Here is an 83513-nt window from a genome sequence, read left to right on the forward strand (position 1 = left end):
AATGTCCTGTTACATCTAAGACTTCTCCGACAAAATACAAGCCTTTTTGTTTTTTACTTTCCATGGTTTTAGAGGAAACTTCTTGGGTATCGACTCCGCCTAAAGTGACTTCGGCAGTACGATAACCTTCTGTGCCCGATGGTTTGACTTCAAAGGCATTTAAACGTGCTGCAATATGTTCTAGCTTGTCATCACTAATATTGCCAACTGCAGTTTCAGAAAGCTCTGGCCAAATTAGTTGCTGTAACTCTACTACTACACTTTTTGGCAAATGTTCACTGAGCAAGGTGCGCAGTAAGACTTTAGGACTTTTTTGCTTTTTATTTTTAAAAAAGTCATAGAGTTCTAAGTAAGGAAAAAAGTTAATTTTAAAATTTTCTCCGACATCCCAATAATTAGAAAGTTGTAAGGCACTTGGCCCACTTAAACCACGATGGGTAAATAGCAGTGCTTCGGTAAAACTATTCAATGAATTTGATAAAGTCACATCCACCGCATTGCCGCTTAAACGTGTAGTGATTTCTTTAAAGCTGTCTGAGAAGGTAAAAGGCACTAAACCTGCGCGGGTCGGGTAAACACGATGACCAAACTGTTTGGCAATTTCATAACCGATGCCTGAACCACCAAGGGTAGGAATAGATAAACCACCTGTGGCGACGACCACAGCACTTGCTTGGAAATACCCTAAAGTCGTTGCAATTTGGAAACTATAATCATCTAGGGCATTCACAGCTTTGACTTCACAATTGGTTTGAATATCGACCAAATTGGTTTTTTCACATTCGGCTAAGAGCATGGCTAAAATTTCTTTAGCGCCGTTTAAAGTGAATAATTGCCCGTGTTTACGTTCTTCATATTCAATGCCGTATTCGCAGACCAAACCAATAAAATCCCAGTTGGTATAACGGGTGAGTGCAGAAATCACAAAGTGTGGATTATGTGAAATGTAGTGGTTAGGTTCGACCTCTAAATTGGTGAAATTACATTTACCACCACCAGACATTAGAATTTTTTTGCCCACTTTATTGGCTTTTTCTACCACCAAAACTTTACGACCACGTTGTGCTGCCATGTAAGCAGTCATCAGCCCCGATGCACCCGCACCTAAAACAACAACATCAACCTGATGAACCATGAGTATTACTCGGTAGACGAAAAGCGAGCAATTATAAAAGATTTGTGGGGGTTTTAATATGCTTTAAGCTTTCCTTGCAAGCCACCTGTATGAATGGCCAGGATTCGAGTGTGGGCAGGGAAATGATTGTGCTGGATTAAATCAAGAAGTCCCATCATCATTTTACCTGTATAAATGTGTTCGAGTGGAATTTGATATTTTTGCTCAAAATTTTGAATAAATTTCAATAATTCAGGTGTAGTTTTGGCATAGCCGCCACCACAATAGGCATCGGTTAAAGACCAATTGCTTTTATCGGTCCATTGTTGAATGTCCTGTTTGAGAAAATCACCTTTCAAGGCTGAAAACCCTAAAACTTGCTGTTGTTCCGAGCTACTTTCAATGATGCCCACAATTGTTCCACCAGTACCCACAGCACAACAAATTACGTCATAATTTTCTAAATCATCAGGGGAGAGGATTTCCTGTGTCCCTTGAATGGCAAGGGAATTGCTTCCACCCTCTGGAATAATAAAGGCTTGAGGATATTGCTGTTGAAGTTGTTGTAAATATTCCACTTCATGGCGCAGACGATATTCGGCTCGGCTGACAAAATGCAGTTGCATGCCAAAATCTTGCGCTGTTTGTAGGGTAGGATTTAAGTCTTGGGTCGCAAGTTCTTGACCACGAATGATGCCAATACTTTGAAAGCCAAAGCGTTGAGCTGCATAAGCCGTTGCTGCAATATGATTGGAAAATGCACCGCCAAAAGTGAGGACTTGAGAAAAACCTTGCTGTTGTGCTGCCAAGAGGTTGTATTTAAGTTTAAAAAACTTGTTGCCCGAAATCTGGGGATGAATCTGATCAAGGCGTTTGATGGTTAGTTGAACAGGCTGGGGAAGTTCTAATGTTTGATAAGGGGTAGGAAAAGCAATGTGATCAAACATTTTTTGCGAACGAGAAATGAATTTGACCACATTGTAAATGTATTTGATTGAGAATGTCAGTGTTGGTTTATGAGTCGGTATCCACCGACGTGATCACCGACATACCAGGGCTTAGATTTTCGATCCCTTTTTAATTCGGATCAATGGTGATACGTACCGCTATACGTTGAACGACTTTGGTAAAATTTCCTGTGGGATTGTCAGGTTTAAGTACACTGAACTCTGAACCCGCAGCGGGGGAAATCTGTTCCACATGGCCTGGTTCATTGAGCAATGTCCAAACAATAGGTATCGCTATTCCACGATAGACGATGGCTAACATCAAGATATTGATATCTCGTTTTCCCCATTTCCAGTTGGTTCTATCCAAAGTTAATTGGACTTTATCGAATAAAAATATATTGAAAATTAACTGAGAAATTTGACGATAATCGAAATACTGATCTGCAAAGAAGCGTTGTATACATCGATAAAAATGATTGTGGTAAGCACGTGATGGGTAAGGCTTTAAATGCAGAAGAAAGATTACATGTCTGTTTTACAATTAATGCCAGCATAATCAGTGTAAAACATTTTACATGTGACTTGTTCAACTTTAGATATTTGTTTAAGATGAGATGTAACTCATTGAAATGTATCATCATATTCGTCGTCAGAAAACAAGTATTATGCCATTATTTCAATGAGTTATCTTTTTTTGTCGTGTACAAAGATCGTTTTATCAAAGTAAGTTGAATAACCATAGGGCAGCAATTTACCCTATGGCTTTTTAAAATTTAATGAAAAACTGCTTCCAAAGCATTTAAGCCAACTTTAGGATCGAGTAAACCATTGTAAATCTCTGGAATTTCACGTTCGACACCTAAGAGCTGATAAATGGCAATCATGGCACAACGTACGGAATATTCCACAGTGAAAACCACATCATCTTCAAGCTCTACGAATTGACCTAAGAAAGCAAAGTTGACTGCATTTTCTGGAATGACCAATGGGCGATCACCTGCTTTACGACATGCAAATAGGGCAGAGGCATAAGGCATCATTACTGTGGTAATGTCAGTATGTGCCAACACATGATCCAAAATGTCATCGAAACCAAGTTGATGAATCAACTCAATTAAAATTTCTTGACCCGTCGCTTCACTCATCGGTTTTTTAATGTAATCGCCGATATGGTTAATTTCAAAACCATAACCCCATAAGGTGAATTTACCTTCTGGTAAGTCAGCAAAATGCGGTTGAGCTGGAACGACCACAGATAGATGCCAACCAGATTCAAACCAAGTCATGAGTGCACCTGTACCCGGTTCATTTCCTGTGTAATCAATAATCCGTTTTAGCAGCACATCATCATGCATGGTGAGCGTAAAGGATTTCCATTTATGCTCATCAATGTTGCCATAGAAGGTCATTGGACGACCAAAATCAGGAGCTTTTTGAGCCAATGTTTCCCACAAACGCCAGCCATGATCTTGTCGATCACGAATCAGCTCAGGAACATCGAATTTATCGCCATAACGTGAATCAGCCGTAATCGAACCTAAAGTAAAGAGCGCAAGATCATGCTCACCCAGTTGAATTTGTTCAGTGCCTTCTGGAATGTTGACATAAAGTTGGGTTGCCTTACGTTCCTTCGTTTGGGCATCTTCGACAAAGTCTGCATCTGTGACATAACTACCGAAACGAACATCAACGCCTTGTTCCACCAACCAGCGTTGTAGAGGATGAATCATTGAATCATATTGATTGTATTTAGTTCGTTTCACACCTGCTAAGGTATGGATGCGTGGTAATTCTTGAATGAAACGTAGAAAATAACGGCGTAATTCCGCTGCGCTATGCCATTTTTGAAAGGCAAACGTGGTTCGCCACATCCGCCAAAAATTACTTTGGAAAAATGCATCATCAAAAAATTCATCAATACGGCGACTACCGATACGATCTTCTTTTAATGCCAGTAGACGTAACATTTGAGCACGGTTGAGCGTTGATAATCCCAATTTTTGAGCTTCTGCAATAATATGATTTGAGTCGATCAAACGTGCTTGAGCATTGGTTTTAACTTGTTCGTTAAATTCACGACATTCTTCGCGAACAGAAATGTCTGGATTTTCTAAAGATGGGATGCTTGAAAATAAATCCCAAGTACACAAATAAGTCTCATCAGTTAGCATACGTCCACCACGTGTGACCCATGCTTGGTTCGGATTAAGCGGATTATGTCCACCATCCATCGAACCACCAGAAACATTCAATTCTTCTAAAATATGGATATGTTCGGCTGGCACTTTAGCGTCACGAATCGCAAAAGCAGCAGCAGCCATACCAGCTATGCCTCCACCTACAATCCAAAGATGTGATTTAGAGCGGTCTAATGTTTTCAGTCTTTTATTTTGCATCTGATGTGCCTCGGTTGTAGTTCTAAAGAAAATTAAAGCCATAATTTTATTATGGGATTATATGTTTTAAAAATATATGAAAGTTCTGCTAAAAATCGATGATAAATTATTATCAGAAAAAAACTTTAATAGAAAAAATGGATGCACAATAAAATTTTACTGTTCATATGCTATGTTTTAACTGTTTGATATTGAAATTAAATTGAGTTTTTACTCTATTTTTGGTTTTTTTAATAAATATCAAATTGCTTGAAAAATCCTTAAATTTATAAACATAAATCAAAAAAATTATATCTTCTATTATGGTTTTTTAAGTAAAATAAATAATTGAAAATTATTCTAATCTTGAGGTCTATCTTGGAATCATTATTGATTTTAGGCTCTATTGCTTTGGCATTAATGTTGGGGGCAATTAGTCCTGGGCCTACCTTTATTTATGTGGCAAAAAATTCGATAGCCATTTCACGTAAGCATGGTTTATTTACGGCTTTAGGCACGGGTACGGGTGCCGCAATTTTTGGTTTATTGGCGGTGATGGGGTTGCAGGCTATTTTATTGGCAGTGCCTTCAGCATATTTTCTGCTTAAAATTTGTGGTGGTTTATATTTGTTGTTTTTGGCTTATAAAATTGTGAAGCATGCCAAAGCGCCTATTCAAACCAATCTTGCACATGGACAGCAAATGTCACTGCGCCGTGCGTTTACTACAGGTTTAATTACGCAGTTATCTAACCCTAAAATTGCAATTGTCTTGGCGAGTATTTTTACGGCTTTGTTGCCTAAAGAAATTCCGAACTATTTTTATGTGGTGCTGCCAATTCTGTGTTTTTTTATTGATGCAGGTTGGTGTTCATTGGTTGCAGTGGCTTTGTCTGCAGAAAAACCGCGTCAGGCTTATATTAAGTTTAAGGCTATTTTTGACCGTGCAGCAGGGGCGGTCATGACAGTATTGGGATTAAAGTTAATTTTTGGGATGAAGTGATTTATTTGTGTAGATACCTATGCCTTTTGGGAGAAGATTGGGATGAGGGTATTCTAATAATTAAAATGTTTGCCTTACTTTTAAAGGATCAAAAGTAACAAAAATCCTTTGTTCGTTAGAGGGCACGTCCGTGTGCCTAACGAACAGGCTACATCCATGTCACCTTTCTGTGCGTTAGTACTTAAATCAATATTCATCCTCTTCGAATTTGATAGATGGAAAGTAATGTTTAGGGTCATATCCGTCACAATATTCAAATGGAATATTTTTAATAAAATCATATTTATTTATAAAATTATTTTGGAGCCATTTTTTTCCAAAACGCGATAAAACATTGAAAAAAAGGATATAAAGCTCAGGGTTTGAAAGTTGAGCACGGTAAATTTTTATTAACTCGTATTTTTCAAAATCACTTAGGATTGTTGATTCATCTACTATTTTTATAGCATTATACATATTTCTAAAATAAGAGCTTAAATGAGTTTGATTGGTTTTCAATAAGCAGCCTCTAAAATCCTTTTCCATTAACCTTTTCTGAATTTTAATAACTAATTCTTCATTAAATCCATTATACCTTGATAGTTTATTTACTATAAATGTCGTCCAACTTCCCTCTATACCAAAGTAAAAAATAACGTATGAGATATCTAATATTTGTGATTTATTGAGTTGGAGATTTTCTTGTACAGAAATTTCTTGAATCGTTTCTAAAATTCGTTTGAACTGAATTTTGAAGGTTACAAAAGCCTTTTTCCCTTCTTTTGGTGGGTGTTGCGGATTGGTATTGGGTAAAGAAATATTTATCAAATGTTGGTTGTGATAATCAATCATTTTAAAAAAATTAGACTTTAAATTATTTTTCTGTGCTTCATCTTTTTGATTAATAATTGTATAAATCAAGAGGAATATGCTTGATGCACTTAAGAGAGTACCTATAACTCCTCCATACAAATTACCTAAAGAAGCTCCTAAATTTGGATCAATCAAGGAGGTTACTCCAATTTGAAAAGCTTTGTTGGTAAAAATAAAATAGGTAGCTAGCAAACTAATAATTATCAAGACTATTGGTAGAACTAAGCAAAAAAACTTTATCCATCTATTCATTATTTATAACTATAAAAAAACCCCACTAAAATATAGCAGGGCTTTTTATCAGTGTCTAAAAATTAAGACACTTTATCACCCGGTTTTGCGCCAGATTCAGGTGAAATCACCCAAACACCTTCGCCATTACCCGCAGCAAGTACCATACCGTTAGAAATACCAAAACGCATTTTACGAGGTGCAAGGTTAGCCACCATCACCACCAATTTGCCTTTTAAATCTTCTGGTTGATAAAATTCACGAATACCACTAAACACATTACGTGGCTCAGCTTCACCTACATTTAAAGTTAATTGAAGCAGTTTGTCTGAACCTTCAACGGTTGCAGCCTCTAAAACTTCTGCAACACGTAAATCAATTTTGACAAAGTCATCAATGGTGATAATTTCCGCTTCACCGACTTTAGGTTCTGCTTTTTTCTCTTTGGCTTTTTCTTTTTTCTTTTCCGTTTTTGGTGCTTCAGCAGGTGCGGCTAAAGAATCTTTAGATGCATCTACCATTGCAGCTACCGCTTTCGGATCAACACGTTGCATGAGTGGTTGGAACAACGCAATTTCATGACCGACTAAAACAGTTTTACGTGATTCAAAGTTAAAGCTATCTAACTGTAAGAAGGCTTGAACTTGTTCAGCCAAGGTTGGCAGTACAGGCGCAAGATAAATCGCCAATTGACGGAATAGGTTAATCCCTACAGAACATACGTCATGAACTTGCTGTTCTTCGCCTTCAATTTTGGCTAAAGCCCAAGGCTTTTTCTCATCAATATATTGGTTGGCGCGGTCAGCAAGCGCCATAATTTCACGAATTGCCGCAGAGAATTCACGCTCTTCGTATGCTTTGGCAATCGAGTCACCTGCAGCAATAAAGCTTTGTACTAACTCAGGTTCAGCGCAGTTTGCACTTAATTTGTTATCAAATTTAGTGTTGATGAATTTGGCACAACGACTGGCAATATTCACCACTTTACCTACAAGATCAGAGTTTACTTTCTGCACAAAATCATCCAGATTTAAGTCAGAGTCTTCAACTTTATCAGACAGTTTTGATGCAAAGTAATAGCGTAAATATTCAGGATTTAAATGCTGTAAATACGTTTCTGCTTTAATAAATGTGCCGCGAGATTTCGACATTTTTTGACCATTTACAGTCAAGAAACCATTTACAAATAAACCTGTAGGCGTGCGATAACCTGCACCATCTAACATTGCAGGCCAGAATAATGCGTGGAAATATACGATGTCTTTACCAATGAAGTGGTAGACTTCTTTGTCTGAATCTTTTTTCCAGTAATCGTCAAAATTCAGGTTAGGGCGTTTGGTTTTTATGTAGTTTTCAAAACTCGACATATAACCAATTGGCGCATCAACCCAGACATAGAAATATTTATTTGGTGCGTCTGGAATTTCAAAACCAAAATATGGTGCATCACGTGAAATATCCCAGTCATTCAAGCCATTTTCAAACCATTCATCTAATTTGTTGGCGATCGAAACTGGCAAACGACCTTCATCGCGTGTCCATTTTTGCAAATATTCGCCAAAATTAGGCAATTTAAAGAAGTAATGATCTGATGATTTTTCTACTGGCGTTGCACCGCTCAAAGTCGATTTTGGATTAATCAGCTCAGTCGCATTATAGGTTGTGCCGCAAACTTCGCAAGAATCGCCGTATTGATCTTCCGCTTTACATTTTGGGCAAGTGCCTTTAATAAAACGATCTGATAAGAACATGCCTTTTTCAGGGTCAAATAATTGCGTGACGGGACGAACAGCAATATTGCCTGCATCACGGTTTTTGACATAAATTTCGCTGGCACGTGCGCGGTTGGTGTCGCTATGCGTTGAATCATAATGATCAAAATGCACACCAAAACCGTCAAAATCGCGAATGTGTTCTTGTTGCACATTGGCAATTTGCTGTTCAGGGCTAATCCCGTTGGCTTCGGCACGCAGCATGATTGCTGTACCATGCGCATCATCCGCACAGACATAAGTCACGTCATGTCCCATTGCACGCATGGCGCGAACCCAGATATCTGCCTGGATATAACCGAGTAAGTGACCCATATGGATCGGACCATTGGCGTATGGTAGGGCGTTAGTGACTAAAATTTGACGCACGGATATAACTCTCTCAAATAGGGACGATGCAATTCGGGCAATTTTACCTTAGATAGCACATAGATGCACAAGGGATTCCAGGAATTCTTTTCAAATCCGCTTAGAAGGCTAAATACAATATCGAAACAAGCTCTTGGTCTGCATTTGAAGATAAATCATGTCAAAAACCAAGCAATATACTCAGAATTAAGTATTTCAGTGATAGCACGACTTAACCTTATACTGAATTATCGTTACACTATCAAAATCGCGGTATTTCCAAACTTTGGAGTAAATCTATGTCTTGGCTTTCTTCACTTAAATCAGTTTTTTCACCTTCGCATACGGTGAATGAGGAAGCTATTCAGCACGTGCTACAAAGTTATATATTGCCTGAATCTGAACATGCTTTAAAAGATCGTATTTCTCAAGTGAATGTGCAAGGTGATATTCTGCAAATCACCATCAATACTTATCCTGAAGAAAAACAACATTTACAACAAATTCATGATGAACTGGCAGATGCTTTAGAAAAATGCGGCATTAAAGAACTGAATATGCATGTGATTCAGCAGAAATCTGGACAGAAAAAAGAAAGTTGTGGGCATCAACATGCTGAAGATGAAAGCTGCGCAACATCGACCACACAGACTGCAACATCTCATTTACCACCGGTGGTCGATGCTGCGGGCCAAAGTTCAATGCAAGAAGCCGATCCGAATAATCCACCGATTCAAAAAGCTGCGCCACACCAACGTGATGTGCCGAAACATCCGCGTATTCAAAACGTAATTTTGGTATCTTCAGGCAAAGGCGGGGTTGGAAAATCTACCACTACAGTAAATTTGGCTTTAGCTTTGCAAAAGCTCGGCTTAAAAGTTGGCGTATTGGATGCCGATATTTATGGTCCAAGTATTCCGACCATGCTCGGCAATGCAGGCAGAACCCCAATGATTGAAGCCGAGCAGTTTGTGCCGTTGGATGCTTTTGGGATGCCTGTGTTATCCATCGGACATTTAACAGGTGACCACAATACACCTGTAGCGTGGCGTGGACCAAAAGCCACAGGTGCATTAATGCAGCTCTTTAATCAAACCTTATGGCCAGATTTAGATGTGTTGATGATTGATATGCCACCAGGAACGGGGGATATTCAACTGACCCTTGCACAGCGTATTCCTGTAACGGGAGCGGTGATTGTGACTACACCACAAAATGTTGCCTTAATGGATGCTGTGAAAGGCATCGAGCTGTTTAATCGTGTGCAAATTCCTGTGATGGGCGTAATTGAGAATATGTCGACGCATATCTGCTCAAACTGCGGCTACGAAGAACAAATTTTTGGTCAAGGTGGTGGCGATAAACTGGCAGAACAATATGACATTCCGTTACTTGGGCGTTTACCATTGAATGTCAGTATTCGTGAAAATGTCGATGCAGGTACGCCGTCAGTGATTGCAGGCGATGATGCTGCCGATAGTTACATTGCGATTGCTCAGCAAATTGCAAAAAAACTGCCTAAAGCTGAAAAAGATCAGAATCGTATTTTCTAGTGAGGGATCTCAGCTTGGAATGATTGCAGTTGCAGTCATTAAGTTATCATTCTTTAAATTTTGACTGATTCATCTTTAAAAGCTAAGTCACAATATTTTGAAAATTTGGCTCACTTCGGTGAGCTATTTTTTTTGATTAAAAAATACACAAGCATCTGATTTAATGGTGTTTAATCTTTAAATACCTTAAAAATGTTAAGATAAAATGACTTATAAGTTACCATTTAATTAAAAAATATTTTTTATATAAGTGATTGAATAAAATAATAAATTTAAAATGTTAAACTGATCAAGAATTTGTCTTACAAAATACTTTTTGCCAATTGCAATGAACTATTTTAATCTGCGCTCATTCAGTAGTGAGGTCAATGCATGATTTCATGGTTTTTTATCGGTTTGGTGATCACAATTTTATTGACACCAGGGCCAACCAATACCTTGCTTGCATCATCAGGTATTCAGGTTGGTATCCGCAAATCTTTCCGATTAATTCCAGCAGAAGCATTGGGTTATTTGATTTCTATTACACTTTGGGGCGCCTTAATTGGTACGGTGTCTACTCATCTCCCGTTGTTGCCCACCATTCTAAAATTATTCAGTGCAAGCTATATTATTTTCTTGGCGATTAAATTATGGCGCACGGCTAAAGTCGAGCAAAGCTTTAATCAACCTACGATCCGTGCGAGTGAGCTATTTTTAGCGACTTTACTGAATCCTAAAGCATTGTTGTTCGCCTCTGCAATTTTCCCAACGATTGCATGGGTAAAAGCAGACTATTATGTGGCACACATGTTGGCATTTTTATGTTTAATCGTGCCGATTGCTTTTTTCTGGACATTTATTGGTTCGGTGCTCGCTAAAAATAAAATTAGCTGGCTCAATCAGTGCAATCTACAAAAAACAGCTTCTATTGTGTTGCTGAGCTTTTCAATTCCTTTAAGTTATTCGGCTTTGTTGAGTCTATAAAGCCAACGTTGTATCTAAAAGTTGTATCTACTGGAAATAGGGTCTGTTGACATTTCATAAATGGCTTGCGCTGTAGGCTAAAACTGAGCAGATCAGGCATGAAACGCAGGGAATAGTGGGTCTATTGCCAAGTTTCATAACGCAATCTGAGAAAGTTTTAGCCACATGAGCGAGAACAAAGCATTGCTTTGTTTGCTGCGCAAGGGGACAAGCATATTTTTTGCTGCTATTGCGTTATGTGCCAGTCATTTAGAATGACTAAATTTCCTGTCCCATGCCTTATATCAGCTAAAAAACCTTGCGAGATATATCTCTCATGTCGCAAACATAGACGAATTGTCAACAGCCCCTAATCATTGCACTTAAAAAAGCGATGTGAGGGAAACGGCTGGTTTTCATTAACTTAGATTTCAGTTAAAGTACAGTACAGTTAAACATTCATATTTTGGATAGAAAATAAATGGCAATTAAGTCTGATCGTTGGATTCGCGAAATGAGCGAAAAACACGGCATGATTGAACCGTATGCAGAAAACCAAGTTCGCTTTGACGAAAATGGCGAAAAACTCATCTCTTATGGAGTTTCAAGCTACGGTTATGACGTGCGCTGTGCGCGTGAATTTAAAGTCTTTACCAATGTTCACTCAGCAATTGTTGATCCAAAAAACTTTGATGAAAAAAGTTTTATCGATATTGAATCAGACGTGTGCATCATTCCACCAAACTCTTTTGCTTTAGCGCGTACGGTTGAATATTTCCGTATTCCGCGTAATGTCTTGACGGTGTGTTTGGGTAAGTCGACCTATGCGCGTTGCGGTATTATTGTCAATGTCACTCCGTTAGAACCTGAGTGGGAAGGGCATGTCACCTTAGAATTCTCTAATACGACTAATTTGCCTGCACGTATTTACGCTGGCGAAGGCGTGGCGCAAATGCTATTTTTTGAATCAGATGAAGTTTGTGAAACCTCGTACAAAGACCGTGGTGGTAAGTATCAGGGGCAAACAGGTGTGACTTTACCTAAAGCATAACTGATAGACTAATTCAGATTAAAAGAAAGCGAGCCGAAAGGTTCGCTTTTTTCATTCATCGGAAAGCTGTGCTGTTTAGCCAGTTTTTTTTTGCATTTGTATTAATATTCAGCATAATTAAATTTGAGATTGGTTTGGCATAATCACGTTTTTAAGGATAAAAACACCCTAATAAATAGCCAAGTCATAGATAAATAAAAGAAAGATGCGGAGCATCAGATAAAAGGAAGGTCGAGATGACTGAACACGCAATTACTTTCCCTTTTCGTAAGCGTTGCTTAGCCACTGCTATAGGCTTATTTTTGACGAACCCGAGTTATGCTTTACAAGCACTCTCCGATGACTCTTTGTCAAATACCACAGGCGAAGGGGTTGCTTTAGTCCTTGATGATTTCAAAATGGTGTTTCAGCAACCGAATGACCTATCAACAGGGTCGAGCTATACACGTGGGCTAGAAAACCCTAGTCAATATGATACGGGCTTTATTCGTATTATCCCGACGGGGGAGAATTATGCGCAGTTGGCAGAAAGTGCATACCATACGGTTTATAACAATACTTATAATCAAAGTGTTTTAGAAGGTAAGGCAGCACATAAATATAACGAAACTTACCGTTCAACTTATGAACAAACCTATACAAGTCAATATTCAACTCTGTATCAAGAATATACTAAAAATATTGAAAAAGATGTTGAAGCGAAAACAGAAACATTTACATTTGATGTTCGTGAAGGTTTTTTTAATAATGAGACGCTCAAGAATTATTACAATCAGCGTCTTGCAGACTATAGGGATGGGACTTCGGGGCGTAGAAAGAGTTTAAAAAAAGATGGAACTACTGCATATACCACACGACCAGTTAGCGAGGATCCAACTGGCGTTTTAAAGTATGAAAAGAAAGCAAAAGAATATGCTATTACAAACACTTATGAAATGCTTGATCTTTTATATGGGAGTCGGTCGGCAGAAGATAATAATGATTTATTGAATTCTGATTTTTATAAAGGGCTTGGCAACTTCACTCGAGAAGACCAAGTTGGTTCACAAGTAGCCACATTAATACAGGCTGAAATAACCAAAGAAACAGCATCGGCTGATATTCGGGCTAAATATAATGCGAGTCAACTTGCAGAAGATACAGCCAAGTCTGCTGTGGCAGAAATTTATGCTCAAATTATACAATCGGCTGAACAGGCAGCGGCAATTGCTGCATCGGGTTCTCCTGTGCAATCATTAAGAACCAAAGCAGATGTCTTTATTTATGGTTTAGCCTTATCTAAAAGTGATAACTCATTAAGCAGTCGTTATAGCAATCAAGGCTTTAACTGGGGTTCAGCAGATAACCCATGGTTATTCCGCGCGGGTACAGAAAAAGTTAAACAATTTAAAAATGTAGAAAAAGATGTTGGTTATTTAGCACTAGAGGCACCACTCGCAACTACTACGCCAACTGAAAGTGATAATAATATTAAACTGGGCTTTTGGACTGATATTTTTTCACGTCAGTTGAACTCAAGTGCAGAGGTGGATCCAAGCACTGGAGCACCAAAATCGGGTTTAGATAAAGAGCACCGTTTACGCACTCAGTTTGTTGCCAATGGTTTAAGTCTAAATGGTTCACAGACCCGAATATTTCAGACTTTAGACTCTGATAATCCAAATCATCATCAAACCTTGGGTATGGCAAGTGTATTGCGTTTAAATACCAATGATAATCCTGCGAATTTAAGTTTCACAGATTCAAACTTAGACAGTAAAGGGATCCGCATTAGTACAGCAGCGAAATCAGATACTTTGGATGGAACGGCGGTCACACCAGCAATAGATGGTTCATTGGCACCAGTTTTTCATGATACAGAGGGTTTGTATTTATACAGTCCGAATATCAATTTAGTTTTAGGGAATATGTATCAGCCTTTTGTGGTTGGTTCTGAGGGCAATAATATTGTGCTAGAAGTAACACGTATTCCGAATGTTCCTGAAATTTACAATAAAATTTATCAAAATTATGAAGATGGAAAGGGTGGGTATTTAGGTTCTACAGCATTTACAGGTTCTACCTGTAATGTGGTGAGTTGTGGCACACCGCTAAAAGCCAATGTCAATGACAGTGCTGCGATGTATCAAGGACGTAATGCGACGCATAGTAGTATTGCAATTGGTACTGTAGAACGCTTGCCAAATAATATGTTGCGTGCCAAAGATCATACGGATGCCACAGGTGTTGTATTTAAGGGTGTAGATGGTACTGCTAAGAATCTAGGTTCAGTTGCAATAGATGGTGTGCTGATTCAGCACCTTAAATTTAAAACAACAGGTCTATAAAAGGAGAATCATCATGTTGAAAAAACTGTCTTGTATTGCATTGATGTGTAGTCCTTTGACCCATGCCAATTTAATTGCACTGGAAAATCATGAATTAACGCAGGCTACTGGTCAAGGTGGAGCAGACCTCAGTTGGACGTTATCGTTAAACCATGAATATGCCGAAAATTTAGAACTCAGCAATATTTCTAAATTTAATGGTGGGACTAAACCTACAGAAGTTTATTATCGCTATAGTAAAAATTGTGCTGACAATAATGTGCTTTGTCGTTTAGCCATTGCACCCAATAACCATGAAGATAATAACGGCAATAAAAAATGGCTGGTATTTAAACAAATTCAGGGCACCATACAAATAGATAAATTTTCTTTAGATGGCACGACTATTATTAATCATAAAAATGACCCACAAACGGCAATGCAGCTTAAGTTTTATGATGATAAGCCATTAAAAATAAGAAATTTGGGTTTTGCAACCATGGCGATCGAAACAGGTACAGGGCAGGGAGCAAATGAAGGTTATGCAAATTCAGAGGTATATACCAAATTTCAAGGAAGAAATTATCAGCAAAATGGTAGTTATAGCCCAGTTGAGCAAGAAGATGTCCCTTTGTTTGATCAGGGCGCTGAAAAAGGATTTATGGGCTTAAATATTCACGGCAATATGCACATGTCTGGCAATGTGAAAATATTTAGCTACAACTGTACAGGTTCAGCAGCAAGCCGTTGTTGAATATAGGATTAAGTACAGTATAGGGAAATAACAATGAAAAAAATAATGCAGTTGAATTTATTAACATTGAGCGTACTTTGTGCGCAACAAGTGTATGCTTTAGAGCTGATTGCAGACCAGCATTTGTCTGATGTAAGTGGGCAAGATGGTATTGTAATCACCCATGAAATGTCTAAAGCCACGATTAATCAAGTCAATTGGTATGATCCTGATTTAGTGGCTGGAACTCAACAGGGTTTAGGCTTACATAATGTAGAAATTAAAGGACAGAATAACCAGCCTATTATCAGTAAGCTTGCTTTAGATGTGGGGAAAACTGATGTTGGCGCAGGTGTGCGTATCGATGCGAGTATTGATGCTTTTCAATCGACTGCTGATTTAAACTTGGTCAAAAAAAACTGTGTCGGAAATAGTTGTACTAAAGAAACACAAAGCTTGGGTCAGTTCGGCTTAGAAACTAAATCACCTTTAAAAGTTTTATTAGAAACCAAAGCAGGTTTATTCAATCAAAATGAAACGGCACATTTAAACTTCCAGTTACAGAATGCCAAAATTAGTCATGGTTTAGGTAAGCATGAATTATCTATGCATGATTTTAACTTTAATTTTGCGACTGACGGCTATATGTACATTGATGCCGATGAGGGATTGGTCTTTACCACTAAAAATGGCACCACCGACCATTTTGTGAATCTTGGACGAGTGAAAGACCTGAGTGATGTTGCTAGTAGCCGACAAAATGCAACTAACCCTGGGGTCAATATTGACTTGCGTTATGATGATAAAAATTTAATTCGCTTTGGTGCATCAGGTGCGGTAAGCAATGCGAAATTGTTTTTTAATGGGCATCAAAAAAATGTTGCCAATTTTGACGTTTCGAATAAGGTCAATGGTGTAATTGAAACTAAAAATACCGCAGTTACAGGCTACGATACTGTGGTGGGGCAAGGTGGTTTGCATTTGGGCTTATCTGCTGATTTTACCAATCAAAATACGGCAGGCTTGGCTGCAGGGCAATTACCAACAACCTTAGAAATTGGGCACACAGGAAAAGGCAGTTATGCGGTTGAGTTTTCGAATTTAAGACCGCTAACCACACGTGATGCACAAGGTGCTTTGCACAATAAAAATGCTTATATTGATTTTGGCGATATTTATATTAATACCGTACAAGCGAAAAACCTCAATTTTTTAGTCAATGAAAATATTAAAAATACCATTGGTGCAACCAGTCCTATTTTAAACCAGTTGCTATCGAGTAAGCTTGAAGGTGACCAGTTCTCACTGATCGCTGTTCGTGGTATGGACTTTCAGTCTATTGCAGCCAAAGCTAGAATTATTTCTGACAACTCTTTAAATGAATTGACAGGAGATGGTGGTTCTTGGGGTATTGGGATTCCAATTTATAATTTAAATGCCAATGTGGCCTTGTCGGGTAAACAATATCTGTCACCTTATGATGGAACGAACAAAACTGGAATTGGTTATAACGCTATTGTTTCTACCGAAGGTTATGGCATTGATTCAAAAACAGGCTTACCAAGTACCACTTCTATTATCTTAATTGACGGGCAAGACAGCCTGCATGCTGGTGAAGCTGTCAACTATTATGCTGGTTTAAGAAATATTGATGCATTAATTCAGTCCGACGGTGTGATTGGTTATGAAGATGAAGGGATTTATATTCGTGCAGATCATTTATTAGTTGCAGCAAAAGCAGAGTTAGCGATTGGACAATTACCAGGTTCGAAATACAACTGCGTCACAGGATCAACTAAATGCGGTGGCTTTGTACCTTACGATAATTTCTCTAAGAAAGATGATGTGTTGACCACAATTGCTTTTAAATTAGATGGCAATGGTGAATTGTTGGTAATTCCTGGAGTGGATCCTACCGATACTAATCCGAACTCAAACTTTTTGTCTTTTGATGCGAACTTTAAGTTTAGAAGTCTAGATAGCACAGAACAGGCTGATCCGAAGAATTTAGGTAGTTATTTTAGTTTGATTAATGAAGATCAAGTGAATAATGAAACTGTTCAAACGTCTTCTATTAACTTGAATCGTATGGAAGGTCATTTAGGTGTCAAAGGAAAAGTCGTCGTCAGTGCAGATACGGTCACTTTAGACAATCAAGTGAAATTTAATTATAAAAATGATATTGCTCAACCCTTTAAAACAAACTTTGCAATGTCTACCAATGGCAATATGCAGAAAATCGCATCTGTCGCACTTACAGGTGGAACCATGCGCAGCACATTGGGCATTACGCCACGCTAAAGGATAGAAATAAAATGAAAAAAACAATTTTAGTTGCATCTATTTTAAGTACAGCTTTTTCATTCAATTCTGCTCAAGCGATGCAGGCTTTAAATGATGATCAGTTATCTCATGTACAAGGTCAGGCACTTTTGAACCTGATGACTGCGACAGATCAATCGCAAGGGTTAAATTTTTATAAACTAAGTGTTGATGCACTCATGGAGCTTAATGCCAACATTAAAACGCTACAATTAGGTTGTGGCGGTGTAAATAACGCGATTGGTGGTAAAGCGGGATGTGATATTGATATTTCTAATATTTCGTTAAGTGGTTTGAATGAATCCTATGATTCAACAGGTAACCCAAAGTTTAATGGTGAACGTGCGGGTACCAGTGCACAAATTACCAATCCATTTATTGAATTTGCGATTAGTGGAAATAGTGCGTCAACACGTGAAGTGGTTGGTTTTCGCTTAGGTGCAGAAGAAATTTTAGGTCTACTGACTTTGGGTACAGATAACGTGCAAAACCCAAATGACGGGATTAAAAGTTTCAGTGGTTATATGAAAATGGCACAAACGCAAGGGCATTCATTTACTAAAGAAGCTAAATTTGGTAATGCCTCTGACCAAAAAATTAGTGGGATACTGACTGCGTTGGGGCAGGATCGTGTCTATACAAGTAAACCTGGCGCAGAAGGACATACTGGGATTACCGTTCCATCGATGCGAGCTGATTTTACGATGCCTGAAACAGTAGTGACTGGTCAGCGTATGGAGTCCGCTATAGTTACGGGTATCCGTTCAACATTAGCTTCTATTCCGCTAGCGGCAACAGAGTCTGGGACATATACTGGTGATGTAAATGGAACACCTGACTTTTCAAAAGACCAGTTATATGTCACATTTCCTCCTTTATTGTTTGGTTCTGTTGGTGATCACTCATTCTTTAAAATGAGTAAGGGTTCTACATTAGAAAATTTGAATATGGATATTACTTTTGTCCAAGCCCTAAATATGATTCACAATATTCCTCTGACAGGAACAGGTGGATATTTATCTTTACAAAGCAAGCCAGTGCAGTGGATGGGTGCAGATGAAAAAGATATTGCACAACAAGGTTGGTGGATGTCGTTTAAGGAACCAGTGCAATTAGGTTATTTGGCAACTGCGGATTTGGTAGATGTTTCTGCAGTACTACCACAGGTCGCAAAAGCATTAACTTCTGAGTTAATGCAAGATAAGCATAATGTAGATGTAAGTTTGTTAGAAGCATTAGGTTCATTGGCTGGTACACCAATCGAGCGTAAAATGAATATCGATGTTGGTAGTTACACAGGATATTACACGGGTCAACCAGCCAGATTAACACTTAATAATCAGGTTTTACAAAACCAAAATGTTACCCCTAACTGTTATGGTGGTATGAAATTCTGCTAATCCCAAATGAAAAAAATCCCGCAACTTGTGCGGGATTTTTTATACTCAGTGTTCAATCTTATTTGGCAATTTTGATGAGTAATTCTTCTTTCGTTAGGTTGCTAGATTCAGCATCACGACGACCTTTATATTCAAAAGTACCTGCATCTAAACCTTTCTCACCAATCACAATACGGTGCGGAATACCTGTAAGCTCAAGGTCAGAGAATTTCACCCCAGGACGTTCATTACGATCATCCAGTAATACATCATAACCCGCAGCTTGAAGTTCAGCATAAAGTGCTTCTGCTGCTTCTAATGTGCGAGGTGATTTATGTGCGTTCATTGGTACAATCGCAATTTCAAATGGTGCGATGGCTGCAGGCCAAATAATCCCTTTATCATCAAAATTTTGTTCAATGGCAGAGGCAACGACACGTGTTACTCCAATCCCATAGCATCCCATGGTAACAGTAAACGGTTTGCCATCTTCACCTAATACTTTGCAGCCTAACGCTTCTGAGTATTTAGTACCAAGCTGGAAGATATGACCGACTTCAATACCGCGTTTAATTTGTAGAGTTCCTTTGCCATCTGGAGATGGATCGCCCTCAACGACGTTACGTAAATCGTAAACTTCAGTATATTGTGCATCGCGTTCCCAGTTCACACCTGTTGCGTGTTGATCAACTTGGTTTGCACCTGCAACGAAGTCAGACAGTACTGATGCAGCACGGTCTACAATCACAGTTATGCCTTTTTCTACCAAACCTTGTGGACCAACAAAACCAGCAGTTAAACCTAAAGCTGCAATTTGTGCATCGGTTGCAAAAGTAAGTGGTGCAGCAATCTGTGGATGCTTTTCTGCTTTAATTTCATTAAGTTCATGGTCACCGCGCAGGAATAATGCAATCACAGGCACTTGACCAGTTTCATCTGCAACACCTTGAACCAAGAGCGCTTTGACTGACTGGTTATTATTTGTGCCTAAAAATGCAGAAACTTCCGCAATGGTTTTTTGGTTTGGTGTATCCACAATGTTGAGTTCTTGCGTTGCAGCAGCACGTTCACCCACCAAAATAGCTTCAGCCATTTCAATATTGGCTGCATAATCAGATTCGGTAGAGAAGGCGATATCATCTTCACCGCTTGAAGCCAGAACGTGGAATTCATGTGAACCAGAACCACCAATAGAACCTGTATCTGCTTGTACTGGGCGGAAGTCTAAACCTAGGCGCGTGAAAATACGGCAGTAGGTGTCGTACATTACATCGTAGGTTTCTTGTAAAGAAGCTTGATCGGTATGGAAAGAATAAGCATCTTTCATAATAAATTCGCGTGAACGCATTACTCCAAAACGTGGGCGAATTTCGTCACGGAATTTAGTTTGAATTTGATAGAAGTTGATTGGCAATTGCTTATAGCTTTTTAATTCATTACGCGCCAAATCGGTAATGACTTCTTCATGTGTTGGGCCAAGTACAAAAGGATTGTCGTGGCGATCTTTAAAGCGTAGTAATTCAGGACCGTATTGCACATAACGCCCTGATTCTTCCCAAAGTGAGGCAGGCTGAGTGACAGGCATAAAAGTTTCTAAAGCACCTGCGCGATTCATTTCTTCACGAACAATGGCTTCAACTTTATTTAGCACACGCACACCCATTGGCAGCCAAGTATATAAACCTGAAGCCAATTTACGAATCATACCCGCACGTAACATCAGCTGGTGAGAAATCACCTCGGCATCGTTTGGGGTTTCTCTTAACGTAGCAAATAAAAAGCGACTCGCGCGCATGGAAACTGTCCTAAAAAGTGAAGCGTTAAATGGAGTTTTTTCAAAGCCAGATTATACAATAAAAATCGGGCTAAACTTGCGTTAAAATTTAGCCCGAACGATTGTGTGACTTTACGTGAGATTTTAAGAAATCAGTTTACGCGTTTGGCGTAACATAAAATTCTTAAAATCATCTAAGTAAGTGAAAATGACAGGTACGACCACCAAGGTGAGTAGGGTGGATGTAATTACACCGCCAATGACTGCGTGTGCCATAGGCGCACTTTGTTCGCCGCCTTCACCCAAGCCAAGTGCGAGTGGCACCATCCCCATCACCATTGCACTGGTGGTCATTAAAATAGGGCGTAAACGGGTTTTCCCTGCAGCAATAATTGCATCATAACGTGAATCGCCCTGATCCATGGCTTTTTTAATAAAATCAATTAGTAAAATCGCATTTTTGGTGACCAATCCCATCAGCATAATAATACCGATAATAGAAAACAGGTTCATGGTCGAGTTAAAAATAAACAGTGCCAAGAATACTCCAATCAACGATAAAGGTAGGGAAGCCATAATTGCTGCGGGGTGAATGAAACTGTTGAATTGCGAACCTAAAACAATATAAATAAACACAATAGACAGGGTAATTGCAGTCAGTGCATAACCTGCAGATTCAGCCATGTCAGCATTGGCGCCTTGAGTGTCGAAGCTATAACCTGCGGGTAATTTAAAGTTATCCTGAATTTTTTGAATGTCGGCACCAATGTCACCTGCAGGACGTCCAGCAGTATTGGCTTCGACCAAAACTTCACGGGCTAAATCACGACGGTTAATTTGTGCTGCACCTAAACTTTCCTCAAACTTCGCCACACTTGCCAAAGGCACTAAAATATTTTGTCCATTGGCATCAGTTTTTTTTGAAGTTAAATACATATTTTGCACATCGCTCGGCAAGCTACGATGGTTTTCTGTAAGTCGAACATTGACATCGTAGGTTTCACCACGTTCATCTTGCCAAGTGGTGACATCATCCCCCGCAATGAGTGGGCGGATAATATTGGCAATTTGATTCACCGATAGCCCCAAATCACTAGCAAGGACACGGTTAATATGAACACCTAATGTAGGTTTAGGAGCTTTTAGCGAGCTTTCTAAATCGACAATACCATTCACCTGAGCAATTTCTGTCATAAAGCGGTCAGAGATTTTTTGTAATTCTGCTAAATCAGGGCCTTTAATAGACACCATCACAGGTTTTTGCCCACCAGAAACCGTTTCATCGGCAGAGGCGACAGAGGTGATGGTGATGCCCGCAACACTTTGTAGACGCTGGCGAAATTCGTTATTGAGTTCGGTTAGCGTTTGTTGACGTTCATTACGTGGGCTGACAGTTACACGCAAATTAACATGATTTTTCCCGCGATCTGTTACGCTGTTAATGGCTCCGTAAGTCGCACGTACTTCAGGGTGTTGACGGATGATTTGATCTACTTGTTTTAATTTTGCTTGTGAATATTCAAGCGAGGCATCTACAGGTGTTTCAAATTTAATCCGAATTTCACCTTTGTCGGGTACAGGTACAAACTCTGTGCCAATCAGTTTGGATAATCCGAGTGCTGCAAATAATGAACCCACGGCAATCAATAAGGTGATAACGCGAAATCGTAGTGCTAATTTTAAAAGTTTTTCATAATGATGACTTAAATTGTCGAGTTTGTTGGAAATCCAGTTTAAGAAGCGTTTTACTCGTCCAGGTTTTTTATTGGGATTTGGTTTTTCTGCCCAGTGTGCAGAAAGCATTGGATCCAGCGTAAAACTGACAAACATGGAAATCAGCACGGCAGTACTGACGGTGACACCAAATTGATAAAAAAAGCGTCCGATAATGCCGCCCATAAATGCCACAGGTAAAAATACCGCCACAATGGTTAAGGTGGTTGCTAAAACTGCTAAGCCAATTTCTTTAGTACCATCCAAAGCAGCCGTGACATGGTCTTTACCCATATCTGCATGACGCACGATATTTTCACGTACCACAATTGCATCATCAATCAATAAGCCAATACTGAGCGAGAGCGCCAGTAAGGTCATCATGTTGATGGTAAAGCCAAATGCCCAAATAAAGGTGAGTGTGCCGAGTAGGGCGATTGGCAGGGTCAATCCTGTAATGGCGGTAGAACGGAATGAACCAAGAAACAACAGTACAATCAGGACTGCCAGAATCGCACCCTCAATAATGGTGCGCGCTACATCACGGATACTGCCACGAATCCCTTTAGAAGAATCCACCACGACTTTTGCAGTCATGCCAGCAGGCAGTTGGGTTTGAATACGTTCTAAGGTTTTATAAGTGTTATCTACCACTTCAATGACATTAGAGTCTGAACTACGCAAGATATCGACAGCAACCGCAGTTTGCCCATTTAAAAATGCACTGGTTTCCAGCTCTGCCTGACTGTCTTGAATTGTGGCAACTTGTTTTAAAAAGATTGGCGCACCATTTTTATTGGCAATAATTAAATCGCCAAAAGCCAGAGGATGAATGACTTTGGATTGGATTTCGACCACCAATTCACTATTGGCTTGTTTGAGTGTGCCGCCTGGTACTTCAATATTTTCAGCTTTGAGCGTGTTGATGACCTGATCCACACCCAGTCCAAAACTCATTAACTTTTGTGGATCTACCTCAATACGAATTTGTCGCTGTGCATCACCCAATAAATTAACAGTTCCGACACCAGACACAGTGCGCAGTTGCGGTACAACTTGTTGATCTAAATAGGAACTTAAATCACGCAAAGACATTTGTGAGGATTCAAACACAATCGACATGACTGCATTGGCAGTTGGGTCGTAGCGCTCCACCACAGGGTCTTGAATTTCATCTCGAAAGCCTGCACTGACAGACGAAATTTTATCGCGTACATCTTGTGCCGCCACTGCCGAAGGAACATCTAAATTAAACTCGGCAATAATAGTAGATAACCCTTCACTGGATTGTGAAACCAGTTGTTTGAGTCCAGAAATGGTATTGATCTGATCTTCCATTTTCTTGGTGATTTCAGATTCAACTGTTTCAGGTGATGCACCCGGATAACTGGTATAAACCACTACAAACGGAAAATCGACGTCAGGAAATTCTTCCACGCCCATACGTTGCCATGAAGCCAAGCCAAGCACCATTAGACAAAACATCATCATGATGGTAAAAACGGGATACTTGACGCTAACTCGGGTAAACCACATAACAACGATCCTGATTTTTTATTTATTGGACATCTGCACTACTGCATTGAGATGAAATTCAATTTATTGAGGGTTATTTTGAATGATCACCTGCTGCTGAATTTGATCGGGGTTGAACACCACTCGACTGACTAGATCACTGCTCTGTAAGCCTTGAATCACAGCAGTATTGTCACTATAGCGCTGTTCTAAAACTGTGATATCCACGCGGGCAATTTTTTGATCTCGAATCACCCAAACATAAGGTTTGTTTTGGATATCGTGAATGGTATTGAGTGGGATGATTTGCCCTGAAATTGTCGTGTTCGCTAAAATATAACCATCCACAAATGCCCCAATACTTAAAGAGGGAAGACGATCAAGCGGGGTTGCAAAAAATTCAATTTGACGACTGGCTAAATCCGCAACAGGAGAAACACGGCTAATTTGTGCATTAAATGTGTTTGCTTGTCCTTGGAGTTGATATTCAATTTTTTGACCAATTTTGAGTGCGGCTTGTAAGTCGCTTGGTAATTTCGCTTGAATTTCTAATTGGTTCGGATCGACGACTTCAAATAAGGTTTGTCCTGCAGCCACAGTTTGCCCAGGCTCAACTTGACGTTGGGTAATGACACCATGAATTGGACTGGTAATCGTGCCATCTTGATCGGCTTTTAGTGCAATATCGACATTGGCTTGTTGGGCGCGTACATTTTCCATTTGCGCACGATAATCTAACTGACTTTGCTCATATTCCACTTGTGAAATAAAACCCTGATCGAGCAAACGTTTTTTTCGTTGCATCATATTGCGGGCTTGGTTGGCTTGCGCTTGCGTTGCAGCTAAATTGGCGCGAGCTTGTGCTAAACGCGCAGCATTATCCTGATTATTTAAGCGTAGCAAGGTTTGACCACGTTGTACGCTATCTCCCACTTTGACATAGACTGAGGTTGCTGTGGCAGTCACCTGTGCTTGAATACTGCTTTGATTCACAGCACGCACTGTGCCTGTAAAGGCAGTTTTACTGATTGCGCTGCCTTGTTGTGGTGTCACTAAATCTTGCTGAATGAGTTCAATTTTTTCTGATACTGTTGTTTTATTTTCAGTTTCTGTTTTTTGGCAGGCACTCAGCAAAATACATAAGCCGATTGCACCGATACGAAAAATGGGTAAATGCTGCCGATTAAACCTAACTGCGATACGCTGTGCAATGTGCATGCATATTTGTCCTTATTGATTGCCAAAATGACAAGGTAATTCAAATCAACTATTCAAGTGCTTTTAAGCGAGTAATAATTCTGTCGTATTCTGCTTGTGTATTTCGATAGCTTGTTTGTAAAGATTGAATCATATCTTTTTTAAGCTCGATGTTTTTTAAGTTATTGTCCAAATTGGTTTTTAGTTGTGCAGGCACAGGTTTGACCTTGCGTAAATACTCCATTTCTTGACGTTTAAAAGTAATACGGTCATTTTGCAGCTGTTTGAGTTGTTCTTGTTGGAAAATAATTTGCTTTTTAATATGCGCTAAAGCGTTATTACGTTTAGTGATTGCGGTTTGACTATTGGTATAGGCTTTTTTTAAACGCTGATCAGATTCCATTTGATACGCTTGAGCAGCACGTTGTGGGGCTTTTTTAATATCCATTTCAGTGTTGTATGGACGTGCGCGCTGAATCACTTGCATGTTACGGTCTAATGCTTCATAGCCATGACGAATATGATTAGGTGTCACATTACTACTAATATTTGCAACGCCATGTTGATCATAATAGCGATACCACACCGCTTTGTTCTGGCTGTCAGCCATGAGTGGGGCAGAGGACAAGAGCAGTAAAGCAAGCATGCCCAATTTAAGTGACTGCTTATTTTGTTTTAATTTGACAGCGAGTGATTTTGCAAAAAAAGTGCTCACGTTGTCCCCCACAATAAAGTTGACTAAATTACTTAAATTACACGTAATAATAGTGTTATATTAGATCAAAATTAGGAATTTAAAAAATACAACCGATAAAAAATATCAATGGTCACAAGAAAGTGTGAGCGGTTTGGTGATAATGGTGTAAAAGTGTAGATTTACACTAAATATGTTCATTGAAACTACAAGTAAAGATATGTTAAAAATACGATCAATGTGTAAGATTTTTCTACTCAGTTGCTTGTACAAACAAAAATGGGAAGGGTCATTGAATGGACGATAAATTCCAAAATCTAAAAGTCATGGTGATTGATGATTCAAAAACCATTCGCCGTACAGCTGAAACACTTCTGCAGCGTGAAGGTTGTGAAGTGGTTACCGCAGTTGATGGATTTGAAGCTTTATCCAAAATTGCAGAATCAAATCCAGATATCGTATTCGTAGATATTATGATGCCACGCCTAGATGGTTACCAAACGTGTGCCTTAATTAAAAACTCGCAAAACTACCAAAACATTCCTGTCATTATGCTATCAAGTAAAGATGGTTTATTTGACCAAGCTAAAGGACGTGTCGTGGGTTCTGATGAGTATCTGACTAAACCATTTAGTAAAGATGAATTATTAAACGCCATTCGTAACCACGTGACCGCATAATTATTAGTTAGTTAGATTTATTGGGGAAAATAATGGCTCGTATTCTTATTGTAGATGATTCACCTACAGAAACATTCCGCTTTAGAGAAATCTTGACCAAGCATGGTTTTGAAGTCATTGAAGCAGCGAATGGTGCAGATGGCGTGACCATGGCGCAAGCTGAATTACCAGATTTAGTATTAATGGATGTGGTTATGCCAGGCGTGAATGGCTTTCAGGCAACACGTCAAATTTCGCGTGGTGACACCACCAAACACATTCCAATTGTAATTGTGAGTACCAAAGATCAGGCAACTGATCGTGTTTGGGGAAAACGCCAAGGTGCAAGCGATTACTTAACTAAGCCTGTTGACGAAAAACAATTAATTGATGTGATTAATCAACACCTTAATGCAGGATAAGCTATGGCTGCAAATGGTTTTATTGAATTGCTTCGGTTATCTAAACGTGGAAACAAAAACTACGTTAGTACCGAAAATGAGGTAAACCGCTGGTCAGGCATTGCTTTTGAGATGATGGGGCAATATTTCGTTGCTCCATTAGGAGAAGTTTCTGAGGTTATTTATCCACCGAAATATACGCCAGTGCCAAATACCCAACCTTGGGTAGTAGGTTTAGCGAATATTCGCGGAAGATTACTTTCAGTTTCAGATTTGGCACATTATGTTTCTGGGCAAAGCAGCCAATATTCACCTACTCAAAAAGTAATGTGTATTAGTCATAATGACCATTATGTCGGTTTAGTTGTAGATCAAGTTTTGGGTATACAGCACTTTAATAAGAAAAGTTTCTTTTCTAAACACAATGATTTAGATAGTAATTTACAAGAATATTGTCAGGGGTATTTTCACCAACATAACCAACAATGGCATGTTTTCTTATTTAGTCGTTTATTGCAAAACCCAAAATACATGAACGCATCTATAAAATTTATAAATTAACTGTCGCGCACCTAAAAAATGAAGGCGTCAATCGGGGAGAAGCTGCATGGGCTTTAAACTTAAAAAGAAAAATTCAGGCGAAGAAACCGTCCGTAAAGCAAGTGGTCCAGGTTTTTTTGCAAAATTACAGGCGCGAACAGAAGAGTTTGCGAGTGTATTTGGCGAAACAGAAAAATCTAAGCCACTTATTTTAGGCGCAGCTTTTTGTATCATCTTATCGCTTTTCCTGTTGTTATACCTTTTTTATAGCGTGCCGCGTAATAACGATTTTACCCGTAGTTTGGGTGATTTACGTCTGTTGTCACAAACCATTTCACGTCAAGCAACCGAAGCGACTGCATCAGGTACGCCTGAATCTATTAAAAACTTAACAGATTCACAAAAAGCCTTTGCTGCTCACTTAGAAACAGTGAAGGATATTCATGCCAGCACAGATACACTGCGTGAAGTGGAAACACAGTGGAAATCGGTTTCTGAAAATATTGATTTGATTGCTTCGCAACAAAAAATCATTAACCAACTCTATGACACCAACATTGCAATTGGTGAAACCATTCCGGGTATTCAGGCTGAATATAACTTGATGGTTGACCAAATGGCACGTCAAGACATGCCAAGTAGCCAGGTGGTTATTGCAAAGAACCAAGTATTCATTGCAGAACGTATTTTACGTTCAATCAGTTCTGTATTAACAGGTACAGACAGTTCACGTGAATCTGCAGATGACTTTAGTGCCGATACCGAAACGTTTGGTGCTTACTTGGCAGCACAGTTAAATGGTAGTGTGGAACTTGGTGTACAACGTATTACTCAAGAAGATTTACGTAGTTCATTAGAAGGTATTCAAGCAGAATATGAAGATGTATTGAAATCTGCTGCTGCAACAGTTTTAAATAACTCAACACAAATTGTAAAAGTACGTCAGGCATCATCTTCTATTTTCGATCAGTCAGATAAGCTTTTAACCAATTTAAATAAATTGTCTAGCGGTTCAGGTTGGTCTATTGCAATTCCTGCAATTGGCTTAATTGCAGCATTACTTGCGTTCTTATTCTGTGTATTCAAACTCTTGAACTTACGTGGTGAAGCCGATAAAACTCGCGTGGTTCGTCTACAAGATGAATATGACCGTAACCAGAACGCGATTTTACGTTTACTCGATGAGATTGCCGACCTTGCAGATGGTGACTTACGTTCATACGCAACAGTATCGGAAGACTTCACGGGTGCAATTGCCGACTCGATTAACTTCGCAATTGACCAATTACGTGACCTTGTATCGCGTATTCACGAAACATCGCACGAAGTTGCACAATATACGGCAACCACACAGAACATTACCAACCAGCTTGCTGAAGCATCTGAGCATCAGGCGCAAGAAATTGCAGGTGCATCTGCCGCAATTAACGAAATGGCAATGTCAATTGACCAAGTATCTGCCAACGCTGAAGAATCAGCAGCGGTAGCAGAACGTTCAGTACATATTGCATCGAATGGTGCAGACGTTGTAAACCGTTCAATTGAAGGTATGGATATCATTCGTGAGCAGATTCAAGAAACCTCTAAGCGTATTAAGCGTTTGGGTGAATCTTCACAAGAGATTGGTAACATCGTTGCCTTGATTAACGATATTGCCGACCAAACTAACATTTTGGCATTAAACGCAGCAATTCAGGCGTCTATGGCGGGTGAAGCAGGTCGTGGTTTCGCAGTCGTAGCCGACGAGGTACAGCGTCTAGCGGAACGTTCAGCATCTGCAACTAAACAGATTGAAACACTGGTTAAAACCATTCAGACTGATACCAACGAAGCCGTAATTTCGATGGAACAAACCACATCGGAAGTTGTACGTGGTGCGAACTTATCTAAGGATGCGGGTGTTGCACTGGATGAAATTCAAACGGTATCAACCAACCTTGCGAAATTGATTTCTAACATTTCGGACGCTGCAAAACTTCAGTCTGCTTCTGCAGGTCACATTGCAACCACGATGAACGTTGTACAGGAAATTACCTCGCAAACGACCAGTGCAACTTTCGATACTGCACGTTCGGTATCTGAGTTGGCCAACATGGCAGAATCATTACGTGAATCTGTAACTGACTTTAAACTACCTGAATAAGCGGGATTCCAGCTTGGGGAAAGGTGTACCTATACACAGTTATGGGTACACCATCATTCAGAGATAAAGCATCGCAAAGATGAACTTAACTTTTGGGTTAGGGGCATTCAGGATGGTTACAATTAAGTTGAAGTGCCTTTTGGTGCTGAAAACGTAAGAAGCCTTAGCTATGAAAGAAATATTAAAAAATTTAGTCGAAACAATGACGCTTCCTGAAGATAGTTATCTTGAGCAAGATGCGGAAATTCTTGAAATTTTTGTCGAAGAAATTGAAGAAATCTTCGAAGAATTAAATCCATTATTTACTACTTGGTTTGCGAACCCAACAGATCAAGAAACTTTAGTGACTATTCGTCGTCACTTTCACACTTTAAAAGGCTCGGGTCGCATGGTGGGTGCGAAGTCTGCGGGCGAATTGGCATGGACGGTTGAAGATACTTTAAACCGTGTGCTTTCGGGTGCGGTAACACTCAATACTGATATTCAAAAATACGCAAAAACTGTTTTAAATATTTATCAATACAAGCTTTATCCAATTTTTAAGCAAGTCGGTTTAATTGATCTTGATTTACGCCCATTGGTGCTTTTAGGACAACAATTACAGCAAAACCAAAGTCCTGAACCTGCATTGGAAGAGTTGCTGGTTTTAGCAGATCAACTGACTGCCACTGATATGCCGACAGGACTAGAATTGACGGATGCTGCAGTTGAAACAGCAGCTGTCGCAGCAGTTGAATCATCTGAAGATGTAATGACTGCTGAAGAAATGCCGCAGACAGAAGTTGCACAAGAAGAGGCTGCTGATGCGAGTCTATTGGCTGAAACTCTGGCTATTTTTGTAGAAGAAGCTGAAGAGCATTTAGCGACCATTGATCAGTTCTTGGCACAAGATCAGATTTACTCACAAGACTATAATGGCTTAATCCGTGCATTACATACACTGCGCGGCAGTTCGTCTATGGCGCAAATTGATCAAGTTTTTCAAGCCAGTTCTAAAGTTGAAAACTTGTTTAAAGCGTTTGTACAAGATGAAATTGAATCTACATCAAAAGAAACTGCGCTGTTGGTGCAATATGCAGAATTTGTCCGGGATTATCTGCATGTACTTCGTCAAGGTCACTGTGATGGTTTAGATGTAATCTATGCAACTTTTAATAAAGCATGGGATAGCTACGGCTTTAGCACCAGCGATACAGAAGACTCTAATCCTCAAGGTTTAGTATCGAAGCTAATCGAACTGAATATTGATCGTTTACTTGATGCCGAATTTGAATTTGATAAATTGGCGCAAGCGCAATTCCCAAGCTATTTAGAAGAACTCAGCGCACAAGCGCAATTGTTGGTAGAGCATACCGATAACCGTGCGTCTGTGGGTATTCATCAATTTACTGAAGAACTTAAAGCCGCTTACGACAGTGTTTTAGCCAAGCCAATCTTGCTTAACTCTGAATATGGTTATGAGTTATTTGCACAGGCGCACCAAGAGTTTATTCATTTATTCGATACCTTGGCTGCGGGACAGCGTGTTACGGTTACAGAAGACATTCAGAAAACCTTAAATGACTTAACTGCATTTGTGCAGCAAGACATTGATGCAATTGCACTTGAAGATGCTGAAACATCAGTGAGCGACAATGCTGTAGAAACAACAGTTGTTGCAGAACCTGAAGCGGTGCCTGCTGCAGTTGCTAGCGAAAATTCGGGCACAGTGAATTTGGCGCAATTGTCACAACGTATTGCATCAGATCAACAAAACATGCATGCCGATGATGCCAATAAAGACTTCGATCCTGACTTGCTGGATATCTTCTTGGAAGAAGCAGAAGAGCTTTTGGTGGGTATGGATGAAGATGTTAATACTTGGTCAAAAGACGCCAGCGATACTTCGGCTTTAAACAACTTAATGCGTTATTTGCACACTTTAAAAGGTGGTGCAAATATGATTTCTGCGACGCATATTGGTTTAATTGCACACAACCTTGAGTCGATTTACGAGCGTATCATTAACAACCAAATTGTTGTTTCACCTGCGTTAATTCAAATTATTCGTTTGGTGCAAGATGATATTGCAGACCGTATTCAGACCATTCGTGATGAGCGTGTGGACTATGCTGCGCCAGAGTCGATTGCAATTTTAGGCAACATTGTTAGCTTGGCACAAGGCGATGCAGATGTGTCAGTTGCAAGTGCGACAACCGCAGCGCAGCCTGAACAGACTATTGAGGCAGTAGAAGAGGTTGATGCACAGCCTGAGTTGGCGGTAAAAGCGTTGCAAGATACAACTGCAGATTTAGCTGAAGATGACGCAGTTATTGCTGATGATGCACATTTTGAAGACGCTGCTGCTACGGCATTTGAGCCGATCACAGAAACTGCAAGTCTTGAAGCAAGTGCTGAATCTGAAGATGAGCAATTACATTCAATTGTGGTTGAGACTTTCAGAGAAGAAGCGGAAGAAATTTTGGATGCTGCAGATCAGCGCTTGAAACAATGGTTTGAGCAGCGTAGTGACCGTAGTATCTTGCTTCAATTACAACGTGCGGCGCACAGCTTAAAAGGCGGTGCACGTATGGCTGAAATTGAGTCTGTTGCGCAAATCGCCTATCAACTTGAAAGTGCCTTTGAACAGTTTGCAGTGCATCAATTTAACTCAAATGTTTATGATGCCTTGTTGCAAACCACGTTGGCATGGTTGCGTGATGCAATTTTCAAAGCAGATTACAGCAATTATGACAGCTTAAAATCTAGCTTGTCGGCGATGCAGTTTGTAGATGTATCTGCGCAATTGCCCGAGCGTTTAACGCATACCGACTTGTTATCGCCAAGCCATAGTTATGAGTTTGTTCAGGGTGATGGTACAGAGCCACCTGCAATGTCGGGTGAGTGGGGCGAAACCACACAGCTGGATAATAGCAATGAGATGATTCGTATCTCTGCCGATTTAGTCGAGAAGATGATTGACTTGTCAGGCGAGAACTCGATTAACCGTTCACGTATTGAAATGGAGCTTGGGCAACTAGGCGGTACGTTGAATGAGATGGAATTGGCGATTAAACGTCTTGCCGATCAGTTACGTCGAATGGAAGGCGAGCTGGAATCGCAAATTATTGCCAAGCACGGTTCTGAAAACTCACGTTATGCAGACTTTGACCCATTAGAGATGGATCAATATTCATCGTTGAATCAGTTGTCTAAATCTCTGGCGGAATCTGCATCGGACTTGGTGGACTTTAAGAGCACCTTGGCTGAAAAAATTCGTGATGCTGAAGGTTTGTTATTACAACAATCACGTATTCAGGCCGAAATTCAAGAAAGCTTGATGCGCACACGCCTTGTACCATTCTCACGTTTATTGCCACGTTTACAACGTATTGTGCGTCAGACTTCATCGACCTTAAACCGTCCAACAGAATTGGTGGTTTATAACACTGAAGGTGAATTAGACCGTACCATTCTAGAGCGTTTGGTGACACCGTTTGAACACATGCTGCGCAACGCGGTTGACCATGGTATTGAAGACCCTGCACAACGTGCTGCAGCCAATAAACCTGAAGTTGGTAAAATTGAACTGAACATTACTCGCCAAGGCACAGATGTTATGGTGACTTTTGTGGATGATGGTAAGGGTATTGATGATGCCAAGATTAAAGAAAAAGCATTGAGCTTAGGTTTAATCAAAGCTGATCAGAATTTAGATAAAAATGAAATTCTGCAATACATTTTCCACCCAGGCTTTACAACAGCGCAATCGGTTACACAAATTTCAGGTCGTGGTGTTGGTTTAGATGTGGTGCAAAGTGAAATTAAGGCACTTGGTGGTCACGTTTCTGTAGATTCAACTTTAGGTCAAGGCACAACCTTTAGTATTCGTGTACCAACGACAGTTGCTGTATCCGATGCCCTAATGGTTAAAGTTGGCGATCAACAATTTGCTGTACCGTTGGCGCAAATTGACCGTATTGTACGTATTGCACCAACTACCTTGGAATCTTACTTCAATAGCAATGAAGATTTCTTCCAAATTGATAACCAGAACTACAAGTTGCGTTACTTATCTGAGTTCGTTGGCAATCAGCCATTACCGCGTTTAAGCCATGTGGGTCATTCACTACCTGTCTTGTTAATTAAAGGCAGTACAGGTCAAACCATTGCCTTGCTAGTCGATCAGTTGATTGGTTCGCGTGGTCAAATTGTTGTGAAACCAATTGGACAACAGTTCTCAAGCATTGGTGCAATTGCAGGCGCAACTATTTTGGGTGATGGTCAAGTTTGTTTGATTTTGGATGGTCAGAACATTGCCCGTCAAATTCTTGCAACGCAACGTACTAAACAAGCCAGCGATCAACGTGATAGCCAACGTCGTGATACACGCCGCTTAATTATGATTGTGGATGACTCAGTCACCGTACGTAAAGTAACTTCACGTCTGCTTGAGCGTCAAGGTTATGACATCGTGACTGCCAAAGATGGTGTCGATGCCATGGAGCAGCTTGAAAACGTCAAACCTGACTTGATGTTACTGGATATTGAAATGCCACGTATGGATGGTTTTGAGGTGACTAACCTTGTACGCCACCACGACATGCATAGCAATCTGCCGATCATCATGATTACGTCACGTACAGGTGAAAAACACCGCGAACGAGCGTTTAGCTTGGGTGTGACGCACTACATGGGTAAACCGTTCCAAGAGGCAGAATTGCTTGCCAATATTGAACAATTATTAGCAGTTAGTCAGGGGTAAACGATGAGTCAGACGAATAGTCCAAATTTACTCGGGCAAATCAGTCAGCAAGAGCTGCAACATTTAATTACCGTATCTACCGGTTTTATTGATGCTTATATTGTTGAATGTCATGGTAAACAACCAATGCTGATACCTCAAAATATTGTGTTGTCAGCGCTGGATAACGCCACTCAAGTTAAAACTGTGGAATGGCACGAATCGCAATTGCCTGTTTATGCGGTCAATGACCCAGAGAAAAAAATGGGCGTGGCACTGGTTATTGAAGGCGATGAAATGGAGCAGCGTTTTGCTTTGATGTGCAATGAAATGCCTAAAACCCTGCGCTTGCGTATTTCTGAAGTGGTAGATGATGACCAGCAAACCACGACTGATCCTGCGGTATTCCAATATGTCCGTATGGGTGAGCAGGTCTTTCATGTGCCTAATTTGCAATACATTCAAGAAAATTTGACGATCTAAACGCAATTTTCTCCGTTGTAAAATAGAAAAGGAACTCAAATAGAGTTCCTTTTCTGCTTCATGCAACTAATCTTATTGGATTTAAGTTAGTAATCCTTCCAAAATCTGTTCATAAATTTCTGCTAATGGCTCTAAATCAGCCACATCAACATGCTCGTTAATTTGGTGAATGGTGGCATTGAGTACGCCTAATTCCAACACTTGCGCACCTGTTGGCGCAATAAAGCGACCATCAGATGTACCGCCACTGGTCGATAATTCTGTTTCAACACCTGTAACATTGCGAATGGCTTGACGTGCAGCATTAACCAATTCACCTACAGGGGTTAAAAATGGCAAACCTGAAAGCGTCCACTCGATTTCATACTCCACTTGATGGCGATCTAAAATTTCCAAGACGCGAGCTTTTAGCTCATCTGCAGTCACTTCAGTCGAATAACGGAAGTTAAAGGTCACCGTCATATTGCCAGGGACAACATTGGTCGCGCCTGTTCCTGCTTGAATATTTGAAATTTGAAATGAGGTGGCAGGGAAGTATTCATTGCCATGATCCCACACCGTTTCACACAGTTCCGAAATCGCTTTAGACGCGGTATGAATCGGGTTAATTGCCAAGTGTGGATAAGCCACATGACCTTGTTTGCCTTTTACAGTCAAGACACCATTGAGCGAACCGCGACGCCCATTTTTAATAATATCGCCTAATTTATGGGTACTTGAAGGTTCACCTACCAAACACCAAGTCATTTTTTCCTGACGTGCTTCTAAAGTTTCAACGACTTTGACGGTGCCGTTAATAGAGGGGCCTTCTTCATCAGAAGTGATCAAAAAGGCAATTGAGCCTTTGTGATCAGGATGTTTGGCGACAAAGCGTTCAGAGGCAACCACCATGGCTGCCAATGCGGTTTTCATGTCGGCACTGCCACGACCATAAAGTTTGCCATCACGAATTTCAGGTACGAATGGATCGGTATTCCATGCGTCTAAATTGCCAGTTGGTACAACATCGGTATGACCTGCAAAGCAAAAGACTGGTGCTTCTGTACCTTTACGCGCCCAGAGGTTATCTACATCGTCAAAACGCATAGATTCAATCTTAAATCCAATTTTTTCTAAGCGTTCTGCCATGAGGTTTTGACAGTTGTGATCGACAGGAGTGACAGACGGTTGGCGTAAAAGCTGAAGGCTTAAATCCAGAGTAGCAGAAGAGGTCATGAGAGTTTCAGACGTTTATCAAGAGTAAGTGCTAATAATAGGGGAATAATGCAACAAAAGTGAAATTTTAGCGTGAAAAAACCTTGTCCGAGAACAAGGTTTTTTGTGGTTTTTGTGAAGATATTCGTGAAATACTCAGAATTATTTGCGAATTTCTTGTTGGGTTTTTTCAGCAGTGTTACTCACCGCATGACCTGCAGAAGATACGTCTTCGCCCACGCCTTTAATTGTATTACAACCCGTTAAAACAAAGGTTAATAGCAGTGAAGTCACTAGAATTTTTTTCATGATCATCTCCAATATGCTCTAGATAGATTATTTTGATGTGTTTTTTAGCTTAGGAAATAAACAGAATAATAAATAGGCAACTTTTATGGTGCTTACGTAATAAAATGTTGAAACAGTTATTCAGCGTGTTAAAGGGGGATAGCTAATCAGCGGTGCAGCGCGATACATATAAAATTGTGAATGTGCCTCTTGATAATACAAACCATCGCCCCACCATTGATTCGGTAGGCTACTGGCTTGAGCATTTTGACAAATCCATTCATGACGTTGTAGGCGATAAAACCGTTCTGCTTGGGCAGGAATATCACACCCCCAAAGACCTAAACGACGAGCGCGATTAACCCAGTGTGGCGTAAGTGTTGTAGATGATTGTGCCAAGTGATGTATTGCGAAATACAATTGTCCTTTGAGTACAGCAAAACGGCGTTGAATCGGCACATCCAAGGCTTGCTTAAATTGAAATTGCTTTTGACTAAAATGATTCAGTTTACGCGCCAAAGTATCGGAGCGGTTTAAACCATACCAGTGTGCCAAAGAGCAATCCGCTTCGGCTAAATAGTATTTTAATGCGACTTCCCAATGTTCAACCTGCTGTGTGTCATGGTTGTGCAGTAAAAAATCCAGTTCACCCACAGTTTTAGCGCCATCAATAATTTGAATACTGTGTCCCAATAATTCGAAGGGATGATAATCACGATCACGCAGCCAAAACCACATCAGCATTTCAAAGCGTAAGCCTAAACGGGTGCTTTTCAGTTGATTTAAAAAGTCGTACACTGCTTCTGGATGTGAATCTAAATAGGCTAAACGTGATTGATAAGCGTGATAATGCTGCTGCCAAAAAGTATCTGAATGGAATTCAAAAGCATGTTGAATGGGCAATTGCTCAGGCACAGCACATAAAATATTCGGACTTGCCACACTAAAAGCCAACTGACGGATGAGTGGGGTTTTGTAGGTCAGCCATACTTCGGGCAGAAGTTCGGGTTGATACAACTCAATCATTATGAATCCATGCTGAAAAATGCAGAATTACAACGGAAAATTAAAAAACGCTTTATACTACCGCAATTCGTAGTTTAGGACAGTGGTATGCAAAGCTTGTTATGGCGAAGTTTAGTGGTGATCTTTGTCATCCTTGGCTTTATTGGTGCATTGTTGCCGGGTATGCCTACTACAGTTTTTTTGATTTTAGCAGCTTGGGCATCGTCACGCGGTTGGCCGCAAATGGACAACTGGTTACTGAATCATCCTAAATATGGCAGTACACTCAGAGATTGGCGCGCCAATGGTACTGTACCGCGTAAAGCCAAATGGTTTGCAACGATCATGATGAGTATTAGTGCCGTGATCATGCTGTTCACAACTGCGCCCGTTGCGGTCAAAATTTTTACCAATACCACCATGTTGGTGGTGTGTATTTGGTTGTGGTTACGTCCTGAACCACAGCCGCCCACGAAAGAAGAAGAATAGGGTAGCGCAATGTCTTTTTTATACACACAAGCAGATATTTTGATTGATTTAGCCGAGCAAACTTTATATTTGCCGAAGCATCAGAAACTCTACGTCATCTCGAGTGGTGTGAATGGCATTGGTGAAACTGAAAATAGTGGTAAAACACCACGTGGCTGGCATGAAGTCGCTTTAAAGTTTGGTGAAAATGAACCTGAAAATGCAGTGTTCATTGCACGTCAACCGACAGGGGAAATTTACAATTTAGATTTAGCTGAACAATTTCCTGAACGAGACTGGATTTTGAGCCGCATTTTATGGCTCAGTGGTTTGCAAGAAGGTTTTAATCAAGGCATCGGCTGCGATACTTTTCAGCGTTATATTTATATACATGGCACACCAGACACAGAACCGATGGGCATTCCTGCATCGCATGGCTGTATTCGGATGCGTAACCACGATATTTTAGAATTGTTTGAACTGATTCCAGAAAAAGCCTTGGTTTATATTTCTGAACACAAGCTAGATTTAAATAGCTTAGGGTTGCTTGGTTGATGGTGCGTTGATGGTGCGAGTCAATTGAATAAAGTTGTATTCATCGCAACATAAAAAACCAATACATTGAGCAGGTAGAGTGCAACGCTAACAAGTTGAAAAGCACATTAATTTTGCTTGAAAACTAAAATAACTTGCAGAATTTGTTTGTTTTTATAGCGGATCACCTATTTTTTAATCACTCAGTCACAAAAAACTGAAAACAAGCCGAAAAGCGTTTGACAGGCGGTAAAGATTCTCTATAATGCACCTCACAAACGATAAAGACGTTAAGGGCGCTTAGCTCAGTTGGTAGAGCGTCTGCCTTACAAGCAGAATGTCGGCGGTTCGATCCCGTCAGCGCCCACCAAGCCTTTACGTTATAGATTCTTACGTGCAGCGGTAGTTCAGTTGGTTAGAATACCGGCCTGTCACGCCGGGGGTCGCGGGTTCGAGCCCCGTCCGCTGCGCCACTTAAGATTCTTTAACCATTGTTTGTACCACAATAGTGACTTTGTGTAAGTGCAGCGGTAGTTCAGTTGGTTAGAATACCGGCCTGTCACGCCGGGGGTCGCGGGTTCGAGCCCCGTCCGCTGCGCCATTTACATAAATTGCTTTTGAGGGCGCTTAGCTCAGTTGGTAGAGCGTCTGCCTTACAAGCAGAATGTCGGCGGTTCGATCCCGTCAGCGCCCACCAGATTCTTTTGCGATGCAGCGGTAGTTCAGTTGGTTAGAATACCGGCCTGTCACGCCGGGGGTCGCGGGTTCGAGCCCCGTCCGCTGCGCCATTTAAAAGAAAAGTTTAGGTTGCCTGATAGACTTAAACTGAAATGATGCAAAGTTTGACAGTTTTGCAAAATCAGAACAAAATATTGTTTTGATCTTATCAGGGCGCTTAGCTCAGTTGGTAGAGCGTCTGCCTTACAAGCAGAATGTCGGCGGTTCGATCCCGTCAGCGCCCACCATATTTTAGTATTTATGCTTGGCATACATACAAAAAAGACCTTAATTGCTTACGCAATTACCGTTGCAGCGGTAGTTCAGTTGGTTAGAATACCGGCCTGTCACGCCGGGGGTCGCGGGTTCGAGCCCCGTCCGCTGCGCCATTTTTCATTCCCTGATGTGAAAAATGTATTTCAAAGTTCAAGACGACGTTCTTTGCTTGTCTTGCATCATAAAAAATAACGATGTTATTTTTTAATCTTCAGGGCGCTTAGCTCAGTTGGTAGAGCGTCTGCCTTACAAGCAGAATGTCGGCGGTTCGATCCCGTCAGCGCCCACCATATCCTTTCATCCTCATTTATCTTATATTACTTGCGTATTGCAATAAATTCGCCTAAAATTTTTATTTAATAATAATACTAATATCCGTGACTTATGCGAAATCCTTATCAACGTAAAGCTGCATCTAAGCAAGCAACGCAAACTTATAATGCACAAGATATTTACAAGCAATTTATTGAAACCATTGTGTCTCAGGGGCATGTTTTTGCATTGTATGAAGATGGCTGGGCGCTCTGTGCCACGCCTACAGGGCAACGTGCTTTTGCAATGTGGCAAAATAAAAGTCTGGCAAAACTGTTAATTAAAGACAATTGGGCCAATTATCAAGTCGAAGAAATTTCACTGAAAGATTTTATTGAAAAAGTGATTCCATTTTTACGTCAGGAAGCCACCAATATTTCGATGAATCTAAGCCCAGAAGGGCAGAATGTATTGGTTGCCCCTGAAAAGTTATTGCTTGATCTAAAAAATTATTTGTATCAGGTGTATATGCAAAAACCTGAATTTTTTAAAGATATGCAAATTCCTTTACCACGCTCGATACGTTTGAATTAAGCGATCTGCTTGCTAGATTTTATTTTTAATACTCATTCAGCAGCCAACCACTGATATAAGCAAAATACTCGCGTAACCATGCGTTATAGCGGGTATAGAGTGGTGTCGTTGCACTGAGCATGCTGAACTGTGTGTATCCTTGTTGTTTGGCAATGGCTGCTGCACGTGGTGTGTGAAAGTCGCTGGTGACAATTATAATCGGTTGGGTTTTATCTGTGCCTAACGTATGCAGCAAGGGCTGACTGTTTTTCAAATTAAATGCCGTACTGGTGCTTTGGGTTTCCAAGATAATGTGTGATGCTGCAATTGCATAACGTTGTTGCAAATAATTAGACATCACCTGTGCTTCAGTGAGTTGTTCCGCAAATGCAGGGCCACCACTAACAATGAAATAACTTTGAGGATGCTCCAAGGCATACGCGGCTGCTGTATCCAGTCGTTTGGCGAGCGTGGGCGATGGTTGTCCATTTTCAATGCCACTGCCGAGTACAATCACCACTTTAGCATTGTTGGTTACAGTATTTTGCTGCTGTGTACTGAAATGAATATAAGTAAAAAAGATCAGCAGGCTGATGCACCACAGCCAAAATACGCCCCAACCGAATTTCCACAGCCAATCTAAGCGTGTATGTTGTTTTAAGTAGCTTTGAATCCAAGTATAGAAAATGGCATAACACAGCAGCATCATGCCTATTAAAACAGGTAAAACGGTGCCGAAATGAATTTTCTTTAAGCTGATGAGATAGGCACCATCCAATACTAAAATTAATCCAATTAGGCTACTCAATATTCTTTTAAATAGACTAAATTGTGTTTGTACGTGACTTGCTTGCATGCCTTGCATAATTTTATTGTACTGTGATGCTGTACAAACAGTATAGCCGAAGCTGCTGAAAAATTTTGCCTCAACTGAATTATGTTTCGGCTGAGGCTATGGATAAAACTTGGGTGAATTGCCAAGTTTTAGCTATAGAGCTACAGCGCAAGCCATTTAAAAAGTGTCAACAAATCCTAATACACATCTCGGCGATAACGTCCTTGCTGACGTAATTGTTCCAGTTGAGTCTCACCCAAAATATCTTTTAAGGCTTGGTCGACATCACTGGCCATGCCTTGAATGCTACCGCAGACATAAATCACGGCATTTTGTTCACTCCAGCGTTTTAATTCTTCAGCCTGTTCGCGTAACTTATGGTGTACATAGACTTTTTCGGCTTGATCACGGGAAAAGGCCAAATCAAGGCGTTGTAGCATACCTGTGCTTTGCCAAGCCTCGATGGTGTGCTGATAAAAGTAATCGTGCGCTTGCTGACGTTCACCAAAAAACAACCAGTTTTGGGTGTAATTCAGGCGGGTACGTGCATGCAATAAGCTCATTAATCCTGCAAGCCCTGTACCGTTGCCAATACAAATAATTGGGCGGTCATCATCAATTAAATGGAAAGATGGATTATTGCGAATGCGTAATGCGATATTTTGCCCAAGTGCAGCATGTGCAGTTAACCAACCTGAACCTAAGCCAAGCTCGCCTTGAGCATCGAATTTTTGACGCACCACAAGTCTTAAAACCTGTTGTGAAGGAATACTGGCAATTGAATATTCACGACTAGGCAAGGGTGAAAGTTGTGCCAATAATTCATCCGCAGTTTTAAATGTCTGAATTGGCGCGGTGAGGTCTTTATCTGCCAAAGCCTGTACTAAGGTTTGCTGACCATCAGCAAGAATTGTATTGGCATCGAGTTGATGCTGTTTTAAAAAGGCGTGAATCCGTGCAGTGCTGTTTTCAGGCTGAATTTCTGCAATATCACCTGCAGACCAATGCACATCATGTTGTGCTAACAGTTCAATATTGAAGGCGGGTGCGCCTAAACTGTTGGGATTTAGCAAGTCACGTTGCTGTAAGGTCCATGTATCAAAAGTTTTTTCGATATGCATACTTGGTAAGTCAAGTTGTGTGACCTGTACCAAAGCCTGATTCCAACGCTGTATGTCTGCAGGATTGGCATTATTTACTTCAATGGTATTGAACAAGGCATGTGCTTGATTACGTTGCAGCCATGCAGCAATCGTATGTCCAAAACGGCAGTAATGATCTGCATATTCACGTGAACCTAAAGCCAGTACTGCATAACGCAAATGACTCAGGTCACAGGTTTGCGGTAGGATTTTTTTCACAAAACTTGAGGTCAAATCGGGTGCATCACCTGTGCCATAAGTGCTAGCAATACATAACAGTTGGGTGGTGTTTTTAAGATCTTCAAGGCTGAGATGTTGCAGGGCTTTGACTGTGACAGGCTGATGTGCTTCTTGCAGACTAGTAGCGGTGCGCCATGCCAATTGTTCGGCAGTACCTGTTTGGCTGGCATAGACAATGAGCCAGTGTGCAGCATTTGGGTCGATCTGAAATTGAGTCTGGTTTTGACGTGCAGCAAGAGTCAAACGCTTTTGTTTACGACGTTTTAAATACAACATCCAACCTGTGACGAAAAACAGCGGCATCATCAATGCAGAAAGCATGGCTAAAAATTGATAAACAGGCCCAAAGAAACTACCGCGATGCACAGGCAGCATACTGCTCATGATTTTTTCATTAAGCCGTTTGTCTACATATAATTCAAGTTGAGTAATACGTGCTTGTTGATAATCAAAAGTTGCGTTATTGCGGGCACGTTCATGTTGTGGAATGACATCGACAAAGTTAATTTCAATTTCACTATTGGTGTGTTTAGGCACATTAAAAGTGATACTGGAATAATCCTGCCCCAATTGCTGCGGGAAATGTTGCCATGCCTTCGTCAATGCCAGATTGATTTGTGCCTGATCCAGCGTATTCTGCTTGGCTGGTTTTGTAGTGTTTGCGCGGCGTCCTGCAGTTTGTGTTTGCGCAGCCTGATGAAGTGCTTGAGCATTTGGATTTACAGGTTTGTTGCGTCCATCTGCTTGCAATTGCGCTTGTGGTCTTTCCACACCCATGACTTTAAACATGCCATTGCGCCACCACTCATACGACCAATACAGTCCTGTGCATGCCAAAACTAGATAGAAAATCACGACCCACGTGCCCACTACGGCATGTAAGTCCCAAATAAAATTACGTCCTTTTAATTGAGGTTTGAGCGCAAACCATTGTTTAAATGAATGGCGTTTCGGCCAGCGTAGGTAAATGCCACTTAACACAAAGAACAACAACATGAGGGTACATGCGGCTGTAATTTGTTTACCAATAGGCCCTACGGTTAAGTTGCGGTGTAATTGCTGAATAAACTGGAAAAATTCACGTCCCCGAATTTCAGGCAACACTGCTGCCGAGTAAGGATTAATCAGGATATTTTGTCCACGTTTTGCACCTTCTTTCGCAATATTTATGCTTGAAGATGCAGCCGGGTCTTTTGCAACGGTGATGCTATTAATTTTATAGTCAGGTTGGGTACGCTGAAAATGTTGATAAATTTCTGCAGGGCTTAGTTTGGCTTTCTGCTCAACTTGTACCTGATAACTGTTCGGATTCATCCATTTTAGAATTTCTTGTTCGTAGGAATAAATCGCACCTGTCACGCCCATGAGTGACAAGATCAGTCCTGCAGTAATACCAAGGAACCAGTGAATTTGGAAAAAGGCTTTCTTCAGCATAAGCGTTGGTTGTTGAGTATGAATTGTGATGCAGAATAATGCAGAGATGAAGTTAATGCAAATGCTATTTATTCTCATTATCGTTCATTGTTTTAATTTTAAGCAAAAAAAACCTCCATCACAGGGGATAGAGGTTTATTTTTAAATAGGGATATTTAGATTTGCTTGGCTTCGCCTGCAGCTTCAGTCAAATGCTTGCGAATGGTGTTGAACGAAAAGTTCTTGCTGTCCATACGCTTAGGCAGAATATAAGCACCTTGCTGACCTTTTACTTTGAAGTTCATCAAGATAAACTCAGGGGTATTGTACCATTCATACACATCTTTCCAGCCAATTGCACCCACGCCTTCTTGAGCGCCCATTTGCTGACGCATCACGATACCGTGCGGCTGTACGCCTAAACGAATCCCTTTAATTTCTTGAACAGGAAATTCATTCATTTTTCGCTTAACGTACCATTCCAAGCCGTATTTACGCACGAGCAGGTAGAGCACCACACAGACAATGGCAACCCAGCAGAAAATTGTCGAATAATTTTTTAATAGCAGAATGCCTAAAATGGAAAGGGCAACAATCACACCCATAATAATCCATGCTTTCATGCCAATTTTATTGGTACTGCGCCAAATTACCAGTTGTGCGTGACGTTGTTCTTCTTCAGAAACTTCGTAGATCACAGGCTGTAGGGTATAGGCGTATAAACTTTTCGCGGTCATAGTGAAACTAACAAATTTAAAACTATAAAAAGTTTAGCATTAATTGCTGTCATGCAGTGAGTATATTGTCGCAAAATCATGCTAAGGTCGGTGAATACTTGTGCAGCTTAGGGCGAATAAGTAGGCACTGACCGTTTGCAGGATTGTTTATAAAGACGCCAGTTCAGTTGCATCTTGATCATGTTCGTGGCTTAAACTTTGTTTTAAGCGACTTAATTGCTGCAAGATACTCATCATCAAAGATAATTGCTGCAAAATAATCAATGATTTTTGATCTTCTTCTTTGTTTTGGCTTAAACGCTGACGAATGGTTTGCAACATGTTGTGTGCACTTAAATCTGGCGTTTCATCTTTCAGTAAAGCACCTTGAATATCGTCCATTGCTTGATCGAGCAGTTGCAAGACTTCCTGATCGTCAATTTTGTCACGATGCGCACCAAGTGCAGCAATATAGCTAATAAAGGTGTGATTTAGACACAAGAACTCAAAGGCTTGAGCTTTTTGATTGGGGTCAAAATCAGGTTCGGTGGCGAGTGTTGAAATCAGTGAAGCAACTTCTGCATCGGTATTATGAGCAGCACGGCGCACGACACGATAATTCAAACCGTTGTTGCGTCCATTTTTATATTGTTCAATCACTTCTGCCAAATAGCCACATTGCGCGGTGAGTGAGCGGCGAATCGTGCGTGATAGACGGCGGAATTTCCAATCGGGGAAGATAAAACTCACGCCAAACCATGCTAGCGCACAACCAATTAAGGTATCGACCATACGTGGTACGGCTGCAGCATAGCCTAAACCCTCTAGGTTAAAGTTCATCAGCGCCAAAATGGTCATAAAAGCAGTGGCTTGTGCATATTGTTTACTACGCAATTCAAAGAACAACATGCCACTAATCACTAAAACCAGTAATTGTCCTTCTACAGATGGTACAAAATATAAAATGGTGTAGCCGACTACAATCCCTGCCAACGTCCCAATAATACGCAAACGTAAACGTCGTTTGGTGGTGTTAAAGTTGGGCTGCATCACAAACAGGGCGGTCAGTAAAATCCAGTAGCCATATTGAATATTGGTGACTTGCACAAAAATATAGCCAATCAATAGTACAATCGACAAACGAATGGCGTGGCGGAACAAGACCGATTCTGGGGTTAAATGCTGCTTGATCCGAATGACAATATCATCCCAACTTTTTAAGTCATCATCTTTCAGTTGCTGTTCAATATGTTTTGATTTATCCAGTTTAATATTGCGTTCGGTTTCAAGGTTACGCAATTGAGCATCAATAGATTTCAGGTTTTGGTATAGGGCAAACAATGCATTAATCCAGACTTGGTCATATTGCTGTTCACTGCGCAGTTTTTCTAAAGACTGTTTAAGATTTTCAAAAGCATGTTTAAAACGCTTGTTATGCACATAAGGTTTACGGTGCAAAATGCTTTCGCTTAAATCTTTACAGGCTTTGCCCTGAATCGACAAAATGCGTTGGAAGCGAAATAAAATATCGCTGTGCTGAAATATTTTCGCCAGTTTTTGATAATCAATATGTGCAGAGTCGGCACGTTCGTGAATGTCTTGTGCGACAAAGTAATACTGTAAGCTACGTCGGGTATCTTTTTGCCCGCGGTCACCTTTTAAACGGGTCAGTAAAGCGGTTTTTAAGTCGTTAAAAATCGCAATTAATTTGCCATTTTCAAGTGATAAATCAATGATACTTTGTTGATAACTCGGTGCAGTCATATCCACATCAAATAGATTTGATTTGGCAAATAAAAAATCACCCAAAGAAGAATAACTGAGTGAAAGTTTGTCTTGTAAGGCACGAACAGGGAACAGTAAAAAGCTGATGGTCGAAATTAAGCCGTACCAAATTGCGCCCGAAACCAAAAGCAGCGGCTGCATGTACCAGTCATCAAATAGGTTGACGCCAAGCATGGAATAGACCGATACTACCAAACAGCCATAAGAAATGGTGGCATAACGTCGTCCGAGCGAACCGAGCAAAATTAAGACAATACACGACAGGATTAAGCCTGTAGCAAATAAAATAGGATGCGGAAATAAAAACTGAATTGATGTGGCGGTAACAAAGAAACCAATATAAGTATAGAGCTGATTGACAATACGCACCGAAAAACGGTCATCAATATCACTCAAACCTGCTGCAAGCACACCTAAAGTTAAAGGAATAGTAGCAAGCTGCATCCCCATAAAATAGGGAACAAAAGCAGTTCCCGCAAATGCAATGAGCATGCGGATGTTATACATAAATGTGGTGTTATAGGTCGCTTGTTTGAGCTTTATCAGCCAAGGTTTCAACATCATTCCTTTAAGTAAACTTTTCTGTCTAAACAGAGATTTATGCTGCAAGATGAAGGTTTGCTTACATTGTAACTGTAGATGAGATGTTTAGAGTACCTAATATGTGAAAATTCATCTTTGATCACAACAAATCATACTATGGAGCGTGTAAGCTTGTCTGTACATCTGTCATTTCATCATAAAATATGAGCATATCGAAAACGCTGCCAAGTTCAAGCAGTACGCCACCATCTGCGCAACAACCCAACATGCGGCAATATTCGACTGCGTGGATTTTATTGTTGGCGTTATTGACTTCGCTTGGGCCTTTATCGATTGATATGTATTTGCCTGCCTTGCCCGTTATGGCAAGCGAGTTTGGCGTATCGACCCAAATGGTCGCAAACAGTTTGCCTGCCTACTTTTTAGGTTTGGCATTGGGTCAACTGATTTACGGGCCGCTGAGTGATCGGATTGGACGTAAGCCGCCTTTATATTTTGGCTTGGCACTATTTTCACTCGCCAGTATGTTGTGTGTGTTTGCACAAAATGAATGGGGACTGATTGCTGCACGTATTTTGCAGGCTTTGGGTGGCTGTGTGGGTGTGGTAATTGCACGAGCAGCTATTCGTGATCGCTTGGATTTGCAAACATCCGCTCAAGCTTTTTCGAGTATGATGATTGTGATGACCATTGCGCCCATTATTGCACCTACGCTGGGGGCATGGGTACTTAGATGGATGAATTGGCAAGCTATTTTTGTAGTGCTGACCTGCGTTGGAATTATTTGCTGTTTATGTGTGCACTTCTTTTTTAAAGAAACTTTGGCGAAAGAACGTCGTTTAAATTTGAACTTTCAGCAAGTCCTGACCTTATATTTTGCCATTTTAAAAGATCGTGATTTTCGTTTTCCAATGTTGGCAGGCTGTCTGACAGGTGGGGCATTATTTTGTTATATCAGCGGTTCAAGTGCGGTCATGATGGATCAATATGGCTTGAGTGAAACGGCTTTTGCTTATGTGTTTGGTGCCAATGCGATTGGTATTATGTTGTTTTCGGCTTTGAATAAAAAAATCAGTGGCAAATTGGGTGTGCTGCAACGCTTAAAATTAGGCAGCATGATTCAACTGAGTGGTGCGGTCATTCTACTGCTTGCAGGTAGTTTGGGGCATGCACCTTTGGCATTGGTGATGGTCGGTTTATTTCTTGCTGTGTCTGGGATTGGTTTTACAGGCCCGAATGCTATGGCACTGGCAATGGCAAAACAGGGCGCACGTGCAGGAACAGCCAGTGCGGTCATGGGCAGTGTGCAATTCTTTTGTGGCTTGATTGGTGGGGTGTTACTCAACTTTTTAACAGGTAGTGCTTTGCTGAATATGGCTGTATTAATGCTGCTATTTATTGGGTCTGGAATGTTCGCCGTTTTTCATATTTTACAACCGCAACCAGACTGAGTTGAGGTCAATACTTTTTCAAATGGTGATTTTTTCGTAAAAATCTGGCTTTTAGGCAGAACCGAAATATATACAATAGTCTAATGGTGGTGTAAATACTTGAATAATCAACCTATTTAAAGTATTGAATTTTATATGGTTTAATTGTTTAAATCTGTAATTATGATTAATTGTGATTTCTTATTCGGGAAAACTGATTTTAATAAACGTCATAACTTGATAGATTGAAGCCTGTAATAAATGACACAAATTGTAATATTTTAAATATTTGGGTGTCTTGGACTATTTGGCAAAAGTGTTTTGATTTTTAAGCCATTTTTATAATTCGATGTGAAATCGATAGATGACGAACAAAATCATCATGCACGGATGCAGCGTTGTTTTATTTTGGAGAGATAAATGAGTCAATTACTCAACGGTCAGTTTATGATCAAAGGTTTAGCTATTGCCGTTACAACTTTAATGGTAAGTACTGCACACGCAGCAAAAACTGAGCAACAACAAATTCAAGAACTTCGTCAAGAAGTTGAAGCGTTAAAATCGTTAATTCAGCAACAACAGCAAGTACAACAACAGCAGCAAACTCAAATTGCCCAAGTACAACAGGCGAAGCCTGCTGCACCTGCAAGTGCATTAAGCAGTTTAAAGTCTAAATCTGGTGCAGATGTTTCTATTTATGGTTTTGTACGTGGTGATGCAAACTATGTTATTAAAGGTGCGGATAATGACTTTAACTCAGTACATACAAGTAAAGAAGAAGCAAGTGACAAATTACGTGCTACAGCAAAAGTCACCCGCTTAGGTTTAGACTTTAATACACCTGTTGGTGATAATAAAGTAGGTGGTAAAGTTGAGGTTGACTTTGCAGGCGCTTCTGACAACTTACGTATCCGTCATGCTTATTTAACTTTAAACAACTGGTTATTCGGTCAAACTACATCGAACTTCTTGTCAAATCATGCACCAGAAATGATTGACTTTGCAACGAATATTGGTGGTGGTACAACACGTGTACCGCAAGTTCGTTACAACTACAAATTAGCCCCTGCAACACAATTATTTGTTTCTGCTGAAGAGGGGAATAGCTCTGCTCAGACCCTTAAATATGACAAAACTAAAGATGAAGACGTTGTTTCTAGTTCAGATGTAACTTACCGTGCACCAGTATTGACTGCAAAAGTGACTCAAGCTTATGCAGAGGGCAAAGGTTCAGCTTCTGCACGTGCATTGGTTGAACATTATAAAGCCGAATCTGGTGATGATAAGACTGGTTGGGGCGCAGCTGTAGGTACAAATTATCAAGTTGCAGAACCTTTAAAAGTATCTGCGGATGTCTCTTATGTTAAGGGCAACAGTAACTATTTATATGGTAGTAACTCTGCATTTTACGTAAATGCAGATAATGGTGATATTGAGCAGAATGAAGCATTTGGTGTGCAAGTGGGTGCAACCTATCAGTTCTCACCTCAACTACGTTCAACTTTAGCGTACGGTGCTTTATTTGCGGATGATGGTACAGACTATGCACGTTTAAATGTTGATGCTAACGAGAAAGTACAACAAGCGTGGATTAACTTTATCTATTCACCTGTAAAACCAGTCGATTTAGGTATTGAATATATCAACGGTGAGCGTGAAACTTTCAAAGGTCAAAAATTCAGTGATGACCGTGTGGGCTTTATGGCGCGTTATAGCTTCTAAGTCGCTACTTTTGAGCACAATTCAAAACAGAGCTTAATTTTAGGCTCTGTTTTTTTATGCTTTAAATTTATAACATTAATTCAATAACTTAAATTTTATTCACTTTTATAAAATGCTTTAACTTTCACTTATAGCTGAAAACAATCATTAAAATTTATAGAAAAAAACGCAGAAAATAGCAGCTTTTTGTCAAAAAAAATGCATAATGATCGACCTTTAATCTTGCTGTTTTTTATCAAGTGGTTGAATATCTTTATCGGAAGGTATTTATCCACCTCAGATATTTTGGAGCTTATATGAGATTACCTCTCAGTGTTAAGCCGATTCAGTTGTTTGCACTCGAAGTCACCCCGAAAGTGAAATTGCTGTCTTTTGTCTTTCTTTTCTTCTGTTCTAGGCAAACGCAGATGATAACGCTTGAGTGAAACCAAAGGATGGGTTGGTTGAGCGAAATGCATACCTCTTAAACTTCGGTCAAATACGATACTGTTTACATACTTTGTATTGCGGCATTTTTTAGTTGATTTAGAGTCATAGTGATGCAAATGCTTTGGTTTGCATAGACAGTTCTTGATCATATTAAAAATAACCTGCAATCACTATATGGATATTGCCATGGAATTTACTTTTAATGCGTTTTATACGCTGATTGCTGCGGTCATCGTCCTGCTCTTAGGGCGACTTTTAGTCAATAAAATTGATTTTTTAAAACGCTATAATATTCCTGAACCTGTTGCAGGTGGTTTGGTTGCCGCTATTGTTTCATTGTTGGTGAATCAATTTTGGGGTTATAGCATTACCACCAGTAGCGCATTGCAAACTAGCTTTATGCTTATTTTCTTCGCCTCGATTGGTTTAAGCGCGAACTTCACAAAATTGCGTCAGGGCGGAATCGGTTTAATTATTTTCTTGATTGCAATTTCCACATTTATTGTGTTGCAAAACATTGTCGGCATTAGTCTTGCAACATTGTTAGGTATTGATCCACTAATTGGTTTAATTGCAGGATCGATTACTTTAACTGGCGGTCATGGTACAGCAGGTGCGTGGGGTGAAATTTTAGAAACCCAATATGGTATTCAAGGTGCTTTGGCACTGGGCATGGCAAGTGCGACCTTTGGTTTAATTATTGGTGGTTTAATTGGTGGTCCACTGGCTAAAACTTTAATCAATCGTCATCAATTGGCTGTACCACGTACCGACGAACAAATTGAAAAACGCGATAATACGCCTGCGGATCAAGATTCCAATGAGTTTATTCCATTTGAATATCCGCATCAGGTTCGTTTAATTACAGCAGATAATGCAATTACTACTTTAGGTTTATTTGCAGCGTGTTTGGCATTTGCCGAATTTATGACAGGCGCTGCCAAAGGCACGATGTTTGAATTACCAACTTTCGTTTGGGCATTGGCGGGCGGTGTGGTTCTGCGTAATGTCTTAGAAAGTATTTTTAAAGTTAATATTTTTGACCGTGCGATTGATGTGTTTGGGAATGCATCTTTATCGTTATATTTGGCGATGGCGTTGTTGTCACTCAAACTATGGCAATTGGCCGATTTGGCAGGTCCGTTGATGGTGATTTTAGGTGCGCAAGCACTCACAATGGCGTTATATGCAGCTTTTGTGACCTTCCGTCTTATGGGGAAAAACTACGATGCAGCCGTGTTGGCAGCAGGACACTGTGGTTTTGGGATGGGGGCAACGCCAACAGCAGTCGCCAATATGCAGGCCATTACCAATATGTATGGTCCATCTTATAAAGCGTTCTTGATTGTGCCGCTGTGTGGTGCATTCTTTGTCGATTTAATTAACGTTGCGGTGATTCAATCTATTCTAAAATTCTTTGGTGGCTAAGCTCCAAAGCATGAAGGATTGATTTAATCATCCACAAAAAATGTCAGTTCAATTGAACTGGCATTTTATTTGATCTATAGCATTTTTAATTTAAGCCATGAAATGCAAGAATGCTGTATAGACCAGAAAACTACCAATTAAACTGAGCCAAACAGGTAGTTTGGATTTTAATAATCCAATCACCAAAACAATAAACAGTAGATCAACAATACTCAAAATATAACGCTGTGCCATTTCGAGCACCATATACAGAAGCAATCCGACTACCGCTGCATTAATCCCTGTAACCGCATGACGAATATAGGCTTGCTGCATCAACCAAGACCAATAAGGCAAAGTCGAAAATACCAAAAAGAAAGATGGCAGAAAAATCGCCGACGTGGCTAAAGTCGCATTCAGCAGCATTGATTCTGTCATTGTAATCAAACTGCCCAAATATGTTGCAAAGCTGAACAGTGGACCAGGCACCAATTGCGCTATGGCATAACCCAAATCGAACTGTTCTGCACTGACTAAGCCTGTGCTAACAAAATCTTGATGCAATAAAGGCAAAATGACATGCCCTCCGCCAAAGACCAAAGATGCGGCTTGATAGAAACTTAAATTGGCTGCATAGAGTAATTGAGGTTGCAGCCAGTTTAGACCTGACAGCACAATAAAGGGTGCAACAAAAAGTACTGCCCAAAATACAGCATAACGACGATGTTTGAGTAAATGTGCCGCAGTAAAATGAGTATCTGTCGCCGTTGTATTGGTGGATGCTGGTGCAGCAGTCGGTGCTGCGCGTTTCGCCATCCAAATGCCAAAACAAGCGGCAATCAGAATCACCAAAACTTGATTGAAGCTCAATGGCACCAGATAAATAAATAGGGCAGAAGCAAACATTAAGGCATATTGCCAAACCGTTTTACAAAAACTGCGCAACATTTGCCAAAATGCCCAAGCTACCACGGCCAATACGATCAGTTGAATACTGTGAAAGCTATTTGAAGACAGGACATCTAAATATTGATGTCCCAAAACTGCAACCAAAGCCATAAACAATGCGGAAGGCATGGTAAAACCCAACCACGCTAGGACTGCGCCCCAATAGCCTTTTTGCAAATAACCAATCGCTAAACCCACCTGACTACTAGTTGGGCCGGGTAAGAGTTGTGCAAGTGCGACAATTTGTGAATACTGGGATTCATCTAGCCATTTGAGTTGTTGCACAAAACGCTGATGGAAAAACACCAAATGCGCTGCAGGCCCCCCAAAAGACAGACAACCTAATTGCAGAAAAATCCAGAATAATAAGGAATAAGAAGGTGGTTGCATATTATGTTAGATAGATTCAAATTGTGCGCCACTGTAGTAGCTAGAAGTGACAGTTTAACGAATTACTACAAGGATCGGTTAAAATAATAGATAGACTATGGGCGCTCATGCAAGGTAAAAACAGAGAGCATAACTGTTGACGTTAAGAGGGTTGCTGTATCAAGTAGGCTGATCAACCTTGACACGATTGATGGTGAAATATCGACTGAAACCTATGGATTCAAGAAGGTCATTATGAAAATTGGGTATGTATCTCTTACAGCATTACTGATGGTGGGATGTCAGGTGGTGCCATCGCAGCAGCAATTTTCGACTCAAACTTTGCGTGAGTCGCAGCCCGTGGTTGAAGCAGAGTCGCGCCTGAATCAAATTGATTTTCGTCAGTTAAAACAACAAAAAAAACGTCCAGTTGTCGCCTTGGTTTTGGGCAGTGGTGGCGCACGTGGTTATGCACATATTGGGGTGATTGAAGTACTTGAGCAGTACGGTATTCATCCTGATTTTATTGTGGGCAGCAGCGCAGGCAGCATTGTCGGTTCAATTTATGCCAGTGGTAAAAATGCACAGCAATTACGTGAAATTGCCATGAATATGAAAGCCAATGATGTGCGGGATGTGACTTTAGATTTAAAAGGCTTTTTTGATGGTAAAAAAGTTGAAAATTATGTCAATGCACAAGTCGATCAACTCCGTTTGGAGCAATTTAAAATCCCGATGTACGTGGTGGCGACTGAATTAAAAGAAGGCAAAAAAGTCGTATTTAATTATGGCAATACGGGGCAGGCAGTGCGTGCGTCAGTGTCTATCCCAAGTATGTTTGTACCTACTAAAATTGCAGAACATGAATATGTCGATGGTGGTTTAGTGAGCCCTGTACCTGTCAAGGTTGCACGCGATTTAGGGGCAGATATTGTGATTGCCGTGAATATTTTGGCGCAGCCTATTCATACTGAAACCAGTAATGTGTGGGGATTGTTTAACCAAAATATTAATATTATGCAAAAGCATTTGGCCAATGAAGAATTGAAACTGGCAGATGTGGTCATTCAACCCGATTTACGTGAAAAAGCCCATATTTTTGATGTAAAAGGGCGCGAAGCGACTATGCTGGCAGGTGCAGAAGCAACCGCAGCGCAATTAAATAAAATTGATCAGGTCTATCAACAGCATCATTATGCGCATGGGCATAGAATTGTAGACTATAAAGTGAGTAATACTTTTGGGCTTTATGGACAGTTTAAATAGCTGTCCAGATCCTTCATTTAGGTCAATTCAATGAAATCAACAGATTTAACTTAAGTCTAATTAGGTGCTTGATAAAAATAACTTTAATGTTAGATTGCTTAGATTTATTCTTTGTAAGTATTTGATATTATAGTTTAAAAATAAAGATACCCTAAAGATATCTAAATACTGAGATGAGGTATTTAGACTTAAAATCAATTTTTTAGCGTGTTCTTTCGCACTGTTTCCATTTATTCTATGCAGCATTTACTGAATTAGTTTTTTTAAGCAGTTTACCAATTGAACATGCTTCCAAGACGGCCTAACTTTTGTGCTTCAGGACTTTAAAACTTTATAAAAAATCGAGGGGATACTTCATGCACGGCTTTGAAATTGGACAGCAGGTGAAACTTGCTACTATGGAGCAAGTTATTTTTACAGTGACGATGATTAATCCAGATGGTTCTTATGTGATTGAAGCTGCACTGAGTACTGAACAAACTTTGACTTATAGCAATGTGTCGCAGGAAATGCTGCGCTTGGCTTAAATGTCGCAGCGAAGTTTGAAAATTTACGGGGAAATTGAACTTTTTTTGTGTAAATTCGCCGAAATTTGCTTGAATAATCCATTGAATAAAAGATTTTAGATTGTTTTTTGAACACTTGAATCAGGGGGATTCACGTAATATTCAATTTGAACAAATATTCTAAAAAATTAGAAATGGATTAAAAAATAACAGCTTGGGAGTCTTAGTGTTAGTCTTATAATTTTAAATAAATGTTATCATAAACAATATAAATAATAATGATGCAGTTGTTGCCGAAATGAACATTCAAACTTTTATAAACGCGATATAATAATACGCTCATATCTTACTGTCTTTAAAAGAGTCTAGAGAACGCGATGTCACCATTAGATCAAATTGCCCCAGTGTTAGATGACCAGTCAGAATTAACCATGACCGTGTTAATGACACCCGACATGGCAAATTTCTCAGGGAATGTACATGGTGGAACAATTTTAAAACTATTAGACCAAGTGGCGTATGCATGTGCGAGCCGCTATTCTGGTAGTTATGTGGTGACCCTTTCGGTTGATAAAGTGAACTTTAAAGAGCCGATTCATGTGGGTGAATTGGTGACTTTCCTTGCTAGTGTGAACCATGTGGGTCGTACTTCAATGGAAATTGGGATTCGTGTAGAAGCACAAAATATTCAAAAGCGTACAGTGCGCCATACCAACAGCTGTTACTTCACTATGGTTGCAGTCGATGAAAATGGTAAACCAAAACAAATCCCTGCGTTGAAATTAGACAATGACTGGAAGCGTTGCCGTTTTGAAGCAGCAGAGCAACGTAAAGTTGCACGTTTGCAAGAAAATCATCATCCATCTTGCAGCATTTATAAGAAAACTGAACAAAACTAAGTTTTCATCAAATTTAGCTGAAAACCTGTTTGCAATTGTAGACAGGTTTTTTTGTGCCTATTTTTTAATTTTGTCCAAGGCAATATTGATTAGTTATGCAGATAAACAAAAACTGAGTAAACCGAGAGAGTGGCGGAAAACTCAGTTTTTGTATTCGATTTACATTTTTAAATGTATCTAAGTTTTAAGGCTGTTGCGTCGATGCAGCAGGGGTTTCAGTGCTTGCTTCAGATGCAGGTTGTGCAGCAGCTTGTTCTGAAGCTGGTTCAGCCACAGTTTCCTGCGTTGAAACAACCACTTTTTCCTATTCTGTTGCTGTCGATTCAGCCTTTGCAGCAAAAGTAGTTGCAGTGGCAAAAGCAAAAGTTGAAGCGAGTAAAATTTGTGTCAATTTCATGGTTTGGCATCCTTATTTAAAGTTTTTCATGAGTAGTAGGGAGTGCTCAGCACAAGCATTAAGTAAAAAAACTTATTGCGGCTAAAGTGTTCAAGTCAGTCATCACCTGATTTGAACGGGCTGAACAGGAACTCATGCTAAAGAGCCAAAGCTATGGGATCAATGCTTGCAACAAAGCAAAACAATGACGGTTACTTGAACCGCACAATGATGATGAATAGGTCGTAGTTTGGTAATTTTTGTTTTAAATATGCAGTCAAATCCAATCAAAATGGCTGTGTTTTCCGCAATAAAATTGCGTGGTTGGCAATAAAACATAACATCAAGCGGCTAAAACTCGTGTATTTCCCCAAATAAGTTGCAGATCATCACGTAAGAAATGTAAGCGAATTTTTCAAATCATGATGGTGATAGATGTGCTGAAATGAATAAATTTCAGTGTGTTTAGATTCAGATTGAACTAATCGCTAAACTTGCTTAGCATGCTTGAGTTGTTTGAAATTCAATAAAGTGAGCTTATTTTGAAATTAATTGCACCACAAAAAGCAGTCCCGACGCATATTATTTCTGGTTTTCTCGGTGCAGGAAAAACCACCTTATTGAAACAGTTACTCAGCCAAAAACCAGAACATGAAGTTTGGGCGGTGCTGATGAATGAATTTGGACAAATCGGGGTCGATCAACAACTCTTACCTCAGCAACAGGGTTATCAAGTCAAAGAATTATTGGGTGGTTGCTTATGTTGTAGCAGCCAATTGCCTATGCAAATTGCTTTGTCGCGTTTATTGTCCGAAGCGAAGCCTGACCGTTTATTCATCGAGCCGACAGGTTTGGGGCATCCTGCGCAACTCTTGGAACAACTGACCGAACCACATTGGCATACGCATTTATCGATGCGCGCCTTGGTGACGGTAGTAGATGGTTCGCGTTTGCATGATCAGGCGTGGACGCAGCAAAACCTGTATGCCGATCAGCTCAAAGCTGCACAAATTATTGTGGTGTCACATGCAGACCAAATGCAGGCGGCAGATGAGCAAGCCCTCATACAACTACAACAGGAATATCAAGCCTACGCGCAAAAATGGTTGAAAGCAGAACAGGGTCATCTGGCTTTGACCGAAATGGATATACCGTATGTCGGTACACAGCGTAAAATTCAGCCGTTGCTAAAATTGCAACAGAAGGTCAGCTCTACAAATCTGCAAGAGTCTGCAGAAATCAAACAATTGCCATATCACTATGTCGAAACTGCACAAGGATATGCAGTCGCAGGTTGGAAATTGCCTAAACGTTGGCAATTCGACTTTTATCCCTTATTAGATTTACTCTGTGAACAGCAAGATTGGCTGCGTATTAAAGGAATTTTTTATACCAATCAGGGTTGGAAAAGTTTCAACTTCAATCCGCAGCAATTTAATTATCAATCTACCGATGAAGGCATAGACAATCGGTTGGAAATTATTTATCAAAGCGAGCGTGATTGGGAAAAATTTGAGGCTGAACTATTGGCGTATCGGGTCGATGCTGCTGCGGTTCTAGACTGAAATCTATACGTTATCGGGCAAACGATACAGCAAAATCACAGAAAATCCATTATGCTTAGTGGCAAATTTAAACATAGTTTTAGGAATAGACAATGGCGCTGAAAGCGACAATTTATAAGGCAGATTTGAACATTGCCAATATGGATGTGCATCAATACGGTGACTATCAGCTCACCATGGCATTGCATCCTTCTGAAACTATTGAGCGATTGATGGTGCGTATTTTGGCATTCGCACGTTATGCAGATGAAGCTTTGGAATTTACCAAAGATTTATTTGAAACCGATGAGCCTGCTTTGTGGGAAAAAGACTTAACAGGGCAGTTAATTAAGTGGATTGAAGTCGGTTGCCCAGATGAAGACAAAGTCAAAAAAGCCAGTTCGCGTTGTAAGCAAGTTGCGATTATTGCTTATGGTTCATCGGTAGATGAATGGTACAAACGTAACAGTAAAATCAAAACTTTAAATAATGTTGAAGTGTGGCAACTATCGCCAGCAAGTACCGAAGCCATTCAAGCGTTATGCGAGCGTACCATGCAATTGCAGTTGAATGTGATGGATGGTGAATGGACATTGATTGGTGATCAGGCACAGGCTCAGATTGAGTGGACACAGTTACAATAACACTTAGCCGAGTCGGAAATTATCTTAAACATCGAAGTGTAAATATTTGGAGATGAACATGAGTGCGGAATTAGAAATTATTGATTTGGTGGTGGGTGAAGGTAAAGAAGCGGTTAAAGGCGCTTTAATTACTACGCATTACACAGGCTGGTTGGAAGATGGCACCAAGTTTGATTCATCCTTAGACCGTGGCAACTATTTTGAAACCGTGATTGGTACAGGTCGTGTCATTAAAGGCTGGGATCAAGGCATCATGGGCATGAAAGTGGGCGGTAAACGCAAACTGATTGTGCCTGCACATTTGGCTTATGGTGAGCGCAAAATGGGTAATATCATTCCTGCCAATTCTAATTTGATTTTTGAAATTGAATTGTATGATGTGAAAACACGCGATCAATAAACACCTCACAATTTAGCCCAACCGCTAGAATTTAAGTCATTCATCCGATGCCAGTAAGGTCTAGCATGAATGACTTAATTTTTTACTTCAAATTTAGTGCAAGAACGATTAGATTAAAAAATAAGCATAATAGGACGTTTGCGTTTTTGAATTTCACTCGGATGTGGCACAAGTGTGCATTTCTCTTCTTAATTTTACTGTGCAGTGTACTCACACCACCGCGTGTGTTGGCGCAGTATGAGTCTGCACCTGAATCTTACTATCTACATCAACAACTGCTCAATTCTGTTCAATTTACTGAAGATCAATCGAGTATTTTGACTGGGCGATGGTTGTTTTATCCGCAACAATTGATTCAAGAACCCAGTGCGGTACTGGCATCGAATACCGTTGAATTGCCTGCTTCATTTGAAGATTTAATGGGCAATGCCAATACTTACGGCACTTTTATTGGGCACTTTCAAATTCCAAAAGAATTTCTAGGCAGACGTATTGCGATTTGGATTCCCAACCAATATGGCGCCTATCGGGTATTTTTAAATGGCGATCCACTGGTGCGTGTTGGCACAGTCGGTGCAGATGCGAGTAGTCACCAAACCGAAAATGCCCCACGAATTGCATATTTTGTTCCTGAAAGTGAATATTTTACCCTGACCATTCAAGCGTCTAGCTTTCAGAGCTTGCAAGGTGGTTTAAAAAATCCAATGAAAATTGGTTTAAGTCGCACCATCAATCAACAGTATCAGCGTTTGATGATGAGTATTGCCATGATTTGTGGGGCAGTACTTGGTATTGGTTTGTTTACCTTGATGTTTTCGGCATTTAGTCTTGCAAATGGTGGAAAGACCAAGCGTATTTTTATTTTCGGCATTTTTATTGTTTTTCTGGCATTACACAATTTATTTTCTGCACCCTATGCCTATACCACTTTCCTGAATTTAAGTTGGTCTTGGGGAATAAGACTCGAATATTTATTTAGTTTTTTAGCGATTTTATTTTTCCTGAGTTATATGTTTTTGCTCAGTTCGCGCTATTTGCATCGTTGGGTATATAGCGCGGCAATGCTGTTATTGAGCTTTAATATTGGGGTGACGCTGTGGGCAGAACCCACTATTTTTCAGCAGTTGGCATTTTATAGTTCTTTTTTCTTTGTGCTGATTTTGGCAAATTTTGCTTATGGATTTTATCAAACCCTGCATTCAGGAGAGCATTATTCTAGAATCAATTTTTGGGCAGTAATTATTCTGTGTGGCACATTTATTCATGATTTTTTATTAATGCTGAATTTGGTCAATTCCATTCATTTATCTTTTATTTCGACCAGTGTTTATGCATTGCTCATCATGTTTCAGCAGGCACGAAATTATGCCTACCATAACTTACGCATTGAACGCTTGAACCAAAAACTGATTCATTTAAACAGCTCGTTAGATTTAAAAGTGCAGGAACGCACTGAACAACTCAGTCTTTTGAATGAAAAACTGGAAATACAGATTAAAACCGATGCATTAACAGGGGCATATAATCGCCGTGCATTAAATGAAGAAATTCAGCGTTTGTATTTTGAAACCTTGCAAAATAAGCGACATATTTTGGTCTTTGCGATGCTCGATGTCGATTATTTTAAAAAATACAATGATCATTATGGGCACTTAAAAGGCGATCAAATTCTGCAAAACCTAGTTAAAGTTTTACAAGATACTTTGCCTAAAAATGCGTTTGTGGCACGTTATGGGGGTGAAGAATTTGCCATTTTACTGCACGATATTCCGCAACCTGCGATTGCACCACTCATGCAAAAGGTCTTGCAGGCTGTGCGTGATGCAGCTTTTGAGCATGTGGCACGAGAAGACTATAAACAATATGTGACTTTAAGTATTGGTGTAGCGTGGATGACCCGCGCACAAGCATATACGCACGTGGATGATTTTATGAAAGCCGCAGATGCACATTTGTATCGAGCCAAACATGCAGGACGAGATCAGGTGCTCATTCAGACTTAATATGTTGTAGCGACTCTACATGAGTTAAAGATAACTTTGAATTTTTTGTTGGAGTTGTGCGATAGAAACATTGCTCAATAGTCGTTCAACAATTTGCCCATCTTTAAAAATTAGGGTGGTCGGTAAACCAAAGACTTGATAGCGCAAAGTTAAAATTGGAGATTGATCGACATTCACTTTGCCAAACTTTACCGAAGCATCAAAAAGTTGGGCAAGCTGCTCAAAAAATGGTGCATTTTGAACACAAGGCGTACACCACGTCGCATAAAAACGAATCACCGCAACGCCTGTTTCATATTCAAACTCACGGTAATTATTTTCGTTGTATTCCACAATTTCTGACATCACATACTCTTTAATCATAAATAAAAATTTAATCACGCATGAAACACCACGGCATGAGAATTATACCTAAGTTAATCTGGGTTTTAATGCTTTGCTGTTTTATGTTCAAATAGTCAGAATTCATATCAGCATCAAACAATCAGGGACTTGCCATGACACAAAACACAATGCAGCAGATTATTATTACAGAACCAGGTGGCCCAGAAAAATTAGCCTATGAAACGGTTGCAATACCTGAGCCACAAGCCAATGAGGTTTTGGTCAAAGTACATGCTTTTGGTTTGAATCGTCCTGATATTTTACAGCGTCAGGGTCTGTATCCTATGCCTAAAGGCGTGACGCCAGTGCCAGGTTTAGAAGTAGCAGGTGAAGTAGTTGCTGTGGGTGCAGATGTTAGCCAATTTAAAGTTGGTGATGCAGTGTGTGGCTTAACCAATGGTGGTGGTTATGCAGAATATTGTGTTGTGCCTGAAAGCCAGACTTTGACAATTCCAACAGGTGTCAGTTTTGTACAAGCCGCTGCGATACCTGAAACATTTTTTACTGTGTGGGCCAATGTATTCCAAATGGGTAAAGCCAAAGCAGGTGAAACGGCGCTGATTCATGGTGGAACCAGTGGTATTGGTACAACTGCTTTAATGCTGTGCAATGCCTTAGGTTTAAAAACCTTTGCAACCGTAGGTTCAGATGAAAAAGTACAAGCAATTTCACATCTCACCACAGCAATTAATTACAAGACACAAGATTTTGAACAAGTGATTAACGAAGCGACAGACAATGCTGGGGTCGATGTCATTTTAGATATTGTTGGTGCGCCGTATTTGGAACGTAATTTAAACTTATTACGTCGTGATGGTCGCTTGGTGTATATCGCATTCTTAGGTGGTGCAAAAGCCAAAGAAGTAAAACTTGGTCAAATTATGATGAAGCGTCTTACCATTACGGGTTCGACCATGCGCGCCCGCAATACTGCAGAAAAAGCTGAAATTACCAAAGGTTTGCAAGAGATAGTTTGGCCATTGTTAGCCAAAGGTGAATGTCTGCCTATGATTTATAAAACCTTTCAGTTTGATCAAATTCAGCAAGCGCATGCCGAAATGGATACAGGCGAGCATGTGGGCAAAGTAGTGGTCGAAGTGATTTAAAGACTCAAATTTAAAATCAACGTACATAAAAAAACTGACCGAGTGTCAGTTTTTTATGTGTACTTTATAGAGGATTTTTAAAAAGATTTTTTTGAATCAGTTTTAGTAATTATTTTAATCATAATTACATAAATATTTCTTTAAACTACAATTCAACACAATAAAATTTTCCAAATAGTCAAATATTAAGGAGGTGTAGGACACACCCTGTCAATAATAGAGCTTATCTTTATATTCATTGAATTCATTCTCAAGATAACAAAACGGTTCATGTAAAATAATTTGATAGAGAGAGCAGGCTTATGAAAATTTTATCTGCATATACGCCAAAACACAGTCTACGTGCATTAAAACGGTTACACAAAAATATTGTTCGTCAGCAAATCAATGTTCGGAACTTAAATAAAATGTATCATGCGATGCTACATTTAGAACGCTATATTGACCGCCTCGATCATGATAAACGCGAAAACTTGTATTAAGTGTAAAGAGCAACCTGTTAATTATTTTTTACTAAAAAGTACAAGTGAGTTGAAAAGTTAAACCTGTTATTTATTGGATTATTCATTTGAAATAACGGGTTTTAAATAGACGGTAAAATTCAGGAGAAAAACTAAGGGAACAATAAGAAATTTAAAATAAACAAGGATGATCAAAGCTGAAAGATCAATTTTAAACTGCTGCACTGTAATAGGTGCAGCACTGCCTTGTGTGAACAATTGCTTCGGAATGTGTCGAGCTTTTAGCTAAATTGTGCGAAAATAGCGTTTTGCTATTTTTGTCCAAGGGCAGTACATGATTGACCAATCTCCTGAATCATTAAGTGATATCGAAATACTCGACATTTTGCAGTCTATGAAAAGTGATGAGCTAGACACAGAGGCAAAAGAAATTATCCGTAATGGTGGGAAAGCAGGTCGTCAGGAAGCGCATAAAGCAGCGTTGGTGGCACTGAATCAATCATTTGAAAGCAAATTTGTAGAAGCGGTGAGTTTGGCTTTGCAGTTAAATGAAGCGCAAATGAAAAAAATTCGTTATAAAAAAGACCGTGTGCGTATTTTAAAAGCACGTGGGATTGATTATTTAGCCATTGATGGCACAGAAACTGCACAAGTATTGGCTCAGGTTGCACAAGCGATTGTGCGTGAAGATGCTGTGGTAACGCATGATTTGCACAATATTTTCCCTTTCTGGAAAGAAGGTTGGCCAATGGTGCAATTCGACAATGTCTATAAAATTTTAGCTGAAGATATTGCGATTCATTATCAAGCAGTATTGGATGAGTTGATCAGTAAGTATTAAGTAAATACTCAGCTAAATTTCAGAAGTATCAGTTCAGATTTAAAAAAGCACCACTTCATTTTGATGTGGTGCTTTTTTGTGAATGCGAGAAAATGTAGATGCAATCAGGCTGAACGAATACAAGGAATCTCACTATCCATCTGCTTCAGTGTTGTTTTGTATTTCCTGCGTTTCTACAATTCGTGTCACTAAAAGTTGGTCAATTTTAAAATGATCGACGTCGACCACTTCAAATTTATAACCATCAAAAAGTACAGAGTCGGCAGGACGCGGGATTTTACGTAGCTTATACATCATAAAACCTGCAATGGTTTCATAATTTTCATCATCTGGCATTTCATCAATTTGCAGCGCGTGTTTAATGTCTTCAATTGGTGTACTGCCATCAATCAGCCAAGAATTGTTATCACGTTTAATGATTTGCTGATCTTCTTCAATAGGTGTTACCCAATCGCCCATCACAGTAATCATAATATCAGACAGGGTAATTACGCCCACAACCAACGCATATTCATTAATGACTACGGCAAATTTTTCTTTGGTCGAGCGGAAACGGTCTAAGACTTCAGACAGCGTGAGTGTATCTGGAATGGTTAATACATTACGGATGGTGCTTTCATTTAGTTGTAGTAAAGATTGATTATTGAGGATTCTGACCAAAATATCTTTGGCATCAACATAACCAATCACATCATCAATATTTTCGCTACAGACCAAAAATTTGGAATAAGGATATTCTGCAAGTTTTTGACGAATACTGGCTTCAGATTCCTTTAGGGTAAAAAACACCACATTTTCACGTGTGGTCATACTCGAAGGTACGTTACGTTCTTCGAGTTCAAACACGTTTTCGATAAAGTGATGTTCCTGCTTTTGTAAAACACCTGCTTGAGCGCCTGCATCCATGACTGCAGAAATATCATCAAAGGTAATATTGTCTTCGCGCGTGGTGTTTACTTTGAATAAACGGAACAGCACGTTGGCAATCGCATTAATCATCCATGCCAAAGGCTTGCATATCCGAATAAAAATTTGAATCGGATTAATCACCGATACCGCAATTTTTTCAGGGGCGATCATTGCCAAACGCTTAGGCATTAGGTCGGCAAATAAAATAAACAGCGAAGTCACTAAGGTAAATGACAAGGCAAAACTAAGCGTTTCAGCCCATGGTCCTTGATAGAAGCGCACAACTAAGTTGTAAAAATAAGGACGGAATGCGCCTTCACCTAAAATACCACCTAAAATGGCAACTGCATTTAAGCCAATTTGGGAGGCAGCAAAAAAGTCAGCTGAGTTTTCTTGTAGGTCTAAAACTTTTTGAGCACGTTCATCGCCTGATTCGGCTAAAATTTTCAGTTTAACTTTACGTGCACCAGCCAACGCAATTTCAGTCAGCGATAAAAAACCAGCTCCGACAATGAGGATGAGGATAATAACAATATTCTGGAAGAGGCTCACGAATCCACCTGTGGATTATATTATTTTAAATATAACAATTTGAATCTTTATTAAATCATGATTAAACAATGAGGAATATCGAAATATTCCTCATCTGAGTATAAGCGTTTGTGCCAATAAGTTCAGTGAATTTTTAATTAATAGGCTGAAAATTGAGAGTTATTCAGTAAAAACTCACGGTTTTCTTCTTCAATCATTTGGCGCGCTACATATAAAATCAATTGGCGTAACCAACGGTGTGCAGGGTGATGATGTAACAACGGACACCATGCCATCTTTAATTCAAATTCTGGAATATAAAATGGTGGGTCTTTAATCAGTAAACTTTGGCTTTTGGCTTGTAAGCGCGCAATACGTGTAGGTAAGGTTGCGACTAAATCTACATTAGACGCGAGTAGTGCAGGCATTTGATAATGACGGGTAAACACCGAAATTTTACGTTTTTGTCCAATACGCTCTAAAGCTTGATCAATCCAACCCAGTCCCGCTTGTTTCTCTGGATTCACACCAAAACCAACGCCCATACCTGTTTTAGAAACCCAAATATGTTGTGCATCTAAGTAGCTTTTTAAATTCAGGTTATTGGCAGCAGGGTGTTTGTGATTGAGCAGGCAAGAAAAACTATCACGCCAAACTAAAACCTGATGGAAACTTTGTGGAATTTCATTAAAACGGTTAATCGCCAAATCGACTTTACCTTGTTCCATGTCGCGATAAGACACATCACTCGGGGTTAAAAAGTCTAATACCACATTAGGTGCTTCAGAGCGTAAAGCTTTAACCAAGCGTGGGACTAATGTGGCTTCTGCGTAATCGGAGGTCATAATCCGAAATACACGATTTGAAGTATAAGGGCGGAACTCAGTACGCGGCTCCAAAATCATAGAAAGGTCAGATAAGGCATCGCGGATACGCGGTTGTAATTCTAAGGCACGTTCAGTTGGCGTCATGCCTTCAGAAGAACGAATCAGCAGGGGATCATTAAATAAATTGCGCAAACGACGTAAAATGTTACTCATCGCAGGTTGGGTAACGCCCAATTGTTCTGCAGCACGGGTTACATTTTTTTCACGAAGTAAGACGTCAAGATAAATTAATAGATTAAGATCAACCCGCTCCAGATTCATAAAATAAATACCGAAAATAAAATCACTAAATTATTGGAATTATGCCATAAGCCGTAAGGCTTGTGTATAAATTATGATGAAAAAATCGACGAGATAAACAGCAAAAAATCTGAATAAAAACAGCCAGCCCCATCATTATTTCCTAAAGAAATGTAGGTTGCCTAGTACTGCATCTATACTTTTTAATCTTAAATGCAAAAACACTTAAAAGCATTGGCAGAACTGATAGCAGATTCTATTTTGTATGAAACTTATGCACTTACATTGCGCTGAAAAGCAGCAAAATTTTGCTAAAAAATGGCAGAAATCGCCAATGCAAGCATTTTTTATGAAATGCAAGACTTAAGTCTAATGCAGAAAATATCGGCACAGAGATGAATTTGTAAGCAAAGATATTTGATTAATTTTCTAAATAAGGTTTTTAAAATCAATATGTTGTGTTTTTATTGTTTTTGTGAATTAAGACTTTGATCTATACATTTTTTTAAAAAATACCGAGAATTACACGAGAATATTGGATTAATTCATTCAGTCACTCTACTCTGTATTCATCGTAACGAAGTGCTCTAAATCTGAGCAATCAAGCATAAGCGCGATTTAGCCTTCGATTGATAAATCCTAAATAATATTACAGGGTACAATATCATGACTACATACCAAACAGCGATTGATGCAATCCGCGAATTAAAAGCAAAATTCGGCAACACTTGGGCAGACATCAGTCCTGAAGATGCTGCGCGTATGCAAATGCAAAACCGTTTCAAAACTGGTTTAGATATTGCTAAATATACAGCTGCGATTATGCGTCGTGATATGGCTGCTTATGATGCTGATTCAAGCAAATACACTCAATCTTTAGGTTGCTGGCACGGTTTTGTTGCGCAACAAAAAATGATTGCGAACAAAAAATACTTCGGTACTACTGAACGCCGTTATATCTACCTTTCTGGTTGGATGGTTGCTGCACTTCGTTCAGAATTCGGTCCACTTCCTGACCAATCTATGCACGAAAAAACTTCTGTTCCTGCATTGATCGAAGAAATCTACACATTCTTACGTCAAGCTGACGCGAAAGAATTAAACGATTTGTTCCGCGCACTTAAAAAAGCACAAGACGCTGGTGATACTGCTAAAGCTGCTGAAATCACTGCTCAAATCGACAACTTTGAAACTCACGTTGTGCCAATCATTGCGGACATCGACGCTGGTTTCGGTAACGAAGAAGCAACTTACTTATTAGCTAAGAAAATGATCGAAGCGGGTGCATGTGCACTTCAAATCGAAAACCAAGTTTCTGACGCGAAACAATGTGGTCACCAAGCTGGTAAAGTAACTGTTCCACACGAAGACTTCATCGCTAAAATCCACGCGTTACGTTATGCGTTCTTAGAAATGGGTCTTGACGACGGTATCATCGTTGCACGTACTGACTCTGAAGGCGCTGACTTAACTCAAAAAATCCCAGTAGTTAAAGAGCCAGGCGACATCGCTTCTCAATACATCAGCTACTTAGACACTCAAGAAATTGACATCTCTGAAGCGAAAGAAGACGAAATCCTAATCAAGCGTGATGGTAAATTACACCGTCCTAAGCGTTTAGCTTCTGGCTTGTACCAGTTCCGTGAAGGCACTCAAATTGACCGCGTTGTACTTGACTGTGTAACTAGCTTACAAAACGGTGCTGACCTTCTTTGGATCGAAACTGCGACTCCAAACGTAGAAGAAATCGCTCACATGGTTAACCGTGTACGTGAAGTTGTGCCAAATGCGAAACTTGTTTACAACAACTCTCCATCATTCAACTGGACACTGAACTTCCGTCAACAAGCGTACGACCGTTGGGTTGCTGAAGGTAAAGACGTATCTGCATACGACCGCGCTAAATTAATGAGCGCTGAGTACGACGATTCTGAATTGGCTGCTGAAGCTGACGAAAAAGTACGTACATTCCAAGCAGACGCTTCTCGTGAAGCAGGCGTGTTCCACCACTTGATCACTCTGCCTACTTACCACACAGCTGCTCTTTCTACTCACGAGCTTGCTCAAGGTTACTTCGGTTCTGAAGGTATGTTGGCTTATGTTGCTGGCGTACAACGTAAAGAAATCCGCGGTGGTATCGCTTGTGTTAAACACCAAGCAATGGCTGGTTCTGACATCGGTGACGATCACAAAGAAATTTTCTCTGGTGACAACGCGCTTAAAGCAGCGGACGAAGCTAAAAACACAATGAACCAATTCAACGCGTAATCGCTTGATGGTTTAAAAGAAAACCCTGCTGATGCAGGGTTTTTTTATGGCTATTTAAAATAGTCAAAGAACTTTGAAACATCCTTAAATTGATGTTCCTTCATTTATGAAATGCAGCAGCTGTAACCTATTTAATTTTGATCACATCTGCCTCTACAGAAGCAGGGTAATGGAAAGACACCTTAATCCATTGTTTTTGTTGTGCAGGAATTGGTTCTAAAAAATGCGGATCGACTACGGCTGCATATTCTTGATATTGCTGATCGACCAAAACCAAGTCATTGGCATGTAATTGTAATGCTTGATCAGATTGATTGTGAATTGCCAGAAAATAATCGTGTGCCATCACAGGGTCGTTTAATTCTTTGACCTCAACATTTTGTACGTGTTCAGCCTGAATATCGACATGCTTCAGGGCATTACTGACTTGCATATTTTCTACAGGATGTAAGAAAACCTGAGTTTCATTTTTCTGCTGATTTTGTGTCTTTTTCTGATTGTATAAACTGAATTTAAGACCGTGCGCTGTGAGTTGAATACGTGCATAGGCTTGCCCATTTTCTATATTGAGCAACCATTCATTTGCCGTGTTTTGCGATGGGTGTTGGTTCTGTTTGTCTTGCTGATTGTTGCCCTGAGCAGCTTGAATCGTTCCCGCCACTTGGTTTTCGCGCTGGCGCTGTTTCGAGCGTTTAATGTCGCTGAGTTGAAAGGTTTGATCATCATTCAGGCGTAAATGAATCACATGCTGTTCACAGTTGTCACAAGGCAATAAGGCTCTAAAGTTACCTGTAGCTTGTCCTGTCCATGAAGTTGCTGAATTTTGAACTTCAGTTTTGGGCGTAATTTGTGGCTCAGAAGGCAAAGCGGATTGATATTCCCTGCTTGGATCAGTTGATCCGCAAGCTACTAAAAATAAGCTAAGTGTACTGAGTGCAATCGGATAACGATTCAGCATAAATGTTCTAAACTTCAAACTTGTCTTGCTGCCACCTTAAACTTTCACCTTGTATCTGAAAAGCCAATTTGCCTTATTTTTAATGAAGATTTGTAGCAAATCATAACAAGCCCGATGTTTTAAAGTTTTAAGTTTCACTTCAAGGATTACATCGGATTAGACCGTAAAAAACTCAGCAAACTGTGCGTAAATTTATATATTTACCATTTTAAACTTGCTTGAATCTAGCAATGAATAAGCGCAAAAACAGTATGATTTTGCATGGAATGACAAAAATAAGATGAGTGCAGGAAATTTTTATACATTTATAAAGTATTTGTTTATTTATTCGTCGTTTTAGACTTTTGTATTTGTTGATGCTTGCTAAAATTCGCACACTTTATTTGGGGTATGCGGTTGTGTTTGAAAAGTTAGCTGAGCGAAGCTTAAATTTAATGGGTTGGGAAATCGACAATCATTGTCCGTTGGAGTTAGACCAATATGTGATGATTGCAGCACCGCATACCAGTAATTGGGATGCGTTATATGCACGTTTAGGGCTTAAAGCTTTGGGCGTTAATGTTCGCCTGACCATTAAAGACAGCTATATGAAATTGCCGTTTGGGCCATTTGTTCGTGCAATGGGTGGTATTGGTATTGACCGTCGTCCGAAAGCACGAGGCGAAGCAAGACCAAGTATGGTTCAGCTCATGACGGACTTATTTAAAACCCATCCTAAATTGGTGATGTTAGTGACGCCTGAAGCCACACGTGCGCGTCAAGAACAATGGAAAACAGGTTTTTATCATGTTGCGCTAAATGCAGGTGTGCCAATTGCTTTGGCGTATATGGATTACGCAAAAAAGAAAACGGGTGTGGGAAAAATTGTGCATCCAACCGGTGATTTTGAAAAAGATATGGCTGAAATCATGGCATTTTATGCGCAGGTTCAAGCAAAATTTCCTGAAAGTTTTAGTGTCGATACACGTTACTATTCAGAATAAGCACACTATTTCAGTGTAATAATCTATCAAAACTAAAAGACAGGGGATTATCCCTGTCTTGCTTTAAAACGTGGATTGGATTTGCAAATCACAAATAATTTGCCACGACGTTTCACAATTTGACAATCGGCACGCGATTTTGCACTTTTTAAAGATGAACGAACTTTCATGAAGATAAACACTACAATATGTAGTGTTATAATATTACATTAATAGATGACTCTTGAAAAGTGTCGATAGTCATAAAATTACCGCGTATCTTTTAAGGAGAAAATTTAAACAACAATCTTTTGGTATAAGCCCGCACGTACAGTTCCCGCTTTGCTCTCTTTAACTTTTTGCCAAGTCTGCGGTAATTTTAACAGGTTTAAATCACGATCTGCTTCAACATAAATCAGACCTTGTGCCGCAATGAGTGGATCAGCCAACCCTGCCAATTCTTCCCATAAATCTAAACTATAAGGCGGGTCTAAAAATACCAAATCAAACTGATCTTTTAGTGTCGCCAAAGCATGTTGTGCGGTAGAAACTTTTAATTGTGCTTTGCTTTTATTGACGCGTAATAATTCTAAATTTTGCTGTAAAAACTGTGCTTGTGTACGGTTTGGCTCAATCATGACCACGTGTGCCGCACCGCGAGACAGGGCTTCAAAAGCTAAAGCGCCCGAACCTGAACAGAGGTCTAACACTTTGGCGTTTTGCACATCCCACATTAACCAGTTGAATAAGGTTTCGCGCACTCGGTCGGGCGTAGGGCGTAATCCCTCAATTGAAGCAAAAGCCAACTGACGACGTTTCCATTCTCCACCAATAATGCGTAGTTGATTTTTCATGGCTTAGTCGCTCTCAATTGGGTTAGTGGGTACAACTGCTGTTGGCGCAGTTGCAGGTGGATTGGTTGGAGCTGAACTCGGAGTAGTTTGCGAAGGATTTGGGTTGAGCGCAGGGTGATTGGTTGCTGTATTCGGATTATTCACGTTATTCGTATTTGGTGCAGTAGATGAAGGGACTTCACCACTTGGCAATTCACTTGGTTTTAAACCTGCAGTCATTAAGCCACCACTCACTTGTGCGGCAGATGGACGAATTGGCTTTTTATTTTTATTCAGTAACCAATAGTCTAAAATTGGACGCGCCAAAGCCGTTGCTGCAGAACCACCGCGACCATTTTCTAGAATGATGGCAATTGCGATTTCAGGGTTTTCGGCAGGAGCGAAGCCAACAAATAAACCGTGGTCAAGCTGACGGTCGGTCAATAAGGCTTCGTTATAGCGTTTACCTTGCGCAATACTTTTAACCTGTGCTGTACCTGTTTTACCTGCAACTGAATATTGCAAGCCGCCTTTAATCCCTTTACCTGTACCTGATTGAATCACATCAACCATGGCATCACGCATTTTAATCCAGTCTTCTTCTGTGCCGTTAAAGTCAATTTTTCCGTTGGTACCATTGTGAACTTTAAATGGTTTCGCGCCACGACTTTCACGTAACACGTGCGGTGTGACTTTAAATCCTTTGTTGGCGGTGATGGCGGTGGCCATTGCTAATTGCAATGGTGTCGAGGTAAATGCACCCTGACCAATACTGACGGAAATTGTTTCACCTTTCATCCATTTGGCTTTGCGCGTACGCATTTTCCAGTCCGGGTTTGGGTAGAGTCCTGTGCTTTCACTTGGTAAATCGACCCCAGTTTTTTCACTAAAGCCAAATTGACGCATCCAGTCGTTCATTTTTTCAATGCCCATGCGATACGACAATACATAGAAGTAGGTATCACACGACACGACTTGAGCTTTGTGCATATCGACAATGCCATGCCCAGTTTTTTTATGGTCACGGAAACGGTGGCTGTCGCCTGGTAAAGTGAAATAACCATAATCCTGAATGGCGGTTTTCCAGTCGACATAGCCATAATGAATACCGCCTAAACCAAACATCGGCTTAATGGTAGAACCCGGTGGATAAACACCTTGTACTGCACGGTTATAGAGTGGTTGATCTAAATTATCGCGTAAGGCAGAGTAGTCGGTATGGCTAATACCTGTGACAAATAAGTTAGGGTTAAAACTCGGACTGGAGACTAAAGCTAAAATTTCACCTGTACGTGGGTCAAGTGCCACAATTGCACCACGGCGTTCTGCCAGTTGTTCAGAGGCGACCACTTGCAAGCCATAATCCAATGACAAAAACAAATCATTGCCACGTACAGGGTCTTTACGTCCTAAATTGCGCAGCACATTACCATGTGCATCGGCTTCTACAGATTCGTTGCCGGGTACGCCATGTAGCAAGTGCTCATACGATTTCTCCACCCCAATTTTGCCAATCAAGTTGGTGCCTGCATAAGCATCTTTGTCAATTTCTTTCAGTTCTTTGTCGTTAATGCGCCCGACATAACCAATCACGTGCGCAAATAAGTCACCATGCGGATAGTAACGTGTCATCTGGGTTTCAATATTGACCCCAGGGAATTGAAATTTAACTTCACTAAAACGGGCAATATCCGATTCATTTAAATTCAGCTTGATCGATACACGTTCAGTTTTACGTGAAGTTTTAATCCGACTTTTAAAGCGATCGATATCTTCTTCTGTCAGTTGTAAAACAGGTGTCAGTCGCGCAATGGTATCGTCAATATCTTCAACATCTGCACGGCTTAAAGTGGCTGAGAACACAGGGTAGTTATCTGCCAATAACACACCATTGCGGTCATAAATATAACCACGTGCAGGTGCGAGTGGTTGTAGCCGAATTCGGTTTTTATCTGATGCAGTCGCAAATTCATCGTAGCCGCTAATTTGTAAAAAGGCATAACGAGCCACCAACAGCAGCAAGAAAAAAACCACAACACCCACCGAAAAAAAGATGCGATTGCGAAAAATACGCTTCTCTTGCTGAGCATTTTTTAACGGATAGTGTTGTTTCATACAAAAATTGGCTTAACAAAAATGAGGGAGAACGAATTTGGACTATTCTAACGCATCTATTGGCAATTTTGAGTAACCATGTTTGACTGAATTGCCCGATTTAACCTAGAAGATGGGCGCAATCTTAATTTTTGACTTTAGCGACATCAAAATTGTAATTTGCTGTATATAAGAATCCTGACAATTCTGCTAGAGTCAAAACACGAAAACAGGACTGTTTTTAAAATTAAAACAAATGGACACTGGTGACAATAATGACAAAAGTCTATTCTTTCGTGGCATTACTTGCCTTTTCAAGTTTTAGCTTTGCTGGGAACACTACTTTTTTACCTGAAGCAAAAATTAGCGCAGATAGTGCAAAAACCTGGAATGTAGGGGCGGGTATTACCCAAAAATTACTGCATTTGAATGGTGAATGGGTCAATCCTTATGGCATTGCCTATCTAAAAGCGGGGGCTTTTTTAAATGGTGACCATGAAGTCGGTGGGCAAACAGGTTTTCGTTACCCATACCACCTCACAGGTAAAGACAAAAATGGTTATTATATTGGCGCTTACGCAGGACACCTAGAATCTAAATGGGTGGATGGTGAAGAAAAAGCGCGTTTAGGTGCAGGCATTGATCTGGCTTATGTATTACTGAGCCCTGAACGCATCAGTAGCTTTAGTGTTGGCATTGGCGCAGGTGAAAAATTGGAAGATCGACAAGGGCGAGTGATTGCGGAAACTGAGCCTAGACTACAATTTTCCTATACGCTCAGTATGGGTTTGTAGTCAGAATAGTGACTTTTAACTACTTTAGAATCTTGTAATTAGAACTAAATATGGAAAAAATGCATGCTTGAGTACGTCAATCAGTTGTGGCAAACCTTTTTGAATCGTCCAGATTTTTGGGCCGTGCTCAGTATTATTCCTGTGACTGCTTTTGTGACTTGGGCGCACGTGTGGATGGCACTAAAAATGGTGTTCTATCCAATTAGCTTTTGGGGCTTTCACCTTGGGCCTATTCCTGTGGGATGGCAGGGGATTGTACCGCGTAAAGCAGGGCGTATTTCAGGCATCATTACCGATAACACATTGTCAAAATTAGGTTCATTGCGTGAGTTTCTCAATGCTATGGACCCTGACGATATGGCGCGTATTATTGGTGAGCAAGTGGGTTTTGAACTTGAGCACTTAATTGATGAGGTCATGTTAGACCGCAATGCTGTGCTTTGGGAAAACCTACCGTATTCGATTAAACGCCGTATTTACGCACAGGCGCATAAACAATTGCCAGGTGTGCTGCGTGAATTGGTGACTGAACTGACCTTGAATGTTGAATCCTTGGTGGATATGCGTGAAATGGTGGTCAGCCAAATGGAAGGTGATCGCCGCTTAATGGTACGTATGTTCCTAAAAGTCGGTCAAAAAGAAATTAACTTTATTTGGCATATCAGTGCATTGATTGGGATGTTCTTTGGTATTTTCCAAATGATTGTTTGGTTTCTTGTACCATGGCACTGGACGGTTCCATTTTGGGCGGCAATTTGGGGCTTCTTGACCAACTGGATTGCGATTTGGATGGTATTTAACCCAGTCGAACCACATTACGTGAAATATCCGCAGTTCTTTAAATTGACTGAAAATCGTCAATTTCCATGGATTAAGCCAGTGATTCCACGCATTGGGACTTATAATATTCAGGGTGCGTTCATGAAACGCCAAGAAGAAGTCTCGGATGTGTTTGCGACGGTAGTCACAGAAGATCTGATTACGTTAAAATCGATTATGACTGAAATGATGTATGGCAGTAAAAAAGACAAAACCCGCCGTATTGTCAAACGCCACATCAACGAAATTATGGAAACACCATTGGTTCGTACCTCTTTACAGTTGTCTTTGGGGCCAAAAGAGTATGCCAAACTCAAGACTGACTTGATTGATCGTTCGATTGAAATTACGATGGTGCCTGTATGCGACCCTGCCTTTAATGCGAGCCGTGCACAGAAAATTTATCAAATGTTCAGAGATCGTATTCGTGAACTGACGCCAAAAGAATTCCAGAATCTCTTGCGTCCTGCCTTTCAGGAAGATGAGTGGATTTTAATTGTCTTGGGTGGTGTAACTGGTTTTATTGCTGGTTTAATACATTTGTTTGTCGCTTTCTTATAAGAGGATGCTGGCTGCGTAAAGGGCGATGGCTCTGATATGCAACGAGTGTCAAATACATTGTTAAAATGAGGATGTTTTTTTATGCGCATTATCTTACTCGGACCACCTGGAGCAGGTAAAGGTACACAAGCTCAGTTGATCTGTAAGCGCTACAATATCCCACAAATTTCAACCGGTGATATGCTCCGTGCTGCAATTCGTGAAGGTACTGAATTAGGTCTACAAGCCAAAAGCGTCATGGACGGTGGCGGTTTGGTATCTGATGAACTGATCATTGGCTTAGTGAAAGAGCGTATTGCGCAGCCAGATTGCGTGAATGGTTGTATTTTTGATGGTTTCCCTCGCACTATTCCACAAGCTGAAGCCTTGGAAAGCGAAGGCATCAATATCGACCACGTGATTGAAATTGATGTTGCAGACGAAGAAATCGTACAACGTTTGTCTGGTCGTCGTCAGCACCCTGCATCTGGTCGTATTTATCACCTTGTTTACAATCCACCAAAAGTGGAAGGTAAAGATGACGAAACTGGCGAAGATTTGGTTCAACGTCCAGATGACCAAGAAGAAACTATTCGTAAACGTTTAAAAGCGTATCACTCAGAAACTGAGCAATTGGTTGGCTTCTATCAAGGTCGTGCTGCTTCTGGTGAAAATGCACCAAGCTATAACAAATTGAATGGTCTTCGTCCAATTGAAGAAGTTCAAGCAGATTTGTTTACTATTTTAGACCAAGCAAAATAAGTCTAGGTCTTAGACCAAGTCTGTTTAAAAGAAAATAAAATCGTTTAAACAGGCTGCTTGTTTTGACTTTAAAAGAGTCCTGATTCATATTAGGGCTCTTTTTATTTGTTTCAGTTTGGGAGAGTGCTTTGCAACATGCTGCTGTGATCATCATGTTATTGGCAAGTATTGCCGTTTTAGGCTTTCTTGTTTTTGTGAGCTATAAGTTATTGCGCAACACACAAGTTCAGAATTCGGCTGAAAAAAAATCAGGTAAGCACTATCAATTGCATCCGAAACTTAAACAACAGCAAGAACAACAACGTCAGTCTGAAGATTCTCAGGATAAATAAATCATCTCTGCACAATCTTGTGCATAGATTGCACAGTTATCCACACGATTTTGGATAATCCACATTGCTTTGATGATCTAGCTTGTCATCAATAAGCTTAGATCACTTTGCAAAACTCTACCGAAGCACTTACTTAGATATGGGCGCGTGATGAATTTCATGCAGCGTAGTATGACGATGTGCACCAAATTCAAAGCGATCAGGCCAGTTACACACATCTGACACCACACATTCAGCGCATTTAGGCTTACGCGCAATACAACAATAACGGCCATGTAAAATTAGCCAGTGATGCGAGTCAATTAAAAATTCTTTAGGAATGACTTTAATCAAACGGTGTTCGACTTCTAAAACATTTTTACCTACAGCTAAACCTGTGCGGTTACCTAAGCGGAAAATATGCGTATCGACCGCCATGGTTGGCTGTCCAAATGCGGTATTTAACACCACATTGGCAGTTTTGCGTCCCACGCCGGGCAAGGCTTCTAAATCGGCACGATTATCAGGCACGATGCTGCCGTGTTTTTCGATGAGAATTTTGCAGGTTTTAATGACATTTTCTGCTTTGGAATTATACAGTCCGATGGTTTTAATATATTCCTTTAAACCTTCCACACCTAAGGCATAAATTGCTTCGGGCGTATTGGCAACAGGAAACAGTTTGTCGGTGGCTTTATTGACGCTGACATCGGTCGCTTGTGCTGATAAGGTCACCGCAATCAGCAATTCAAATGGATTGGAAAAATTCAGTTCAGTGGTCGGATTTGGGCGTTGTTCACGTAAGCGCTCAAAAAAAGTCTGAATTTGCTTTTTGGTCATATTTTTAGACAGCTTTTCTTTGAGCGTGGTGCTTTTGGCAGCCGTTGTTTTGACCGCTTTATTGGTCAGACGTGTATTTCTTTCGGGCATGTTTATGCTCCTAATTCACGTAACTGTTGTTGTAAATTGGTTAGTAATAGCCGTTTTTTCTCATCGTCACGCACACTGAGTTGTTTTTCGAGTTTTTTAATTTGTGTGCGTAATTTTGCCAGTTCGATGGTGGTTTGTGCATCGGCAGTGGAAATCTGTTCATTTTTTTGCACAGGCAATTCAATCACAGGCACAGCAGCATCGGCTTGTGCAGAAAATTGAGCAAACAGTTCGGTATCAATTTCTGCACGTACCACAGGGCCTTTACGGTGCAGACGACGTTGTTCTTCACGTTGTATGTGGGCGTAGTAGCGTTGGCGTAAATCATTCTGTTCTGCCACTCGTGCGCTATCAGAAAGCAGGGGTTGTGTATCTTCTACCAAGTCAATGCAATCGACAGGGCAAGGTGGAATACACAATTCACAGCCAGTACATAAATCAGTCAAAATGCTGTGCATGAGTTTGCCTGAGCCTAAAATGGCATCGACAGGGCAGGCATTAATACATTTTGTACAACCAATGCACTCATCTTCACGAATTAGGGCTTTCATACGCTGTGGGCGTCCATCTGCCTGCACAGGCCAAACACTGGCTTCTGCGGTCAATACAGGGCGTTGCAGTAAGTTTGCTAGTGCATCTGCAACAGGTTGTCCACCGGGTACGCATTTATTGGCCGCTTCGCCTTCTGCAATCGCTTTGGCGTAGGGTAAACAGCCATCACGGTGACCACATAAGCCACATTGAGTTTGAGGGAGCAGCGCATCAATATTTTGAATCAGAGCAATTTGCGAATTCATGGACAAACCAATGCCACTTTAACAGCAGCAGAAAAACGGAAGATAAGGCTAGGGGAAAATTCTAGGTCGATGATTTTAGCACGATTTTTGCTTTTAGGCTTGTGCGCAAATTAAGAACAACAATTGCTAGCTTTTTGGGCAAAAATGCTCAAAACTATGAATTAATTTGTTACATTAACTTATGGGCTTAACACGCTAAAAAATAAGTTAAATTTATGAAAATACAAATGTTTTAAAGTTTTTTGAAAAAAACTATTGTAGATTGTTAACAAAAGATATTTAATATTTTGCGCCAAAATATATCATTGATTGAAATTTTGACCAATTTTGATCCATTTTCTGCTGAGGATTAAGCGTTGAAATACAACAGCCTTAACGAATTCCTAGATTACGTTAAAACACGTGATGCACATCAACCAGAGTTTCTACAAGCTGTAGAAGAAGTAATGACCAGTCTTTGGCCATTCATTGAAAAGAACCCTCAATATGCAGCACATGGTTTGCTTGAGCGTTTGGTTGAGCCTGAGCGTGCAATTCAGTTCCGCGTTTCTTGGGTAGATGACCAAGGTCAAACCCACGTAAACCGTGCATTCCGTGTACAGTACAACTCAGCAATTGGTCCATTTAAAGGTGGTATGCGTTTCCACCCATCAGTGAACCTTTCTATTTTAAAATTCTTAGGTTTTGAACAAACCTTTAAAAATGCTTTGACTACATTGCCAATGGGCGGTGGTAAAGGTGGTTCAGACTTTGACCCTAAAGGTAAGTCTGAAGGCGAAATTATGCGTTTCTGCCAAGCCTTAATGATCGAGTTATATCGTCATTTAGGTTCTAACACGGATATTCCTGCGGGTGATATTGGTGTAGGCGGTCGTGAAGTGGGTTACATGGCGGGTATGATGAAGAAGCTCAGCAATGACACTTCATGTGTATTCACAGGTAAAGGCTTGTCTTTCGGTGGTTCTTTGGCGCGTCCAGAAGCTACAGGTTACGGTACTGTGTATTTCGCTGAGGAAATGCTCAAGACTCGTGGCGATTGCTTTAAAGATAAAGTCGTTGCGATTTCTGGTTCAGGCAACGTTGCACAATTTGCTGCAGACAAAGCAATGTACTTGGGTGCGAAAGTAGTTTCACTTTCTGACTCGAATGGTACTGTGTACGTGAAAGAAGGTTTCACGCCAGAATTACTTGCTGAAGTGATGGAACTTAAAAACGTAAAACGTGGTCGTATTTCTGAATTTGCGTCTAAGCACGGTTTTGAATACCTTGAAGGTCAACGTCCTTGGGGTATTAAATGTGATATCGCGCTTCCATGTGCGACTCAAAACGAACTTGATGCGAATGATGCAGCAGCGCTTCTTGCAAACGGCGTAATCTGTGTTGCTGAAGGTGCGAACATGCCTTCTACACTTGAAGCGGTTGAGAAATTCGTTGAAGCGAAAATTCTCTATGCGCCAGGTAAAGCATCTAACGCCGGTGGTGTAGCAACTTCTGGTCTGGAAATGTCTCAAAACGCATTGCGTTTAGGCTGGACTTTCGAAGAAGTTGATGAGCGCTTACACGCAATCATGAAAGAAATTCACCGCAACTGCGTAAAATTCGGTACGAAAGAAGACGGTACCGTGAACTATGTAGACGGCGCAAACATCGCTGGCTTCGTAAAAGTTGCTGATGCAATGCTTTCTCAAGGCGTATTCTAAGTCTGACTGAGTTTAAGCTTGAAAAAAAACCGAGGTGAATGCCTCGGTTTTTTTATATTGCGATTTTATCGTTATAGAGTGCCTTTGACTGCTTCACGCTCTACGGTCATGTCGAATACATAGGCATATTTAGACTGGTCAGCTGCCGGATTTTTAATTTCATAACGTTTTACCCGAATAATCTGACGCTCATTCGATGAATGCTGAAAACCTTCGATCTGATCGTAAAATAAAGTCCAGTCTTTATCGACCTGAGTCTTTAAGCCTTTTTCATCATATTTGATTTCTTTCACCTGTAAGCAGGTTTGCTGAGCTACACCCGTACAGGCTTTAGTCTGTGACGAAACTTCCAGGAAAATGGTTTCTGCCTGACCTTGGTATTTGGTTTCCGGTGTCATTTTTCCGGTAAAGACATATTTTTGACCATCAGCTGCAGTAATACTCAGTTTTGGCTGATTGGCATCATTTAGATCCAGACTAAACGGAATATTACGCTTTTGCAGAAGCTGGCTGATAAAACGTTCCTGTTCCATTAATGGTGCATCACATGCCATCATGGTGCCCATCATGTCACCCGTACTCAGGGTATTATCTTTAACAGTCCAGCTCGTGCCAAGGCCATTACAGCCAGAAGCTACACTTAGTCTGCCTCGTTGATCAAAGCTCAGAACAATCGGGCGTTGCAGCCCACGATCAAGTTCCCAGGTATAAGCGGGCAAAATTTGTGTAGGCGTTTTTAATGTGGTGGATAGAGTAGAAATAGCCGGATCTCCTGAAGTGGCAGGAAGATGTGAAGATTGACATGCAGTTAAAGCCAAAGGGAGCAGGGCAAGCGCAAAAATACTGAATTTCATTGGTTTATATTCTATGTGCTAAAGTTTCAACGTGATTATAATCAAGAGATTAACAAAAAATATGGATACAAATCGTAGCTTTTGCTAACAAAATGTATCCAAATTAAAAAGTCAGATTTTAAATAAGCGGAGCTATCGGTTAGTCAAAACGATAAATATCCATACCGAGTGAACCCATGCTAAAGCTGCTATGTACAATGTTAAATCGATCTCCCGTACCCATTGCAAAAAACAGCGGTGCAAAGTGTTCTAGGGTTGGGTGATTACGTGCTACATGTGGCAATTGTTGCCAATCTAGTACTGCATCATAATTGCGATGACTTAAATGCTGCACCACACGATTACGGAAACTAGATGCCCATTCAGGCACAGCCGCATTGGGTGTATTCCATGATAATTCACGTAAGTTATGGGTGATACTGCCTGAGCCAATCAGTAAAATTTGCTGTTCACGTAATGGCGCTAAACTTTGCCCAATGTGATAAATCTGTTCGGCGCTCATATTCATGGGCAAAGAAATGGTAATCACTGGAATATTGGCATCGGGATACATGTGTAGTAATGGCATCCATACGCCATGATCATGCGGGCGTGTGCTGTTGGCATGGGCAGCAAAGCCCGCATCAGCCAAACGCTGCAAAATATCTTCTGCCAGTTCAGGTAAGCCAGGTGCAGGGTAGCGCAGGGCGTACAAGGCTTCAGGAAAACCACGGAAGTCATGCCATGTTTCAGGGCGAATACCTGTGTTGACCTCCAGTGCATTACTTTCCCAATGCGCCGACATCACCACAATGGCTTGCGGTGTTGGCAAATTTTCACTTAAACGGCTGAGTGCAGGCCCGACCTGTTCAGGATTGAGTGCCAACATGGGCGAACCATGTGAGATAAATAAACCGGGTAATGTCTGTAAGTTCATGCCTAGATCCCTAAAGCCTGCTGTTCTACAGCATCGCAAAAAAGTGTGTATAGCGAAATGTACTTTTGTTCAACGCTATGTTGCAGCTTTGCAACGTCGTTTGAGTTGAAGATATTTTGATAACTCAACGTACAAATTGAATAAGTTGATTTAACCTGCACGATGATAAGGATGGTTGTGGTTGATGCTCATAGCACGGTATAGCTGCTCAATCAGCATCACGCGAACTAAAGGGTGTGGCAAAGTTAGTTTGGATAATGACCAATGCCATGCTGCTGCTTTACGTACTGCTTCAGAGTGACCATCTGGTCCACCAATCGCAAGCACGACATCATTGCCTTCTAGCATCCAGCCTTTCATGGTTTCTGCAAGTTTTTCGGTGCTGAACTCTTTGCCACCTACTTCTAAGGCAATTAACACCTCATTGGCTTTCATGGCATTTAAAATGCTATCACCTTCAATTTGGCGATATTTTAGAATATCGGCTTCAGAATCATTTTTGCCACGTTTCGCCATCGGCAGTTCGACAATTTGAGTCTGCACAAAAGGCTGAATCCGTTTGAAATAATCTTCAAAACCGGTCAGTACCCAAGCAGGCATTTTTTGTCCAATGGTCAGAATGCGAATTTTCATAGGCGAGTTCATGTAGCGAGCAATCAGAATCTCGCATTATAACCATGATTCAACACAAGCGCTGTGTAACGACACAATTTGCAATTGAATTTGCCAACAGGCTGTTGCTTTAATACTCAGCAATCTTATTGGTCTTTTTGTGTTGGAATTATCAGCATGCGCGCGTTTCAAAGTCAGCAGTTATATTCATGGATATTGGGCGCTGGTATGGGATTGATGACCACTGCTACATTTGCTGTGCCTGAGGCTCAATGGGCAGAACCAAACAATTTGCAAGTCTATATGCAGCAAGTGATTGGGCAGCAGGGTTTGGGTAATTCCGAACAGTATCGTCATTATAAAAATGTGAATGAATTGAATCGGGTTTCGGCATGGATTCGGGAACAGATGCGAGTATTTGGAATTCCATGTCAGTTTCAAAATTATGTGGTCAATCAGCAAAGCTACCGCAATGTGGTGTGCAAATTGAATGTCGGTGCTGCGAAAAAAACGATTTTTGGTGCGCATTACGATGTTTATGGGCAGCAGGGGGCAAATGACAACGCTTCTGGCGTGGCAGGTGTAATCGAAACAGCACGAATTTTGGCGCAGGAAAAGAATAAACTTAGTCAAAATGTAGAATTTGTATTTTATACCTTGGCAGAACCACCATTTTTTAAAACTGAGTCGATGGGCAGTTTTGTACATGCCAAATCTGTGCAGGCTGAAAAAGAAAAAATCCGTGCGGTGTATGTGCTGGATATGATTGGTTATTACGACAAAAACTTGGTGCAAAATTACCCAATCGGTTTAAAGTGGATTTACCCAAGTCATGGCAATTTTATTGCGGCATTGAGCAATATGCAGTCACGTGAAATGAGTGCAACCTATTGCAATGCGATGCAGCGTTTGAATCAATTGCAATGTGAGCGTGTGGTCGCACCGACTTTCGTCAAGGGCATGGATTTTTCAGATCATTTAAATTATTGGAAATATGATATTCCTGCCATTTTAATTACCGATACAGGCAGTTATCGCAGCACACTTCGCCATACCACAGGTGATACTTTAAAAACAGTAAATTTTGAAAAAATGGCACATGTCGTGAATGGCTTGGTTGCACAGATTTTATCACCTTGATGATTGATCGCAGCGCATAAAAAACGCAGCCCTGAATTGAAATATAGCTAAATACTAAATAAATCATTACAGTAATCTTTAAACAATTTATCAATATCTTTAACTCTAAATTTATTGCGAATCATTTTTACTCGTGACCACATTTTTTCTATAGGATTTAAGTCC

67 protein-coding genes, 8 tRNA genes and 3 pseudogenes (1 of these 78 cut by a window edge) are annotated in these 83513 nt (G+C 40.4%); 46 read left to right on the top strand and 32 right to left on the bottom strand.

Annotated elements, in window-relative coordinates; translation table 11 throughout:
- The 5 genes and pseudogenes from FTV52_RS02075 to FTV52_RS02090 form a co-directional block, all read right to left on the bottom strand.
- Window positions 1–1135, bottom strand: the 5' portion of a protein-coding gene (locus FTV52_RS02075) for an NAD(P)/FAD-dependent oxidoreductase (RefSeq protein WP_179989673.1). 62 nt of this gene lie to the left of the window's left edge; the window shows 1135 of its 1197 coding nt (coding positions 1–1135); it begins with the start codon at window positions 1133–1135; the stop codon falls past the left edge of the window.
- 53 nt (window positions 1136–1188) lie between these two features.
- Complete coding sequence (locus FTV52_RS02080) at window positions 1189–2061, bottom strand: 1-aminocyclopropane-1-carboxylate deaminase/D-cysteine desulfhydrase (protein ID WP_131261522.1); 873 nt, start codon at window positions 2059–2061, stop codon at window positions 1189–1191.
- Window positions 2062–2128: 67 nt separating this feature from the next.
- Window positions 2129–2320, bottom strand: a pseudogene (locus FTV52_RS02085) (HlyD family secretion protein); the annotation flags it as partial.
- A pseudogene (locus FTV52_RS14615) lies at window positions 2315–2702 on the bottom strand (IS4 family transposase); the annotation flags it as partial. The pseudogenes FTV52_RS02085 and FTV52_RS14615, both read right to left, overlap by 6 nt.
- A 135-nt stretch (window positions 2703–2837) precedes the next feature.
- Window positions 2838–4460: an oleate hydratase gene (locus FTV52_RS02090; protein WP_179989675.1), complete on the bottom strand. Its 1623-nt coding sequence runs from the start codon at window positions 4458–4460 to the stop codon at window positions 2838–2840.
- 357 nt (window positions 4461–4817) lie between these two features.
- Between FTV52_RS02090 and FTV52_RS02095 the strand changes: the two genes are divergently transcribed.
- Window positions 4818–5441: a LysE family translocator gene (locus tag FTV52_RS02095; RefSeq protein WP_096901823.1), complete on the top strand. Its 624-nt coding sequence runs from the start codon at window positions 4818–4820 to the stop codon at window positions 5439–5441.
- Between the two features lie 186 nt (window positions 5442–5627).
- Here FTV52_RS02095 and FTV52_RS02100 read toward each other — a convergent pair whose 3' ends face one another.
- Both FTV52_RS02100 and metG read right to left on the bottom strand, forming a co-directional pair.
- Entirely contained in the window at window positions 5628–6428 is an 801-nt protein-coding gene (locus FTV52_RS02100) for a putative phage abortive infection protein (protein WP_228278934.1), read from the bottom strand.
- A 179-nt stretch (window positions 6429–6607) separates the two neighbouring features.
- A complete protein-coding gene (gene metG, locus FTV52_RS02105; RefSeq protein ID WP_179989678.1) occupies window positions 6608–8665 on the bottom strand; it encodes a methionine--tRNA ligase in 2058 nt (685 codons plus the stop codon).
- A 278-nt stretch (window positions 8666–8943) separates the two neighbouring features.
- On the opposite strand from metG, the gene apbC reads away from it, so the two are divergent.
- From apbC to FTV52_RS02140, 7 genes are all read left to right on the top strand, one after another.
- Entirely contained in the window at window positions 8944–10197 is a 1254-nt protein-coding gene (apbC, locus tag FTV52_RS02110) for an iron-sulfur cluster carrier protein ApbC (protein WP_178867167.1), read from the top strand.
- Window positions 10198–10569: 372 nt separating this feature from the next.
- Window positions 10570–11163, top strand: coding sequence for a LysE family translocator (locus tag FTV52_RS02115; RefSeq protein ID WP_070152620.1), 594 nt, complete (start codon window positions 10570–10572; stop codon window positions 11161–11163).
- A gap of 460 nt (window positions 11164–11623) precedes the next feature.
- Window positions 11624–12193, top strand: coding sequence for a dCTP deaminase (gene dcd, locus FTV52_RS02120; RefSeq protein ID WP_004975507.1), 570 nt, complete (start codon window positions 11624–11626; stop codon window positions 12191–12193).
- Window positions 12194–12429: 236 nt separating this feature from the next.
- Entirely contained in the window at window positions 12430–14520 is a 2091-nt protein-coding gene (locus tag FTV52_RS02125; RefSeq protein WP_179989680.1) for a hypothetical protein, read from the top strand.
- Window positions 14521–14533: 13 nt separating this feature from the next.
- Complete coding sequence (locus FTV52_RS02130; protein WP_179989682.1) at window positions 14534–15253, top strand: hypothetical protein; 720 nt, start codon at window positions 14534–14536, stop codon at window positions 15251–15253.
- 33 nt (window positions 15254–15286) lie between these two features.
- Entirely contained in the window at window positions 15287–17533 is a 2247-nt protein-coding gene (locus tag FTV52_RS02135; protein ID WP_179989684.1) for a DUF6160 family protein, read from the top strand.
- Between the two features lie 14 nt (window positions 17534–17547).
- On the top strand, window positions 17548–18954 hold the full coding sequence (locus FTV52_RS02140) for a hypothetical protein (protein ID WP_167846168.1): 1407 nt from the start codon (window positions 17548–17550) through the stop codon (window positions 18952–18954).
- Between the two features lie 58 nt (window positions 18955–19012).
- Here FTV52_RS02140 and FTV52_RS02145 read toward each other — a convergent pair whose 3' ends face one another.
- From FTV52_RS02145 to FTV52_RS02160, 4 genes are all read right to left on the bottom strand, one after another.
- Window positions 19013–20728 (bottom strand): proline--tRNA ligase, encoded by a 1716-nt coding sequence (locus FTV52_RS02145; RefSeq protein WP_179989686.1) that lies wholly within the window; start codon window positions 20726–20728, stop codon window positions 19013–19015.
- Between the two features lie 123 nt (window positions 20729–20851).
- The gene (locus FTV52_RS02150; protein ID WP_179989688.1) at window positions 20852–23956 is read right to left on the bottom strand and encodes an efflux RND transporter permease subunit; all 3105 of its coding nucleotides are present in this window, start codon (window positions 23954–23956) and stop codon (window positions 20852–20854) included.
- Between the two features lie 63 nt (window positions 23957–24019).
- On the bottom strand, window positions 24020–25153 hold the full coding sequence (locus tag FTV52_RS02155; protein WP_131261509.1) for an efflux RND transporter periplasmic adaptor subunit: 1134 nt from the start codon (window positions 25151–25153) through the stop codon (window positions 24020–24022).
- A gap of 49 nt (window positions 25154–25202) precedes the next feature.
- Window positions 25203–25847, bottom strand: a complete 645-nt coding sequence (locus FTV52_RS02160; protein ID WP_154320463.1) for a hypothetical protein — start codon at window positions 25845–25847, stop codon at window positions 25203–25205.
- A gap of 275 nt (window positions 25848–26122) precedes the next feature.
- Here FTV52_RS02160 and pilG point away from each other — a divergent pair, with 275 nt between their 5' ends.
- The 6 genes from pilG (at window position 26123) to FTV52_RS02190 (ending at window position 34775) form a co-directional block, all read left to right on the top strand.
- Window positions 26123–26506, top strand: a complete 384-nt coding sequence (pilG, locus tag FTV52_RS02165) for a twitching motility response regulator PilG (protein WP_004975524.1) — start codon at window positions 26123–26125, stop codon at window positions 26504–26506.
- Window positions 26507–26538: 32 nt separating this feature from the next.
- On the top strand, window positions 26539–26907 hold the full coding sequence (locus FTV52_RS02170; protein WP_004975526.1) for a PleD family two-component system response regulator: 369 nt from the start codon (window positions 26539–26541) through the stop codon (window positions 26905–26907).
- 3 nt (window positions 26908–26910) lie between these two features.
- A complete protein-coding gene (locus tag FTV52_RS02175; RefSeq protein ID WP_004975527.1) occupies window positions 26911–27447 on the top strand; it encodes a chemotaxis protein CheW in 537 nt (178 codons plus the stop codon).
- Window positions 27448–27493: 46 nt separating this feature from the next.
- Window positions 27494–29569 carry a methyl-accepting chemotaxis protein gene (locus FTV52_RS02180; RefSeq protein WP_004975528.1) on the top strand — a complete coding sequence of 692 codons (2076 nt, stop codon included), beginning with the start codon at window positions 27494–27496 and terminating at the stop codon, window positions 29567–29569.
- Between the two features lie 169 nt (window positions 29570–29738).
- Window positions 29739–34313 (top strand): Hpt domain-containing protein, encoded by a 4575-nt coding sequence (locus FTV52_RS02185; protein WP_179989690.1) that lies wholly within the window; start codon window positions 29739–29741, stop codon window positions 34311–34313.
- Window positions 34314–34316: 3 nt separating this feature from the next.
- Entirely contained in the window at window positions 34317–34775 is a 459-nt protein-coding gene (locus FTV52_RS02190) for a hypothetical protein (protein WP_004975530.1), read from the top strand.
- 81 nt (window positions 34776–34856) lie between these two features.
- Here FTV52_RS02190 and dapE read toward each other — a convergent pair whose 3' ends face one another.
- From dapE to FTV52_RS02205, 3 genes are all read right to left on the bottom strand, one after another.
- Window positions 34857–35990 (bottom strand): succinyl-diaminopimelate desuccinylase, encoded by a 1134-nt coding sequence (gene dapE / locus FTV52_RS02195; protein WP_179989692.1) that lies wholly within the window; start codon window positions 35988–35990, stop codon window positions 34857–34859.
- A gap of 141 nt (window positions 35991–36131) precedes the next feature.
- Window positions 36132–36278: an entericidin A/B family lipoprotein gene (locus tag FTV52_RS02200; protein ID WP_004968261.1), complete on the bottom strand. Its 147-nt coding sequence runs from the start codon at window positions 36276–36278 to the stop codon at window positions 36132–36134.
- A gap of 120 nt (window positions 36279–36398) precedes the next feature.
- Window positions 36399–37283: a DUF1853 family protein gene (locus FTV52_RS02205; RefSeq protein WP_179989694.1), complete on the bottom strand. Its 885-nt coding sequence runs from the start codon at window positions 37281–37283 to the stop codon at window positions 36399–36401.
- An 87-nt stretch (window positions 37284–37370) separates the two neighbouring features.
- On the opposite strand from FTV52_RS02205, the gene FTV52_RS02210 reads away from it, so the two are divergent.
- The 11 genes from FTV52_RS02210 to FTV52_RS02260 all read left to right on the top strand — a co-directional run bounded on the left by FTV52_RS02210 (window position 37371) and on the right by FTV52_RS02260 (window position 40103).
- Complete coding sequence (locus FTV52_RS02210; protein WP_004968265.1) at window positions 37371–37751, top strand: YbaN family protein; 381 nt, start codon at window positions 37371–37373, stop codon at window positions 37749–37751.
- Between the two features lie 9 nt (window positions 37752–37760).
- Complete coding sequence (elsL, locus tag FTV52_RS02215; RefSeq protein ID WP_131261501.1) at window positions 37761–38285, top strand: cell wall-recycling L,D-carboxypeptidase ElsL; 525 nt, start codon at window positions 37761–37763, stop codon at window positions 38283–38285.
- A gap of 273 nt (window positions 38286–38558) precedes the next feature.
- Window positions 38559–38634: transfer RNA gene (locus tag FTV52_RS02220), tRNA-Val, on the top strand.
- Between the two features lie 26 nt (window positions 38635–38660).
- Window positions 38661–38737: transfer RNA gene (locus FTV52_RS02225), tRNA-Asp, on the top strand.
- 51 nt (window positions 38738–38788) lie between these two features.
- A tRNA-Asp gene (locus FTV52_RS02230) sits at window positions 38789–38865 on the top strand.
- Between the two features lie 20 nt (window positions 38866–38885).
- Window positions 38886–38961: transfer RNA gene (locus tag FTV52_RS02235), tRNA-Val, on the top strand.
- Window positions 38962–38975: 14 nt separating this feature from the next.
- Window positions 38976–39052: transfer RNA gene (locus tag FTV52_RS02240), tRNA-Asp, on the top strand.
- A 101-nt stretch (window positions 39053–39153) separates the two neighbouring features.
- Window positions 39154–39229: transfer RNA gene (locus FTV52_RS02245), tRNA-Val, on the top strand.
- Between the two features lie 64 nt (window positions 39230–39293).
- A tRNA-Asp gene (locus tag FTV52_RS02250) sits at window positions 39294–39370 on the top strand.
- A 101-nt stretch (window positions 39371–39471) separates the two neighbouring features.
- Window positions 39472–39547: transfer RNA gene (locus FTV52_RS02255), tRNA-Val, on the top strand.
- A gap of 94 nt (window positions 39548–39641) precedes the next feature.
- Complete coding sequence (locus FTV52_RS02260) at window positions 39642–40103, top strand: DUF2750 domain-containing protein (protein WP_004977378.1); 462 nt, start codon at window positions 39642–39644, stop codon at window positions 40101–40103.
- Window positions 40104–40128: 25 nt separating this feature from the next.
- Here FTV52_RS02260 and FTV52_RS02265 read toward each other — a convergent pair whose 3' ends face one another.
- The 4 genes from FTV52_RS02265 to yccS all read right to left on the bottom strand — a co-directional run bounded on the left by FTV52_RS02265 (window position 40129) and on the right by yccS (window position 46771).
- Window positions 40129–40947, bottom strand: coding sequence for a YdcF family protein (locus FTV52_RS02265; RefSeq protein WP_167846158.1), 819 nt, complete (start codon window positions 40945–40947; stop codon window positions 40129–40131).
- 167 nt (window positions 40948–41114) lie between these two features.
- The gene (locus FTV52_RS02270) at window positions 41115–43733 is read right to left on the bottom strand and encodes a sulfite reductase flavoprotein subunit alpha (RefSeq protein ID WP_179989696.1); all 2619 of its coding nucleotides are present in this window, start codon (window positions 43731–43733) and stop codon (window positions 41115–41117) included.
- 155 nt (window positions 43734–43888) lie between these two features.
- Window positions 43889–44449: a YcxB family protein gene (locus FTV52_RS02275; protein WP_004977388.1), complete on the bottom strand. Its 561-nt coding sequence runs from the start codon at window positions 44447–44449 to the stop codon at window positions 43889–43891.
- A 147-nt stretch (window positions 44450–44596) separates the two neighbouring features.
- Window positions 44597–46771, bottom strand: a complete 2175-nt coding sequence (gene yccS / locus FTV52_RS02280) for a YccS family putative transporter (protein ID WP_131261543.1) — start codon at window positions 46769–46771, stop codon at window positions 44597–44599.
- 251 nt (window positions 46772–47022) lie between these two features.
- On the opposite strand from yccS, the gene FTV52_RS02285 reads away from it, so the two are divergent.
- From FTV52_RS02285 to gltS, 3 genes are all read left to right on the top strand, one after another.
- Entirely contained in the window at window positions 47023–48207 is a 1185-nt protein-coding gene (locus FTV52_RS02285; RefSeq protein ID WP_179989717.1) for a multidrug effflux MFS transporter, read from the top strand.
- Between the two features lie 399 nt (window positions 48208–48606).
- A complete protein-coding gene (locus FTV52_RS02290; protein ID WP_179989698.1) occupies window positions 48607–49908 on the top strand; it encodes a DcaP family trimeric outer membrane transporter in 1302 nt (433 codons plus the stop codon).
- A 615-nt stretch (window positions 49909–50523) separates the two neighbouring features.
- A complete protein-coding gene (gene gltS, locus FTV52_RS02295; protein ID WP_026438165.1) occupies window positions 50524–51765 on the top strand; it encodes a sodium/glutamate symporter in 1242 nt (413 codons plus the stop codon).
- A 90-nt stretch (window positions 51766–51855) separates the two neighbouring features.
- Here the strand turns inward: gltS and chrA are convergent, their stop codons facing one another.
- Complete coding sequence (chrA, locus tag FTV52_RS02300) at window positions 51856–53082, bottom strand: chromate efflux transporter (RefSeq protein ID WP_179989700.1); 1227 nt, start codon at window positions 53080–53082, stop codon at window positions 51856–51858.
- Between the two features lie 270 nt (window positions 53083–53352).
- On the opposite strand from chrA, the gene FTV52_RS02305 reads away from it, so the two are divergent.
- From FTV52_RS02305 to FTV52_RS02315, 3 genes are all read left to right on the top strand, one after another.
- Window positions 53353–54327, top strand: coding sequence for a patatin-like phospholipase family protein (locus tag FTV52_RS02305; protein ID WP_162164697.1), 975 nt, complete (start codon window positions 53353–53355; stop codon window positions 54325–54327).
- 356 nt (window positions 54328–54683) lie between these two features.
- Window positions 54684–54854: a hypothetical protein gene (locus FTV52_RS02310; RefSeq protein ID WP_165492551.1), complete on the top strand. Its 171-nt coding sequence runs from the start codon at window positions 54684–54686 to the stop codon at window positions 54852–54854.
- 356 nt (window positions 54855–55210) lie between these two features.
- The gene (locus FTV52_RS02315; protein WP_004977311.1) at window positions 55211–55732 is read left to right on the top strand and encodes an acyl-CoA thioesterase; all 522 of its coding nucleotides are present in this window, start codon (window positions 55211–55213) and stop codon (window positions 55730–55732) included.
- Between the two features lie 184 nt (window positions 55733–55916).
- On the opposite strand, the pseudogene FTV52_RS14680 reads toward FTV52_RS02315, so the two are convergent.
- A pseudogene (locus FTV52_RS14680) lies at window positions 55917–56129 on the bottom strand (hypothetical protein).
- Between the two features lie 521 nt (window positions 56130–56650).
- Between FTV52_RS14680 and FTV52_RS02325 the strand changes: the two are divergent.
- The 4 genes from FTV52_RS02325 (at window position 56651) to FTV52_RS02340 (ending at window position 60699) form a co-directional block, all read left to right on the top strand.
- Entirely contained in the window at window positions 56651–57673 is a 1023-nt protein-coding gene (locus FTV52_RS02325) for a GTP-binding protein (protein ID WP_096901474.1), read from the top strand.
- Window positions 57674–57765: 92 nt separating this feature from the next.
- Complete coding sequence (locus FTV52_RS02330; RefSeq protein ID WP_179989704.1) at window positions 57766–58296, top strand: YaeQ family protein; 531 nt, start codon at window positions 57766–57768, stop codon at window positions 58294–58296.
- Between the two features lie 58 nt (window positions 58297–58354).
- Entirely contained in the window at window positions 58355–58696 is a 342-nt protein-coding gene (locus tag FTV52_RS02335) for an FKBP-type peptidyl-prolyl cis-trans isomerase (RefSeq protein WP_004977304.1), read from the top strand.
- A gap of 161 nt (window positions 58697–58857) precedes the next feature.
- Window positions 58858–60699, top strand: coding sequence for a diguanylate cyclase domain-containing protein (locus FTV52_RS02340; protein WP_373683410.1), 1842 nt, complete (start codon window positions 58858–58860; stop codon window positions 60697–60699).
- Between the two features lie 24 nt (window positions 60700–60723).
- Here the strand turns inward: FTV52_RS02340 and FTV52_RS02345 are convergent, their stop codons facing one another.
- Window positions 60724–61044: a co-chaperone YbbN gene (locus tag FTV52_RS02345; protein WP_154320472.1), complete on the bottom strand. Its 321-nt coding sequence runs from the start codon at window positions 61042–61044 to the stop codon at window positions 60724–60726.
- Window positions 61045–61196: 152 nt separating this feature from the next.
- On the opposite strand from FTV52_RS02345, the gene FTV52_RS02350 reads away from it, so the two are divergent.
- The 3 genes from FTV52_RS02350 to FTV52_RS02360 all read left to right on the top strand — a co-directional run bounded on the left by FTV52_RS02350 (window position 61197) and on the right by FTV52_RS02360 (window position 63491).
- Entirely contained in the window at window positions 61197–62189 is a 993-nt protein-coding gene (locus FTV52_RS02350; protein ID WP_104852325.1) for an NAD(P)H-quinone oxidoreductase, read from the top strand.
- Window positions 62190–62491: 302 nt separating this feature from the next.
- The gene (locus FTV52_RS02355) at window positions 62492–62671 is read left to right on the top strand and encodes a hypothetical protein (RefSeq protein WP_096901477.1); all 180 of its coding nucleotides are present in this window, start codon (window positions 62492–62494) and stop codon (window positions 62669–62671) included.
- A gap of 313 nt (window positions 62672–62984) precedes the next feature.
- Window positions 62985–63491, top strand: coding sequence for a hypothetical protein (locus FTV52_RS02360; RefSeq protein WP_004977287.1), 507 nt, complete (start codon window positions 62985–62987; stop codon window positions 63489–63491).
- A 132-nt stretch (window positions 63492–63623) separates the two neighbouring features.
- Here the strand turns inward: FTV52_RS02360 and FTV52_RS02365 are convergent, their stop codons facing one another.
- On the bottom strand, window positions 63624–64952 hold the full coding sequence (locus FTV52_RS02365; protein ID WP_104852324.1) for a hemolysin family protein: 1329 nt from the start codon (window positions 64950–64952) through the stop codon (window positions 63624–63626).
- A gap of 137 nt (window positions 64953–65089) precedes the next feature.
- On the bottom strand, window positions 65090–66079 hold the full coding sequence (locus FTV52_RS02370) for a LysR family transcriptional regulator (protein ID WP_004977282.1): 990 nt from the start codon (window positions 66077–66079) through the stop codon (window positions 65090–65092).
- A gap of 645 nt (window positions 66080–66724) precedes the next feature.
- On the opposite strand from FTV52_RS02370, the gene FTV52_RS02375 reads away from it, so the two are divergent.
- A complete protein-coding gene (locus FTV52_RS02375; RefSeq protein WP_004977281.1) occupies window positions 66725–68326 on the top strand; it encodes an isocitrate lyase in 1602 nt (533 codons plus the stop codon).
- A gap of 127 nt (window positions 68327–68453) precedes the next feature.
- Here the strand turns inward: FTV52_RS02375 and FTV52_RS02380 are convergent, their stop codons facing one another.
- The gene (locus tag FTV52_RS02380) at window positions 68454–69284 is read right to left on the bottom strand and encodes a copper resistance protein NlpE N-terminal domain-containing protein (RefSeq protein ID WP_179989709.1); all 831 of its coding nucleotides are present in this window, start codon (window positions 69282–69284) and stop codon (window positions 68454–68456) included.
- A 356-nt stretch (window positions 69285–69640) separates the two neighbouring features.
- Here FTV52_RS02380 and FTV52_RS02385 point away from each other — a divergent pair, with 356 nt between their 5' ends.
- Window positions 69641–70267 (top strand): 1-acyl-sn-glycerol-3-phosphate acyltransferase, encoded by a 627-nt coding sequence (locus FTV52_RS02385; protein WP_004970727.1) that lies wholly within the window; start codon window positions 69641–69643, stop codon window positions 70265–70267.
- Between the two features lie 47 nt (window positions 70268–70314).
- Here the strand turns inward: FTV52_RS02385 and ykgO are convergent, their stop codons facing one another.
- From ykgO to mrdA, 3 genes are all read right to left on the bottom strand, one after another.
- A complete protein-coding gene (ykgO, locus tag FTV52_RS02390) occupies window positions 70315–70437 on the bottom strand; it encodes a type B 50S ribosomal protein L36 (protein ID WP_026438469.1) in 123 nt (40 codons plus the stop codon).
- Between the two features lie 105 nt (window positions 70438–70542).
- The gene (gene rsmD / locus FTV52_RS02395) at window positions 70543–71100 is read right to left on the bottom strand and encodes a 16S rRNA (guanine(966)-N(2))-methyltransferase RsmD (RefSeq protein ID WP_004970724.1); all 558 of its coding nucleotides are present in this window, start codon (window positions 71098–71100) and stop codon (window positions 70543–70545) included.
- 3 nt (window positions 71101–71103) lie between these two features.
- Entirely contained in the window at window positions 71104–73194 is a 2091-nt protein-coding gene (gene mrdA, locus FTV52_RS02400; RefSeq protein WP_096901482.1) for a penicillin-binding protein 2, read from the bottom strand.
- A gap of 254 nt (window positions 73195–73448) precedes the next feature.
- Between mrdA and FTV52_RS02405 the strand changes: the two genes are divergently transcribed.
- The 4 genes from FTV52_RS02405 to FTV52_RS02420 all read left to right on the top strand — a co-directional run bounded on the left by FTV52_RS02405 (window position 73449) and on the right by FTV52_RS02420 (window position 76420).
- Window positions 73449–73967, top strand: coding sequence for a hypothetical protein (locus tag FTV52_RS02405; protein ID WP_004970721.1), 519 nt, complete (start codon window positions 73449–73451; stop codon window positions 73965–73967).
- 63 nt (window positions 73968–74030) lie between these two features.
- Window positions 74031–75347 carry a hypothetical protein gene (locus tag FTV52_RS02410; protein WP_167846149.1) on the top strand — a complete coding sequence of 439 codons (1317 nt, stop codon included), beginning with the start codon at window positions 74031–74033 and terminating at the stop codon, window positions 75345–75347.
- A gap of 81 nt (window positions 75348–75428) precedes the next feature.
- Window positions 75429–76088 (top strand): adenylate kinase, encoded by a 660-nt coding sequence (gene adk, locus FTV52_RS02415; RefSeq protein ID WP_178867131.1) that lies wholly within the window; start codon window positions 75429–75431, stop codon window positions 76086–76088.
- Between the two features lie 128 nt (window positions 76089–76216).
- Window positions 76217–76420: a hypothetical protein gene (locus FTV52_RS02420; protein ID WP_179989711.1), complete on the top strand. Its 204-nt coding sequence runs from the start codon at window positions 76217–76219 to the stop codon at window positions 76418–76420.
- A gap of 129 nt (window positions 76421–76549) precedes the next feature.
- On the opposite strand, the gene nth is transcribed toward FTV52_RS02420, so the two are convergent.
- Both nth and FTV52_RS02430 read right to left on the bottom strand, forming a co-directional pair.
- Window positions 76550–77239, bottom strand: a complete 690-nt coding sequence (gene nth, locus FTV52_RS02425) for an endonuclease III (RefSeq protein WP_178867175.1) — start codon at window positions 77237–77239, stop codon at window positions 76550–76552.
- 92 nt (window positions 77240–77331) lie between these two features.
- On the bottom strand, window positions 77332–78126 hold the full coding sequence (locus tag FTV52_RS02430; RefSeq protein WP_004970712.1) for an RnfABCDGE type electron transport complex subunit B: 795 nt from the start codon (window positions 78124–78126) through the stop codon (window positions 77332–77334).
- Window positions 78127–78482: 356 nt separating this feature from the next.
- Between FTV52_RS02430 and gdhA the strand changes: the two genes are divergently transcribed.
- Window positions 78483–79826 carry an NADP-specific glutamate dehydrogenase gene (gdhA, locus tag FTV52_RS02435; RefSeq protein WP_004970711.1) on the top strand — a complete coding sequence of 448 codons (1344 nt, stop codon included), beginning with the start codon at window positions 78483–78485 and terminating at the stop codon, window positions 79824–79826.
- 71 nt (window positions 79827–79897) lie between these two features.
- On the opposite strand, the gene FTV52_RS02440 is transcribed toward gdhA, so the two are convergent.
- The 3 genes from FTV52_RS02440 to rlmH all read right to left on the bottom strand — a co-directional run bounded on the left by FTV52_RS02440 (window position 79898) and on the right by rlmH (window position 82229).
- Window positions 79898–80680, bottom strand: a complete 783-nt coding sequence (locus FTV52_RS02440) for an META and DUF4377 domain-containing protein (RefSeq protein ID WP_004970709.1) — start codon at window positions 80678–80680, stop codon at window positions 79898–79900.
- A gap of 139 nt (window positions 80681–80819) precedes the next feature.
- A complete protein-coding gene (locus FTV52_RS02445; RefSeq protein ID WP_096901485.1) occupies window positions 80820–81596 on the bottom strand; it encodes a dioxygenase in 777 nt (258 codons plus the stop codon).
- A gap of 150 nt (window positions 81597–81746) precedes the next feature.
- Window positions 81747–82229, bottom strand: coding sequence for a 23S rRNA (pseudouridine(1915)-N(3))-methyltransferase RlmH (gene rlmH, locus FTV52_RS02450; protein WP_179989713.1), 483 nt, complete (start codon window positions 82227–82229; stop codon window positions 81747–81749).
- Between the two features lie 156 nt (window positions 82230–82385).
- Here rlmH and FTV52_RS02455 point away from each other — a divergent pair, with 156 nt between their 5' ends.
- Window positions 82386–83348, top strand: a complete 963-nt coding sequence (locus FTV52_RS02455) for a M28 family peptidase (RefSeq protein ID WP_373683409.1) — start codon at window positions 82386–82388, stop codon at window positions 83346–83348.
- Window positions 83349–83513 lie beyond the last annotated feature (165 nt).

Origin of the sequence: Acinetobacter sp. YH1901141 (assembly GCF_013416935.1) — a bacterium.
GTDB lineage: Bacteria > Pseudomonadota > Gammaproteobacteria > Pseudomonadales > Moraxellaceae > Acinetobacter > Acinetobacter towneri.

What these genes read in the sequence shown, in the direction of transcription:
- apbC (WP_178867167.1), top strand. Translation starts at nt 8,944, where the DNA reads ATGTCTTGGCTTTCTTCACTTAAATCAGTTTTTTCACCTTCGCATACG.
- FTV52_RS02200 (WP_004968261.1), bottom strand. Translation starts at nt 36,278, where the DNA reads ATGAAAAAAATTCTAGTGACTTCACTGCTATTAACCTTTGTTTTAACG.
- pilG (WP_004975524.1), top strand. Translation starts at nt 26,123, where the DNA reads ATGGACGATAAATTCCAAAATCTAAAAGTCATGGTGATTGATGATTCA.
- FTV52_RS02190 (WP_004975530.1), top strand. Translation starts at nt 34,317, where the DNA reads ATGAGTCAGACGAATAGTCCAAATTTACTCGGGCAAATCAGTCAGCAA.
- FTV52_RS02275 (WP_004977388.1), bottom strand. Translation starts at nt 44,449, where the DNA reads ATGACCGCGAAAAGTTTATACGCCTATACCCTACAGCCTGTGATCTAC.
- FTV52_RS02125 (WP_179989680.1), top strand. Translation starts at nt 12,430, where the DNA reads ATGACTGAACACGCAATTACTTTCCCTTTTCGTAAGCGTTGCTTAGCC.
- FTV52_RS02175 (WP_004975527.1), top strand. Translation starts at nt 26,911, where the DNA reads ATGGCTGCAAATGGTTTTATTGAATTGCTTCGGTTATCTAAACGTGGA.
- FTV52_RS02185 (WP_179989690.1), top strand. Translation starts at nt 29,739, where the DNA reads ATGAAAGAAATATTAAAAAATTTAGTCGAAACAATGACGCTTCCTGAA.
- adk (WP_178867131.1), top strand. Translation starts at nt 75,429, where the DNA reads ATGCGCATTATCTTACTCGGACCACCTGGAGCAGGTAAAGGTACACAA.
- FTV52_RS02145 (WP_179989686.1), bottom strand. Translation starts at nt 20,728, where the DNA reads ATGCGCGCGAGTCGCTTTTTATTTGCTACGTTAAGAGAAACCCCAAAC.
- chrA (WP_179989700.1), bottom strand. Translation starts at nt 53,082, where the DNA reads ATGCAACCACCTTCTTATTCCTTATTATTCTGGATTTTTCTGCAATTA.
- dcd (WP_004975507.1), top strand. Translation starts at nt 11,624, where the DNA reads ATGGCAATTAAGTCTGATCGTTGGATTCGCGAAATGAGCGAAAAACAC.
- mrdA (WP_096901482.1), bottom strand. Translation starts at nt 73,194, where the DNA reads ATGAAACAACACTATCCGTTAAAAAATGCTCAGCAAGAGAAGCGTATT.
- FTV52_RS02270 (WP_179989696.1), bottom strand. Translation starts at nt 43,733, where the DNA reads ATGCTGAAGAAAGCCTTTTTCCAAATTCACTGGTTCCTTGGTATTACT.
- FTV52_RS02380 (WP_179989709.1), bottom strand. Translation starts at nt 69,284, where the DNA reads ATGCTGAATCGTTATCCGATTGCACTCAGTACACTTAGCTTATTTTTA.
- rlmH (WP_179989713.1), bottom strand. Translation starts at nt 82,229, where the DNA reads ATGAAAATTCGCATTCTGACCATTGGACAAAAAATGCCTGCTTGGGTA.
- FTV52_RS02440 (WP_004970709.1), bottom strand. Translation starts at nt 80,680, where the DNA reads ATGAAATTCAGTATTTTTGCGCTTGCCCTGCTCCCTTTGGCTTTAACT.
- FTV52_RS02180 (WP_004975528.1), top strand. Translation starts at nt 27,494, where the DNA reads ATGGGCTTTAAACTTAAAAAGAAAAATTCAGGCGAAGAAACCGTCCGT.
- FTV52_RS02405 (WP_004970721.1), top strand. Translation starts at nt 73,449, where the DNA reads ATGACAAAAGTCTATTCTTTCGTGGCATTACTTGCCTTTTCAAGTTTT.
- FTV52_RS02290 (WP_179989698.1), top strand. Translation starts at nt 48,607, where the DNA reads ATGAGTCAATTACTCAACGGTCAGTTTATGATCAAAGGTTTAGCTATT.
- elsL (WP_131261501.1), top strand. Translation starts at nt 37,761, where the DNA reads ATGTCTTTTTTATACACACAAGCAGATATTTTGATTGATTTAGCCGAG.
- FTV52_RS02370 (WP_004977282.1), bottom strand. Translation starts at nt 66,079, where the DNA reads ATGAATCTGGAGCGGGTTGATCTTAATCTATTAATTTATCTTGACGTC.
- FTV52_RS02430 (WP_004970712.1), bottom strand. Translation starts at nt 78,126, where the DNA reads ATGAATTCGCAAATTGCTCTGATTCAAAATATTGATGCGCTGCTCCCT.
- FTV52_RS02310 (WP_165492551.1), top strand. Translation starts at nt 54,684, where the DNA reads ATGCACGGCTTTGAAATTGGACAGCAGGTGAAACTTGCTACTATGGAG.
- FTV52_RS02115 (WP_070152620.1), top strand. Translation starts at nt 10,570, where the DNA reads ATGATTTCATGGTTTTTTATCGGTTTGGTGATCACAATTTTATTGACA.
- FTV52_RS02080 (WP_131261522.1), bottom strand. Translation starts at nt 2,061, where the DNA reads ATGTTTGATCACATTGCTTTTCCTACCCCTTATCAAACATTAGAACTT.
- FTV52_RS02330 (WP_179989704.1), top strand. Translation starts at nt 57,766, where the DNA reads ATGGCGCTGAAAGCGACAATTTATAAGGCAGATTTGAACATTGCCAAT.
- FTV52_RS02285 (WP_179989717.1), top strand. Translation starts at nt 47,023, where the DNA reads ATGCGGCAATATTCGACTGCGTGGATTTTATTGTTGGCGTTATTGACT.
- FTV52_RS02170 (WP_004975526.1), top strand. Translation starts at nt 26,539, where the DNA reads ATGGCTCGTATTCTTATTGTAGATGATTCACCTACAGAAACATTCCGC.
- ykgO (WP_026438469.1), bottom strand. Translation starts at nt 70,437, where the DNA reads ATGAAAGTTCGTTCATCTTTAAAAAGTGCAAAATCGCGTGCCGATTGT.
- FTV52_RS02140 (WP_167846168.1), top strand. Translation starts at nt 17,548, where the DNA reads ATGAAAAAAACAATTTTAGTTGCATCTATTTTAAGTACAGCTTTTTCA.
- FTV52_RS02150 (WP_179989688.1), bottom strand. Translation starts at nt 23,956, where the DNA reads ATGTGGTTTACCCGAGTTAGCGTCAAGTATCCCGTTTTTACCATCATG.
- FTV52_RS02260 (WP_004977378.1), top strand. Translation starts at nt 39,642, where the DNA reads ATGCGAAATCCTTATCAACGTAAAGCTGCATCTAAGCAAGCAACGCAA.
- FTV52_RS02345 (WP_154320472.1), bottom strand. Translation starts at nt 61,044, where the DNA reads ATGTCAGAAATTGTGGAATACAACGAAAATAATTACCGTGAGTTTGAA.
- gltS (WP_026438165.1), top strand. Translation starts at nt 50,524, where the DNA reads ATGGAATTTACTTTTAATGCGTTTTATACGCTGATTGCTGCGGTCATC.
- FTV52_RS02315 (WP_004977311.1), top strand. Translation starts at nt 55,211, where the DNA reads ATGTCACCATTAGATCAAATTGCCCCAGTGTTAGATGACCAGTCAGAA.
- FTV52_RS02355 (WP_096901477.1), top strand. Translation starts at nt 62,492, where the DNA reads ATGAAAATTTTATCTGCATATACGCCAAAACACAGTCTACGTGCATTA.
- FTV52_RS02210 (WP_004968265.1), top strand. Translation starts at nt 37,371, where the DNA reads ATGCAAAGCTTGTTATGGCGAAGTTTAGTGGTGATCTTTGTCATCCTT.
- FTV52_RS02090 (WP_179989675.1), bottom strand. Translation starts at nt 4,460, where the DNA reads ATGCAAAATAAAAGACTGAAAACATTAGACCGCTCTAAATCACATCTT.
- FTV52_RS02350 (WP_104852325.1), top strand. Translation starts at nt 61,197, where the DNA reads ATGACACAAAACACAATGCAGCAGATTATTATTACAGAACCAGGTGGC.
- FTV52_RS02360 (WP_004977287.1), top strand. Translation starts at nt 62,985, where the DNA reads ATGATTGACCAATCTCCTGAATCATTAAGTGATATCGAAATACTCGAC.
- FTV52_RS02130 (WP_179989682.1), top strand. Translation starts at nt 14,534, where the DNA reads ATGTTGAAAAAACTGTCTTGTATTGCATTGATGTGTAGTCCTTTGACC.
- FTV52_RS02410 (WP_167846149.1), top strand. Translation starts at nt 74,031, where the DNA reads ATGCTTGAGTACGTCAATCAGTTGTGGCAAACCTTTTTGAATCGTCCA.
- FTV52_RS02335 (WP_004977304.1), top strand. Translation starts at nt 58,355, where the DNA reads ATGAGTGCGGAATTAGAAATTATTGATTTGGTGGTGGGTGAAGGTAAA.
- FTV52_RS02375 (WP_004977281.1), top strand. Translation starts at nt 66,725, where the DNA reads ATGACTACATACCAAACAGCGATTGATGCAATCCGCGAATTAAAAGCA.
- FTV52_RS02305 (WP_162164697.1), top strand. Translation starts at nt 53,353, where the DNA reads ATGGTGGGATGTCAGGTGGTGCCATCGCAGCAGCAATTTTCGACTCAA.
- FTV52_RS02205 (WP_179989694.1), bottom strand. Translation starts at nt 37,283, where the DNA reads ATGATTGAGTTGTATCAACCCGAACTTCTGCCCGAAGTATGGCTGACC.
- FTV52_RS02385 (WP_004970727.1), top strand. Translation starts at nt 69,641, where the DNA reads ATGCTTGCTAAAATTCGCACACTTTATTTGGGGTATGCGGTTGTGTTT.
- nth (WP_178867175.1), bottom strand. Translation starts at nt 77,239, where the DNA reads ATGACCAAAAAGCAAATTCAGACTTTTTTTGAGCGCTTACGTGAACAA.
- FTV52_RS02135 (WP_179989684.1), top strand. Translation starts at nt 15,287, where the DNA reads ATGAAAAAAATAATGCAGTTGAATTTATTAACATTGAGCGTACTTTGT.
- rsmD (WP_004970724.1), bottom strand. Translation starts at nt 71,100, where the DNA reads ATGAAAAATCAACTACGCATTATTGGTGGAGAATGGAAACGTCGTCAG.
- FTV52_RS02455 (WP_373683409.1), top strand. Translation starts at nt 82,386, where the DNA reads ATGCGCGCGTTTCAAAGTCAGCAGTTATATTCATGGATATTGGGCGCT.
- dapE (WP_179989692.1), bottom strand. Translation starts at nt 35,990, where the DNA reads ATGACCTCTTCTGCTACTCTGGATTTAAGCCTTCAGCTTTTACGCCAA.
- FTV52_RS02265 (WP_167846158.1), bottom strand. Translation starts at nt 40,947, where the DNA reads ATGCAAGGCATGCAAGCAAGTCACGTACAAACACAATTTAGTCTATTT.
- FTV52_RS02340 (WP_373683410.1), top strand. Translation starts at nt 58,858, where the DNA reads ATGTGGCACAAGTGTGCATTTCTCTTCTTAATTTTACTGTGCAGTGTA.
- FTV52_RS02445 (WP_096901485.1), bottom strand. Translation starts at nt 81,596, where the DNA reads ATGAACTTACAGACATTACCCGGTTTATTTATCTCACATGGTTCGCCC.
- FTV52_RS02155 (WP_131261509.1), bottom strand. Translation starts at nt 25,153, where the DNA reads ATGCACATTGCACAGCGTATCGCAGTTAGGTTTAATCGGCAGCATTTA.